The sequence below is a fragment of the Kitasatospora sp. NPDC088351 genome (genome assembly GCF_040685575.1).
Lineage (GTDB): Bacteria > Actinomycetota > Actinomycetes > Streptomycetales > Streptomycetaceae > Kitasatospora.
The window spans coordinates 55894-166697 of the sequence record NZ_JBFBIL010000008.1; the positions used below are offsets into that span (position 1 = coordinate 55894).

The 110804-nt window shown below is 74.9% G+C and carries 109 protein-coding genes and 3 pseudogenes (2 of these 112 only partly in view); 47 read left to right on the forward strand and 65 right to left on the reverse strand.

Annotated features, from left to right (window positions below; all coding sequences use genetic code 11):
- Positions 1–389, forward strand: the 3' end of a protein-coding gene (locus tag AB0P06_RS08690; RefSeq protein WP_363606135.1) for a DEAD/DEAH box helicase. The gene continues 1123 nt to the left of window position 1, outside the view; 389 of the gene's 1512 nt are visible here — the last part of the coding sequence; its start codon lies beyond the left edge, outside the window; its stop codon occupies positions 387–389.
- 156 nt (positions 390–545) lie between these two features.
- On the forward strand, positions 546–962 hold the full coding sequence (locus AB0P06_RS08695; protein WP_363606136.1) for a CBS domain-containing protein: 417 nt from the start codon (positions 546–548) through the stop codon (positions 960–962).
- Positions 963–1274: 312 nt separating this feature from the next.
- On the opposite strand, the gene AB0P06_RS08700 is transcribed toward AB0P06_RS08695, so the two are convergent.
- Positions 1275–2183, reverse strand: coding sequence for a helix-turn-helix domain-containing protein (locus AB0P06_RS08700; RefSeq protein ID WP_363606137.1), 909 nt, complete (start codon positions 2181–2183; stop codon positions 1275–1277).
- A 119-nt stretch (positions 2184–2302) separates the two neighbouring features.
- Between AB0P06_RS08700 and AB0P06_RS08705 the strand changes: the two genes are divergently transcribed.
- Positions 2303–2887: a pyridoxamine 5'-phosphate oxidase family protein gene (locus AB0P06_RS08705; protein WP_363606139.1), complete on the forward strand. Its 585-nt coding sequence runs from the start codon at positions 2303–2305 to the stop codon at positions 2885–2887.
- Between the two features lie 120 nt (positions 2888–3007).
- Here the strand turns inward: AB0P06_RS08705 and AB0P06_RS08710 are convergent, their stop codons facing one another.
- Positions 3008–3442, reverse strand: coding sequence for a CBS domain-containing protein (locus AB0P06_RS08710; RefSeq protein ID WP_363606140.1), 435 nt, complete (start codon positions 3440–3442; stop codon positions 3008–3010).
- A 102-nt stretch (positions 3443–3544) separates the two neighbouring features.
- Here AB0P06_RS08710 and AB0P06_RS08715 point away from each other — a divergent pair, with 102 nt between their 5' ends.
- The 3 genes from AB0P06_RS08715 to AB0P06_RS08725 all read left to right on the forward strand — a co-directional run bounded on the left by AB0P06_RS08715 (position 3545) and on the right by AB0P06_RS08725 (position 5354).
- The gene (locus tag AB0P06_RS08715) at positions 3545–4444 is read left to right on the forward strand and encodes a helix-turn-helix domain-containing protein (RefSeq protein ID WP_363606141.1); all 900 of its coding nucleotides are present in this window, start codon (positions 3545–3547) and stop codon (positions 4442–4444) included.
- 84 nt (positions 4445–4528) lie between these two features.
- Positions 4529–4960, forward strand: coding sequence for a VOC family protein (locus tag AB0P06_RS08720; protein WP_363606143.1), 432 nt, complete (start codon positions 4529–4531; stop codon positions 4958–4960).
- Positions 4961–5195: 235 nt separating this feature from the next.
- Positions 5196–5354, forward strand: coding sequence for a hypothetical protein (locus AB0P06_RS08725; protein ID WP_363606144.1), 159 nt, complete (start codon positions 5196–5198; stop codon positions 5352–5354).
- Positions 5355–5480: 126 nt separating this feature from the next.
- Here AB0P06_RS08725 and AB0P06_RS08730 read toward each other — a convergent pair whose 3' ends face one another.
- The gene (locus AB0P06_RS08730) at positions 5481–6395 is read right to left on the reverse strand and encodes a TIGR03619 family F420-dependent LLM class oxidoreductase (protein WP_363606145.1); all 915 of its coding nucleotides are present in this window, start codon (positions 6393–6395) and stop codon (positions 5481–5483) included.
- Between the two features lie 213 nt (positions 6396–6608).
- Between AB0P06_RS08730 and AB0P06_RS08735 the strand changes: the two genes are divergently transcribed.
- Both AB0P06_RS08735 and AB0P06_RS08740 read left to right on the forward strand, forming a co-directional pair.
- A complete protein-coding gene (locus AB0P06_RS08735; RefSeq protein WP_363606146.1) occupies positions 6609–6863 on the forward strand; it encodes a hypothetical protein in 255 nt (84 codons plus the stop codon).
- Positions 6864–6946: 83 nt separating this feature from the next.
- Positions 6947–7267, forward strand: a complete 321-nt coding sequence (locus tag AB0P06_RS08740) for a hypothetical protein (protein WP_363606148.1) — start codon at positions 6947–6949, stop codon at positions 7265–7267.
- Positions 7268–7295: 28 nt separating this feature from the next.
- On the opposite strand, the gene AB0P06_RS08745 is transcribed toward AB0P06_RS08740, so the two are convergent.
- On the reverse strand, positions 7296–7898 hold the full coding sequence (locus AB0P06_RS08745; protein ID WP_363606149.1) for a YetF domain-containing protein: 603 nt from the start codon (positions 7896–7898) through the stop codon (positions 7296–7298).
- Positions 7899–8093: 195 nt separating this feature from the next.
- Here AB0P06_RS08745 and AB0P06_RS08750 point away from each other — a divergent pair, with 195 nt between their 5' ends.
- The 4 genes and pseudogenes from AB0P06_RS08750 to AB0P06_RS08765 all read left to right on the forward strand — a co-directional run bounded on the left by AB0P06_RS08750 (position 8094) and on the right by AB0P06_RS08765 (position 11697).
- Positions 8094–9218 (forward strand): saccharopine dehydrogenase, encoded by a 1125-nt coding sequence (locus AB0P06_RS08750; protein WP_363606151.1) that lies wholly within the window; start codon positions 8094–8096, stop codon positions 9216–9218.
- On the forward strand, positions 9215–9778 hold the full coding sequence (locus tag AB0P06_RS08755; RefSeq protein ID WP_363606152.1) for a TetR family transcriptional regulator: 564 nt from the start codon (positions 9215–9217) through the stop codon (positions 9776–9778). Before AB0P06_RS08750 ends, AB0P06_RS08755 begins: the two co-directional genes overlap by 4 nt.
- A 53-nt stretch (positions 9779–9831) precedes the next feature.
- Positions 9832–10710 (forward strand): annotated as a pseudogene (gene ligD, locus AB0P06_RS08760) (non-homologous end-joining DNA ligase); the annotation flags it as partial.
- 132 nt (positions 10711–10842) lie between these two features.
- Complete coding sequence (locus AB0P06_RS08765; protein WP_363606321.1) at positions 10843–11697, forward strand: DNA ligase; 855 nt, start codon at positions 10843–10845, stop codon at positions 11695–11697.
- Positions 11698–11703: 6 nt separating this feature from the next.
- On the opposite strand, the gene AB0P06_RS08770 is transcribed toward AB0P06_RS08765, so the two are convergent.
- The 10 genes from AB0P06_RS08770 to AB0P06_RS08815 all read right to left on the reverse strand — a co-directional run bounded on the left by AB0P06_RS08770 (position 11704) and on the right by AB0P06_RS08815 (position 20419).
- Complete coding sequence (locus tag AB0P06_RS08770) at positions 11704–12282, reverse strand: type 1 glutamine amidotransferase domain-containing protein (RefSeq protein ID WP_363606153.1); 579 nt, start codon at positions 12280–12282, stop codon at positions 11704–11706.
- A gap of 6 nt (positions 12283–12288) precedes the next feature.
- Positions 12289–12612, reverse strand: coding sequence for a PRC-barrel domain containing protein (locus tag AB0P06_RS08775; protein ID WP_363606154.1), 324 nt, complete (start codon positions 12610–12612; stop codon positions 12289–12291).
- Positions 12612–13034: a hypothetical protein gene (locus AB0P06_RS08780; RefSeq protein WP_363606155.1), complete on the reverse strand. Its 423-nt coding sequence runs from the start codon at positions 13032–13034 to the stop codon at positions 12612–12614. The genes AB0P06_RS08775 and AB0P06_RS08780 overlap by 1 nt, the downstream gene beginning before the upstream one ends.
- Positions 13035–13100: 66 nt before the next feature.
- Entirely contained in the window at positions 13101–13547 is a 447-nt protein-coding gene (locus AB0P06_RS08785; RefSeq protein ID WP_363606157.1) for a hypothetical protein, read from the reverse strand.
- A gap of 137 nt (positions 13548–13684) precedes the next feature.
- Positions 13685–14299 (reverse strand): GNAT family N-acetyltransferase, encoded by a 615-nt coding sequence (locus AB0P06_RS08790; RefSeq protein WP_363606160.1) that lies wholly within the window; start codon positions 14297–14299, stop codon positions 13685–13687.
- Between the two features lie 140 nt (positions 14300–14439).
- The gene (locus AB0P06_RS08795; protein ID WP_363606162.1) at positions 14440–15096 is read right to left on the reverse strand and encodes a TNT domain-containing protein; all 657 of its coding nucleotides are present in this window, start codon (positions 15094–15096) and stop codon (positions 14440–14442) included.
- 251 nt (positions 15097–15347) lie between these two features.
- Positions 15348–16667, reverse strand: a complete 1320-nt coding sequence (locus tag AB0P06_RS08800; RefSeq protein ID WP_363606163.1) for a geranylgeranyl reductase family protein — start codon at positions 16665–16667, stop codon at positions 15348–15350.
- 189 nt (positions 16668–16856) lie between these two features.
- On the reverse strand, positions 16857–17957 hold the full coding sequence (locus AB0P06_RS08805) for an ionic transporter y4hA (RefSeq protein WP_363606164.1): 1101 nt from the start codon (positions 17955–17957) through the stop codon (positions 16857–16859).
- Positions 17958–18156: 199 nt separating this feature from the next.
- On the reverse strand, positions 18157–19650 hold the full coding sequence (locus AB0P06_RS08810; protein ID WP_363606165.1) for a serine/threonine-protein kinase: 1494 nt from the start codon (positions 19648–19650) through the stop codon (positions 18157–18159).
- Between the two features lie 4 nt (positions 19651–19654).
- Positions 19655–20419, reverse strand: a complete 765-nt coding sequence (locus AB0P06_RS08815) for a serine/threonine protein kinase (RefSeq protein WP_363606166.1) — start codon at positions 20417–20419, stop codon at positions 19655–19657.
- A 325-nt stretch (positions 20420–20744) separates the two neighbouring features.
- Here AB0P06_RS08815 and AB0P06_RS08820 point away from each other — a divergent pair, with 325 nt between their 5' ends.
- Complete coding sequence (locus AB0P06_RS08820; RefSeq protein ID WP_363606167.1) at positions 20745–21158, forward strand: hypothetical protein; 414 nt, start codon at positions 20745–20747, stop codon at positions 21156–21158.
- 239 nt (positions 21159–21397) lie between these two features.
- Here AB0P06_RS08820 and AB0P06_RS08825 read toward each other — a convergent pair whose 3' ends face one another.
- The 4 genes from AB0P06_RS08825 to AB0P06_RS08840 all read right to left on the reverse strand — a co-directional run bounded on the left by AB0P06_RS08825 (position 21398) and on the right by AB0P06_RS08840 (position 25528).
- Positions 21398–22549 carry a pyridoxal phosphate-dependent aminotransferase gene (locus AB0P06_RS08825; RefSeq protein WP_363606168.1) on the reverse strand — a complete coding sequence of 384 codons (1152 nt, stop codon included), beginning with the start codon at positions 22547–22549 and terminating at the stop codon, positions 21398–21400.
- A complete protein-coding gene (locus AB0P06_RS08830; RefSeq protein WP_363606170.1) occupies positions 22546–23205 on the reverse strand; it encodes a PAS domain-containing protein in 660 nt (219 codons plus the stop codon). The genes AB0P06_RS08825 and AB0P06_RS08830 overlap by 4 nt, the downstream gene beginning before the upstream one ends.
- Positions 23206–23303: 98 nt before the next feature.
- Complete coding sequence (locus AB0P06_RS08835) at positions 23304–23744, reverse strand: hypothetical protein (RefSeq protein ID WP_363606172.1); 441 nt, start codon at positions 23742–23744, stop codon at positions 23304–23306.
- Positions 23745–23758: 14 nt separating this feature from the next.
- Complete coding sequence (locus AB0P06_RS08840) at positions 23759–25528, reverse strand: hypothetical protein (RefSeq protein WP_363606173.1); 1770 nt, start codon at positions 25526–25528, stop codon at positions 23759–23761.
- Positions 25529–25704: 176 nt separating this feature from the next.
- Between AB0P06_RS08840 and AB0P06_RS08845 the strand changes: the two genes are divergently transcribed.
- The 5 genes from AB0P06_RS08845 to AB0P06_RS08865 all read left to right on the forward strand — a co-directional run bounded on the left by AB0P06_RS08845 (position 25705) and on the right by AB0P06_RS08865 (position 30440).
- Positions 25705–26151: an Rrf2 family transcriptional regulator gene (locus AB0P06_RS08845; protein WP_363606175.1), complete on the forward strand. Its 447-nt coding sequence runs from the start codon at positions 25705–25707 to the stop codon at positions 26149–26151.
- Positions 26152–26256: 105 nt separating this feature from the next.
- Positions 26257–27465, forward strand: a complete 1209-nt coding sequence (locus tag AB0P06_RS08850) for a globin domain-containing protein (RefSeq protein WP_363606176.1) — start codon at positions 26257–26259, stop codon at positions 27463–27465.
- A 94-nt stretch (positions 27466–27559) separates the two neighbouring features.
- Entirely contained in the window at positions 27560–28321 is a 762-nt protein-coding gene (locus tag AB0P06_RS08855; protein ID WP_363606177.1) for a (Fe-S)-binding protein, read from the forward strand.
- Positions 28318–29766 carry a lactate utilization protein B gene (locus tag AB0P06_RS08860; protein ID WP_363606178.1) on the forward strand — a complete coding sequence of 483 codons (1449 nt, stop codon included), beginning with the start codon at positions 28318–28320 and terminating at the stop codon, positions 29764–29766. The genes AB0P06_RS08855 and AB0P06_RS08860 overlap by 4 nt, the downstream gene beginning before the upstream one ends.
- A gap of 32 nt (positions 29767–29798) precedes the next feature.
- On the forward strand, positions 29799–30440 hold the full coding sequence (locus tag AB0P06_RS08865) for an LUD domain-containing protein (protein WP_363606322.1): 642 nt from the start codon (positions 29799–29801) through the stop codon (positions 30438–30440).
- On the opposite strand, the gene ddaH is transcribed toward AB0P06_RS08865, so the two are convergent.
- Entirely contained in the window at positions 30427–31254 is an 828-nt protein-coding gene (gene ddaH / locus AB0P06_RS08870) for a dimethylargininase (protein ID WP_363606179.1), read from the reverse strand. The two genes, AB0P06_RS08865 and ddaH, sit on opposite strands and share 14 nt — an antisense overlap.
- A 315-nt stretch (positions 31255–31569) precedes the next feature.
- Between ddaH and AB0P06_RS08875 the strand changes: the two genes are divergently transcribed.
- Positions 31570–32352, forward strand: coding sequence for an SGNH/GDSL hydrolase family protein (locus AB0P06_RS08875; protein WP_363606180.1), 783 nt, complete (start codon positions 31570–31572; stop codon positions 32350–32352).
- 61 nt (positions 32353–32413) lie between these two features.
- Here AB0P06_RS08875 and AB0P06_RS08880 read toward each other — a convergent pair whose 3' ends face one another.
- Entirely contained in the window at positions 32414–33652 is a 1239-nt protein-coding gene (locus tag AB0P06_RS08880; protein ID WP_363606181.1) for an MFS transporter, read from the reverse strand.
- A 65-nt stretch (positions 33653–33717) separates the two neighbouring features.
- Between AB0P06_RS08880 and AB0P06_RS08885 the strand changes: the two genes are divergently transcribed.
- Positions 33718–34176, forward strand: a complete 459-nt coding sequence (locus AB0P06_RS08885) for a helix-turn-helix domain-containing protein (RefSeq protein ID WP_363606183.1) — start codon at positions 33718–33720, stop codon at positions 34174–34176.
- Positions 34177–34246: 70 nt separating this feature from the next.
- On the opposite strand, the gene AB0P06_RS08890 is transcribed toward AB0P06_RS08885, so the two are convergent.
- The 3 genes from AB0P06_RS08890 to AB0P06_RS08900 all read right to left on the reverse strand — a co-directional run bounded on the left by AB0P06_RS08890 (position 34247) and on the right by AB0P06_RS08900 (position 36891).
- Positions 34247–34672 (reverse strand): DUF2809 domain-containing protein, encoded by a 426-nt coding sequence (locus AB0P06_RS08890; RefSeq protein ID WP_363606185.1) that lies wholly within the window; start codon positions 34670–34672, stop codon positions 34247–34249.
- Positions 34673–34827: 155 nt separating this feature from the next.
- Positions 34828–35412, reverse strand: a complete 585-nt coding sequence (locus tag AB0P06_RS08895) for a rhodanese-like domain-containing protein (RefSeq protein ID WP_363606187.1) — start codon at positions 35410–35412, stop codon at positions 34828–34830.
- Between the two features lie 93 nt (positions 35413–35505).
- On the reverse strand, positions 35506–36891 hold the full coding sequence (locus AB0P06_RS08900) for a rhodanese-like domain-containing protein (protein ID WP_363606188.1): 1386 nt from the start codon (positions 36889–36891) through the stop codon (positions 35506–35508).
- A gap of 541 nt (positions 36892–37432) precedes the next feature.
- Here AB0P06_RS08900 and AB0P06_RS08905 point away from each other — a divergent pair.
- The 4 genes from AB0P06_RS08905 (at position 37433) to AB0P06_RS08920 (ending at position 40835) form a co-directional block, all read left to right on the forward strand.
- Complete coding sequence (locus AB0P06_RS08905; RefSeq protein ID WP_363606189.1) at positions 37433–38224, forward strand: sulfite exporter TauE/SafE family protein; 792 nt, start codon at positions 37433–37435, stop codon at positions 38222–38224.
- Positions 38225–38394: 170 nt separating this feature from the next.
- Positions 38395–38658, forward strand: coding sequence for a hypothetical protein (locus AB0P06_RS08910; protein ID WP_363606191.1), 264 nt, complete (start codon positions 38395–38397; stop codon positions 38656–38658).
- Positions 38659–38675: 17 nt separating this feature from the next.
- A complete protein-coding gene (locus AB0P06_RS08915; protein ID WP_363606192.1) occupies positions 38676–39107 on the forward strand; it encodes a PPOX class F420-dependent oxidoreductase in 432 nt (143 codons plus the stop codon).
- Between the two features lie 273 nt (positions 39108–39380).
- Positions 39381–40835 carry a DUF2252 domain-containing protein gene (locus AB0P06_RS08920; protein WP_363606194.1) on the forward strand — a complete coding sequence of 485 codons (1455 nt, stop codon included), beginning with the start codon at positions 39381–39383 and terminating at the stop codon, positions 40833–40835.
- Between the two features lie 174 nt (positions 40836–41009).
- On the opposite strand, the gene AB0P06_RS08925 is transcribed toward AB0P06_RS08920, so the two are convergent.
- Together AB0P06_RS08925 and AB0P06_RS08930 are read right to left on the reverse strand one after the other, a co-directional pair.
- The gene (locus AB0P06_RS08925; RefSeq protein ID WP_363606195.1) at positions 41010–42497 is read right to left on the reverse strand and encodes an MFS transporter; all 1488 of its coding nucleotides are present in this window, start codon (positions 42495–42497) and stop codon (positions 41010–41012) included.
- Entirely contained in the window at positions 42494–43057 is a 564-nt protein-coding gene (locus AB0P06_RS08930; RefSeq protein ID WP_363606196.1) for an XRE family transcriptional regulator, read from the reverse strand. The genes AB0P06_RS08925 and AB0P06_RS08930 overlap by 4 nt, the downstream gene beginning before the upstream one ends.
- 215 nt (positions 43058–43272) lie before the next feature.
- On the opposite strand from AB0P06_RS08930, the gene AB0P06_RS08935 reads away from it, so the two are divergent.
- From AB0P06_RS08935 to AB0P06_RS08945, 3 genes are read left to right on the forward strand one after another with little or no spacing between them, the layout of a single operon-like run.
- The gene (locus tag AB0P06_RS08935; RefSeq protein WP_363606198.1) at positions 43273–43506 is read left to right on the forward strand and encodes a ferredoxin; all 234 of its coding nucleotides are present in this window, start codon (positions 43273–43275) and stop codon (positions 43504–43506) included.
- Positions 43496–44890, forward strand: a complete 1395-nt coding sequence (locus tag AB0P06_RS08940) for an FAD/NAD(P)-binding oxidoreductase (protein WP_363606199.1) — start codon at positions 43496–43498, stop codon at positions 44888–44890. Before AB0P06_RS08935 ends, AB0P06_RS08940 begins: the two co-directional genes overlap by 11 nt.
- A 30-nt stretch (positions 44891–44920) precedes the next feature.
- Positions 44921–46153: a cytochrome P450 gene (locus AB0P06_RS08945; protein WP_363606200.1), complete on the forward strand. Its 1233-nt coding sequence runs from the start codon at positions 44921–44923 to the stop codon at positions 46151–46153.
- Positions 46154–46214: 61 nt separating this feature from the next.
- On the opposite strand, the gene AB0P06_RS08950 is transcribed toward AB0P06_RS08945, so the two are convergent.
- Positions 46215–46697, reverse strand: coding sequence for a GNAT family N-acetyltransferase (locus AB0P06_RS08950; protein WP_363606201.1), 483 nt, complete (start codon positions 46695–46697; stop codon positions 46215–46217).
- Positions 46698–46845: 148 nt separating this feature from the next.
- Here AB0P06_RS08950 and AB0P06_RS08955 point away from each other — a divergent pair, with 148 nt between their 5' ends.
- The 4 genes from AB0P06_RS08955 to AB0P06_RS08970 all read left to right on the forward strand — a co-directional run bounded on the left by AB0P06_RS08955 (position 46846) and on the right by AB0P06_RS08970 (position 52158).
- Entirely contained in the window at positions 46846–47433 is a 588-nt protein-coding gene (locus tag AB0P06_RS08955) for a DinB family protein (protein ID WP_363606202.1), read from the forward strand.
- A 121-nt stretch (positions 47434–47554) separates the two neighbouring features.
- Positions 47555–48856, forward strand: a complete 1302-nt coding sequence (locus AB0P06_RS08960) for a DUF5685 family protein (protein WP_363606203.1) — start codon at positions 47555–47557, stop codon at positions 48854–48856.
- 162 nt (positions 48857–49018) lie between these two features.
- Positions 49019–50227, forward strand: coding sequence for an alpha/beta hydrolase (locus AB0P06_RS08965; protein ID WP_363606205.1), 1209 nt, complete (start codon positions 49019–49021; stop codon positions 50225–50227).
- 287 nt (positions 50228–50514) lie between these two features.
- A complete protein-coding gene (locus tag AB0P06_RS08970) occupies positions 50515–52158 on the forward strand; it encodes a M4 family metallopeptidase (protein ID WP_363606206.1) in 1644 nt (547 codons plus the stop codon).
- A 135-nt stretch (positions 52159–52293) separates the two neighbouring features.
- Here the strand turns inward: AB0P06_RS08970 and AB0P06_RS08975 are convergent, their stop codons facing one another.
- The 4 genes from AB0P06_RS08975 to AB0P06_RS08990 form a co-directional block, all read right to left on the reverse strand.
- Positions 52294–52458, reverse strand: coding sequence for a hypothetical protein (locus AB0P06_RS08975; protein ID WP_363606208.1), 165 nt, complete (start codon positions 52456–52458; stop codon positions 52294–52296).
- A gap of 63 nt (positions 52459–52521) precedes the next feature.
- On the reverse strand, positions 52522–52923 hold the full coding sequence (locus AB0P06_RS08980) for a TIGR03618 family F420-dependent PPOX class oxidoreductase (protein ID WP_363606210.1): 402 nt from the start codon (positions 52921–52923) through the stop codon (positions 52522–52524).
- Positions 52924–53034: 111 nt separating this feature from the next.
- Positions 53035–53667 carry an MBL fold metallo-hydrolase gene (locus AB0P06_RS08985; RefSeq protein ID WP_363606212.1) on the reverse strand — a complete coding sequence of 211 codons (633 nt, stop codon included), beginning with the start codon at positions 53665–53667 and terminating at the stop codon, positions 53035–53037.
- A complete protein-coding gene (locus AB0P06_RS08990; RefSeq protein WP_363606214.1) occupies positions 53664–54749 on the reverse strand; it encodes an S-(hydroxymethyl)mycothiol dehydrogenase in 1086 nt (361 codons plus the stop codon). Before AB0P06_RS08990 ends, AB0P06_RS08985 begins: the two co-directional genes overlap by 4 nt.
- A gap of 402 nt (positions 54750–55151) precedes the next feature.
- On the opposite strand from AB0P06_RS08990, the gene AB0P06_RS08995 reads away from it, so the two are divergent.
- Together AB0P06_RS08995 and AB0P06_RS09000 are read left to right on the forward strand one after the other, a co-directional pair.
- Complete coding sequence (locus AB0P06_RS08995; protein WP_363606216.1) at positions 55152–56360, forward strand: cytochrome P450; 1209 nt, start codon at positions 55152–55154, stop codon at positions 56358–56360.
- A complete protein-coding gene (locus AB0P06_RS09000; RefSeq protein WP_363606217.1) occupies positions 56357–56641 on the forward strand; it encodes a ferredoxin in 285 nt (94 codons plus the stop codon). The genes AB0P06_RS08995 and AB0P06_RS09000 overlap by 4 nt, the downstream gene beginning before the upstream one ends.
- Before the next feature lie 73 nt (positions 56642–56714).
- On the opposite strand, the gene AB0P06_RS09005 is transcribed toward AB0P06_RS09000, so the two are convergent.
- The gene (locus AB0P06_RS09005) at positions 56715–57986 is read right to left on the reverse strand and encodes a phosphotransferase (protein ID WP_363606219.1); all 1272 of its coding nucleotides are present in this window, start codon (positions 57984–57986) and stop codon (positions 56715–56717) included.
- Between the two features lie 134 nt (positions 57987–58120).
- Entirely contained in the window at positions 58121–58993 is an 873-nt protein-coding gene (locus AB0P06_RS09010; RefSeq protein WP_363606221.1) for a PhzF family phenazine biosynthesis isomerase, read from the reverse strand.
- 369 nt (positions 58994–59362) lie between these two features.
- Between AB0P06_RS09010 and AB0P06_RS09015 the strand changes: the two genes are divergently transcribed.
- The 3 genes from AB0P06_RS09015 to AB0P06_RS09025 all read left to right on the forward strand — a co-directional run bounded on the left by AB0P06_RS09015 (position 59363) and on the right by AB0P06_RS09025 (position 62021).
- A complete protein-coding gene (locus AB0P06_RS09015; RefSeq protein ID WP_363606222.1) occupies positions 59363–60166 on the forward strand; it encodes an MBL fold metallo-hydrolase in 804 nt (267 codons plus the stop codon).
- A gap of 6 nt (positions 60167–60172) precedes the next feature.
- Positions 60173–60604, forward strand: a complete 432-nt coding sequence (locus AB0P06_RS09020; protein ID WP_363606223.1) for a nuclear transport factor 2 family protein — start codon at positions 60173–60175, stop codon at positions 60602–60604.
- A gap of 157 nt (positions 60605–60761) precedes the next feature.
- Positions 60762–62021, forward strand: coding sequence for an FAD-dependent oxidoreductase (locus AB0P06_RS09025; protein ID WP_363606224.1), 1260 nt, complete (start codon positions 60762–60764; stop codon positions 62019–62021).
- A 69-nt stretch (positions 62022–62090) separates the two neighbouring features.
- On the opposite strand, the gene AB0P06_RS09030 is transcribed toward AB0P06_RS09025, so the two are convergent.
- From AB0P06_RS09030 to AB0P06_RS09070, 9 genes are all read right to left on the reverse strand, one after another.
- Complete coding sequence (locus tag AB0P06_RS09030) at positions 62091–63260, reverse strand: alpha-hydroxy-acid oxidizing protein (RefSeq protein WP_363606225.1); 1170 nt, start codon at positions 63258–63260, stop codon at positions 62091–62093.
- 195 nt (positions 63261–63455) lie between these two features.
- Positions 63456–64487, reverse strand: coding sequence for an SDR family oxidoreductase (locus AB0P06_RS09035; protein ID WP_363606227.1), 1032 nt, complete (start codon positions 64485–64487; stop codon positions 63456–63458).
- Positions 64488–64541: 54 nt separating this feature from the next.
- Positions 64542–65792, reverse strand: coding sequence for a beta-ketoacyl-[acyl-carrier-protein] synthase family protein (locus AB0P06_RS09040; RefSeq protein ID WP_363606228.1), 1251 nt, complete (start codon positions 65790–65792; stop codon positions 64542–64544).
- A complete protein-coding gene (locus AB0P06_RS09045; protein ID WP_363606230.1) occupies positions 65789–66043 on the reverse strand; it encodes an acyl carrier protein in 255 nt (84 codons plus the stop codon). Before AB0P06_RS09045 ends, AB0P06_RS09040 begins: the two co-directional genes overlap by 4 nt.
- Positions 66044–66145: 102 nt before the next feature.
- Complete coding sequence (locus AB0P06_RS09050; RefSeq protein ID WP_363606231.1) at positions 66146–67420, reverse strand: aminotransferase class III-fold pyridoxal phosphate-dependent enzyme; 1275 nt, start codon at positions 67418–67420, stop codon at positions 66146–66148.
- Positions 67417–67908, reverse strand: a complete 492-nt coding sequence (locus AB0P06_RS09055) for an SRPBCC family protein (RefSeq protein ID WP_363606233.1) — start codon at positions 67906–67908, stop codon at positions 67417–67419. The genes AB0P06_RS09050 and AB0P06_RS09055 overlap by 4 nt, the downstream gene beginning before the upstream one ends.
- Positions 67909–67912: 4 nt before the next feature.
- Positions 67913–69151 (reverse strand): GNAT family N-acetyltransferase, encoded by a 1239-nt coding sequence (locus AB0P06_RS09060; RefSeq protein WP_363606323.1) that lies wholly within the window; start codon positions 69149–69151, stop codon positions 67913–67915.
- 123 nt (positions 69152–69274) lie between these two features.
- Positions 69275–70405, reverse strand: a complete 1131-nt coding sequence (locus tag AB0P06_RS09065) for an acyl-CoA dehydrogenase family protein (RefSeq protein WP_363606235.1) — start codon at positions 70403–70405, stop codon at positions 69275–69277.
- A gap of 63 nt (positions 70406–70468) precedes the next feature.
- Positions 70469–71536: a cytochrome P450 gene (locus AB0P06_RS09070; RefSeq protein WP_363606236.1), complete on the reverse strand. Its 1068-nt coding sequence runs from the start codon at positions 71534–71536 to the stop codon at positions 70469–70471.
- A 1010-nt stretch (positions 71537–72546) separates the two neighbouring features.
- On the opposite strand from AB0P06_RS09070, the gene AB0P06_RS09075 reads away from it, so the two are divergent.
- From AB0P06_RS09075 to AB0P06_RS09085, 3 genes are all read left to right on the forward strand, one after another.
- Complete coding sequence (locus AB0P06_RS09075) at positions 72547–74841, forward strand: molybdopterin cofactor-binding domain-containing protein (RefSeq protein ID WP_363606238.1); 2295 nt, start codon at positions 72547–72549, stop codon at positions 74839–74841.
- Between the two features lie 74 nt (positions 74842–74915).
- On the forward strand, positions 74916–75398 hold the full coding sequence (locus AB0P06_RS09080; RefSeq protein WP_363606240.1) for a (2Fe-2S)-binding protein: 483 nt from the start codon (positions 74916–74918) through the stop codon (positions 75396–75398).
- A gap of 64 nt (positions 75399–75462) precedes the next feature.
- On the forward strand, positions 75463–76647 hold the full coding sequence (locus AB0P06_RS09085; RefSeq protein ID WP_363606241.1) for an alpha/beta hydrolase: 1185 nt from the start codon (positions 75463–75465) through the stop codon (positions 76645–76647).
- 90 nt (positions 76648–76737) lie between these two features.
- Here the strand turns inward: AB0P06_RS09085 and AB0P06_RS09090 are convergent, their stop codons facing one another.
- The 6 genes from AB0P06_RS09090 to AB0P06_RS09115 all read right to left on the reverse strand — a co-directional run bounded on the left by AB0P06_RS09090 (position 76738) and on the right by AB0P06_RS09115 (position 84989).
- A complete protein-coding gene (locus tag AB0P06_RS09090) occupies positions 76738–77331 on the reverse strand; it encodes a TIGR03086 family metal-binding protein (RefSeq protein ID WP_363606242.1) in 594 nt (197 codons plus the stop codon).
- A gap of 130 nt (positions 77332–77461) precedes the next feature.
- Positions 77462–78217 carry an SDR family oxidoreductase gene (locus AB0P06_RS09095; protein ID WP_363606243.1) on the reverse strand — a complete coding sequence of 252 codons (756 nt, stop codon included), beginning with the start codon at positions 78215–78217 and terminating at the stop codon, positions 77462–77464.
- 294 nt (positions 78218–78511) lie between these two features.
- Positions 78512–79333: a transglycosylase family protein gene (locus tag AB0P06_RS09100; RefSeq protein WP_363606244.1), complete on the reverse strand. Its 822-nt coding sequence runs from the start codon at positions 79331–79333 to the stop codon at positions 78512–78514.
- A 552-nt stretch (positions 79334–79885) separates the two neighbouring features.
- Entirely contained in the window at positions 79886–80554 is a 669-nt protein-coding gene (locus tag AB0P06_RS09105; protein WP_363606246.1) for a response regulator transcription factor, read from the reverse strand.
- Between the two features lie 76 nt (positions 80555–80630).
- Complete coding sequence (locus AB0P06_RS09110) at positions 80631–82304, reverse strand: histidine kinase (RefSeq protein ID WP_363606248.1); 1674 nt, start codon at positions 82302–82304, stop codon at positions 80631–80633.
- 147 nt (positions 82305–82451) lie between these two features.
- Complete coding sequence (locus AB0P06_RS09115; RefSeq protein ID WP_363606249.1) at positions 82452–84989, reverse strand: SpoIIE family protein phosphatase; 2538 nt, start codon at positions 84987–84989, stop codon at positions 82452–82454.
- Positions 84990–85098: 109 nt separating this feature from the next.
- Between AB0P06_RS09115 and AB0P06_RS09120 the strand changes: the two genes are divergently transcribed.
- The 3 genes and pseudogenes from AB0P06_RS09120 (at position 85099) to AB0P06_RS09130 (ending at position 87595) form a co-directional block, all read left to right on the forward strand.
- Positions 85099–85425 (forward strand): DUF4326 domain-containing protein, encoded by a 327-nt coding sequence (locus AB0P06_RS09120; RefSeq protein WP_363606250.1) that lies wholly within the window; start codon positions 85099–85101, stop codon positions 85423–85425.
- Positions 85426–85551: 126 nt separating this feature from the next.
- The gene (locus AB0P06_RS09125; RefSeq protein ID WP_363606251.1) at positions 85552–86901 is read left to right on the forward strand and encodes a PQQ-binding-like beta-propeller repeat protein; all 1350 of its coding nucleotides are present in this window, start codon (positions 85552–85554) and stop codon (positions 86899–86901) included.
- A 57-nt stretch (positions 86902–86958) separates the two neighbouring features.
- A pseudogene (locus AB0P06_RS09130) lies at positions 86959–87595 on the forward strand (uridine kinase).
- Here AB0P06_RS09130 and AB0P06_RS09135 read toward each other — a convergent pair.
- The 10 genes from AB0P06_RS09135 to AB0P06_RS09180 form a co-directional block, all read right to left on the reverse strand.
- On the reverse strand, positions 87543–88409 hold the full coding sequence (locus tag AB0P06_RS09135; RefSeq protein WP_363606252.1) for a DNA-formamidopyrimidine glycosylase family protein: 867 nt from the start codon (positions 88407–88409) through the stop codon (positions 87543–87545). The pseudogene AB0P06_RS09130 and the gene AB0P06_RS09135 overlap by 53 nt on opposite strands.
- A gap of 52 nt (positions 88410–88461) precedes the next feature.
- Entirely contained in the window at positions 88462–88923 is a 462-nt protein-coding gene (locus tag AB0P06_RS09140) for a universal stress protein (protein ID WP_363606253.1), read from the reverse strand.
- A gap of 178 nt (positions 88924–89101) precedes the next feature.
- Positions 89102–90142 (reverse strand): zinc metalloprotease, encoded by a 1041-nt coding sequence (locus AB0P06_RS09145; protein ID WP_363606254.1) that lies wholly within the window; start codon positions 90140–90142, stop codon positions 89102–89104.
- A 293-nt stretch (positions 90143–90435) separates the two neighbouring features.
- Complete coding sequence (locus AB0P06_RS09150) at positions 90436–91137, reverse strand: AAA family ATPase (protein WP_363606256.1); 702 nt, start codon at positions 91135–91137, stop codon at positions 90436–90438.
- Between the two features lie 180 nt (positions 91138–91317).
- Entirely contained in the window at positions 91318–92427 is a 1110-nt protein-coding gene (locus AB0P06_RS09155; RefSeq protein WP_363606258.1) for a glycosyltransferase family 4 protein, read from the reverse strand.
- A 6-nt stretch (positions 92428–92433) separates the two neighbouring features.
- A complete protein-coding gene (locus tag AB0P06_RS09160) occupies positions 92434–93405 on the reverse strand; it encodes a phytanoyl-CoA dioxygenase family protein (protein ID WP_363606260.1) in 972 nt (323 codons plus the stop codon).
- A 115-nt stretch (positions 93406–93520) separates the two neighbouring features.
- Positions 93521–94255 (reverse strand): class I SAM-dependent methyltransferase, encoded by a 735-nt coding sequence (locus AB0P06_RS09165; protein WP_363606262.1) that lies wholly within the window; start codon positions 94253–94255, stop codon positions 93521–93523.
- A 61-nt stretch (positions 94256–94316) separates the two neighbouring features.
- Positions 94317–95513: a YcaO-like family protein gene (locus AB0P06_RS09170; protein WP_363606263.1), complete on the reverse strand. Its 1197-nt coding sequence runs from the start codon at positions 95511–95513 to the stop codon at positions 94317–94319.
- The gene (locus AB0P06_RS09175; RefSeq protein WP_363606265.1) at positions 95510–96580 is read right to left on the reverse strand and encodes an HEXXH motif-containing putative peptide modification protein; all 1071 of its coding nucleotides are present in this window, start codon (positions 96578–96580) and stop codon (positions 95510–95512) included. The genes AB0P06_RS09170 and AB0P06_RS09175 overlap by 4 nt, the downstream gene beginning before the upstream one ends.
- Positions 96581–96698: 118 nt before the next feature.
- On the reverse strand, positions 96699–96854 hold the full coding sequence (locus AB0P06_RS09180; RefSeq protein ID WP_363606267.1) for a hypothetical protein: 156 nt from the start codon (positions 96852–96854) through the stop codon (positions 96699–96701).
- Between the two features lie 293 nt (positions 96855–97147).
- Between AB0P06_RS09180 and AB0P06_RS09185 the strand changes: the two genes are divergently transcribed.
- On the forward strand, positions 97148–98593 hold the full coding sequence (locus AB0P06_RS09185; protein ID WP_363606268.1) for a N,N-dimethylformamidase beta subunit family domain-containing protein: 1446 nt from the start codon (positions 97148–97150) through the stop codon (positions 98591–98593).
- An 82-nt stretch (positions 98594–98675) separates the two neighbouring features.
- Here AB0P06_RS09185 and AB0P06_RS09190 read toward each other — a convergent pair whose 3' ends face one another.
- The gene (locus AB0P06_RS09190) at positions 98676–99632 is read right to left on the reverse strand and encodes an LLM class F420-dependent oxidoreductase (RefSeq protein ID WP_363606270.1); all 957 of its coding nucleotides are present in this window, start codon (positions 99630–99632) and stop codon (positions 98676–98678) included.
- Positions 99633–99794: 162 nt separating this feature from the next.
- Between AB0P06_RS09190 and AB0P06_RS09195 the strand changes: the two genes are divergently transcribed.
- A complete protein-coding gene (locus AB0P06_RS09195; RefSeq protein ID WP_363606272.1) occupies positions 99795–100148 on the forward strand; it encodes a DUF6401 family natural product biosynthesis protein in 354 nt (117 codons plus the stop codon).
- Between the two features lie 21 nt (positions 100149–100169).
- On the opposite strand, the gene AB0P06_RS09200 is transcribed toward AB0P06_RS09195, so the two are convergent.
- A complete protein-coding gene (locus AB0P06_RS09200) occupies positions 100170–100979 on the reverse strand; it encodes a hypothetical protein (protein WP_363606273.1) in 810 nt (269 codons plus the stop codon).
- A 194-nt stretch (positions 100980–101173) separates the two neighbouring features.
- Here AB0P06_RS09200 and AB0P06_RS09205 point away from each other — a divergent pair, with 194 nt between their 5' ends.
- Positions 101174–101968, forward strand: coding sequence for an alpha/beta fold hydrolase (locus tag AB0P06_RS09205; protein ID WP_363606274.1), 795 nt, complete (start codon positions 101174–101176; stop codon positions 101966–101968).
- Between the two features lie 48 nt (positions 101969–102016).
- Here the strand turns inward: AB0P06_RS09205 and AB0P06_RS09210 are convergent, their stop codons facing one another.
- The 5 genes and pseudogenes from AB0P06_RS09210 to AB0P06_RS09230 all read right to left on the reverse strand — a co-directional run bounded on the left by AB0P06_RS09210 (position 102017) and on the right by AB0P06_RS09230 (position 107249).
- On the reverse strand, positions 102017–102271 hold the full coding sequence (locus AB0P06_RS09210) for a hypothetical protein (RefSeq protein ID WP_363606330.1): 255 nt from the start codon (positions 102269–102271) through the stop codon (positions 102017–102019).
- 82 nt (positions 102272–102353) lie between these two features.
- Positions 102354–102668 carry a hypothetical protein gene (locus AB0P06_RS09215; protein WP_363606332.1) on the reverse strand — a complete coding sequence of 105 codons (315 nt, stop codon included), beginning with the start codon at positions 102666–102668 and terminating at the stop codon, positions 102354–102356.
- A 40-nt stretch (positions 102669–102708) separates the two neighbouring features.
- A pseudogene (locus AB0P06_RS09220) lies at positions 102709–103668 on the reverse strand (serine hydrolase domain-containing protein); the annotation flags it as partial.
- A gap of 200 nt (positions 103669–103868) precedes the next feature.
- Positions 103869–106436: an FtsX-like permease family protein gene (locus tag AB0P06_RS09225; RefSeq protein WP_363606275.1), complete on the reverse strand. Its 2568-nt coding sequence runs from the start codon at positions 106434–106436 to the stop codon at positions 103869–103871.
- Positions 106437–106439: 3 nt separating this feature from the next.
- Entirely contained in the window at positions 106440–107249 is an 810-nt protein-coding gene (locus tag AB0P06_RS09230) for an ABC transporter ATP-binding protein (protein ID WP_363606276.1), read from the reverse strand.
- 259 nt (positions 107250–107508) lie between these two features.
- On the opposite strand from AB0P06_RS09230, the gene AB0P06_RS09235 reads away from it, so the two are divergent.
- Both AB0P06_RS09235 and AB0P06_RS09240 read left to right on the forward strand, forming a co-directional pair.
- Positions 107509–108738, forward strand: a complete 1230-nt coding sequence (locus tag AB0P06_RS09235) for a sensor domain-containing protein (RefSeq protein ID WP_363606278.1) — start codon at positions 107509–107511, stop codon at positions 108736–108738.
- Positions 108726–109370 (forward strand): response regulator transcription factor, encoded by a 645-nt coding sequence (locus AB0P06_RS09240; RefSeq protein WP_363606279.1) that lies wholly within the window; start codon positions 108726–108728, stop codon positions 109368–109370. Before AB0P06_RS09235 ends, AB0P06_RS09240 begins: the two co-directional genes overlap by 13 nt.
- Before the next feature lie 356 nt (positions 109371–109726).
- On the opposite strand, the gene AB0P06_RS09245 is transcribed toward AB0P06_RS09240, so the two are convergent.
- A protein-coding gene (locus AB0P06_RS09245) for a DEAD/DEAH box helicase (protein ID WP_363606281.1) crosses the window boundary here: on the reverse strand, positions 109727–110804 show its 3' portion. It continues 938 nt past the right edge of the window; the window shows 1078 of its 2016 coding nt (coding positions 939–2016); the start codon falls outside the window, past its right edge; the stop codon is at positions 109727–109729.

Below are 110804 nucleotides of genomic sequence, written 5' to 3' on the forward strand. Positions count from 1 at the left end.
CGCCGGCCGACCACAAGGACTACCTGCACCGCGGCGGCCGCACCGCACGGGCCGGCGAGTCCGGCACCGTGGTCACTCTCGTCCTGCCCAACCAGCGCCGCGAAACGGCCCGCATGATGGCCACCGCGGGCATCACCCCCACCGCCAGCCGGGTCCACTCCAGCGACGGGGAGCTCGCCCGCATCACCGGCGCCCGCGTCCCCACCGGCATCCCGGTCGTGATCGCCGACCCCGTCGTGGAACGCCCCCGCCGCAGCGCCTCCGCCAACCGCGGCCGCCGCAGCCGCCCCGCCGCCGGCACCGGCACCAGCGCCGGCACCGGCCGTAACCCGCAGGGCGCGGCCGGCTCCCGCCGCCGGGCGCCGAGGCGCGTCGCCCTCGCCGCGTAGGACGCCGCACCTGCCCGGCCCGCGCGGCGGGCCGGGCCCGCGACGACCGCAGGACGGACGCCGGACGCCGAAGCCCGCGGCCCCGTCGAACGCTCTCCCCGCCAGTGCCCTGATCGCCGCCGTCATCGGCGGGACCGACGCGAAGGAGCCACGCCCATGACCGTCACGCTCGAACACCCCACCGCCGCCACCGCCACGGTCGGCGACCTCATGACACGCCCGGAGCTGCAGATCAGCGACGATGTCATGGTCGACACGGCGATGGACATCCTCCGGAGCTCCGGCGCCGACCACGCCCTGGTCCGCGACGAGGAGGGCCGCTGCGCCGGGCTGCTGACCCGCCTGCACCTCGCGCCGTTCCAGGCCCGGTCCTGGTACACCGAACGCACCCCGGTCCGCGACATCGTGCACGACCGCGCCCCGTTCGCCACCGCCGACATGCCCGCCACGGTCGCGGCCGCCGCCATGCGCTCCCGGGGCCTGGACGCGTGGCCGGTGGTGGACCACGACGGCCACGTCATCGGCCTGCTCAGCCTCCAGGCGCCGTCCGGCCCGCCCCGGACCGGCTGCTGACACGAGCGGACGGGTCCACGGGGAACCGGACGATTCCGCCCCCTGGACCTCGCTCACCCCGCTCATGCCGCCCCTGGTGGACTTCGTCCACCAGGGGCGGAGTGCGCCCCGAAGCCGCGTAGCGCCGGGCAGGAGCCGCCGGCGCGGCTCTCAGCCGCCGACCGCCGGGCCCGTCTGCCGTATGCCCGGCCGGTCCCCCGTACCGGCCGGTCGCTCCGAGCATGGCGGACGGTCGCAATCGTCGTCTTGTACGAATGCGCAGTTTCGGAGCGGCGGGCCGCACGACGCCCCCGCGGAGAACGAGCCCGGGGGTCAGCCCGCGTGGTGGCGGGGCCGGCCCGCCGCCAGGACGGCGCTGGTCACCCGTCCCGCCAAGCGGTCCGTCGGTTCGGGCGGGACGGCCGCCCGGCGGGAGGCGAGGAACTCGCGTGGGGAGCAGCCCACCATCCCCCGGAAGGTGCGGTCGAGGTGCGACTGGTCGTAGAACCCGCACTGCGAGGCGATCCGGGCGCCGTCCCAGTCCGGTCGCCGCTCCAGCACCGTCAGCGTCCGCTGCAGGCGGATGATCTTCGCGACCTGTTTCGGCGGCACCCCGAGGTGCTCGCGGAAGCGCAGTTCGAGGCGTCGGCGGCTCCAGCCGGTGCCCTCCACCAGCGCCCTGACCGGCACCAGCCCGTGGGAGCGGCGCAGTTCGTGCCAGGCCCAGGCGACGGAGGGCTCCCACGGCCGTCCGTCCACCAGCCGGGACGCGAAGAAGGCGTCGAGGAGCGCGAACCGCGCGCCCCAGCCGGGGGCCTCCGCCAGTCGGCCGGCCAGGCCGCGCAGCGACTTGCCCAGCACCTCCCCGGCGTCGGCCCACTGGCCGCCCAACTCGCCTGCCGCCGGCCCGAGGAGGTGGAAGGCGCCCTGGGGCGTGAGCGAGACCGTGAGGCCGTAGAGCCGGCCGCCGTGCTCGGCGATCGTCGCCGTGCGGCGCAGCCCGGCGGCCACCGAGCCGAACGACTCCGGCGGTGTCGCGGCCACCGCGTCGGTCAGCCGCATGGCGCCCTCGAAGCCGATCGCCAAGGTGACGACGTCGGTCGGCACCTCCAGCCGGCGCCTGGGCTGACGGAGCGTCATGTCGTAACCCCGGTAGCCGAGGACGTACGGACGGAGCGGCTCCGCCGGTGCGCCGTACGCCATCTCGCACTCCGCATCCATCGCCCCGTGTTCCAGGTCCATCGCAACTCCCATGGTCGGCCCACCGATTGGCATGCGCACGACCTATCATAGGGCAGCGGCGTTGTCTCGACAGGTGAGAACAGTTTTCTTGGCAGGCGAGATGAGGCACAATCATCCGTATGGGAAAGACTTACGAACGCATCGACGGCCGACTGCGGAAGTTCATCGAAAGTCAGCCCGTCTACTTCGTCGCCACCGCGCCGCTCGCCGCCGACGGACACGTCAACGTCTCACCGAAGGGCCGGTCCGGCACCCTCGCCGTGATCGACGAACTCACCGTCGCCTACCTCGACTTCGGCGGCTCGACCGCCGAGACCATCGCCCATCTGCGGGAGAACGGCCGGATCACCCTGATGTGGTGCGCCTTCGACGGCCCGCCCACCGTGGTGCGGGTGCACGGCCGGGGCGAGCCGGTGTTCCGCGACGACCCGCGCTTCGCCGGCCTGCTGGGCCGGTTCGACGAGGGCGCCGACGGCTCCGGGCTGCGTGCGATCGTGCTGGTGAGGGCCGACCGGGTCGGCGACTCCTGCGGGTTCGCCGTCCCGCTGATGGACTACCGGTCCGACCGCGACCTGCACGAGCAGTACTTCGGCCGCAAGACGGAGGACGAGTTCAACACCTACTGCGAGGGCAAGGAGTACGTCGGCAGCAGCATCGACGGCCTCCCCGCGCTCCCCCTGCCCCTCCCGCCGCGCCCCGCATGACCAGAGGCCGTCGGCACACCGGCATCGGCGTGACGACGACGCCCGTGCCGCCGTCCACGGCCGGGAGCCCTCGCGCAGCACCGCGCGAGGGCTCCCGGCCGCCTTGGGCGGGCGGGTGAACTACCGCTTCATGTAGACGCTGTCCATGAAATCGATGATCTGCTGATCCGTCAGCCGGTGTCCCTCGCGGTGCCCCATGGCGAGGTCAGCCTCACTGATCATGCCGACCAGGCGCTCCCCGTCGATGACCGGGATACGGCGGATCTGGTGCTGCTCCATCTTCTTCAGCACCACGTCCATGCTGTCCTCGGCACGGACACAGTGCAGGTGCCCGGCCAGCTCCATGGCCGTCATGTCGGCCGGTTCCTTGCCCTCCGCGATACATCGGACGACGATGTCGCGGTCGGTGATGATGCCCTTCAGCTTCTGGTCGTTGCCGCAGATCGGGAGGGCGCCGACGTGCATGTCGCGCATCATCATGGCGGCTTCGGCGAGGGTCTGGTCGGCGCGGATGCACTGGGCGCCGGTGTGCATGATGTCTCGGGCAGTGGTCACTGGGACTCCTTCACAGGTCTCCCCCGAGCTCTCGGTGTACCTCTGCGATCACCATAAGCAACACTTTGGCGGCCCGCGAGCCCACCGCCCGATACTGGAGGCGTGACCCAGGATCTCGCCGAGGTGGTCGACGAAGCCGTGCGGGCCCGGCCCGCGACGGCGCTGCGCCCGTATGTGGCCTGGTACTCCGGGTACCGCCGGCGCGGCATCGCGCCCGCCGTGCACCGGGGCCTGCCGTCGCCGTACCTGACCTTCATCCTCACGCTGGACGAGCCGCTCACCATCGCCGGACACCCCGATCCCGCGCAGCCTCCCGCCGTCTACGCCACCCTCCTCGGCGGGCTGCACACCTCCCCCGCGCTGATCACCCACGACGGCCGCCAGTCGGGTGTCCAGCTCGCCGTCCACCCGCTGGCCGCCCGGGCGCTGTTCGGCCTGCCCGCCGGGGAGCTGGCCGGGATCAGCCTGCCGGCCGAGGACGTCCTCGGCCCGTTCGGCGAGCGCCTCCAGGAGGAACTGCGGACCGCCGCCGGCTGGCCCGAGCGGTTCGCCGTGCTGGACGGGGCGCTGCTGCGGGCCGCCCGCCCGTCCGGACGGGTGCCGGCCGAGGTCGGGTGGGCCTGGCGGGCGCTCCGCCGCAGCGGCGGGACGCTGCCGGTGGCGGAGCTGGCGCGGGAGACCGGGTGGAGCAGCCGCCATCTGCGCGACCGGTTCCGCCAGGAGACCGGGCTGACGCCGAAGGCCGCCGCCCGGGTGATCCGCTTCGACCGGGCCCGCCGGCTGCTCGCCGCGTCCGGGCCCCGGCCCCGGCTCGCGGAGCCGGCCGTCTCCTGCGGTTACTTCGACCAGGCCCATCTGGCCCGCGAGTTCCGGGCGCTGGCCGGGTGCGCGCCGAGCGCCTGGCTGGCCGCGGAGGGGCCGGACGCGGCGAAGTTCCGAAACGTCCAAGGCGGGGTGGGCACGGCGGCGGCAGAGTGGGAGCCGTCACCCCGGCCTGAGTAGGGCGGGTCCGACGATTCGCCCGCCTGGCGGGAGTCGTCGGACCCGCCCGCCCCAGGCGACCCCGCTCCGAGGAGGCACGCAGCCATGGACACTCCGACTCCCGCTCCGCAGGTCTGGCCCAGCCTGCACGCCCGCGACGCCCGGGCCCTGATCCGCTTCCTGGTCGACGCCTTCGGCTTCCAGGAGGTCGTCACGTACGGCGAGGGCGAGTTCGTCGCGCACGCCGAACTCGCCTGGCCCGAGGGCGGCGGTGTGATGCTGGGCTCCGACCGGGAGACCCCGGACGGCAGCCACCCCTGGCCCGGCCGGACGGGCGGCTTCACGGCGTACGTGGTCACGGCCGACCCGGACGGCGTGCACGCGCGTGCGGTCGCGGCCGGCGCCCGCATCACCACCGGGCCGCACGAGACCGACTACGGCTCGCGCGACTTCGCCGCCGCCGATCCGGAGGGCAACCACTGGTCCTTCGGCACCTACCCGGGCGCCCCGCGGCCTCCGGCGGCCGGCCGGGGCTGACCGGACGGGCGCGCGGGCGTACGCGCGCCCGGGGCCCCGCTTCCACCCCTCCGGTTGCAGGCGGCCCGGGGGACGACAAGGCTCGGAAGGAGCGGGAGCACCGGGTCGGCTTCCGGTCCGGCCACGGACCGTGAGAAGAGGCGATCGTACGCAGGCCGGACGACAGGGCCGAGGGCGCCGCCGGGCGCCGGGCCGGCTTCCCCCTCCCCCGTCCCCTCGTCGACAGGAGTCCCCGATGATTCTCTTCCTGATCATCGTGCTGCTCGCGGTGGTCTTCGGCTTCGTCGGCGCCCTGGTCAAGGGCCTGCTCTGGCTGATGATCATCGGCATCGTGCTGTTCGTCGTCGCGCTCGTCTTCGGCGGCGTGTCCCTCGGCCGCCACTCGCGCAGATGACCGGCGGCCGTCCGCGCTCCCGGCCGGGGGTGAAGACGGCCCCCGGAAACCGCCGCCCCGCGCCCAGGGCTTCCCGGGCACGGGGCGGTGGCAGGGCGGCGGTCGGCACCGCCCCGGGAATCGTCCCTAGCCCTTGCGCAGGACCGTGATGAACTCCTGGGCGAGATCCAGGAGTTCGTCCGCCGTGGAGGTGGTCAGCTGGGCGTCGACGAAGACCTCGTCCGCCCCCGCCTCGACGGCGGAACGCAGATAGTCGCAGACCTGACGGACCGTCCCCCGCTTGTGGGTGTGCGCCGGATCGGCCGGGGACGCGGTGATGGTCGGATTCGCCCGTACGACCATGCGCAGCCGGGCCGGATCCCGGTCCGCCTCTTCGGCCGCCCGCAGGGCCAGGCCCCAGAGACCGGTCAGATGGGGCAGCGGCATCGCCGCCGCCAGCCAGCCGTCACCCCGGCGTCCGACCCGTTCCAACGCCGCCGGGCCGAACCCGCCCAGCAGGATCGGCGGCCGTGGCCGCTGCGCGGGCTTGCGGGGGATCCGGGACGCCGGGACGTCGAACAGCGCCCCCCGGTGCGCCACCACGTCCGACGTCCAGATGGCCTCCAGGAGGTCGAGCGTCTCCTCCAGGCGGGCGCCCCGGCCCTGCCAGGGCACGCCGGCCGCGGTGTACTCGTCGCGCAGCCAGCCCAGGCCGATGCCGACATCCAGGCGCCCGTGGCTCAGCAGGTCCAGGGTGGTCAGGGTCCGGGCGAGCAGAACGGGCGGCTGCCAGAGGGCGTTGAGGGTGCTGCTGCCCAGCCGTACCCGCTCGGTGGCGGTGGCGGCCAGGGTCAGTGTGAGCAGCGGGTCCAGGTTGGTGGCGAACTCCTCGGGCATGGGATCACCGCCCGGGTACGGGTCGCTGGGCTCGACCGGCCCGAGGATCCGGTCACCGACCCACAGGCTGTCGTATCCCATGGCCTCCAGTGCCCGGCTGGACTCGACGACGAGATCCGGGTCGGCGAAGACGCCGAACTGGGGAACGGAGAATCCGATCCGCATCAGAAAACCTCCTCAGGTCTTACTCGAAGAATGCTGCCCTACCCGGGAATCCGGTTCGGTACCGCCGGTGGTTACAGCCGGGCCCGGCCGTAACCACCGGCGGCCACAGCGGTTGTGCAGGTGGTGCCGGCAGGCCACCGTCCTGACCCGGCGGGGCCCGCAGGCGCGCACGGCCCGCCGACGGCCGGCCGCACAACGACACGGAGGTACGCGATGAGCAACGGGAGCGACCGTTCCTCGACGACGAGGTCAGCCGTGATTCCCCCGCAGGGCCCGGAGAGTGCCGGGCAACGGGCGGCCGCGCAGATGCTCGCGCTCCGGGAGGTCGTCCTTCCGGCGGCGGTGATCGGCGCCGCCATCGAGCTCCTGGGGGAGCGCCTGCGCGATCCGGACCCGGTGACCCGGGAGGCGGCCGCCGCGGTGGTCGCCCGGTTGCGCGCCTCGGTCACGGACGGCGACCCGGACTGAAGGTTCACACCTTCGGGCGTGCCCGGCCGGGTCCATCGGCGGCGGAGCGTGACCAGCGGAGGCCGGCGCGGGTTGTTCCCACCGTGACAGACCCCGCGCATACCGGCCACCCTCCCGCAGCCCGGACGAACTGGGCCCTCGTCCATCCCGTCCTGGCCGCTCTCACCCAGGCCGGCGTGCCGCTCGGCAGGGGCGACCTCCAGCAGCTCCACCACGTGGCGGCGCTCGGCCCGGGGTTCGTCCACACCCTGGCGCGCTGGCTGCGGTCGGCGCATCACGCGCCGCCGCCTCCCGAGGTCGCCGCGTCCGCCGGCCCGCCCGCCTTCCCGGAGGCCGTCCACCCGCCGGCCGTGCCCCGTGACGAGGGCGGCGCCGCCGGGACGCGACGGCTGAAGGTGTCCTGAGGGGCGTCCGGTCGTCCCTCCCCCCGGGTCAGGATCCCGACGGCCGCGGGCCGTCGGGATCGGCCCTGTGCTCGGCGAGGGCCGACAGCAGCTCCTCGATCGCGGTGAGCCGCCGCTGCAACGCGGCGATGTCACCGCGGGTGGCGCCCTGCTCCGCGGGCTTGAGCGTGATGACCAGCTGTCCGTCCGGCTCCAGCCGCCCGGTGCGGACATCGCTGATGGTGTCGCCGTTCTGCATGCGGACGGCGTGTTTGATCTCCGAGGGGCGCAGCGCCAGGCGCCGTACCGCCCCGGGCACCAGGGCGCCGTCCCGGACGACGGTGGTCGCGGTCCCCTCCAGCAGCCGTGCCGCCCTCGGATCGCCGGCCAGCCAGCGGGTCACCGCGGAGTTGACGGCGACCAGGGTCACCGCCCCGACCACACCGCCGAGGAGGCTGTTGTCCGCGCCGATGACGGCGTTCTGCACGACGTTCGACAGCAGGAAGATGACCACGAAGTCGAAGGTGTTGAGGCCGGCGAGGCCGCGTTTTCCGGCCAGTCGGAACAGCAGCACGAGCAGGGCGTAGACCGCGACCGTGCGAATGATCTTCTCGATGACCGGCATCTGAATGATCACCAGGTCGCGCCACATACCCCGCTCCTCGCAAGCCCGCCGGTGGGGCGGCAACAGCCCGAGCACCGACGCTACGCGCGTCGGCCCCCACGCCCTGCCCGACACCCCGGCACCCCGCCCCGCCCCGGTCCGGCGAGGCGGCCGGGCAGAGCGGGGCGTCGGGTCCGGGCGGCACTGACGGCTCCTTTAGGTCGGATGACCTATTTTTGTCGCATGAACCTCCTCACGGACGTCCACGACGACCTGACCTTCGACGCCGACGGCCCCGTCCTCCTGGTCGGCGGCTACGGCACCGTCGGCACGGAACTGGCGCGGCTCGCCGCCTCCCACTGGCCGCTGCTGCTGACCGGCCGCTCGGAACAGCGCGGGGCCGCACTCGCGCAGGAGCTCGGCGGCACCGAGGTGCGGCGCTGGGACCTCACCGACCCGACGCCCTTCACCGCCGCCGTCCGCGCCGTGGCGAGCGTGGTCAACGACCCCGACGACCGGGTGCTGCGCGCAGCCGTCCGGTCCGGCGTCCCCTACGTCGACGTGACCCGCTGGACGGCTCGGCTGCAACGGGCCGCCACCGTGGCGGCACTGCTGCGCCCGACGGCGCCGGTGCTGCTCTCCTCCGCCTGGATGGGCGGGGTGACCAGCCTGGTCACGGCCGCCCTGGCGGAGCGGCTCGGCGGGGCCGACCGGGTCGAGACCGCCATCCGGTGGGACCTCGCGGACCGGGCCGGCGCCGACTCGGTGGAGTTCATGGACCGGCTCGGCCTCGACTACGAGGTGGTGCGGGACGGCCGCCGCCGTTCGGTGGCCCCGCTCAGCGGCCCGCGCACCGTCCGGATCGGCGACTCCCCCACCCGGGTCGCCGGGATCGACACCCCCGAGCAGTTCACCCTCCCGCTCACCCTCGGCACCACCACGGCCGCCACCAGGATCGGCTTCAGCTCCCGGGCCAGTACCACGGCGCTGCTCGCCGCCAAGCACGCCGGGCTCTTCCGCTGGGGCCGGGGCGAGCGCTGGGAGCCCGCCCGCCGCGCTCTGCTGTACTCACCGGGCGCGGGCGGCGTGGCCCGGCTGCGGATCGACGTCGGGCACGGCGGACACGGGCTGAGCGCGGTGGTGGAGGACCGCGCGGGGCAGGCCCATCTGACGGCGGTCGGCGCACTGCTGGGCCTGCGCCGGGCCCTGGGCACGGACGGCGCCGCGCCGCCGGTGGGTGTGGCGTTCCCCGAGCAGACGCCCCGGCCGGACCAGGTCCTGGCCGATCTCGCGGCGGTCGGCGTCACCGTCGCCGTCCGCGCCGACGCGCGGACGGGCGCCGACAGCCGGACCGGGGCCGCCGCGTGAGCGGCAAGGGCGAACAGCGTCGGGCGCAACTGCTGGACGCGGCCGAGGAGTTGCTGGCCACCGCGGGCGGCACCGAGCTGTCGATGCGGGCGGTCGCGGCGGCGGCGGGCGTCCGGCTCGGGCATCTGCAGTACTACTTCCCGACGTACGCGGCGCTGGTCGCCGCCGTGCTGGAGCGGGTGCTCGGACGGTCGGCGGAACGGCTGGCGCCGCTGCTCGGACAGCCGGCCGAGGAGGCCCAGCTGGTCCGGGCGCTGCTGGCCGAGCAGGACGACGCCCGGCTGGTCCGGCTGTTCGCCGAACTGTGGGCGCTGGCGGCCCGCGACGAGGCGGTGGCGGGCGCCGTCCGGGCCTTCTACGCCGAGTACCGGGACCAGGTCGCGGCGTTCCTCGCGGCGCGCCGGCCCGAGCTGCCGGAGCCGGTGCGGCGGGCCCGGGCGCAGGTGTTCGTGATGCTCGTCGAGGGCGCGGCGCTGTTCCGCTCCGGCATCGCGGGCGAGCGCGACCCGGCGGCCGACGAGGAACTGGTCCGGACCGCCCGGGCCCTGCTCGCGCCGTAGGGACCCGCCGGGCAGACTGGCAACGGAGGCCCGGCGGAGGCTCGGAGGCGGCCATGCCGCAGATGGTGGTGGACGGGCGCACCCTCGCGCTCTCGCACCTCGACAAGGTGTACTACCCGCGGACGGGCACGCTCAAGGGCGAGGTACTGCGCTACTACGCGGCCGTGCACACCGCTCTGCTGCCGCACCTGCGCGACCGTCCGGTCTCCTTCCTGCGCTGCCCGGACGGGGTGGAGGGCGAGGTGTTCATCGCCAGGAACCCGCCCGCCGGGACCCCGCGCTGGGTGCGCACGGTGGAGGTGCCGAGCGACGGCGGAGACCTTCGGCAGGTGGTCCTGGACGACGGCGCCGCCCTGCTCTGGGCGGCGAACCTCGGCTGTCTGGAGCTGCACGTGCCGCAGTGGCACGCCGCCGCGCCCGGGCTCGCCGACCGGCTGGTCCTGGACCTCGACCCGGGCGAGGGCGCCTCCGTGCTGACCTGCCGGACGGTGGCGGGGCTACTGCGTGAACGGCTGGCGGCGGACGGGCTCGACGCCTGGGTGAAGACCTCCGGGTCCAAGGGGCTGCACCTGATGGTGCCGCTGGAACCGACGCCGAGCGCACGGGTCTCCGGGTACGCCAGGCAGCTGGCCGCCGCGCTGGAGGCGGAGCGTCCGGACCTGGTGGTGCACACCATGGCGAAGGCCCGGCGCACCGGGCGGGTGCTGGTGGACTGGTCGCAGAACGCCGCCAGGAAGACCACCGCCGCGCCCTACACCGTCCGGGCCCGGGCCCGCCCGACGGTCTCCGCACCGCTCTCCTGGGCGGAGCTCGCGCGGGCACGGTCGGCGGAGGAGCTGGTGTTCACCATCGCGGAGGTGCCGGGGCGGCTGGCCGAGCACGGGGATCTCCTCGCGCCGCTGCTCGACCCGGCACGAGCCCGTCCGCTGCCGCCGGCCGCCCGGTCGGCGGCTCCCCCTGCCCTGGCTCCCCCTGCTGGCACGGCCCCCACTGCCCCGGCGGCCGCCGGGGCTCGCGCCGCCCGGCCCGCCGGTCCCGTCGTCCTGGAGCCGCCGGTGGAGGTGATGCGCCCGGCCGCCGTGCCGGCCGTCCCGCCGCAGGACGGGCTGGGCGGCGGGGGTGTGCTGTACGAGCTCAAGCTGGACGGCTTCCGCTGTGTGGCCTTCGCGCGCGGCCGGCGCCCGCCGTACCTCCAGTCCCGCTCCGGGCGGGATCTCGCGCCCGACTTCCCCTCGATCGCCGCCGCCGTCGCCCGGCTGCCCGCCGGGCTGGTGCTGGACGCGGAGCTGGTCGCCTGGCACGACGGCCGGTTCGCCTTCGAGGAACTGCTCCGCACCCGGCAGGACCGGACGGCCGGCGACGTGGCCCTCGGCCTGATCGCCTTCGACGTCCTCGCCCTGCCCGGGCGCGACGTGCGGCGGCTGCCGCTCACCGACCGGCGCCGGCTGCTGCTCGCGGCGCTCGCCGACGTACCGCCGCCGGTCCAGCCGGTGCTGGCGACCACCGACCGGGCGGAGGCGATGAGCTGGATGGAGCGGCTGGCCGACACCGGTGTGGAGGGCCTGGTCTGCAAGGCCGCCGGCTCCGGCTACCGTGCCCGCGGCGCCGGCCGGCTCTGGGTGAAGTACCGGCGCGGTGACACCGTCGACGCGACGGTGCGCGCCGTCGTGGGAACGCCCGCCCGGCCGCTCGCGCTGGTCCTGGAACTCGACGACGGCCGGGTCCTGCTCTCCGCCCCGCGGCTGACCCCGGTGCAGGCCCACCGGGTCACGGAGGCGGCGGCCGGCCGGCTGGGCCCACCGGTGCGCGACCCGGACCACGGGAGCATCCTGCCGCTGACCGCGGCACTGCGGGCCGAGGTCACCGTCACCCCCGGGCGTCCGCCGACGGCGGCCTTCGTCCGGCTCCGGGGCGACTGAGGACGCCTAATGTCTTCGGGCCCTGCCGGCGTGCGCGAACTCGGTGACCAGGGTGTCGTTGAACACCGGGAGGTCGGCCGGCTTGCGGCTGGAGACCAGGACACCCGGGCCCGCCCGGCAGACGTGGACCTCCTCGTCCACCCACCGGGCGCCCGCGTTGACCAGATCGGTCCGGATGCTCGGCCAGGAGGTCAGCGTCCGCCCGCGCACGGCGTCCGCCTCCACCAGCGTCCACGGGCCGTGGCAGATCACCGCGACCGGCCGGCCGGACGCGCAGAAGGCGCGGACGAAGGCGACGGCGGCCGGATCCATCCGCAGGATGTCGGGGTTGGCGACCCCGCCGGGCAGGACGAGACCGTCGTAGCGGACGAGGTCCGCCTCGGCGGCGACCTCGTCCACCGGGAAGGTGTCGCCGCGGTCCAGGTGCCGGAACGCCTGGACCCGCCCGGGCTTGGTGGAGACCAGCCTCGGCGTGCCTCCGGCCTCGGCCACGGCCTGCCAGGGGGAGGTCAGTTCGACCTGCTCGACGCCTTTCGGCGCGACCAGGAAGGCGACCGTCCGGCCGGTGAGGGTGACCAGGGGCATCGGGGTTCACCCCGTGTAGTGCTCGGCCAGCGCGGAGCGGCCGCGGGCGGTCAGCTCGACGGCCGAGGGCGGCGGGGCGGAGCGGACCCGGGCGCGCGGGCAGTCGAGGTGGACCACCAGTTCCAGGTGGTCGATCCGGGACACCAGCCCGACCGGGACGAGCACCCGGGCGCCGGGCACCCAGGGCCCGGTGTCCACCAGCAGGTGGTCGGCGGCATCGCTCTCCACCCGGCCGAGCAGGCCGTCGGTCGCCTCCACCTCGTAGCCCGCCAGGCTCAGATCGGCAGCGTGATGGGAGCCCGGACGGTACTCCCACAGGTCGGTGGTCATCACGCCTCCGGTTGGTCCCAGGGACGGCGTTCGGGGGGCTCCGGGCGCTCGCCGGGCCCGGCGCTCCGGCCGTACGCGTCGTCCTCGCGCCGGTCACGGCTCGCGGTGCGACGGCGCAGCAGCACCGCCGCGGCGGCCGCGACGGCCACCGACGCCGCCCACACCACCCCGAGGGCCGTCAGCACCGGCACGGTCGGCGTCCGCACACCGATGCTGAGGCAGATCGCCGACATCACCAGGGCGGTCAGCAGCACAGCCGGCGGCACCCGGTGCGGCGCGCCGTGCAGCACGCCCCGGAAGCGGCCGGACTGCTTGGCGCCCATCGTGCTCAACCGCCGGTCCAGACGGGTGTCCTGGCGGAGGTCGCACTCGATCTCCTCGAGGAGCCGGCGTTCCCGTCCGCTCAACGCGGGTCCGTCCATCTCGGTCACCTCCGACACTTCCGGTGACGTCCTCACACCCGGGCGGTTGCCCGGTGCGGTGGTGCGTTAACCGCTCCGGCCGGCCGGTGCGGCGGGAGCCGCCGTCGGACCGAAGGCCCTGGGGCGGGCCAGCAGGCTGTCGTCCAGCACCCGGAGCAGGGCGGCGGCGTCGCGGTGCACCTCGGCCGCGCCGGCCGCCCGCAGCTCGGGACCGCCGTCACCACCGGTCTCCACCGCGACGCACGTCACCCCGGCCTGCCGCGCCGCCCGCACTTCGCGCACGCTCCCGGCCAGGTAGACGGCGTGCGACGGCGAGCCGTCCACCAGGTCGAGGGCGGCGCGAACCGGGTCGCGGCCCGGGTCGGTCACGGTCAGGGCGGGCGCCCTGGCCGGGCCCGGCCCGGTCAGCACCACCGTCCAGCCACGGGCGGCGCACTCGTGCAGCAGCTCGGCGGAACCGGGCAGCGCGTCACCCCAGTCGGTTCCGAAGAGTGCTGCCGAGATGACCGTCATGGCCCACCGTTCCCGTTCCGTCCCGCGCGGGCCCCGCTCCCGCACCACGCACCGGCGCGCCCTTCCAGGTTAGGCCCCTACCCCCGGCCCGCGCCCGGCGCGGACGCTCCCGGCACCACACCGCCCGGGCCGGGCGGTCACCGGACCGGCAGGGCGGCCGGCTCGGGGTCGGTGGCGAGCCGGGCGTGCAGGTGCTCGGCGTGGTACTCGCCGTCGCCGAAGCGGTGGGAGGCGCGCAGAATGCCCTCGGCGGGGTAGCCGCAGCGCTCGGCGACCCGGCAGGACTCCTCGTTCCCCACCGCGTGGGCGATCTCTGTCCGGCGGGTGCCGGCCGTGGTGATGCCCCAGCTGGTGACGGCCCGGGTGGCCCGGGTGGCGACGCCGCGGCCCCGGGCGCCCGGCAGCAGCCAGTAGCCGATCATCGCCAGCCCGTCCGCGCGGTCGATCCACCGCAGGGCGACATTGCCCAGCAGTTCGCCGCCGGCGGTGTCGGTGACGGCGAACGCGGCCGTGGTGCCGTTCGCCCAGCCGGTCGCCCAGCGGTCGAGGTACGCCTCGGCCCCGGCCCGGTCGGCGGCGCGGATCGGGTTCCACAGGGCTATCGCGGGATCGGCCGCCGCGGCGATCACACCGGCCACCGCACCGCCCGGGATGTCCGTCTCCCGGCTCCACGGGCGCAGCAGGAGGTCGCCCAGGTCCAGCGTGGCCGGGGCGAAGGGACGGTGGTCGGCGGTGGTTTCCACGGGGTTCATCCGTCCTTCCTACCCCGCCCCGAGCCCCCGCACCACCGGTTTTTCACCGCCCGGCGCGACACCCGCGGGGCGGTGACGGCGGCGCCCGGTGGCGGCAGGCCGTGAGGCCGTGCCGCCACCGGGCGCGGGTGCGGAGCCCGTCAGATCCGGGCGAGGTAGCCGTTGTCGACCAGCCAGAGCACGTTCAGCCTGGCCGGGCCGCCCGGCACCAGGGCGGCGTCGAGCTGGTACTGCAGGCCGTAGCCGGGCTGGCCGAACCAGGGGGCGATCGGGCCGGCGTGCACCTTGAACGGCTTCAGCACCTTGTAGTCGTGGTAGTTGCAGGTGGCCGCCGGGTTGCTGTCGAGGCTCTGCGGCGGGATCGAGCGGGTGGCGTAGGGCAGGCCCTCCGGGGCGAGGAAGGAGCCGTACTCGCTGCCGTAGCGGTCGATGTTCTGGTTCGGGTAGAGGGTGAGCTCGAACTCGATCGGCGTGCCGTCGGGCAGCGTGACGTAGCCGTTGGCCGGCGGGTAGATCCAGCCCGGGCTGCCGTTGTTGGCGGTGGGGCTGTAGTAGGTGGCGAGGAACTTGTCCTCGGAGAGGTTGCCGGTGCGCTTGTAGCCGATCAGCTCGCGGCCGACCGGGCCGGTGGTCGGCAGGTCCTCGGGGCCGAGGCGCGGGTCGCCGTGGTGGTCGGCGGCCGAGCACTCGTTGGACGGGGTGGCGCCGGCCGCGGCAGCGGACGCCGGGACGCCCGGGGCGAGGAGGGCGACGACCGCGGCGAGCGGCGCGACGAGCAGGCGAAGGCGAAGGCGCACGATGTCTCCGTCGTAAAGGCGTCATAGTGACGTCGTATCAGCGTGGGAGCGGATCGAAGGACGGCTGGTCACCCTCCGTGTCCGAGCTGACACCTAGGCAATCGGATCAGATGATCCTTCGTCAATACGACTGATCCATATGGCTGTCGAATTCTCCGATTTCGGCCAACCGGCGTGCGGGACTGCATCAGGGCGTGGAAACTGAAAGGTCGCACGCGGGGCGCGCGCCCCGTTCGAACGCAAGTCCGCCGTCACCGACTGCTGGGCGCGATCCTGCCGAGCGCGTGCAGCAGCCGGTCGAGGGCGTCCCTGGAGTTGGGCTCGGTCAGGTTGACCATCAGCCGGAAGGCCACCTTCAGCAGGGCCGGGTGGCCGAGGCCGAGCGCACCGGCCGCGCCGAGCAGCCGGGGGCGGCCCAGCACGTCGGCGACGACCCGGCCGAGCGCGAAGTAGCCGTCGTAGGCGGAGCGCAGGGCCTGCGGGTAGGCGCGCAGGGCGAGTTCACGGCCGCGGTCGGTGCGCCGGGCCAGCGCCTGGACGATCGTCTCGGCGGCGTAGCGGCCGGACTCCATCGCGTACGCGATGCCCTCGCCGGTCGCCGGGCTGACCGTGCCGCCCGCGTCGCCGACCAGCAACAGGCCTTCGGCGTAGTGGGGTTGGCGGTTGAGGCCCATCGGGAGGGCGGAGCCGCGGACGGGCTCGGTGACGCCGTCGGGGGTGTAGCCGTACTCGGGGGGCAGCTCGGCGCACCAGCGCCGGAGCAGGTCCCGCCAGTCCAGCTCGCGGGCCACGGCGCCCGTGTCCAGCACGCCCAGGCCGACGTTGGCGGTACCGTCGCCCATCCCGAACACCCAGGCGTAGCCGGGCAGCAGGCGGCGGGCCGGGTCCCTGGGGTCGCGCAGGTCCAGCCAGGCCTCCAGGTAACGGTCCTCGTGCCGGGGGGTGGTGAAGTACGTCCGGTAGGCGACGCCCATCGCCCGGTCGGTGCGGCGGTAGCGCTTCATCGCGAGCGACAGCCGGGTCGAGTTGCCGTCGGCGGCGACCACCAGGGGCGCGTGGTAGGAGACGGGCCGCCGCTCCTCGCCGAGGCGGGCCGTCACCCCGATGATCCGGCCGGTCCGCTCGTCCAGCAACGGGCCCGCCACGGAGGCCCGTTCGATCAGCCGGGCGCCGGCCGAGGCGGCGCGGCGGGCGAGCAGTTCGTCGAAGTCGGCCCGCCGCCGGACCAGTCCGTGCCCCGGGAAGGCCGACAGCTCCGGCCAGTCCAGCTCCAGCCGGCGCCGCCCGGAGACCAGGCGCAGCCCGCGGTTGTGCAGCCAGCCGGCCTCCTCGGAGACGTCGATGCCGAGATCGGTCAACTGCTTGACGACGCGCGGCGTCAGACCGTCCCCGCAGACCTTCTCGCGGGGGAAGGCCGACTTCTCCAGCAGCAGCACGTCGAGCCCGGTCCGGGCCAGGTGGTACGCGGTGGTGGAGCCCGCCGGGCCCGCGCCGACCACGATCACGTCCGCGCCGTCCTCCGCGCGGCCGACGCCGCCGTTACCGGACAACTGCTGCTCTGGGCCGGGCATCGCGCACTCCCACGGGTCTGGTCGGCTGTGGACTCAGCGGTCTCAGACGATAGGGACAGCGACGGCCGTGCCGCGCCCCGACACGCTGACCCGCCCCGAGGACCGGTCATTACCGGCCACCGGGGCGCAGGGGGTGGTGCGGTAGGCGGCGCACGCGGCGGCGTGGGAGCCACAGGAGGCGCGCGCGGCTCAGGGGTTGACCGCGAGCACCACGTACGCCGCCAGCACCGCCAGGTGCACCCCGCCCTGGAGCGGGGTGGCGCGGTTCGGGATGATGGTCAGCGTGCCCACCGCGACGGTGAGCGTGAGCAGCACCAGGTGCGCCGGGCCGAGGCCCAGCACCAGTGGTCCGGGGAGCCAGGCGGAGGCCACCGCGACCGCGGGGATGGTCAGCCCGATGCTCGCCAGCGCCGAACCGAGCGCCAGGTTGAGGCTGGTCTGCACCCGGTTGCGCAGGGCCGCGCGCAGCGCCGCGATGGTCTCCGGCAGCAGCACCAGCAGGGCGATCACCACACCGACCACCGAGGACGGCAGCCCGGCCGAGTAGACGGCGGACTCGATGGTCGGCGAGACGCCCTTGGCCAGGCCGACCACCGCGACCAGCCCGAGCGCCAGCAGCAGCAGGCTGATCGCCGCCGCCCGGGCGGTCGGCGGGTCGGCGTGGTCCTCCTCGTCGAGGACCGCGCCCTCGGCGCTGACGGGCAGGAAGTAGTCCCGGTGCCGGACCGTCAGGGTGGCGACGAACAGCCCGTACAGCACCAGCGAGGCGGTCGCCGCGAACACCAGCTGGGTGGAGGAGAACTGCGGGCCCGGCGAGCTGGTGGTGAAGGTCGGCAGCACCAGGCTGAGCGTGGCGAGGGTGCCGATGCCGGCGAGCGCCGCGCCGGTGCCCTCGGCGTTGAACACCGCGACCCGGTACTTGACGGCGGCGACCAGGAGGGAGAGGCCGAGGATGCCGTTGCAGGTGATCATCACGGCGGCGAACACGGTGTCCCTGGCCAGGGTGGCGGCCTTGTCGCCGCCGTCGGCCATCAGCGTGACGATCAGCGCCACCTCGATGACCGTCACGGCGACCGCCAGCACCAGGGAGCCGAACGGCTCCCCCACCCGGTGGGCGATCACCTCGGCGTGGTGCACGGCGGCGAGCACGGCGCCGGCGAGGAAGCAGGCCACCACGCCGACCACCCATCCGGGCAGGTCGCGGTGCCAGGTCAGGACGAGGGCGACGAAGGAGAGCACCGGAACGACGACGGTCCATTGCGCGGTGACTGCACGGAGCTTCGTGATCATGCGGCCGAGCATCCCAGACCGGACCCCCCGTCGCCGGGCAACGGCGCCGTGGCGGCCCGGCCGGTGTCGGGCCGCCACGGGGTCACGGCAGGGGCGCGCGGAGACACGCGGGGCCGCGCAAAGAGCCGCACGGGGCCGCGCAGAGGGCCGTGCTGAGCCGCCGTCGGGGCCCGTGGCACGGCCCGGCCGCCCGGGCCGCTCAGCCGCCGTACTCGGCGAGGTACGCCAGCACCTTCGTCACATGCGCCTTCACCCGGTCGGGTACGCCGCCCGCGTCGGCCACGGTCTTGTCGCTGGTCCGGTAGGCCGCCGTGACCAGGGCGGGCAGGTCGGTGGTGAAGCCCCGGCGCTTTATCTGCTGGTCCAGCCAGCAGACGTAGTTGCCCATCGAGGCGATCGCGTCGGCCGGGTCCATGTAGTCCTTGACGCCGTCGTGGTCGCCGTCCTGCGCCCAGGCGTTGAACACCGCGGGCGTCCACATCGCGATGCCGTACTCGTTGGTCCCGGGGCGGGCGGCCTTCGGGTCGAAGCCGCTCTCCCCCTTGATCATCGCGGCCAGCAGGACCGGGGTGATCTCGGGCTCGGGGCAGCGCCGGGCGGCGTCCCCGATCGGGCCGCGGAGCGCCTCGGGGACGTCGGAGCCGGCCGGGATCGCGCCGCGCGGCGGGGGCGGCGGCGCGCGGAGGTCCGGTGCGGCCGGCTCGGGGGCGCCGGTGAGGGCCAGGACGGCGGCGGCGGAGAGCAGGCCCGCCCCGGTTCGCAGGCCGGGCCGGCGGCGCGCGGCCGGCGGGCGGGTCTGCGGACCGGCGAGCAGGGCGGCGAGGTCGACCCGCGCCCGTGCCGCCCGGTCGGGGGTGAGGCAGGCGGTGACGGCCGCCCGCCACGGCTCGCGCAACGTCTCGTCCAGCCGCAGCGGCGCCGCGCCGCGCGCGTACGCCTGGGCGGCGAGCGAGCGGGCCCGGGCGGTGGCGCCGAGGAAGGGGTGCAGGCCGCCGGTGAGCAGTTGGTGGGCGATGACCCCGAAGGCCCAGATGTCGGCGCTCGGGCGCAGCGCGACACCGCGGGCGCCGGTGCGCTGGGACCACCACTCGGGTGGCACGTGGTCGGGCGAGCCGAGTGGCGGGGCGTAGGCGTGGGTGCCCTCCAGTTCGGCGGTGAGGCCGAAGTCGGCGAGCTTGGCGGTGCCGTCGGGCATCAGCAGGATGTTGGCGGGTTTGAGGTCGCCGTGCACCCAGCCTGCGGTGTGCATATGGGTGAGGCCGGCGCAGACGTCGGCGAGGACGCGCTCGGCGCCGGGGACGGGCAGGCCCGGGCGGGCGGTGGCGAGGACGTCCTGGAGGCTGTGGGCGGCGCGTTCCATCACCAGGGCGACGGCCCCGTCGAGGCCGGGGTGCGCGGGGTCGTCGATGGTGACCACGGCGAGGGTGCGGATCAGGTTGGGGTGGTCGGCGCGGCGGCTGAAGCTCATCTCGCTGCGGGCTATCTGCGCCATGGTCCGGCGCTGGCCCGGGCTGAGCCGGGCGGGGCGGAGGAACTTGACGGCGGCGTCGGGGCGGCCGCCCGGCGCGCGGGCGGCGTGGACGCTGCCCCAGGCGCCCGCGCCGATGAGTTCGCCGGTGCGGTAGCCGGCCACGGGGTAGCCGGGCGGGATGCCGAACGGCGGTTCGTCGGACCGGGTGGTGGGCCTCACCACGGGGTCAGCAGCCGCGCCGGGGCGGGAGCAGCGCCAGATGCTCCTCCCGGACGAGGTCGAACTTCAGTGCCAGTGCCACGAGTTCCTCCCTTTTTCCACCGGCCCGGGCGGCCCCGGGGTCGTCCTCGGGCGCCTCGCGCAGCCGCAGTTTGGTGGCCACCAGGTAGTCGATGTGGTAGTTGACGGCGGATCGGGTCAGCCCCCGGCAGGACGGCAGGGCGCGCAGCCGGGCCACCACGTCGGTGGCGCCGGGGACGACGGCGGCGGACGGCGAGCGCAGTCGCGGCTCGCAGAGGGCGAGCAGGACGAGGAAGTACTTGGCGGTCGGGTCCAGGGCGAACGGACTGACCGTCCGCTCGCCGCCGCCGGTCCCGGACCCGGCCTCCAGGTAGGCGTGTTGCGGTGCGAACACCTTGAAGGCGGCCGGTTCGCCGAGGGCCGGCAGCAGGACCCGGGAGAACTCGAACGGCACCGGCGCGCCGATCCGCCCGGGCGCCACCTTGACGTGCTCGCCGGCGCCCTCCAGGTTCTCCACCACGTACGTCGCGGAGGTGCTGAAGTTGGAGAGCCGCCAGTAGTCCTCGGCGGCGACGACCTCCCCCGCACGGCGGGAGACGCCCTGGTCGGCGAGGGGAATGACGGCGGGCCGGCCGGGCTCGCCGCGGCCGAAGACCGCGGCCTCCCCCGGGCCCATCCGCAGCAGTTCGGGCCGGCCGCGGAGCGCGGCTCCCGGGCGGGGTTCGGGCAGTTGCACGATGACCGTGTCCACGCAGCCACCTCCATGGGTCGGGTCGACCCTAGCGGCCCGAACGGCCTCGCGCCGCTGCGCCACTCGTACGAGTGAACGCGGTGGCGGCGGGCAGGAGTTGCCGGTCGGGCAGGCGCTGCCGGGTGGACGGCGGGCTGGCGAACGGTGCTGTCACCGGCTCCCTGAACGGCGTTCGCCGGGCCGCTGAACATCACACCAATTGGTCGCTGCATGTGGTTGAACGGTCACCTTGAGTGTGATGCAACGCACATATGTCATGCCCATGATTTATGCAAGACTCATCCCACAGAGTGAGATTCCCTTACTTTCCAAGGAGGTTCATATCATGCGCGCTCAAATCGCAGCCCTGATGGTCACGGTGGCAGGGATCACGGCAGGGCTGGCCGCCCCGGCCTCGGCGGCGACGGTGACGGACGAAACCGGGGCGGTGGCCTGCACCGCCGTGGCCAACCACCCGTGCGTCTGGCAGGAGAAGGACGGCGGAGGGGGCGTCGTCGGGGTCGCGCAGGTCTCGGCGGCCGACCCCGCGCACCTGACGCTGGTTCAGGTCGAGGTGCGGACGCAGCGCACCTGGGGCGGACCCTGGGTGACCGCCGCCTCCGCGACCACCGTGCAGGCCGGGTTCGCCAAGGCCGTCACGCCGCGGGTGGTCACCAGCGACCTCACCATCGTCTGCGCGACCGGCGGCCCGCTGCTGGACGTGACCCAGCGCGTCACCACCTGTACCAACCCCTTCTGATCCCCCCTCGGTCCAACGGGGATCCACCACGAGCCGGGGCCACGCGCCCCCTCTCCAGGGCCGGTCGCCGGGTCCGCAACCGGCGGCCGGCCCGCCCCTCGTGACACCGCCGACCGGGCCGACCACCCCTCCCCCGGCACCCTCAGCCGCCACTCGGGAAGTTCACGGCACGCGCTCAGGCCGAGGCCGCGCCAACCATGCGCCGAGCTCCTCCCCGAACCCGCCCGGCGTGTGCGACTCTATTTTTCCTGAACGGCCTTCTGGCGGTCCCGCAGCCAGCGGGCGAAGGCGTCCAGGGCCGGCACCGGGTCCCGGCGGCCGATGCCGATCCGGAACCGGTCGGCGGGCGTGGGGGTGAGCTCGGAGCGGTAGATGCTCGCCGGCAGCAGCAGGACGCCGGCCTGCTCGACCAGCGTGGTGCAGAACGCCTCGACACCGTCCGCACCCAGGTAGCGGGGGTAGGCGACACAGCCGCCGTCCGGCGCCCGCCAGTCGAAGAGCTCGGCGAACTCGGTGAAGAACTGGTCGAAGACCGGCAGGTTGGCGTCGATGATCGCGCGGTTGCGGGCCAGGATCTGCTCGCGGGCGTTGATGGCGATCCGGGCCAGGATCTCGCTGGGGGCGGAGTTGCAGATCGTGGTGTAGTGCTTGGCGCGCTCCAGCCGGGAGCGCAACTCCCGGTCGCGGCAGGCGATCCAGCCGATCCGCAGACCGGGCAGGCCGAGCGACTTGGAGGTGACGTTGAGCGAGAGGGCGCGCTCGGAGAGGTCGGCGGCCTGGGCCGGCGCGCGGGCGGGGTCGCGCTCCAGGCCGCGGTAGACCTCGTCGCTGAAGAGGCGGATGCCGCGTTCGTCGCAGAGTTCGGCGAGCCGGGCGAAGTCGGCCGCGTCGATGATCTTCCCGGTGGGGTTGTTGGGGAAGTTGACCGAGACGACCCGGGTGTTGGGGCGCAGCGCGGCGGTGAGCCGGTCGAGGTCGAGCGCCCAGTCCCGGTCGGCGTCCAGGGGGACGCCGGTGACCTCGCAGAGCGAGAGCGGAATGGTCTCGGCGGACTGGTAGTTGGGGGTCACCACCACGGCGTGGTCGCCGGGGCCGAGCAGCACCTGCATGGCGAGGTTGAGCGCCTCCTGCGCGCCGCCGAAGCAGATCACGTCGTCGGCGTCCACCAGGCTGTACATGCCCGCGATCGCCTCCCGCAGGGCCGGGTCGCCGAAGGTCTCGGTGTAGCCGAGGGCGAGGGTGTCCCAGGCGTGCCGGTCCTCGGGGCCCGCCAGAGCGAGCAGTTCGGACATCGCCATGGTCTGGGCGTCCGAGGCGGTGAGGTGGTGGCGGGCGGTGAACTCCCAGCGGGAGAAGTAGGTCTCCAGGCGGAAGTCGGGGAGCTTGGTCATCTCTCGGTCCTCTGGTGTGCCGGTGGTGCGGGCTCGGCCCTGAGCTCGGCGAGCAGGGTGTAGACGGTGGAGCGCGAGACCTTGAGCGCGGTGGCGACGGCCGGGACGGCGCGGCGGACCGCGAACACCCCGGCCCGGTCGAGTTCGCGCAGCACGGCGAGCCGGTCGTCGCGGCCGAGCCGCTCCGGTGGGCGGCCGTGGGCGCGGACGTAGCCGCCGATGACGTCGTTCATCCGCTCGGTCCAGTCGCGCTCGAAGAGCGGTTCGGGCCGGGGGGCGGTGGGTGCGGCGAAGCCGGCCAGCAGGGCGGCGGCGTGGTCGAGCGGGCCTCGGTCGAGGTTGACGCAGAGCACCGCCGAGGGCCGTCCGTCGGCGTCGCGCAGCACGGCGCTGACCGAGGAGAGCCGCCGCCCGTCGGGCAGCAGTTTCTCGTACGGCCCGTAGACGTCGGGCGCGGCCGGGTCCAGTGCGTCCAGTTCGCCGAGCAGCGACGGGTCGCCGGGGGCGCGGTCGGTCATCGGGTTCCAGATGGCGAGCACCCGGTCGCGGACGGCGTCGTGCAGCACCACCTCGGTGTACGGCCCGAGGAGCAGCGCCACCGCCTGGCAGACGGGCGACCAGGTCCGGACGCGGGGGTCGGTGGTCTCTTCGGTCACCTCTGGACTGTACGTCCGGGCTGGACATTCCGTCCAGAGGCGCCCGCCCCGGCCTCGCGATGGCGGGGCCGGGGCGGGCGCGGGGCGTCCGGGGGTGCTCAGCCCTGGGCGACGAGCGCCGCGAAGGCGCTCTCCAGCCCGGCCACCGCCGCCGCCAGCAGGGCGACCGTCCTGAGCGCGTCCACGACGGCGCCCACCCGGCGCCGGAGCCTGCTCTCCCGGGGCTGTTCCAGGGCCGCCTCCTCCAGGATCTCGGCCAGGGCCGCATCCGCGTCGGCCGCGCCCTCCTCCGGCACCGCGCCCGGCCGCTCGTCCCGCAGCCGGGCGAGCGCGGCCCGCAACGACCGCGCCGCGGTGAGCAGCCCCTCCGGACCGGCCGGGCCGCCCGCGGGAGCGCCGGCCCCGGCGCCGATCCAGACGGTGGCGCCCCGGCCGCCGGCGACGGGCCCGTACACCGTGCTGCCGCCGGTCACCACGACGCCGCTGTTCGCGCCGGCGCCGGGCGCCGACCCGCCCGGCTCTTCCCGACTGTCCGTCACTTCACTTCCCCGTCTCAGCTCTTCGGGACTTCGAGGTGCACCGACGACCCGGCACCGCCGGCCACCGGGCCGTTCACGGTGCTGCCGCTGACCACGACGCCGTTGTTGATGTTGGTGATGCTCTGCGACTGCTTCTCGAAGGCGGCACTGTCGTAGCCGCGCGCCCGCAGCTCCTCCCCCACCGCGCTGAAGACCCGCTGGGTGACGGTGCCCAGGAACCGCTGCACGTCGTGCGACTGGAAGATGTTCTGGTACTCGGCCGCCGAGCCCAGTTCGCGCACGCTCAGCCTCGGCGCGTAGTCGACGGCGTAGCCCGTGGAGGTGACCTGCCTGTAACGTCGCGCCAGGCTCGCGGCACGCCCGCGCGAGGACCACACCTCGCCCAACTGGCCGACCGCGACGGCGATGTCGCCACCCAGCCGGCGCGCGGCCCAGCCGAGCGCGTTGGCGGCGTCGGCGGGCCCGGAGTGCCGTCCGAGCGCGTCGATCACGTGGTACGCCGGGTCCACCGGGGGCAGGACGTACGGCAGCCATTCCAGGTGGAGCAGCCCGCCCCGGGTGGTGGCGCGCACCAGCACGGTGACCACCACCTCCTCCTGCCAGGAGCCGACCCTGATCGCCAGGTAGTGCCGCAGCCGCTCGTGGCCGGAGCGGCTCAGCAGGTCCGCCCAGGCCGGTTCGAGCAGGATCCGGTCGCCGGCGTGGGCGGACATCCGGCCGCGCCAGTGCCGGGGATCGTCGACGCGCAGGCTGGGCCGGAACACCCGGTCGGTGACCGAGAGCCCGCGCAGCGGGTCCTCCGGGTAGCGGGTGTCCTCGGCCAGCGCCCGGACCCGCGCGGCGACCGCCCGGTAGAGGGCCGAGGCGTCGATCGGCTCGGCCGGCCGCCCTTCGGCCACCCGCGCGGCCGAGGGCTGCAGTTCGAACGTCATCCGCCAGATCGGGCCCGGCAGGCCCAGGCCGACCAGCGGCGCCCGGCGGCGGTAGAGCAGTTCCGGCCCGCTCTGCTGTTCGCGCAGCCGCTGGTACAGCCAGGCGGCCCGCTTCCCGTTCGGCTGCGGGGGCGGGCCCGCCGGGCGCATCGCCGGTCCGGCGAGCCGGCGCCGGATCGCGAGGCGCAGCCCGGCCGCGATCAGCCAGAGCAGGACCAGTTCGGCGACCGCGTACCCGGCCCTGGCCACCGTGTCCGGGTCCAGCCGTCCGGCCTGGTCCCGGAGGTAGGTGAAGGCCACGGCGAGCGCGGACAGCGCCACGAGGAAGGTGAGCGTGCCGGAGAGGCCGCCCTTGGCGCGCCCGCGACCGGGGCGGCGCGGGGCGCGGGCGACGGTCAGGCGCTCCAGCGAGAGCCCGAGCCGGTGGTCCATCCGGTCCGCGCCGAACCCGCCGGCCGCGCCGAGGACCAGCGCCGCCACCGCGGCCGTGATCCCCGCCTCGGGGCCGAAGAGCGGGAACCCGGCGGCGAGGACGGCGAGGCAGGCCGCGCCGGTCCAGGCCTCCCAGCGCCGGGCGGTGAGCGCCTCGTGCAGCACCCGGACCAGGTCGGTGCCCGGGGAGGGGGCCGGAATCCGGAAGGACTGCTCGACCAGTTCCTCGATCACCTCGGCACGGAAGCCGCGGTCCAGCCAGGCCGCCGCGCAGAGGTAGCGGGTCGCGTCGCCCGGGACGGGGCCGGCCTGGTTGTGCAGGTTCTCCGGCGTCGCCGCGAGCGTCGCCCGGAGGTCGCGGGGCGGGCTGCCGGGTGGTCGCGGCGGGTAGAGCGGCGGTGGCGGCACCCTGTCGTCCATTGCGTCCCCCGAGGAGAAGACATGCCAACAAGACGGAACAGTAAAGCAGTTGGGGCGCGGCATGGACAGCTTCCGGTACCGCTTCGGCGGTAACGGTTCGGCACCGCCGGGCGGGGCGCGCCGAGCGGTGTGCAGAAAATTGGAGTCTGAGAGTCGCATTCGCTAGCCTTTCGAACGTGAGGCTGACCAAGAGCACCGACATCGCCCTCCGCATCGCCATGCGGCTGGCCGTCCTCGACGAGGGCGCCAACCCGACCACCCGCGAGGTGGCCGAGGCGGTGGGCGTGCCGTACACCCACGCCGCCAAGGTGGTCAGCCGGCTGCAGCACCTCGGTGTGGTGGAGGCGCGGCGCGGGCGCGGCGGGGGCCTGGTGCTCACCTCCGCCGGGCGGACCGGTTCGCTCGGACCGCTCCTGCGCGAGCTGGAGGGGGTCGGCGACGTGGTCGGCTGCGAGGACGAGCCACCCTGCCCGCTGCGGGCGGCCTGCCGGTTGCGCGGCGCGCTGCGCGGGGCGCAGGAGGCGTTCTTCGCGGCGCTCGACCCGCTCTGCATCGACGACCTGGTCACCGCGCCGACCGGACCGTTGCTGCTCAGCCTCTCCCGCAGACCCGATCACACCTGAACCCGGACCCGATCCCGCCCGAAGCCCCCTGAACCCGCAGACCCCGGGCCGTGCATCCGCACGCCCTAAAATACGACTCTTAGATACCAATTTGGAGCGAGCCCCATGCTGTCCGCCAAGTCCGCCGAGGTCGTCGAAGCCACCCTGCCCGTCGTGGGCGGTGCGATCGGCGACATCACGCCGCTCTTCTACGACCGGATGTTCGCGGCCCACCCGGAGCTGCTGCGCGACCTGTTCAACCGGGGCAACCAGGCCAACGGCAGCCAGCGGCAGGCGCTGGCCGGCTCGATAGCCGCGTTCGCCTCGGCCCTGATCGCCCACCCCGACCAGCGGCCGGACGCGATGCTCGCCCGGATCGCGCACAAGCACGTCTCGGTGGGCATCACCAACGACCAGTACCGGATCGTCCACGAGCACCTGTTCGCCGCCATCGTCGACGTGCTCGGCGAGGCCGTCACCCCCGAGGTCGCCGCCGCCTGGGACGAGGTCTACTGGCTGATGGCCAACGCGCTGATCGCCGTCGAGGACCGGCTGCGCGCCGAGACCGCCCTCGGCCAGGACGGCCAGGACGGCCTCTGGCGCCCGTACACGGTGGTCGCCCGCTACCAGGAGACCGACGAGGTGACGACGTACCTGGTCCGCCCGGCGGACGGCGGACCGGTGCCGCCCTCGCGCCCCGGCCAGTACGTGTCGGTGCGGACGGTGCTGGCGGACGGCGCCCGGCAGATCCGCCAGTACAGCCTCTCCGGCAGCCCGGACGGCGCCCTCCAGTTCTCGGTCAAGCGGGCCGCCGGGACCGCGGGCGCGCCGGACGGCGAGGTCTCCCACCACCTGTACGAGCACCTGCACGCCGGCACGACGATCGAGCTCACCCCGCCGCTCGGCGACGTCGCGCCGGCCGACGGCGACGGGCCGGTGCTGCTCGCCTCCGCGGGCATCGGCAACACCCCGATGACCGCGATGCTCGCCCACCTCGCCGCGACCGGCTCGACCCGGCGCGTGGTCTCCGTCCACGGCGACCGCGACCAGCTCTCGCACGCCTTCCGCGCCGACCTCGCCCAGCTCACCGCCAAGCTGCCGGACGCCACCGCCCACGTCTTCTACGAGCGGCCGCTCGGCGACTGGCCCGCCGAGCGCACCGGCCTGGTCGACCTCTCGACGGTCGCGGTCCCGGCCGGTACCACCGCCTACCTCTGCGGGCCGCTGCCCTTCCTCCGCTCGGTCCGGGCGCAGCTGCTCACGGCGGGCGTGCCGGCCGCGGACATCCACTACGAGGTGTTCGGCCCGGACCTCTGGCTCGGCCAGGACGCCTGATCCCCCGGCGTGGAAGCCGCCGCCAGGCCGGTCCGCTCGGTACGATCACGGGCGGGCCGGCCAGGCGGCCCCCGCGGACCAGTCGGGAGGACCGATGCGTGTCGCGCTCTTCGCCACCTGCGTCAACGACGCGCTGTACCCGTCCACGGCGATCGCCACCGTCCGGCTGCTGGAACGGCTCGGCGTCGACGTCGACTTCCCGCCGGAGCAGAGCTGTTGCGGGCAGCCGCAGTTCAACACCGGCTACCGGCGGGCCTGCGAGCCGCTGGTGCGGCGGACGGCCCGGGCGTTCGCCGGCTACGACCACGTGGTGACGCCGTCCGGCTCCTGCGTGGCGATGGTCCGCGACAGCTACCCCCGGATCGGCGCCAAGGCGGCCGCCGAGGGGCGCGGTACCGAACTCGCCGACATCGCGACCTCGTTGGCCCCGCGGGTGGTGGAGCTGACCGAGTTCCTGACGGACGTCCTGGGCGTCGAGGACGTCGGCGCGCACTTCCCGCACACGGTGACCTACCACCCGTCCTGCCACGGGCTGCGGATGCTGGGGCTGGGCGAGCGGCCCACCCGGCTGCTACGGGCCGTCAAGGGACTGGAGCTGGTGGAGCTGCCGGGCGCGGACGAGTGCTGCGGCTTCGGCGGCACCTTCGCGGTGAAGAACGCGGCGGTCTCGGCGGCGATGGCCGAGGACAAGCTGCGGCACGCCCTCGGCACCGGCGCCGACGTCCTCTGCGGAGCCGACAACTCCTGTCTGCTCCATCTCGGCGGGACGCTGCGCCGGCGCGGCGACGCGCTGCGCCCGCTGCACCTGGCCGAGATCCTGGCGAGCACCGAGGAGCACCCGTGGAGGCCCGCATGAACAGCGCCCGCAGCACCGCCGGAGGCACCGGTGACAGGACCTTCCTCGGCATGCCCGCCTTCCCGCAGGCCGCCGCCCGCGCCGTCCGGGACGAGCGGTTGCGCGCCAACCTGCGGCACGCCACCCACACCATCCGCGACAAACGGGCCCGCGCCGTCGCCGAACTCGCCGACTGGGCCCAGCTGCGCGCCGCGGGCAAGGCCGTCAAGGACCACACACTGCGCCATCTCGACCGCTACCTGGTCCAGTTGGAGGAGGCGGTGACGGCGGCGGGCGGCACCGTGCACTGGGCCGCCGACGCCGACGAGGCCAACCGGATCGTGACCGGGCTGGTCCGCGCGACCGGCGAGCGCGAGGTGGTCAAGGTCAAGTCGATGGCCACCCAGGAGATCGGGCTGAACGAGGCGCTGGCCGCCGCGGGCATCACCGCGTACGAGACCGATCTCGCCGAGCTGATCGTGCAGTTGGGCGACGACCGGCCCTCGCACATCCTCGTCCCGGCGATCCACCGCAACCGCTCCGAGATCCGGGAGATCTTCGCCGACCGGATGGCCGCCTGGGGCCGGCCCGCGCCCGAGGGCCTCACCGACTCCCCCGCCGAGCTGGCCGAGGCCGCCCGGCTGCACCTGCGGGAGAAGTTCCTCCGCGCCCGGGTGGCGGTCTCCGGGGCCAACTTCATGGTCGCCGAGACGGGCACGCTGGTGGTCGTGGAGTCCGAGGGCAACGGCCGGATGTGCCTCACCCTGCCGGACACGCTGATCTCGGTGGTCGGGATCGAGAAGGTGGTGCCCACCTGGCGGGACCTGGAGGTCTTCCTCCAGCTGCTGCCCCGGTCGTCCACCGCCGAGCGGATGAACCCGTACACCTCGCTGTGGACCGGCACCACGGACGGCGACGGGCCGTCCGACGTCCACCTCGTGCTGCTCGACAACGGCCGGACGGCGGCGCTCGCCGACCAGGTCGGCCGCCAGGCACTGCGCTGCATCCGCTGCTCGGCCTGCCTCAACGTCTGCCCGGTGTACGAGCGGGCCGGCGGCCACGCGTACGGCTCGGTGTACCCGGGGCCGATCGGCGCCATCCTGACGCCCCAACTGCGCGGCACCGCGAGCGAACTGGACGCCTCGCTGCCGTACGCCTCCTCGCTCTGCGGGGCCTGCTACGAGGTCTGCCCGGTGGCGATCGACATCCCCGAGGTGCTGGTGCATCTGCGCGAACGGGTCGCCGAACAGGGCGGGCACCAGCTGGAACGGGCGGCGATGACCGCCGCCGGGTACGTGCTGGACCACCCGGCGGCGCTCGCGGCGGCCGAGCGGCTGGCCTCCCGCACCCGCCGACTGCACCCGCGCCGGATGCCGGGGCCCGGCCGGGCCTGGACCGACACCCGGGATCTGCCGGAGCTGCCCGCCGAACCCTTCCGCGACTGGTGGCGGAGGAACCGCCCGTGACCGTCGGAGAACCCCTGCCCACCGGAGGACCTTTGAACTCCCGCGAGCTGATCCTCGGCCGGATCCGTGCCGCACTGGGCGAGCCCGCCCCGCCGCCCGAACAGCCGCTGCCCCGCGACTATCTGAGCAGCCACACCCCGGAGGACGACCCGGCGGCGCTGCTCGACCTGCTGCACCACAACCTGGCCGACTACCGTGCCCTGGTCCACCGCTGCACCACCGACCGGCTCCCGGCGCTGATCGCGGAGCTGCTCACCGCGCGCGGCTCCCGGACCGTCGCCGCCCCGCCCGGCCTGCCGCCGTCCTGGCTCTCCGCCGCCACCGCACGGCCGCTGCCGGACGACGGCACCCTCACCGCCGCCCGCCTCGACACCGTGGACAGCGTGGTCACCGGCTGCGCCCTGGCGATCGCCGAGACCGGCACGCTGGTCCTGGACGCCGGCCCCGCCCAGGGCCGACGGCTGCTCACCCTCGTCCCCGACCACCACATCTGCGTCGTCCTGGCGCCCGGGCAGGTCGTCCCGTCCGTCCCCCGGGCGCTCCCGCGCCTCGACCCGGCCCGGCCGCAGACCTGGATCTCCGGCCCGTCCGCCACCAGCGACATCGAACTCGACCGGGTGGAGGGCGTGCACGGCCCGCGCACCCTGGAGGTCGTGCTGGTCACTCCGGCCTGAGCTCCAGGGTGCAGCACTTGGCACCGCCACCGCCCTTGAGCAGTTCGGAGAGGTCCACCGGGACGGGCTCGTAGCCGTGCCCGGCCAGCCGGGCGGCCAGACTCCCGGCGGCCTCCGGCAGCAGCACCCGGCGGCCGTCCGAGACGGCGTTGAGACCGAACACCTCGGCGTCCGCACGGTCGGCGAGGATCGCGTCCGGGAAGAGCGCGCGCAGCGCGGCCCGGCTGTCGGGGGCGAAGGCCCCGGGGTAGTACATGATGTGGTCGTCGTCGAGCACGGCGAGCGCGGTGTCCAGGTGGTAGAAGCGCGGATCCACCAGGGTCAGGCTGAGCACCGGGACGCCGAACATCGCGCCGGCCTCGGCGTGCGCGGCACGGTCGGTGCGAAAACCCGTCCCGGCCAGCACCAGGCGGCCGGCCACCAGGTGGTCGCCCTCGCCCTCGTTGACGTACCCGGCACGGCGCACCTCCCGGTAGCCGCGGGCCCGGAACCAGGCGTGGTAGGCGTCCGACTCGCCGGCCCGCTCGGGGTGCCGGAAGGTGGCGACCAGCGCCCGGCCGCCCAGCACGGTGGCGCCGTTGGCGGCGTAGACCATGTCGGGCAGGCCGGGCAGCGGGTCGATCAGCTCGACGGTGTGGCCGAGTTCGCGGTACAGCGCGTACAGCCGCTCCCACTGGCGCACGGCCAGCGCGGTGTCGGTCGGCCGCGCCGGGTCCATCCACGGGTTGATCGCGTAGCCGACGGTGAAGTACGTCGGGCGGCACATCAGATAGCGCCGCGGCCGGGCGGTGCGGTCGGGGGTTCGGTTCGGCATACGGCAGCCTCCGCCGTCCGGAGTGCGGGAGGACGTTCGTACGGAAGTACGGTCCAGAGGGCGGGCTGCCCAGGCCGGGCCGTTCGCACGCACACGCGGACACCCCCGGTGGGCGCAAGCCCCCAGCGCACCGGCGCGGCCCCCGGCGCACGGGGTGCGGGGGCGCGCTGGGTGGACCGCCGCGGGAGACCCGCTACCAGCGCACCGCCGCGAAGCCGACCGGACCGCCCTCCGCGCCCACGTGGCCGATCTCACGTACCGCGACGGGCCACCTACGGTGGCGTAGGTCACTTGAGACAGTGAACTATCTCCTTCATGCCGAACCTCCAGGAGACCCTTGACCTCAGTTCGTACGCCGCCCTCGGCGACAGCTTCACCGAGGGGCTGAACGACCCCGGCGCCGACGGCGCCTTCGCCGGCTGGGCCGACCGGCTCGCCGGCCTGCTCGCCGAAGGGCGGCCGCCGGGCGGGTTCCGCTACGCCAACCTCGCGGTGCGCGGCCGGCTGCTGGACCAGATCACGGCCGAGCAGGTGCCGCAGGTCCGCCGGATCCAGCCCGACCTGGTCACCTTCTGCGCGGGCGGCAACGACATCCTGCGCCCGGGCAGCGACCCCGACGAGGTGGCCGAGCGCTTCGAGGCGGCCGTGGTCCAACTCGCCGCCTCCGCCGGTACGGTGCTGATCTGCACCGGCTTCGACACCCGGGGCGTGCCGCTGCTGAAGCACCTGCGCGGCAAGATCGCCACCTACAACGGCCACATGCGGGCCGTCGCCGACCGCAACGGCTGCGAGGTCGCCGACCTCTGGTCGCTGCGCGCCGTGCAGGACCGCCGGGCCTGGAGCGAGGACCGGCTGCACCTGTCCGGCGAGGGGCACCAGCGGGTCGCCCTGCTGGCCGCCCGCTCACTGGGGCTGCGTACCGAGCAGGACCCGGAGGCGCCCTGGCCGACGGTGCCCGCGCAGTCCCCCGCCGAACAGCGCCGGGAGAACATCCAGTGGGCCCGTGAGTACCTGCTGCCGTGGGTCGGCCGACGGCTGCGCGGCGAGTCCTCCGGCGACCACGTCGAGGCGAAGCGACCGGAACTGCTCCCCCTCTGACGGACCGTCCGGCCGTGGACCGCCCTTGCGGCACCCGGCCGGCCGCCCGTTCGGGCGCCCTTCAGCACCCCGGCGCGGCGGCCCCTCCGCTCGAATCGGCAGATCGGGCACGGGGCCGCAGCGTCCAGGACCAGGCGGCGAGCGCGAGCAGGCTGAACGCCGCGCCGAGCAGGCAGACACCCGGCCAGCCGGCCGCCGCGTACACCGCCGTGGAGGCGATGGCACCGACCGCGCTGCCGACCGAGTAGAACACCATGTAGCCGCCGATCAGCCGGCCTCCGGCGGCCGGGTCCAGGGCGAGCACCATGGTCTGGTTGGTGACGTGGACGGCCTGCACCGCGAGGTCCAGCAGGATCGCGCCGAGCGCCAGCGCCCAGAGCGACTGCCGGGTGAGCGCCAGCGGCAGCCAGGAGAGCGCCAGCAGGCCGAGACCGAGACCGACCGTCCACTGGCCGCGCCCCCGGTCGTACAGCCGTCCGGCCGGGGCCGCGGCCAGCGCGCCCGCCGCGCCGACCAGGCCGAACGCGCCGATCGCGGCGGGCGACAGCGACAGCGGCTCCTCGCTCAGCGGCAGCGCGACGCAGCTCCACAGCGTGCTGAAGGACGCGAACACCAGCATGGTGATCAACCCCCGCCGCCGGAAGACGGGTTCGCGCAGCGGCAGCCGGACGAGCGCGCGGAGCGCCGGCCGGTAACCGGCCGCGTCCGGCCGCGGGAGGGTGCGCGGCAGGGCACGGCGCAGCGCCCCGGCGACGAGCAGCGAGAGCACGGCCGAGAACGCGTATACCGACCGCCACCCCGCGAGGCCGGCCAGCAGACCGGCGACCGTCCGGGCCAGCAGGATGCCGACGACCACACCGCTGGTCACCAGGCCCACCACCCGCCCGCGTTCGCCGTCCGGGGCGAGCACCGAGGCGAACGCCACCAGGGACTGCGTCAGCACCGCGAGCAGCCCGACGCCCGCGAGGCCGGCCAGCAGGACGGGCGCGCTGCCGGCCGTGGCCACCACGGTCAGCGCGAGCGCCAGCAGCACGGCCTGCGCGGTGACCAGGCGGCGGCGTTCCAGCAGGTCGCCGAGCGGTACCAGCAGGATCAGGCCCAGGCCGTAGCCGACCTGGGTCAGGGTCACCACGGCGCCCACCGCGGCCCGGCCGATGGCGAGTTCGTCGGCGATGGCGACCAGCAGGGGCTGGGCGAAGTACACGTTGGCCACCGCGACCCCGCAGGCGAGGGCGAACAGCAGGGTGAGGTGCCGGGGCAGCGCCCGCGGCGGACTCTGGTTGCAAGTTGCTACCTTCATGGCCGCACGGTAGCCCGCTGCGGTAGCATGTTGCAACCAGGAAGGGCGAGCGCCGGGAGGCAGCCATGGTGAAACGGACCCGCTTCGACGACAGTTCGTGCCCGGTCGCCCGCTCGGTCGACGCGATCGGCGACTGGTGGTCCCTTCTGATCGTGCGCGACGCCTTCGACGGCAGCCGGCGGTTCGGCGAGTTCCAGCGCAGCCTCGGCGTGGCCAAGAACATCCTCAGCGCCCGGCTGCGGGCCCTGGTCGACGGCGGTGTGCTCGCCGTCGTCCCCGCCTCCGACGGCAGCGCCTACCGCGAGTACGTCCTCACCCCCAAGGGCGAGGACCTCTTCCCCGTCGTCGTCGCCCTCCGGCAGTGGGGCGAGCGCCACTTCTTCGACCCCGACGAGCCCCACTCCGAACTCCTCGACCGCCGGGACGACCGCCCGCTGGGCCCGCTCGCGGTGCACGCCGCCGACGGCCGCCCGCTCGCCCCGGCGGACACCCTGGTGCGGAAGGTGCCGCCGGGGGACGGATGAGCGGCCGCCCACGCGGGCGACCGGCCGGGCGGGTCGAGGGGGTCGAGTGGCAGGCCGGTGTGCGCGGGCTTCAGCGCGTTCGCGCCGGCCGGCGGTTCGCCGACGGCGCGCGCACCGCGCCGAGGCCGGTGTGCGCCGCGCCGGCGAGCACGGCGCCGACCAGGTACCAGGCCAGGTCCGGCGGGTTGAACGTGGAGCCGAGCACCAGCCGGGCGAGCGCACTGCGGTGGCCCAGATCGTCCGGCACACCGGTGAGTTGGAAGAACTCGACCGCCCAGCTCAGACCGGCCGCCCACGCGCCCGCGCGCACCGGCCGCAGCCGCGGCGCGGCGAGCACCACCAGGGCGTACACCAGCACCGTGTACAGCGCGTCCCCGGCGTACTTGGCGACCTCGCCGCCCGCCACCGCCCGCACCCCGAGCCCGGCCGCCACCGTCAGCACCGCGGCCGCGCCGGCGGCCGCCCGCACGCCCCGGCTCCCCCGAAGACCGTCCATCCGGCCCACCTTACAGCGCGGCCCTGTCCCGCTCGGGGCGCTGCGCCGACCGCGGGAACAGCGGGCAGGGGGCTCCTCGGCGCCGTACATCCCGGGGGCGGGGGACGCCACCACCGGCAGCGGCCGAACAGGGCGCTGCCGGTGGTGACACAAGGTCACGGGCGCTCGCGCAGACCGGCGATGACGGTACGGGCGTCCACCCGCGGCCCGCGGTTGTACGGGAGCCTGGAGAGCATCGTGCCCATGGCGCAGCTGTTGGTGAGCGCGGCGAAGACCAGGCCCGCGCCGACGGCGGTACCGACCAGGTGCAGGCCGGGCACCGCCAGACCCACCAGGCCGGAGGCCGCGACGATGGTTCCGGCGACGAGCCGGACCTGGCGCTCCAGTTCCCAGCGGGCCGGGCCGCGGTTGACCGGGCCGCCGGTCGCCTCCCAGGCGGTCATCCCGCCGTCGAGCACGCGCAGGTTCGCGAGGCCGGCTTCGGCGAGGGCCCGCCCGGCCTGCGTGGCGCGGGCGCCCGAGCGGCAGATCAGGACGACGTCCTCGTCGAGGTGGTGCAGGAGTTCGGCGCGGCGCTCGCGCAGCGTGTCGAGGGGGACGTTGCAGGCGCCGGGGATGTGGACGGTGCGGAACTCGCCGGGGGTGCGGACGTCCAGCAGCCGTGGGCCGCCGCCGTCCTTGGTGAGTTCGCGCAGTGCGGCCGCGGTGAGTGCGGCGGGGGTGCGGGTGGTGGTGGTCATGGGAGAGGTCCTCCGTGGTGTCGGGCTGGGGTGTCGGTCCGGCCGCGTCGGATGCGGGCCGGGGGGATGCGGGCCTGGGATGCCGGGTCGCGGTCAGGCCGCCGCCGGGGCGGTCAGCACCTCCCAGGCGCCGTAGCCGCCCAGGATGTCGGAGACGTCGGTGAAGCCGTGGTGGCGCAGCAGGCTGGCGGCGATGGAGGAGCGGTGCCCGCCCGCGCAGTGCAGGACCAGCGGGCGGTCGGTGGGGAGCTCGTCCAGACGGGCGGGCAGCTCGTTGAGCGCGATGTGCAGGGAGCCGTCGATGAAGCCGGCCGCGCGCTCGCCGCAGGTGCGCACGTCCAGGACGACCGGGGGCCGCTCACCGGCGAGCGCGGTGCGCAACTGGTCGGCGGTCAGGCGGCCGGCCGGGGCGACGTCGTCGGCCAGGGCGGCCAGGGCGGTCTCGGGGTCGCGCAGGTAGCCGGCGACCCGGTCGAAGCCGATCCGGGCGAGACGGGTGACGACCTCCGCCTCGCGGTCCTGCGGCGCGACGACCACGATCCGGTCCTCGGGCGACAGGACGGCGCCGGCCTGCTCGGCGAAGCGCCCGTCGGCGGGGACGTTGATCGCCTCGCGCAGGTGGCCGGCGCCGAACTCCTGCGGGTCGCGGGCGTCGACGACGACGGCGCCGTCCTCGCGCAGGGCGAGGAACTCCTCGACGGGCAGCGGCCGGACGGCCGCCGACGGGTCGAACAGCGGGTGGTCCTGGCGGTTGAGGGCGGCGTCGTAGCCGAAGTAGCCCGGCGCGGCGGACTGGCCGGCGGTGACGATGGCGACGAACTCGTCCTCGCCCATCGGCGCGCAGGCGTAGTTGGTGGCGCGCTGGGCGCCGATGCTGGACTGGCGCTCGGTGGAGAGGTTCTTGCCGCAGGACGAGCCGGCGCCGTGCGCGGGGAAGACCCGCACCTCGTCCGGCAGCGCCATGAGCTTGCGCTGGACACTGTCGTACAGCATCCGGCCGAGCTCCTCGGCGGTCACGCCCACGGAGGCGAGCAGGTCGGGGCGGCCGACGTCGCCGATGAACAAGGCGTCACCGGTGAGCACGCCGTAGGGGATCTCGTCGCCGGCGTGCTCGCGGACCAGGATGCTGATCGACTCGGGGGTGTGGCCCGGGGTCTCCATGACCTCCAGCGTCACCTCGCCCAGGCTGATCCGCTCGCCGTCGGCGAGCCTGCGGATCGGGTACTCGGTCGCGGCCCGCCGCCCGTAGCCGATCCAGGCACCGGTGCGGGCGGCCAGCTCCAGGTGGCCGGCCAGGAAGTCCGCGTGGAAGTGGGTGTTGACGACCGCCTCGATGGTGAAGCCGTGCGCCTCGGCGTCGGCGACGTACTCCGAGACGTCGCGGCGCGGGTCGACGACGACGGCCTTGCCGGTGGACTCGTCGGCGATCAGGTAGGACGCCTGGGAGAGGCAGTCGAGGTAGTACTGGGCGAAGAACACGGGAACCTCCAGAACAAGGGCTTCATACCCGGTCGGGTATGTGGACGGTCGGCCGTGGCCGGCGGACGGGCCGGCGAACAGGCCGGTGGCCGGGCGCGGGCCCGGGCGGAGTGCGCCGGGCCGGGTGCGGCGTCGGGTCAGGTGCGGCGCGGACGGGGGCCGGCGGCGAAGGCCTCCAGGCCTGGTTCACGGGCCATGTCGCACCTCCGAATACCCCAGCAGGTATCTTCCCCTCGAACGTAAGGCAGCGGCCACCCGCTCGTCAAATACCCCCTAGGGCATATCCGAGGCCCTGCGCGGATGCGGCCGGGACTGCGGACGGGCCCGGAGCGGAGGCCGGGGAGGATCATACGGGTGGGGGTATACCCTGTGAAGAGCGAATACCCCCGCCGGTATCAACGCCGAGATGCCGCTCACGGCATCCACCCCCCCATCACACGATCCGGAGGACACCCATGCCGCGTTCCCCCGCACTCCCCTCCCTCCCGTCGGCAGCCACCGCGGACACCCACGGCAGGACCGTCTCAAGGGGGCCGGTCATATGACCACGCTCGTGCTCGCCCTCGTCGCCGGCGCCGTCGTCGGCCTGGCCCTCGGCGGACTGGGCGGCGGCGGCAGCATGCTCGCCGTCCCCGCGCTGATCTACCTGCTCGGCTTCACCCCCGCCCACGCCACCACCGCCAGCCTGGTGATCGTCGCGGTCACCTCGCTGACCGGCCTGCTCGCCCACGCCCGCGCCGGCCGGGTGCGCTGGCGCACCGGCGCCCTGTTCGCCGCCGCCGGGCTTCCCGCCGCTGCGGCGGGTGGCGCGCTCTCCGCGAACCTGCCCGCCGCCCTGCTCACCGCCGCCTTCGCCGCCCTGGCCGCGCTCGCGGCCTGGCGCATGCTCGCGGACGCCCGCAAACCCGCCGAACCGGAACCGGCCGACGCCGGGCCGACACCGACCGTCGGCGCCGCGCGTCCCACCGGCGCCGTACGTCCCGCCGCGACCGGCGCGGGCCTGGGCGCGGTCACCGGGCTGCTGGGCGTCGGCGGAGGCTTCCTCGCCGTACCCGCCCTGGTCTCCGCGCTGGCGTTCACCATGGCGGAGGCCATCGGCACCAGCCTGCTGGTGATCAGTGCCAACGCCACCGCGGCACTGCTGCCCCGGCTCGGCTCGGCCGGCAGCGTCGACTGGGCGGTCATCGGGCCGTTCACCGCCACCGCCGTGCTCGGCGCCTGGGACGGCAAGCGGCTGGCCGACCGTCTCAGCGGCCGCACCCTCCAGAAGGCGTTCGCCGTCGCGCTTCTGGCCGTCGCCGCCCTGATGGTCGCCGACGCCCTGTGGCGCTGACGCCGGCCGTACCCGCGGCGCACCACTGTCGCCCCCCGAAACCTCCCGCAGGAGAGCCATGACCGCCACCGCGGCCCCCCGCCCCCCACACCGGCACCGTCCGGCTCGGGCTCCGCGCCAACCTCCCGCAGTTCACCCTGCTCGTCGCGGTCAACGCACTCGTCGGCGGCATGCCCGGCCAGGAGCGCACCGTCCTGCCGCTGCTCGCGAGGGACGTCTTCCACCTGTCCGCCTGCACCGCGGCCCTCACCTGCATCGCCGCGTTCGGCGCGACGAAGGCCGTCACCAACCTGGCGGCCGGCGCCTGGGCCGACCGGTTCGGCCGCAGACCCGTGCTCATCACGGGCTGGCCCGGGGCGAGCCGGCGGCGTGCGGTCGTCCGACGGGCCCTGGGCCGACACACCGGCTTCCCCTTGACCTTCACACCGGTGTGAGCCCCGATGATGCTGCCATGACCGCCACACCGTTCAACCCGCACACGCTGCTCGAAGAGAGCCGGCTCGGCGTCCTGGCCACGATCAGGGCGGACGGACGGCCGCAGCTCTCCCCCGTCCTGCCCTTCTACGACCGGGCGGCGAACGTCATCCACGTCTCCACGACCGAGGGGAGGGCCAAGACGGCCAACCTGCGCCGGGACCCACGGGCCGCGCTGGAGGTGACCAGCCCCGACGGCAGGTCCTGGGCCACCGCCGAGGGCGTCGCGAGGCTCACCGGGCCGGGGACCGAGCCCGACGGACCGGAGGTCGAGGCGCTGGTGGACTACTACCGGGCCGCCGCCGGGGAGCACCCCGACTGGGACGAGTACCGGTCGGTGATGGTGTCCGACCGCCGGGTGCTGATCACCATCCCGGTCGACCACGTGTACGGCGCCAGAATCGGCTGACCCGACGGACGCCGCCCCCGCGCGGACACCACCGCGGGGGCAGCGGCCCGCCCCTCCCCGAACCGGCGGAACCCGGACCGGCGGAACCCGGACCGGCAGGGCCCGTAGCGCCGAGTCCCGCACCGCCCGTCGGGCCGGAACCGTCACCGGGCACCCGGACGTCCCTCTCCGCGCGGGCCGTTCAAGATGGCCCGGTAGCCTGCTGCGCGGCCCGCGAGGGGCCGGGTCCGTGCAGGTCGCGGGCGGGAGAACGGAAAGGCGGGGCGGGGCGCAGTGACGCAGCTGACCGAAGTGGTGAACGGGTCCGGAACACGGGCCGACGTGGTGGGGACGGGGCGGGCGGCGGGGCGGCGGTTCACCGTGGACGGGTTCGCGCCGCAGCAGGACGGTCTGGCGCGTGAGCGCGGCAAGGCCCTGCGCAAGCGCACCCCGCGCGAGTGGCACGCCGGGTTCACGCCCTCCCCCGACCGCCCGACCGCGGTCGAGGCGATCGAGGCGTCCAACGCCGGCCGGCTCGACGACCTGGTGCCGATCCGGCTCGGCCGGATGGCCGCCACGCCGTTCGCGTTCCTGCGCGGCGCGGCCGGCCTGATGGCCGCCGACCTGGTCGGCACGCCGACCACCGGGACGGCCGCCCAGCTCTGCGGTGACGCGCACGCCGCCAACTTCGGCCTCTACGGCGATGCCCGCGGCCAACTGGTCATGGACATCAACGACTTCGACGAGACCGTGCCCGGCCCCTGGGAGTGGGACCTCAAGCGGCTCGCCGCCAGCCTGGTGCTGGCCGGCCGGGAGATCGGCGCCGATGCGGCGACCGCGCGCCAGGCCGCGTTCGACACGGCCGGCTCGTACCGACGCACCATGCGCGCGCTCGCCAAGCTGCCCGCCCTGGACGCCTGGAACGCCGTCGCCGACGACGAGCTGGTCTCCTTCGCCCAGGCGCACGGCCTGGCCGAGGTGCTGCAGAGGGTCGGCGCGAAGGCGCTCGGCAACACCAGCGCGAGGTTCGCCGCCAAGTCCACCGTCCGCGACACGGAGGGTGGCCGGCGTTTCACCGCCGCTCCCCCGGTGCTCAGCGAGGTCACCGACGCGACGGCCGCCGCGGTGGCCGTCGCCCTCGGCCCGTACGTGCGGACGGTGCCCGCCGAACTGCACCCGCTGCTCTCCCGCTACCGCGTGCAGGACGTGGCGTTCCGGGTGGTGGGCACCGGCAGCGTCGGCACCCGCTCGTACGTCGTGCTGCTGACCGACCACCGCGATCAGCCGCTGGTGCTCCAGGTGAAGGAGGCCCGCCCGTCGGCGCTGCTGCCGCACCTGGCCCGCGCGGGCTACCCGGTGACGGCGCCGGACAGCCACGAGGGCCGGCGGGTGGTGCTCGGCCAGAAGCGCATGCAGGTGGTCAGTGACACCCTGCTCGGCTGGACCACCGCCGACGGACTGCCCTACCAGGTACGGCAGTTCCGCAACCGCAAGGGCAGCGTGGACCCGGCGGCGCTGCTGCCCGACCAGCTGGACGACTACGCCCGGATCACCGGTGCGCTGCTGGCCCGGGCCCACGCGCACACCGCGAACCCCGGCCTGATCGGCGGCTACTGCGGCAAGAACGAGGCGCTGGACGACGCGGTGGCCACGTTCGCGGTGGCCTACGCGGACCGCACGGAGGCGGACCACGCCGACCTGGTGGCGGCGATCCGGGCCGGCCGCCTCCCGGCCGAGCACGGCGTCTGACGGTCCGTCACATCCGTCCACCGCGGGCCCGGCCGGCGGGGTCGAGGAACGGCGCGACCGCCGCGACGAACTCCGCCGGCCGGGTGCGGTGCACCAGGTGCCCGGCCTCGACGGTGACCGGAATCCGCCGGTGGCGGCGCGGCCGGCTGTTCGCCGGCCGCGCGAACCCCCGTGTCAGCGCTCCGCCCGGACCGGCGAGGGGCCGGGCGCGGCCGCCGGCGCCGCGGCCTCGCCCGTGCGCCCCGCGCGGCTCGCGCACACCGAGGCCAGCACGGCCAGCCCCGCCACGGCCGCGCAGACCGCGCTCGCGTACAGATAGGCCGACCGGTGGCCGCCCCCGCCCGCGGTGGCGCGCAGATAGACCCCGGAGAGCGCGGAGACGCAGACCGCCGCCGCGATCCGCTGCGTCATCTGCAGGATCGCCCCGCTCACCCCGGCCGCCTCGGCGGGCGCGTGGCGCAGCACATACGCCTGGTTGGTCGCGCCCATCAGGCCGACGGCCGTGCCGCCGAACAGTTGCAGCACCGCGAGCAGCCAGGGCAGCAGCGCGGCGGGCGCCCAGTGCGCGACCAGCCCGCTGCCGAGCATCACCAGGGCGGAGCCGGTCATCCCCACGGTGACGGTCCGTCGGCCGAAGCGCCGGACGACCCGCCAGGCGAGCGCGGAGGCGAAGCCCATCGCCACCGCCGAGGGCAGCGAGACCAGGGCCGCGCCCATCGGCGAGAGGCCGAGGCCGTCCTGCAGGAACATGGTCAGCACCAGCCCGGCGGCGATGGAGGAGCCGAACTGGGCCATCGCCACCGCCGTGCCGAGCGCGTACGGCGCCGAGCGGAGCAGCGCCGGGTGGATCAGCGGGTGGCCGCCGGCCCGGGCGTAGCGGCGCTGCCACCAGGCCAGCGCGCCGAGCAGCAGGCAGGCGCCGGCGGCGAAGGCGAGCCAGCCGGCCCAGCCGGGCGGCTGGACGAAGGGCAGCATCAGCGTCAGGGTCAGCGCGGCGACCAGCAGCAGGCCGACCAGGTCGAGGTCGGCGTTCCGGCTGCTGGGGCGCGGGCGGGGCAGGTAGCGGGCCGCCAGGGCGACGGTGGCCAGCCCGAACGGTACGTTGAGCAGGAAGGTCAGCCGCCAGCCGAACCCGGGGCCGACCGCCGCCAGCACCGCGCCGCCGATGGGCGGGCCGAGCGCGAAGGCCAGGCCGCCGGTGACGGCGTACATGCCGAGCGCGCGGGCCCGCAACTGGCCGCTGAACACGTCCTGGAGGGTGCCGATCATCTGGGAGTTGACCAGCCCGGCCCCGGCGCCCTGGAGCAGCCGGGCGGCCACCAGGACCGTGGGGTCGGTGGCGGTCGCGGAGAGCAGGCTGACGGCGCTGAACAGGGCGAGGCCGGTGACGAAGAACCACTTGCGGCCCTTGACGTCGCCGAGCCGGCCGCCGGGCACCAGGGCGAGGCCGAAGGCCAGGGAGTACCCGGCGACGATCCACTGCAGGTGCGCGGGCTGGGCGTGCAGGCTCTCGCGCAGGGCGGGAATCGAGGTGTTGAGGACGGACTGGTCGAGCAGGGTGGTGAAGCCGCCCGCGACGCAGACCAGCAGGACGCGGCGGCCGGCGGCGTCGAAGCGCTCGGCGGATATCGGTCCGGTGGCGGCCGGCCCGGCGGGGCTCACGGTTCGACCACCACCAGCGCGTACCGGACGCCCTCGGGCCCGGGGTTGTGGAAGCGGGTGGCGCCACCGACGAAGCGCAGGCAGTCCCCGGCCGCGAGCAGCTGCGGCTCGCCGTCCACCGTGAGCTCCAGCCGGCCCTCCAGCACCCAGAGATGGTGCTCCAGGCAGGGGACGGACGGCCGGTCGTAGCCGAGGTCGGCGCCCGCGGGCAGCCTGCCCTCGATCATCTCGGCGCGCAGCGAGCCGTGCGGCGGGGAGACCGAGCGGCGGACGAAGCCGGTCTCCTCGTCCCGCCAGATCCGCTGGTCCCCGGCCCGGACCAGCCGGGCCGGGGCCGACTCGACCTCGGCCAGCAGCCGGGACATGGTGCGCCCGTAGACGGCGCAGAGCCGCCCCAGCAGAGCGGCCGTCGGGCTCACCTCGGCCCGCTCGACCCGGGAGAGCGTGGACCGGCTGACATCCGCCCGCCGGGCCAACTCCTCCAGGGTCCAGCCACGTTGGACCCGAAGCTCGGCGAGACGGGCGGCCAGCCGTTCATCGGCGGCGGTGTCGATTCCCATATTCGCGATGCTATCCCGAATCCGGGATCACCAGGGGCACGCCGACCAGGCAGCCGGGTCACCGGACCGCCGGAACTCCCGCGCGTGCCGCCGCGGGCGGGTCCGGTCATGCTGGAAGAGGGAGCCGCCGTCATCCGGCCGTGCGGGCAACCCGCCCACGCGGCCGTCGGGACGGAAGAGCCGGAACGGAAGAACGGAAGAGGGGCAGGGTCGGCATGAGAGTCGTCGTCGATCTCAACCGCTGCCAGGCGTTCGCCCAGTGCGTCTTCCTGGCACCCGAGGTTTTCGAACTGCACGGCGAGGAGTCCCTGATGTACCGGCCCCGCTTCGACGAGGCGCACCGCGACGACGTGCTGCGCGCGGCCGCCGCCTGCCCGGTCCAGGCCATTCTCGTCGACCGCCTGGACGATTCCCGGGACACCCGGACGAGGCACGGCGATGGTTGCTGACAGCGCCGTGCGGGCGTTCCGCAGAGACGGCCGCATCGTCATCGTCGGCGCCTCGCTCGCCGGGCTGCGCGCCGCCGAGCACCTGCGCGAGGAGGGGTTCGGCGGATCGCTCACCCTGGTCGGGGACGAGCCGTACGAACCCTACGACCGGCCACCGCTGTCCAAGCAGGTCCTCCTGGGCCAGGTGCTGCCGCAGGACACCGACCTGCCCCGGCGGCGGGCCGTGGACGCGCGGTGGAGACTCGGCACCGCCGCCACCGGACTCGACCGCGAGAACAGACGCGTCCTGCTGGCGGACGGCGACGCGGTGGAGTACGACCGCCTGCTCATCACCACCGGCGTGCGGTCGCGGCCCTGGCCGCAGGAGAGCGAGGCGTCGCTGGACGGCGTCTGCGTCCTGCGCACCAGGGACGACACCACCCGGCTGACCAGACGGCTCGCCGGGCGGCCCCGCAGGATCCTGGTCATCGGTGCCGGCTTCACCGGTTCGGAGATCGCCTCCGCCTGCCGGGAGCGGGGCCTGGAGGTCACCGTCGCCGAGCGCGGTCCTGCCCCGCTGGTCGGGGCGCTCGGCGGGGTCGTCGGCACCGCGGCGGCGGACCTCCAGCGCGACCACGGTGTCGACCTGCGCTGCGGGATCACGGTGACCGCCCTGGAGGGCGACCCGGCCGGACGGCTGCGCCGCGCCCACCTGTCCGACGGCAGCCAGCTGGACGCGGACGTGGCGGTGGTGGCGCTCGGCGCGGTCCGCAACACCGGGTGGCTGGAGGGGACCGGGCTGGCGGCGGGCCCACGCGGGATCGCCTGCGACGCCGGCTGCCGGGCCTTCGACATCCACGGCATCGTCACCGACGACATCTTCGCCGCGGGCGACGTGGCCCGCACCCCCCACCCGCTGTTCGGCTACCAGTTCCTGTCACTGGAGCACTGGGGCAACGCCGTGGCACAGGCCGAGATCGCGGCGCACAACATGATCAGCCCCGGGACGGAGCGCCGCCCGCACCTGTGGACGCCCGCGTTCTGGTCCGCGCAGTTCGGCGTCACCGTCAAGTCGGTCGGAGTGCCCTCGATGGCCGACGAACTGGTCGTCACCCAGGGCTCGCTCGCCGAGCGCCGCTTCGTGGCCGCCTACGGCCACCAGGGCCGCATCATCGCCGCCGTCGGCTTCGACCAGGCGAAATGGATGGGTTTCTACCAGCGGCTGATCGAGCACGCGGCCCCCTTCCCGCCCTCCTTCCACGCCGTCGACCGACCGGGCGGGGGACAGCAGCCGGTACCGGCCCGGTTCCCCGACCCGGCACTGCCCAGCCACGGCCCCACCGTCACCCTCACCGGTCACTCGCCCAGCGAGCGGCGGGTCGTCTTCACACCCGCCCCGGCCTGACCGGCGGGCCGAGCCCCAAGGAACCCGCCCATGCCCTCCACCAGCCCGGTCCGGCAGATCCTCGACCAGAGCAACCGCGCCGACCCCTACCCCCTCTACGCCGAGCTCCGCCGCACCCCGGTGCTGCGCGACGAGAGCGGCGTCCACCTGGTGACCACCTACTGGGAGATCCGCGGGCTGCTCGAGGATCCGCGCATCAGCTCCGACGTGCGCAGCCGCGCCCCCGGAACGTCCAGCCCCCTGCGCGGCGCGGCCGAGGACGAGACCCTTCCGCCGGCCTTCATCGGGCTCGACCCTCCCGAGCACGACCGGCTGCGCCGGCTGGCCATGCGGCCCTTCGGCCCCCCGCACAGCCCCCGCCGCATCCACGACATGCGCGGCGAGCTGACCCGGACCGTCTCCGGCCTCATCGACGCCCTGGACGGCCGGCAGGAGTTCGACGTGGTCGACGACTTCGCCTACCCCTTCCCCGTCACGGTGATCTGCCGGCTGCTGGGCGTGCCCAAGGCGGACGAACCGCACTTCCGCGTCCTGGTCGACGCGGCACTCGCCGGCCTCAGACCGACCGAGGACCCGGCCGAGCAGCTCCGCACGGCCCAACGGGGCCGCCACGAACTCGGCCAGTACCTCTGGGGGCTGACCGAGGAGCACCGCCACCACCCCGGCGACGACATGCTCTCCGCCTGGGCCACCGACTCCGGACCGCACGGCAGCCTCTCGCCGATCGAACTGGTCAGCACCGCCGTCCTGTTGCTGATCGCCGGCCACGAGACCACCGTCAACCTGGTCACCAACGGCATGCTCACCCTGCTGCGCCACCCCGAGGAGCTGCGGCGGCTGCGGGACGCCCCCGAGACGGCGCCCGCCCTCGTGGAGGAACTGCTGCGCTACGAACCGCCCGTGCACATCCTGCCCCAGCGCAGCCCCCTGGAGGACATCGAGATCGCCGGCACCGTCCTCCCCAAGGGCGAGCCGGTCTGGCTGCTGCTCGCCTCGGGCAACCGGGACCCCAAGCGCTTCCCCGACCCCGACCGCTTCGACCCGACCCGCGAGGACACCCAGCACCTCGGCTTCGGGTACGGGATCCACCACTGCTTCGGAGCGCCGCTCGCCCGCCTGGAGGCGCACATCGCCCTGACCGGACTCGCCCGGCGGCTGCGCGATCCCCGGCTGGTGGCCGACCCGCCGCCGTACCGGCCCAGCCCGGTCCTGCGCGGTCCCCGCCATCTGGCCGTGGCCTTCGACGGCCTTGAGGCGCCGTAGCGCTTCCTGTCAGGTGGTCCGTCCGGGCCGCGCGCCGTCCGGTCGGCACGGTGACTCGCGGTCAGTGCAGCGGCTTGGCCATCACGCACTCCCTGGTCGCGCCGTCGGGCAGCAGGTCGCCGGGCTCTTCCGTGACGGCGAACCCGTGGCGCAGGTAGAGGGCGAGGGCGGGGTCGTTGCCCGGGATCACGGCGAGCCTCAGCACCGTGCCGCCCGACCGCAGGGCCCAGGCCTCGATCGCCGTGAGCAGCCGGTCTCCGACGCCGCGGCCGCGCGCCCCGGGAGCGACCCAGACCGACCTCAGCTCCTTCCCGGTGCCGTCCCCGGGGACGCCGCGGGCCATTCCGACGGCCCGGCCGTCCAGCAGGGCGACGACGTGGTGGGCGCCGGGCGCCCGGAAGCCGGACCGCCAGCGCTCTTCGCCGCCGTCCTGCCAGTCCGCGAGCCGGGACTTGAACGCGTGCGGCGCCTCGGCGAGCGCGGCGAGGCGGACCTCCCGCCACAACGGCCAGTCGTCTGTCGTGAGAACGCGCAGAGTCAGCATGCGGGCGAGTCTGTCGCACCGCCCACGGGGCGGTCCACGGCATTTGCCCTGGCCGCGGCAGGGGCGGCAGCGGCTGCGCGTGGCCACGGGCGGAGGGGGGTGGACAAAGAGGGTGAACAAAGACCGCGTGGACGGCAGACTGGCCCCCATGGCTGCATCGGATCCCAAGGAAGACCTGCGCGTCTATCTTCAGGACGCCCGCGACGTCCTGCTGTGGAAGCTTGACGGTCTGTCCGAGTACGACGTTCGCCGCCCCATGACACCGACCGGCACCAATCTGCTGGGGCTGGTCAAGCACATGACCGGCGCGGAGGCGATGTACCTCGGCGAGGGCTTCGGGCGGCCGTTCGACGGGCCGCCGCTCTGGATCACCGGTGACGCCGAGCCGAACTCGGACCTGTGGGCGAGGCCCGACGAGACCCGTGAGCAGATCGTCGGACTGTACCGCCGGGTATGGGCCCACGCGGACGCGACGATCGAGTCGCTGCCCCTGGACGCGGTCGGCCGGGTGCCCTGGGGGCGGCGGAGTGAGGTGACGCTCCACCGCGCGCTGGTCCACCTGATCGCCGAGACCGACCGGCACGCCGGGCACGCCGACATCGTGCGGGAACTCGTCGACGGGGCCGTGGGGCAGCGGAGCGACAGCGGCAACATGGCACCCGGGGACGCCGTGTGGTGGGAGGACCACCGGAACCGCGTGGAGCGGGCGGCCAAGGAGGCCGACCACGGCGCGTAGTCGGGAGAGCGGGAGGCCGGGGGCGGTTCGCGGGCGGGTACGGCCCATCAGAGCTACCAGCCGCTGATCATATGATGTCCGCAGCCAGAGGCCGGTTCGGCCCGGCCCGGCGAGGGGGATCATGTTCGGCATCATCAGACCGTGCAGACACCGGCTTTCGGAGCGGCTGCAGACGTCCTGGATGGCGCATCTGTGCGGGCTCTGCCTCGCGCTGCGCGACGACCACGGCCAGTTGGCCCGGACCGCCACCAACTACGACGGCCTGATCATCTCGGTGCTGGTCGAGGCGCAGAGCGCGAAGGACGACGCCTCCTGGCGCCGCACCGCGGGGCCCTGCCCGCTGCGCGGAATGCGGACCGCGTCGGTCGCCAGGGGCGAGGGCGCCCGGCTGGCCGCCGCCGTCTCGCTGGCGCTCGCCTCGGTGAAGATCCGCGACCACGTCGAGGACCGGGACGGCGTGTTCGCCCGCCGTCCGGTCGCCGCCGGGGCCCGGGCGGTGACCAGGCGCTGGGACCGCAAGAGCGCGGGCAGTGCCTCGGCGGTCGGCTTCGACACCGCCGTGCTGCTCGACGCCGCCTCCCGCCAGGGCGGGCTGGAGCGGGAGCTGGCACCGGGCGGCTCCGTCCTGCTGGTCACCGAGCCCACCGAGAGCGCCACCTCGGCGGCGTTCGCGCACACCGCCGTACTGGCCGGCCGGCCCGGCAACGCCGCCCCGCTGGCCGAGGCCGGCCGGCTGTTCGGCCGGCTCGCCCATCTGCTGGACGCCGCCGAGGACCAGGCCGCCGACGCCGCGAGCGGCGCCTGGAACCCGCTCACCGCCACCGGCACCGACCGCGCCGAGGCCGAACGCCTCTGCCGCGACGCCGTCCACGGCATCCGGCTCGCCCTGCGCGAGGTGGAGCTGACCGACCGGGCGCTGGTGCACGTCCTGCTCGCGCACGAGACCGAGCGCGCGGTCGAGCGGGTCTTCGGCCCGGCCGCGCACGCCGTCTCCTGCCGCACCCGGACGGCCGCCGGCACCGACGGCACCACCGACACCGGCACCGCCGGCAACCCGTACCAGGCGCCGCCCCGGCAGGACCCGGACCAGGCACCGCCCGGCGAGCCGGGCGCACCGGTCCCCCCGTGGGTGCCGCAGGGACCGGGCTTCAGCCCGCCGGGCGCCCCGCACCCGCACCCGCGCAACCTGCTGGCCGGCTGCGCGGTCTGGGCGCTGATGGCCTGCACCTGCCGGCTGATGTGCTGCGACCACGACGACCCGTTCTCGCGCGAGCGCAGGGAGGGCTGGTGCTCCCGGCACGACTGCGGCGACGGCTGCGACTGCTGCGGCAACGGGTGCGACTGCTGCGACGGGTGCTGCGGGGACGGCGGCTGCTGTGACGGGTGCGGCTGCGACGGCGGTTGCGACTGCGGCAGCTGCTGAACCGGCGCAGGCCGGGCCCGGACGCCCGGCAATGGCCCCCTGGGTGGAGGCGGGCTCATCCGGGCGGCGGGCCCGCCCGGCGTGGCGGCTCCGACCTGCGGCCGAGCGGGTTACGCCGCCCGCAGGACGCGCCGACGGCGGTCGCGGACCTAACGTGGCGTCATGTCGACAACCCCCCGGTGGCGGACGGCCGCGCTGCTCGCCGTGCCCATCGCCGTCCTGCTCTCGCTGGCCGGCCCGCAGGCCGCGCCGGCCGCCTCCCCGACCGCCTCCCCGGCCGCCGAACCGCCGTCCACCGCATCCTCGTTCGGCTCACCCGCCGACGCGACGGCCGGCGCACCGCAGGTGCCCGCGCCCACCACCCGCCGGCCGGTCGGCGCCACCTCGGTCCACCTGGTGGACACCGGCCGGCACGACCCCTGGCGGCCGGACGCGGCCACCCGCGAACTGATGGCCACCCTCTGGTACCCGGCACAGTCCGCGCGCGGCGAGCAACTGCCCTACATCTCCCCCGAGGTGTCCACGGCCCTGTACGGCACCCCGGACCTCAGCACCGTGAGCACGGGGGTGAAGGCCCGTACGGTGCCGGCGCCCGGACGGCACCCGCTGGTCGTGCTCTCCCCCGGCTACGGCTACAGCCGGACCTCCCTCACCGCCCTCGCCGAGGACCTCGCGGCCCGGGGCTACGCGGTGGCCGCGCTGGACCACACCTACGAGACCGTCGTGCAGTTCCCCGACGGACGGGTGGAGTCCTGCCTGATCTGCGACCGGGTGGACGAGCAGCGGGCGGCCGAGGTCACCCTCAGCCGGGCGAAGGACATCGGCTTCCTGATCGACCGGCTGACCGCGCCCGGGCCCGGGCTCGTCCGCGGGCTGCAGATCGACCGCTCCCGGATCGGCGCGGCCGGTCACTCCATCGGTGGCGCGAGCGCGATCGAGGCGATGCGCGAGGACGGGCGGATCCGCGCCGCCGCCAACCTGGACGGCGACGTCTTCGTCCCGCTCCCGGCCGACGGCCTCTCCCGCCCGGTGCTGCTGCTCGGCGCCCAGCGGCACGCCGGCGCGTCCCCGACGGCGAACTGGGACGAGACCTGGCAGCACCTGACCGGCTGGAAGCGCTGGCTGGACCTGCCGGAGGGCGGCCACCTGTCGTTCTGCGACGTGCACTGGCTGGTGGACTCCCTCGGCGTCCGCGACCAGGTACCGCCCGAGACCGCACAGGGGCAGTACGGCACCATCAAGGGCGACCGTGCGCTCGCCGCCACCCGGGCGTACCTCGGCGCGTTCTTCGACCGGCATCTGCTCAACCGTCCGGCCCGGCTGCTGGACGCGCCCTCGGCGGCGTATCCGGAGGTCCTGTTCGCCAAGTAGGCCGTGTCCTCGACGAGTTCGGGCCGAACCTCTGGACGCGCCGTGACCTGAGCATGTAAAACAGCTCTCCCGGCAGCTCTCCGCACAGCGCCCCCGCCCCCGCGCGCCGCGCGCACCCCTCGGCACGTCCTGCCGCGCGCGGCGCGCAGCCCCCTCGCAACGCGCCACCACGCCTCAGCACGCTTCACCGCTGCCGGAGTTCACCGCGTCCAGCCGCCGCGCCCGCTCGGCGGCGCACCTTGCCGTGCGCCGCCGCCGCGGCCTTCGCCGAGAACCCGAGGAGCACGATGCCGTTCAGTATCCGAACGACCGCCGGTGCCATAGCCGTTGCCGTCGCGGCGGTCACCTTCACCGCCACCGCCCTGCCCGGCACCGCCTTCGCCGCCCCCGAACCGGGCCCGGCCGCCTCCGCCGCCGCCCCCTCCTCGGCCGCCGTCTCGGCCGCCGACGCGGCACTCGCCGCCAACGCCGCCCGGCTCGGCATCACCCCGGCGCAGAGCCGCACCGTCCGGGACGTCGTCGCCGACGCCGACGGCGGCCGGCACGTCCGCTACGACCGCACCTTCGCCGGACTGCCGGTGCTCGGCGGCGACCTGGTCGTCCACCTCGCCCCGGGCGGCGCCTTCACGGGAGCCGACCGGGCCGCCGCCGGCGATCTCGCGGTGCCCACCACCACGCCCGCCGTCCCGGCCGCCACCGCGCGGGCCCAGGCCGTCCGGGCCCTCGGCCCCGCCATCCGAAACGCCGACGCCACGGCCGAGCTGGTGGTCGACGCCCTGCACGGCACGCCCCGGCTCGCCTGGCAGACCACCGCCGCCGGCCAGGACTACCTCGGCAACCCGGTCGCCCGCACGGTGCTGTCGGACGCGGCCACCGGCGGCACCATCGCCACCTGGGACGCGATCGAGACCGTCACCGGCGACGGCGCCTCGCTCTACAGCGGCACCGTCCCGCTGGAGGCCACCGCCGCCGGCGGCTCCTACCAGCTCAAGGACCCGACCCGGGGCGGCACCTACACCGGCGACGCGCAGAACAAGACCGACCTCTGCATCGGCAGCATCTGCATCAGCCGGGCGCCCGCCGTGCTCTTCACCGACGCCGACAACCACTGGGGCACCGGCACCACCGCCGACCGGGCCACCGCCGCCGTCGACGCCCAGTACGGCACCGACGTCACCTGGGACTACTACAAGAACGTGCACGGCCGCAACGGCATCGCCGGCGACGGCAAGGGCGCGTACAACCGCGTCCACTACGGCAGCGGCTACAACAACGCCTTCTGGCAGGACAGCTGCTTCTGCATGACGTACGGCGACGGCGACGGGACGACCTTCGGGCCGCTGGTCTCGCTGGACGTCGCCGGGCACGAGATGTCGCACGGCGTCACCTCGCGGACCGCCAAGCTCACCTACTCCGGCGAGTCCGGCGGGCTCAACGAGGCGACCTCCGACATCCTCGGCACCCTGGTCGAGTTCTACGCCGCCAACCCCGCCGACCCGGGTGACTACCTGATCGGTGAGCAGATCGTGCAGCCCGGCTTCGGCAAGGCCGCGCTGCGGTTCATGGACCAGCCGTCCAAGGACACCAAGTCGGCGGACTGCTGGAGCTCCGGCGTCGGCAACCTCGACGTGCACTACTCCTCGGGCGTCGCCAACCACTTCGCCTACCTGCTCGCCGAGGGCAGCGGCACCAAGGTGGTGGGCGGCGTCACCTACTCCAGCCCCACCTGCGACGGTTCGACCGTGACCGGCATCGGCCGGGACAAGCTCGGCGCGGTCTGGTACCGGGCACTCACCGTCTACATGACGTCCGGCACCACGTACGCCGGCGCCCGGACGGCCACCCTCAAGGCGGCCACCGACCTCTACGGCGCGGGCAGCGCCGAGTACGCCGCGGTCGCCGCCGCCTGGTCGGCCGTCGCGGTCGGCTGACCCTCGCCGCCGCCACCCGCCACCGGCCCGGGGCGCCCCCGCGTCTCGGGCCGGTGTGCGCCCCCGCCTGGTCCCGGCCCGCGCTGCCAGAGCGGCACCACCGCCACCGGACCACCGGCCGCCGACCGCCCGCGCTCACACATCCCGGCTCGCGACCGCCGCCGGCCCCGTCCGCCGGTCCGCCGCCAGCGAGTGCTCCAACCGCGCCAGCAGCGCCCGGAACCGCTCGGTGTCCTGCTCTGTCATCCGCCCGTCGGGCCGCACCCGCGCACCCGGCACCTCGGCCGTTCTCTCGTTCATGCCCCCGACGTTATGCCCCGGCGATCAACAGCCGATAAACACCCCCGCCGTCGGGCGGCCGGATCACGCCCGGCCGAGCACCCGGTCGACCGCTATCTCGATGACCACCCGGTCCGGGTTCACCCGCGGCTCCCGGTACCGCTCCGTGTAACGGCGCACGGCCTCGGCCACCTCCCCCGGTTCGTCCCGGACGACGGCCACGCCCTCCAGCGTCGACCAGCGCGCCCGGTCCACCTGGCAGACCGCCACCCGCATCCCCGCAGGGCCGGCCGCCAGCACGTTGCGCACCTTGCGGCTGGTCCGGCTGCTGATCACCCGCGCGACCGCCGTCTCCGGCTGGTACGTCACCCCCACCGGCACCACATGCGGCGAACCGTCCGGCCGCCGGGTGGTCAGCGTGGAGATGTGCCGCTCCCGCCAGAACGAGAGAAAGGCGTCGTCGAGCTCGCGCGGATCATGGGCCATGCCCGCGATCGTACGACGTCCGGCCCGGTGCGCGGGCACCGGGCCGAACGGCGACGCACCGCCTCGGCGCAGGTCCTGGCGACGCCGCACCGCCTCGGCGGCGAGCACGGCTCAGCGGCCGCGGGCGATCCAGTCGGCGAGGGCCGGGGCCTCGGCACCGATGGTGGTCGGGTCACCGTGCCCGGTGCGGACCACCGTCTCCGGGGGGAGGGAGAGCAGGCGGTCGCGGATCGAGTCGATGATGGTCGGGAAGTGCGAGAACGACCGGCCGGTGGCACCCGGGCCGCCCTGGAAGAGGGTGTCGCCGGTGAAGACCGTCCCGAGGTCCGGCGCGTACAGGCAGACCGCGCCCGGCGCGTGCCCGGGCGTGTGCAGCACGGTCAGCACGGTGCCGGCCACCTCGATCCGCCCGCCGTCGGCGAGTTCGGCGTCCGGCAGCCGCTCGGGGTGGGTGAGCTTCCAGAGCGGAAGGTCGTCGGGGTGCAGCAGGATCGGCGCGCCGGTCCGGGCGGCGAGCGCGGGGGCCGCGTCGATGTGGTCGTTGTGCGCGTGGGTGGAGACGATGGCCAGCAGCCGGCGCCCGCCCAGGGCGGCCTCGATCGCGTCGGCGTCATGGGCCGCGTCGATCACCACGGCCTCGGCGTCGTCACCGACGATCCAGACGTTGTTCTCCACCTCCCAGCTGCCGCCGTCGAGTTCGAAGGTGCCGGCGGTGACCAGCCGGTCGATGCGCGCGGTGGTCACAGGACCACCACCGAACGGAGCACGTCGCCCTGGTGCATGCGCTCGAACGCCTGCTCCACCTGGTCGAGGTCGATGGTCTCGGTGACGAACGCGCCGAGGTCCAGACGGCCCTGGAGGTAGAGGTCGATCAGCATCGGGAAGTCCCGCGAGGGCAGGCAGTCGCCGTACCAGGAGGACTTCAGCGCGCCGCCCCGGCCGAACACGTCCAGCAGCGGCAGCTCCAGCGCCATCTCCGGCGTCGGCACGCCGACCAGGACGACCGTGCCGGCCAGGTCGCGGGCGTAGAACGCCTGCTTGTACGTCTCCGGACGGCCGACCGCCTCGACCACCACGTCCGCGCCGTGGCCGCCGGTCAGCTCGCGGATCGCCTCGACCGGGTCACTGGTACGGGAGTTGACGGTATGGGTGGCACCGAGCCGCTGCGCGGTGGCCAGCTTGCGGTCGTCGATGTCCACCGCGATGATCTTCGACGCGCCGGCCAGGCGCGAGCCGAGCACGGCGGCGCCGCCGACCCCGCCGCAGCCGATCACCGCGACCGTGTCGCCGCGGCCGACGTTGCCGGTGTTGATCGCGGCGCCGATGCCCGCCATCACACCGCAGCCCAGCAGCCCGGCGACGGCCGGGTCGGCGGCCGGGTCGACCTTGGTGCACTGCCCGGCCGCGACCAGGGTCTTCTCGGCGAAGGCCCCGATCCCCAGGGCCGGGGAGAGCTCGGTGCCGTCCAGCAGGGTCATCTTCTGCTTGGCGTTGTGGGTGTTGAAGCAGTACTGCGCCCGGCCGCGCTTGCAGGCCCGGCACTGACCGCAGACCGCGCGCCAGTTGAGGACGACGAAGTCACCCGGCTCGACCTCGGTCACGCCCGCGCCGACCGACTCGACGATGCCCGCCGCCTCGTGGCCCAGCAGGAACGGGAACTCGTCGTTGATACCGCCCTCGCGGTAGTGCAGGTCGGTGTGGCAGACACCGCAGGCCTGAATCCGCACCACCGCCTCGCCCGGTCCCGGGTCGGGCACGACGATCGTCGTGACCTCCACGGGCGCGCCCTTGGCGCGCGCGATGACTGCCTTGACCTGCTGGGCCATCCGATTCCACCTCCGTCGGCCGGCGCGCCTCCGCACCGGCGTGACCTGCATCAATGACTTGCCCACGAAGCGTAGCGCCCGGCCGGCCGCGCCCCCGGCGTACGGGCCTGGTGATCCGGCTCACCGTGACCCGGTCGGCCCGGCCGGCCGCGTCGGCCGGGGCGCGCGCACGGCACCGAGCACCCGTCATCGTGCCCTGAACCGGCCGCCGATGGCTGGAAGTGCCGCTGACTGCGGACCGTCACCCACGTACGGTCGAAGCTGACCTGCCACACCCCGACCGAACCACCCCGGCCGAACCACCCCGGCCCGCGCCGAACCGTCCCCGCCCGCGCACCTCCCCGGATCCACCCCCCGTCGGGCCGCCCCGTGCGGCCCACCGCCCTGGAGTCTGGAGTACGGATGTCCGCCGAGAACAGTGCGACCGGCACCGCCCAAGCGCCCCTGATCCCGCTGCACTGCCTGCGCCACCTGGAGCCGGGCCCGCCCCGCCTGGCCGCGCTGCCCACCGGCACCCCGGTCTGGCTGGTCAGCCGGCACACCGACGTCCGGCAGGTGCTCACCGACCCGCGTCTGGGCCGCGCCCCGCTGTACGCCGCCGACGCGCCGCCGCTGTCGCTCACCCCCAACATCCTGGACGACCCGCAGAGCATGCTGAACATCGACGGCACCGGGCACCAGCGGCTGCGCCGCACCGTGCAGCGGGCGTTCACCCCGCGCGCGATCGCGCGCTGGCGCCCCTGGGTGGCCTCGGTGGTCGAGTCCCTGCTGGACGAGCTGATCGACCAGGGCTCCCCCGCCGACATCGTCGCCGCCTACTCCCGCCCGCTGCCGATCGCCGTGATCAGCCGCCTGATGGGTCTGGACGGCCTCGACAGCAAGCGCCTCGCCCACTGGAGCGACCACGCGCTCTCCGCCACCGCCTTCTCCGCCGAGGCGATCCGGGCGGCCATGGACGACTTCGCCGCGTTCGGCACCGAGCTGATCGCCGAACGCCGCGCCGCCCCCGGCGACGACCTGGTCAGCAGTCTGCTCACGGCGGCCGACGAGAGCGGCGACATCGGCGAGGCGCAGCTGGTCTCGCTCGTCATCGGCCTGGTGGTGGCCGGGCACGAGACCACCATGACCACGCTCGGCAACGCCCTGGTCTACCTGCTCGGCGACGGCCGGGACGCCTGGCAGCGGCTCGCCGCGGACGAGCAGAGCGCGGCCGCGGCCACCGAGCAGTTGCTGCGCGCCGTCCCGCTCGGGGACGCCAAGATCCTCCCCGGGCTGCTGCGGCGCACCGTGGAGGACGTCGAGATCGGCGGGGTGGTCATCCCGGCGGGCAGCGTGGTGGCCGCCGACACCGGGGCCGCCAACAAGGACCCCGGGGTGTTCACCGGGGACCTGCTGACCGAGCTCTTCTCCCCGCTCGCCGCGCCGATGTACACCTTCGGGGCCGGCCCCCACCACTGTCTGGGCGCCTGGCTGGCCCGGATGGAACTGGAGCTCGCCCTGCACCGGCTGGCCCGCCGGCTGCCCGCGCTGCGGCTCGCCGGGGCGACGGACATCGACTGGCGGCGCGGCCTGCTGACGCGCAGCCCGAACTCCCTCCAGGTCGCCTGGTGACCGCCGACGCGGCGGACGCCGACGCCGTGGTGGTCCGGGTGGACCGGGACCGCTGTATCGGCTCCGGGATGTGCGCGCTCACCGCACCCGGCTCGCTGGCGCTCGGCGCCGACGGGCTGGCCCGCCCGGTGCGCGGCTCCGTCGACGGCGCGGGCGGCGGCGGTGACGGCAACGGCGAGCGGCTGACGGAGGCGCTGGCCGAGGCCGTGGACTTCTGCCCGGTCGAGGCGATCGCCCTCTACTCCGCCCGCCACGGCCACCGGCTCGCCCCGGCCGAGTGACGCCCGCGCCGGTGCCCCGCCCTCCCGGGGAGGGCGGGGCACCGGCGACGGTCCGCCCGTCCCGGACGGGCGGTCAGGCCGGGACCTGCCCCGGCTCGCCCGCCCAGGCCAGCGCCTTGCGGATCTCGCTCGCCGGATCGCCCTCGTGGTACGGGCGCTCGCTGGTCTCGACGTGGTCCAGGAACTCCTGGTACCGCACCGCGTACGAGAGGTGGTAGAGCGGCTCGACCAGTTCCAGGGCGCGCTCCGGGTCCGAGCCGGGGGCGTGCTCCCGCCAGGCGCGCGCCCAGACACCGGCGATCTGCGCCCAGCGCTCGGCGGAGACGTACTGACGCGGGCGCAGCCCGTCCAGCGCCGGGTGGCCGAGGCAGGAGTCCGCGTAGTCGACGATCACCGTGTGCGTGCCGTCGGAGCGCCAGTTGCCGGGGTGGAAGTCGCCGTGCACCAGCGTCTCGGGGAGTCCGCAGGCGGTCAGTTCACCGACCAGTGCGGGCAGTCGCGCGGCGAGGGCGCGGGCGGCGGCGAGTTCACCGGCCGTCAGATCGGAGCGGGCCGGGCCGGTGCCGGCCTCCAGCCGGTCGAGCAGGGAGTCGACCTGGCCGAGGAGGGTGCGCGGGGTGCGGTCGCGCAGACCGGCGGCGGCCGCCCGGCCGTCCGCCGCGAGCGCCGCCTGGGCGGCGACCAGCCGGGGCAGCACGTCCGCGACGGTCTCGGCGGACGGGCCCCAGCAGTCCTCCCCGGGCACATGGTCGAGCAGCAGCAGCCCGCGCTCCGGGTCGGCGCCGAGCACCGGTGGCACCAGGGTCGCGTCGACGCCGCCGAGCAGGGCGATGACCTCGCCCTCGCGCGCGTTGAACACCGGGTTGATCGCCTTCAGCCAGGCGTCGCCGCCGGTCGTGGTCGAGTAGCGGAACAGGCCGGACAGGTTCCACGTCCTGAGCTGCCGGGCCCGGCCGGCCACGGGACGACCCGCCTGCCCCAGCGTCCGCTCCGCCCAGTCCAGGACGTCGCGCAGCCCGGCGGGCGTGGCCCAGCCGGCCCGCCGCTCGGCCGGGCCGAGCAAGGCGGCCAGGTCGGCGCCCGGCTCACGCGGGGCCGGCGCGGCGGGCCGCTCCAACGCCTCGGCGTGGTAGACCACATGCCCGCCGCTACCGCCCTCGCCGCTCGCCACTTCGGCCAGCCGGACCACCGCCACCGGCACTCCGGCCACGGCCGAGACCCGTTCGACCACCGGCCCGACGGCCGACCACCACCCTCCGTCCACCTCGAACGGGCCCACCGGCCCGAAGTAGTCGTCCCCGTGGGTGAGGTGGACGCTGACCGTCCGACCGTTCGCTCGTTCCATCCGGGCAGGTTCCCTCATCCGGCCCGCCCTCGCGACCGAATTTCGGCCCGCCGGTACGGCGTAGGCGCTGGGCCCGTCCGGGGCCGGCCGCCCGGCCCGCCGGTGCCTCCGTCCCGTCGGCCCCGGTGGCACGGCTACGGGATCGCCACGGCGGCCCCCGAGACCCGCACCCGGGCGTCGCCCTCGCGGAGTTCGACGTGCAGCAGGCCCGGGCGGCCGAGATCGTCGCCCTGGTGCAGCGTCAGTGTGGCCGGCACCGTCACCGCGCCCAGTTCGCGCAGGTAGGCGCCGAAGGCGGCGGCGGCCGCACCGGTGGCGGGATCCTCCACGACGCCGCCGACCGGGAACGGGTCGCGGACGTGGAAGACGTCCTCGCTCTCGCGCCAGACCAGTTGGAGGGTGACCAGATCGCGGGCCGTCATATAGGCGGCGAGGCCGTCGAAGTCGTACGCCAGCCGGGCGAGCCGGTCACGGGTGGCCGCGGCGAGCACCAGGTGGCGGGCGCCGCCGTAGGCGATCCGGGGCGGCAGCGCGGCGTCCAGGTCCTCGGGCGACCAGCCGAGCAGGGCGAGCGCCTCGGCGACGTCCGCCTCGCCGGCCTCCTCGACGTGCGGCTCGACGCTGGTGAGGGTGGCGCGCAGCACGCCGTCCGCGTCCTTGTCCACCTCGATCGGCACCTCGCCGGCCGGGGTGGCGAAGACGTAGTGGCCGGGACCGGCCCGCTCGGCGAGCGCGACGGCGGAGGCGACGGTGGCGTGACCGCAGAACGGCACCTCCAGCAGCGGGCTGAAGTACCGCACGGTGTAGGTGCCTTCGGCCCGGCCGGGTATCAGGAACGCCGTCTCCGAGTAGCCCACCTCGGCGGCGATGGCGAGCATCCGCTCGGTGGAGAGGCCGGAGGCGTCCAGCACGACGCCGGCCGGGTTCCCGCCGTCCGGGCGGGTGGTGAAGGCGGCGTAGCGAAGGATCTCGCCGCCGGGGGGCACGGGCACGGTGTCACTGGTCATGACCGCTCGAACGCCGTCCGTCCGACGGCTGTTCCCGTTCGTCGGCCGCAACCGGTGTCACTCGGATCGCCACGCGCCCCCTCAGCCCCGCCCACGCCCCCTCAGCCCAGGCCCTCTCAGCGCAGCACGGCCCGGGTGGCCGCGCGCCGGCCCCCGCGGTGCTGACGGCGCTGCTGACCCCCGGCGGCGGCCCCGGTCCGGTGGGTCCCTCCCGGCGCCGACGAGCCCGGCCCCGTACCCGGCCGGCCGCACCACGCCCGTCCCCCGCCCGGCCCAGTCCGGCGTGCGGGCGGGCACGTCGGAGCCGATGCTGGGCGGCGACGCGCGCCCGGCGTACGGCGGCCGGGCCGGCCCGAGGAAGGACACCCCATGAGCTCCCTCGACTTCGAGGTCATCGACAGCCCCGACAGCTCACTGAACAAGACCTCCGTGCTGGTGACCGGTCCGAACGACGCCCTGCTGGTGGACGCCGGGTTCACCCGCTCCGACGGGCGGCGGCTGGCCGAGCGGATCCGCGCCACCGGCAAGCGGCTGACCACGGTGTTCGTCAGCCACGGCGACCCGGACTTCTACTTCGGCGCCGAGGAGGTCCAGGCCGCCTTCCCGCAGGCCCGGTTCCTGGCCACCGCGGCCACCGTCGAGCACATCCAGGAGTCCTACGAGGACAAGCTGAAGGCCTGGGCCCGTCTCGGGCCGGAGCTGCCGACCCGGCTGGTGCGGCCCGAGGTGCTGCACAACGACGAGCTCGTCTTCGAGGGCCACCGGTTCGAGCTGCGCGGCGCCGACTTCCACCTGCCGGAACGGCACTACCTCTGGCTCCACCACCACCACGCGATCCTCGGCGGGGTGCTGCTCTTCGAGGGCCTGCACGTCTGGACGGCCGACACCCCGACCCCGGAACAGCGGGCCGCCTGGATCGACCTGCTGGACGGGATGGAGGCGCTGGAGCCGACGTTCGTGGCGGCCGGCCACCGGACCGCCGGCGCACCCACCGACACCACCGCGATCCGACACACCCGGGACTACCTGCGGGCGTTCGAGACGGAGATCGGCCGCACCACCGACGCGGCCGCCGCCAAGGAGGCGCTGGAGCGCCGCTTCCCGGATCTGGGCCTGAAGCTGGCGGTCGACCTCGGGACGAAGGTCGCCAAGGGCGAAATGGCCTGGGGCTGAGCCGCGATGATCGAGATTCCGAAGGCCGCGGCCTCGTTCGCCGAGTCCGACGCCCCCGCCGACGTGGTGCGCCGCCAGTACCTGGCCTCGGCCCGCGGGGACCTGGCCGCACTGCGGGCCACCCTGGCCGACGACGTGGAGTGGACCGAGATGGCGGGCTTCCCGCTGGCCGGCACCTACCGCACGCCGAAGGGCGTCACCAGCAATGTGATGGAGCGCCTGGCCGCCGAGTGGGACAGCTGGACGGCGCACGACGACCGCTATGTGGTGGACGGCGAGAACGTGGTCGTGCTGGCCCGCTACACCGCCGTCAACAAGGCCACCGGCCGCCCCCTGGCGGTGCGGGTGGCGCACCACTTCACGGTGCGCGGCGGCCGGATCGTCCGGTTCGAGCAGTTCGTCGACACCGCCCTGGTCAGGGCCGCGATGACGGCCTGACCCGCGCAGAACCGCCTAGCGCCCGCTCCAAACCCGCTCGAACCATGCTTCACCCGTTCGGGGGGAGCCTGTCGCGGCGCGCCCGGCGCGGTCTCGACAGGCCCGCAGGACGGCGGCAGGCTGTCGGTGATTCCGGCCGGAGAGCGAGGAGTTCAGCATGAGCACGAACACGGCGGGGACGGCCGACGGCGGCGGGCGCGAGCGCCCGTACGTGATCGTCGGGGCCTCCCTCGGCGGCGCGAAGGCCGCGCAGGCACTGCGCGAGGCCGGGTACGGGGGCGGCATCGTCCTGATCGGCGACGAGCACGAGCGGCCGTACGAGCGGCCGCCGCTCTCCAAGGGATACCTGCTCGGCAAGACCCCGCGGGAGAAGATCTACGTCCACCCGCCGCAGTGGTACGCCGAGCACGACATCACCCTGCGGCTGGGCACCGCGGTCGCCTCGATCGACCCGGCCGCGCACACCGTCACGCTCACCGACAACGGCGAGATCGGCTACGACAAGCTGCTGCTGACCACCGGCTCGGTGCCGCGCCGGCTGCCGGTGCCCGGCGCGGACCTGGACGGGGTGCTGTACCTGCGCCGGGTCGAGGACAGCGACCGGATCAGGGCGGTGCTGAGGCCCGGCGCCCGGGTGGCCGTGATCGGGGCCGGCTGGATCGGCCTGGAGACGGCGGCGACGGCGCGGGCCGCGGGCGCCGAGGTCACCGTGCTGGAGGCGGCCGAGCTGCCGCTGCTGCGGGTGCTGGGCCGCGAGGTCGCCCAGGTCTTCGCCGACCTGCACCGCGACCACGGCGTGGAGCTGCGGTTCGGCGCCGGCGTCCAGGAGCTGACCGGCGCGGGCGGCGCGGTCACCGGCGTACGGCTCGCGGACGGCGCGACGGTGGCCGCGGACGCGGTGATCGTCGGCATCGGCATCACCCCGGACACCGCGCTCGCCGAGGCCGCCGGGCTGGAGATCGACAACGGCGTCCGGACCGACGAACGGCTGCGCACCTCCGACCCGGACATCTACGCGGCGGGCGACGTCGCCAACGCCTTCCACCCGCTGTTCGGCCGGCACATCCGGGTCGAGCACTGGGCCAACGCGCTGAACCAGCCGCAGACCGCGGCCCGTGCGATGCTCGGGCAGGACGAGGTGTACGACCGGGTGCCGTATTTCTTCTCGGACCAGTACGACGCGGGCCTGGAGTACGTCGGCTACGTCGAGCCCGGCGGGTACGACCGGGTGGTCTTCCGCGGCGACCCGGCCACCCGTGAGTTCATCGCCTTCTGGGTCGCCGAGGGCAGGGTCCTGGCGGGCATGAACGTCAACGTCTGGGACGTCACCGACCCGATCCGCGAACTGGTCCGGTCCGGCCGGGCGGTGGACCTCAAGGCCCTGGCCGACCCGGCCGTCCCGCTGACGGACCTCTGACGGACCTCTGACGGGCCGCTGACGGACCGCCGAGGCGCGCGGCGGGCCGACGGGCGCCCTGCCGCGCGCTCAGAGCCGCCGCAGGGCGCCGTCGGCACGCAGGTCGGCGAGCGCCGGGTAGCCGTCCACCGCCATCAGCAGGTCCGCCTCGGCGAGCAGCGAGCGCAGGACGTGCACCACACCGTCCTCGCCGCCCAGGGCCAGCCCGTACGCGTACGGGCGGCCGACGCCGACCGCGGTGGCGCCGAGGGCGAGCGCCTTGACCACGTCCGCGCCGGTCCGCACCCCGGAGTCGAACAGCACGGGCAGGCCGTCGGCGGCCTCGACCACGCCGGGCAGCGCGTCCAGCGCCGGCAGGCCGCCGTCGGCCTGCCGGCCGCCGTGGTTGGAGCAGTAGACCGCGTCCACGCCGCCGTCCCTGGCGCGGCGGACGTCCTCGGGGTGGCAGATGCCCTTGAGGACCAGCGGCAGATCGGTGAGCGAGCGCAGCCAGGGGAGGTCGTCCCAGGTGAGCGGGTTGCCGAAGACACCGGCCCACTCCAGCACGGCGGCCCTCGGGTCCTCCTCCGGGGTCTTGGCGAGGCGGGCCCGGAACACCGGGTCGCTGGTGTAGTTGGCCAGCGCGTGACCGCGCAGCTGGGGGAAGTTGCCGGTGGCGAGGTCGCGCGGCCGCCAGCCGGTGAGCCAGGTGTCCAGGGTGATCACGATGCCCCGGAAGCCGGCCGCCTCGGCGCGGCGCACCAGGCTCTCGGCCAGTGCCCGGTCGGTGGGCGTGTAGAGCTGGAACAGACCGGGGGTGTCGCCCAGCCGGTCGGCGACCTGTTCCATCGGGTCGACCGACAGGGTGGAGGCGACCATCGGCACCCCGGTCCGGGCGGCGGCCCGGGCGGCGGCGAGGTCGCCGTGGCCGTCCTGGGCGCAGAGGCCGATCACCCCGATCGGGGCCAGGAACAGCGGCGAGGGCAGCCGCAGGCCGAACAGGTCCACGGTGAGGTCGCGCTGCCGGGCGCCGACCATCATCCGGGGCACCAGGCCCCAGCCCTCGAAGGCGCTCACGTTGGCCCGCTGGGTCCGCTCGTCACCGGCGCCGCCCGCGACGTACGACCAGACCGAGGGCGACAGTGCGGCCCGGGCCCGCGTTTCGAGGTCCGCGAAGGTCATCGGCAGGGTCGGCTGGACGCCGAACAGCCCGTCGAAGTAGATCTCGTTCTGGTAGTCGCCGAACTGCTGCCCTGCCATCGCCGGTCGCCGTCCTTCCGTGGGCCGCCGGGCCCGGGCCCGTCCCGGGCGGCGGCAGCCCCCACCCTGCCAAACCCGCGGCCCGGCGGGGAGGAGGAGGACCGGTGCGGGACCGCCCGGTGCGGCGCGTTCAGTGCGTGACCAGCGCGCCGTGCCGCATCCCCGGCCCGGCTGGACGGCGGATCGGACGGCGGGTCAGACGGCGAGCAGCGTCCAGGGTTCGGGGCGGGCCAGGGCGAGGCGGGGTTTGCGGGCGGCCCAGTGGCGGACGGAGGCCGCCATGACGGCGGCCGGGTCGTGCACCGTCCGGGTGGGTTCGAAGGGCTCGCTCATGCTGGTGTAGCTCTGGAACATGGCGAGCAGCTTGACCGCCTGGCTCTGGAACGGCGAGAGGTACTGGTCCGCGAGCGGCAGGAAGAAGCGGTTCCAGCTGTCGCCGGACACCAGGGGCGGCCGTTCGATGGGGGCCACGCCGTGGGCGGCGCGCCATTCGTTGAGGGTGCCGCAGATGACGTCGAGCAGGGAGTCGAGGGTCAGGCTGCCGCGGCCGGCCGCCAGCACCTCGGTGCGCGGGACGTCCGGGGGCGCGCCGAGCGCGGCCTCGGCGACGAGGGCGGCGACCTCGTCCACCGGGCTGATCTCGGCATAGCCGGCCGGGTCGCCCACGACCACGGCGGCCAGGCCCGAGACGAGCGCCTGCAGCACGGTGTAGGGGCCGGAGAAGCGGGCGATCTCGCCGCTGTCGCGGCGGCCGACGATCAGCGGCGGGCGGACCAGCGTCAGCGGGCCGTCGTGCTCCGCGCGGACGACCTCCTCGCAGACCGCCTTGGACCACTCGTAGCCGTTGCGGTACCCCTCGAACTCGGCGCCCCGCAGGTCCTCGGGGTTGCGGACGCCGCCGACGTAGGCGGTGGAGAGGTGGACGAGGTGGGTGTCCCGGTCGGCGAGGGCCAGGACGGCCCGCAGCGGGTCGATGTTGGCGGCGGTCGCCTCCGCCCGGCTGAGGGTCCAGCGGGTGGAGGCCGCCGAGTGCACGATCACGTCCCAGTGCCCGGCGAGGACGGCGGGCGCGGGCTCGGCGCCGATCCGCCAGCAGAGCACGGAGTCGTCGGCGGCCCGCCGGGCGACCCGGGTGACGGTGTGTCGGGCGGGGCCGTCGGCGGCGCGCAGCCGTTCGACGACCTCGGCGCCGACCACACCGGTCGCTCCGGTGACCAGGATTCGCATGGCTTCCTTTCTGTCGGGGTGCGGCTGTTCTGTCGCGCTGCGGGCGGAGCCTGGTCAGCCGGCCGGGACGAGAACCAGGCAGGCGTTCTGGCCGCCGAATCCGAAGGAGTTGGAGAGGACGGGGGCGGGCCGGACGGAGCGCGGCGCGCCGCGGACCAGGTCCACCAGGTCGGCCTCCGCGCTGGAGCGGAGGTTGGCGATCGGCGGGACCACCCCCCGGGCGGCGCAGAGCAGGCCCAGCACGGCCTCCAGGGCTCCCGAGCCGCCGATCAGATGGCCGGTGACGCCCTTGGAGGCGGTGAGCGGCGGCGGCTGCCCGGCGAAGCAGCGGTCGACCGCCCGGGCCTCGGCACGGTCGTTGAGGAGCGTCGAGGTGCCGTGGGCGTTGATGTGGCCGATGTCGGCGGTGGACAGCCCCGCGTCGGCGATGGCCTGCCGCATGCACCGGGCGGCGGTCCCCCCGTCCTCCTGCGGGGCCACGATGTGGGAGGCGTCGCAGGTGTCGGCGTAACCGGCGACCTCGCCGTAGATCCGCGCGCCCCGGGCGAGGGCGGCGTCCCAGCGTTCGAGGACGAGCACGGCCGCGCCCTCGCCCATGACGAAGCCGTCCCGGTCGGTGTCGAACGGACGGCTGGCCAGCTCGGGTTCGGTGTTCCTGGTGGACATCGCCCGCATCCGCGCGAACGCCCCCACGACGACGGTGGTGACGGCCGAGTCGACGCCCCCGGCCAGCGCCACGTCGAGCTCCCCGTACCTGACCTTCCGGGCGGCCTCGCCGACGGCGGTGGTACCGCTGGCGCAGGCGCTGGAGTACGTGGTGCAGGGGCCCTGGAAGCCGTACCGCATGGCCAGTCGGCAGGCCGGCGAGTTGGCCATGGTGCGGGGCACGGTGTGCACCGGCATGTCCCTGGGCCGGTCGCCGTGGCTCAGGGTGACGGCCTCCATGCTCGGCAGGCCGCCGATGCCGGTGCCGATCTGCACCCCCACCCGGTCCGGCGGCAGTCCGGCCGGCAGGGTGGCGTCGGCCACGGCGTCGGCGGCCGCGCAGAGCAGCAGTTGGGTGGTGCGGTCGATCTGGCGCGACTCACGGCGGGTGAGGTAGGCGTCGAGGTCGAACGGCGGTACCAGGCAGGCGAACTGGACCGGGTGGTCCTGCTCGGCCAGCCACCCGGCGACGGTGGCGGCGGTGCGGTCGGCCTTCAGTACGGTGGTGAACGCCTCCTCCGGGTCGTTGCCCGCCGGTGACTTCACGCCGATGCCGGTGACGGCGACGCGGTGTCCGCCCGAACGGTGACGGCCGGTCATGCGGGCTCCGCCGTGCGGATCCGGAGCAGGTCGATGGCCTGGCCCACGTTCTGCGCGGCGGTCAGGTCCGCCACCTCGATCCGCAGTTTCAGGGCCCGTTCCAGCCGGGCTCCGATCTCCATCAGTTCCAGGCTGTCGATGCCGTAGTCGGCCAGCAGGCTGGTCCGCTCGTGCACCTCCTCCACCTCGGTGCCGAGCACATCCGAGATGGTGGTCCTGACCAGCAGGGCCAGGTCCTCGCGTGTGGGCATGTCCGTCGTTCCTTTCCGATACGGGGCGGTGCGGGTCGGTGCGGGCGGGCGGGTCCCGTCCGGTCGGGTCCGGTCGGGTCGGGTCGGGTCGGGTCCGTGGTGTCAACCCGCCGCGGTCGCGGCGATCGCGGCGTCGAGGATCCCGGTCGCCTCCGCGATCTCCGCTCCGGTGCCGACCAGTGGGGGCAGCAGGCGCACGGTGGTCGGCCGGCCCAGGCAGGGCGAGACCAGCAGCCCGGCACCGGCCAGCTCGACCACGACCGCGCCGGCCGCCCGGGGCGTGGCGAAGTCGATCCCCCGGAGCAGGCCCCGGCCGCGCACCTCGGTCACCACACCCGGGTAGCGCTGCCCGAGACCGTCCAGCGCGAGGTCCAGAAGACGGGACAACTCGGCCCCGTGGCCAGCCAGTTCCTCGATCGCGGCGAGGGCCGCCGGCAGCGCCGCGCAGCTCAGCGGATGGCCGCCGAACGTGGCGGAGTGCAGGAACGGGTCGGCGGCCAGCGGGGCGTACATCCGCTCGGAGCAGAGCAGCGCGGACAGCGGCACCACCCCGCCGCCCAGCGGCTTTCCGAGCAGCACCGCGTCGACGGGGAGGCCGTCGGCGAGGGCGACCGACCGCTCGCCGCACCGGCGCAGCCCGCACTGGATCTCGTCCGCGATGGCGAACGCGCCGTGCCGGTGGGCGTCCTCGCACCACTGGCGCAGCACCTCGGCCGACAGCGGGACGGCACCGTTCTCGCCCTGGACGGGCTCGAAGACGACGGCGGCCACATCGCCGGCGGAGGCCTCGCGGAGCACCGCGTCCGGGTCCTCCGGGTCCAGATGGACGACGTCCACCGCACAGCCGCGCAGGCCCACCCGGTAGAGCGGGCTGTGGGTCAGCGCGAGCGCGCCGAGCGACTTGCCGTGGAAGCCGCCGCGCACCGCCAGGACCCGGGCCCGGCCGGTGGCGAGCCGGGCCAGCTTGACCGCGACCTCCACCACGTCGGCGCCGTTGAGGCCGAAGTAGACCTTCGGCAGCGCGTCGCCCAGGTAGCCGGCGAGGCAGGCCGCCGCCCCGGCCGAGACCGGGTTGGCCAGGCTGCGGGTGGAGGTCGGCATGGTGTCGAGCTGCCGCCGGACGGCGGCCACCACCGCCGGGTGGCGGTGGCCGAGCAGGGTGACGGCGTACGAGCCGAAGTCCAGCGCCGAGCGGCCGTCGGAGAGCGTCACCCGGCACCCGCCGGCGGACTCCTCGACGGCTCCGCGCCCGGCGAAGCTGCCGGTCAGGGCGAGCTTCGGGGAGAGGTGGCGGCGCAACTGGTCGAACACCCCGGTGGCGGTGGCCGGGGCGGTGGAGGCGGCGGTGGCCGGCCCGGCCGCAGGCGCGGCGGTCACGGCGCGACCGCCGGGTCGAGCGGACGGTGGGTGCCGGCGGCGGGCGCGACCCCCAGCAGCCGCTGTTCGAGGGCGGCCAGCATCTGGGCGGCGTTCTCCCTGAGGGCGTCCGCGGCCACCGGGTTGAGCATCGCGGCGAGCAGCGGGATGCCGATGTCGAAGTCGACGTGCAGGGAGACGGTGCTGCCGCCGCCCGGTGCCGGGCGGACGGCCCAGTGGCCGGCGAAGTGTCCGAGGTCACCGCTCACCTGGTGGAAGGAGAAGCGGCGGGCCTCGGGGTCGATCACCTCGGCCTCGGTCCAGTGCAGGACCGATCCCTTGAGGCGGACCGACCACGCGGTCGTCCGGTGCCGGTCGTCGGTCCGGTCGGTGACCACCACCGAGTCGACGCTCTCCATGCAGTCCGGGTAGCTCTCCACGTCGACCACCGCCGCCCAGGCGGTGTCGGGCGGAACCTCGATGGGCAGATCCACTTCCACGCGTGGCATGGCTTCACCTTTCTCCGTCGGGGGCGGCCGGCACGCCGACCGGTGGGCCGGCCGCCGGACCGGCCGCCGGAGCGAGCGGGCCCGGACCGGCCGGGGCGTTCGGGCCCAGGGCCTCGGCCACCGAGGCGGCCAGGGCGGGCGGGAGCAGCCGCCGCAGCACGGCGCGGGGCAGCGGCCGGACGTGGGTCATCGCGTGCCGCTGTTCGACCAGGTCGCAGCCGAGTTCGAGTTTCGGCTCGTACGCCGTCTGGGCGAAGCGGATGTGGCGGCAGCCCGCCTCGATCGCGAGCCGGATCGCCGCGTAGTGCACGTTGTGGTAGAGCCGGGCCTCGTGGGCGAGGCGGTAGTCGAGACCGATCCTGGCGCCGACGGCTCCCGACCCGGCGAAGAGGCAGAGCAGGAACGCGACCAGCCGGTCCCCCTCGAAGCAGGCGACCAGCCGGCGGTCCGGGTCGGTGCCGGCGTGCACGGCGGCCAGGAAGGAGCCGTCGAGGACGTCGAGGGTCTGGTCGGCGCGCGCCATCACCTGCCGGTAGAGGGCGAGCACCTGGGGCAGCAGGTGCCCGAAGTCGTCGAGGACCTCGATCCGCAGGTCCGGCCGGGCCTGGAACTTGCGGATCTTGCTGCGGGCGTTGCGCCGCGGCTTGGCCGGCAGCGCGGCGACGTAGTCGTCGAACGAGCCGTACCCGAGGCGGAGTTCGGTGTCGGGCAGGCCCGGGGCGAAGAAGAAACCGGACTCCTCCAGGGCCGGGCGCAGCCGGTCCAGCTCGGCCGGGGCGAAGTCCTTGAAGAGGACGGTGCCCAGCCGCTCCCGCCGGGCGAAGTCGAGCACCGCGCGCACCAGCAGCCGGCCGGCCTCCTCGTCCAGCGGGCCCGGGGCCAGGACGTGTCCCTGGCCCAGCAGGTTGCCGCAGAACAGCATCGGCACCCGCAGCAGCCACGGCGCCACCCGGCGGACGGGCGCCAGCAGCCGGCGCTCGCGCGGGCCGACCACGTGGTCCAGCCGGAGCTCCCGGAACAGGGAGAGCGGCAGCACCGCGACCACCTGGCCGGCGCGGCGCACCACCAGGCAGGCATAGCCGTCGGGCCCGACGGAGGAGTGCGCCAGCGCGGTGAAGACGCCGCGGGCCCACATCGGGTCGTCGCCGGGGGCGAGTTCCGCCCACAGTTCGCGGGGCAGCGAGTCGACGCCGGGAAGGATCTCGACGCGGTAGCCGGGGTGGCGGGCGGCGGCCGGGTCCATCGAGGTCACCTGCTCACGGGTCGGAGGGACGGGTCGGGGTGGCGGGTCGGGGCACGGGGTGGGACGCGGGGCGCGGATCACGGATCCGGGCCGGGAGGCGCGGGCCGGCGCCGGGGACGGACGTCAGCCGATCCGCAGCGGGCGGCCGTCCAGGAAGTCGCGCAGCGGGCGGGCCATCCGGTTCCGGGACGGCGGGTGGAAGGTCAGGCCGACGGCCGCCGACGCCAGGTAGGAGCCGTCGGGCGAGCCGATGAACGCCATGCCGCCCAGCGCCGCCAGGCAGGTCCTGGTGGTGCGGGCGATGGCGTCCTGGGCCGCGTACCTGGCGGTCAGCGCCCGGACGAGCAGGGCGTCGCCCCACTCCTCGTCCTCCATCGCGCGGGCGACCGCCTCGACCGCGAGCATCGCGGCCTCGACCCCCACCAGGTACGGGGTCGGGTCCTCCTCGGCGCCGCCCGGCCGGTTCAGGACCCGTTCCACCAGGGCGCTGGCCACCCCGAGATAACCCGCCGTCAGCAGCAGTTCGAACCAGAGGAACCCGGCCACGTTCAGCGAGTCCGGGACGGCGTCGGCGGTGACGTCGGTGAGCACCACCATCTGCGGGTCGAGTTCCACCTCGGTGAGCACCACCTGGTCGCTTTCGGCGCCGGCCAGGACCGGGGTCCGCCAGAAGGGCCGTACCTCGATCCCCGGGGTGTCGGCCGGGACGAGCGCGACGGCGAGCCGGTCGACGCCGTCCTCGTCGGCCATGGTGACGGAGGCCGTCAGCAGGTCCATCGAGCGCGAGAGGCTGCAGGGCATCTTGCTGCCGTTCAGCACGATGCGGTCGCCGCGCCGTTCGGCGGTGATGTGCGGCCGGAGGATGTTCTGGCCGGTGTTGCCCTCGGCGAAGCCCGAGGCCAGCAGCAGCCGGTCGGTCGCGACCGCCTCCAGCAGCTGGCCCTCCAGCCCGCTGCCGTACTTGGCGGCCTCGACCAGGCCGGCGACCGAGAAGTGGTGCATGGTGGTGGCCACCGCCAGCGAGGGGCAGCGGGCGCCGACGGCCCGCTGCACCCGGACGGCCTGCAACGCGGTCGCGCCCGAGCCGGCGTTCTGGGCCGGTACCAGCAGCCCGGGGCCACCGGCCTCCCGGAACGCCCGGATCGCCGGGCTGGGCGCGCTCTCCAGCTCCGCCAGCGGGTGTCGGGCGAGCGCCGCGTCGAGTCCGGGCAGGAAGGTCTCGAGCGTCGCGCGTTCGAGGTGCAGGAAGTTCACGGGAGGCCCTTCGGGGGACGGCTGTGCGGGAGTGCGGGCGGGCGGCGGCCGGCCGCCGGGCCGCTAACCGGTGGCGGCCAGGGGGAGGTCGTCGAACGAGCGGAGGCTGACGGCGGCCCGCCGCACCGGTGGGCCGGCGATCGCGAGATCCGGGAATCTGTCCAGGAGTTGACCGAGCAGGGCGGCGCCCTCCAGGCGGGCGAGCGCCGCGCCCAGGCAGTAGTGCGCCCCGGCGCCGAAGCTGAGCACCCTGGTGTCCGGCCGCCGGACGAGGAAGGCGTCCGGATCGCGGTGCCGGGCGGGATCGCGGTTGGCCGCGGCGAGCACCACGGTCACGCTTCCTCCCGCGGGCACCGCCGTGCCGGCGAGCACCAGGGGGCGGGCGGCGATGCGTTCGGTCATCATCACCGGCGAGTCCCACCGGAGCGACTCCTCGACGGCACCGGGCCTGAGCGCGGGGTCGGCGCGGACCAGGGCCAGCTGGACCGGGTGGGTCAGCAGGGCGAACACCATCAGGCCGAGCAGACCGGTGGTGGTCTCGAAACCGGCGACGAACACCAGCAGCAGGAGGTCGACCAGCTCCCGCTCCGTCAGCCGCGCCTCGGGGGCGCCCCGCTGGTCGAGCAGGGCCGAGGCGAGGTCCTCGGCCGGGCGGGAACGGCGCTCGCGCAGCAGGGCGGCGAAGTACTCCCGCAGCGCCACGACCGCGCGGTCGGCGCGGTCCCAGTCCTCCGGGGTGCGCACCGGCTCCAGCAGCCGGCTGGCTCCCCGGCCCAGTTCGTCGAACTGCCCCTGCTCCTCCCGGGGGACGCCGATGAGCTGCCCGACCACCGCGACCGGGAGCGGATACCCCACCAGTTCCTGGAAGTTCGCCGCACCGCCGCCGGAGGTCGCGTCGGCGAACCGGTCCAGCAGCCCGGCGGTGATCCGCTCGACCGCCGCCCGCAGCGCCGCCACCCTCCGGGCGGTGAACGCGCCGGCCACCGGCCGCCGCAGGCGCTCGTGGTCCGAGCCGTTGCGGGCGAGCATCGAGGAGTAGAAGAAGTCCGCGGCCGGATGCCCCGGCCACTCCGGTAGTGCGTGGGCACACCACTCCCGGTCGGGCACCAGGAAACCGGGATCGGCCAGCACGCTCTGGCAGTCGTCGAACCGCGTCAGAAAGCGCGTCCCGAAAGTCTCATGATAGTGAATCGGGTCGATTCTCCGGATTTCGGCCAGCAGCGGATAAGGATTGCTCCTGCCGTCCGCCGTGAAAATCGAAAAAAGAGTCGACTCCGTATCCACCAGCCCCGCCCTCGACTCCCGCCGACCACACCGAGGCCGCCAGGCGGCGGCACGAACAGTTCGCCAATACTCCAGGGGAGGCTAGTCGAGATATACGGCGGGCGCCACGACATACGCGCCCGAATTCACCGGCATATTGATCCTATAATCACCTCTGCCATTCTCCGGGAATTCCCGGCCGGGCGGCCGGTGGCCCCGACCGGGAACGGCATCGCGGGCCGGTCGAACACCGACCGTCCGACGTCAACCCCACTCCCCCGGAGTGTCTCCACGGGCGCGCGGACTCGGTAGCCTTCGCGGGCGACCCAGGGCCGTCCACCGTCGGCCTGGGCCGGAAGGAGGCCGAATCCCATGAGTCCACCCGCCGCACGACGCCCGGCGTTCACGCTCCCGGGGGCGCGCAGGCCGGCGCGGACCGCGGATCCCGCGCCGCCCGGGGCGCCGGCGCTCCAGGCCGCAGGCCGAACAGCGCGAGGGACGCACCCGCACCGGCGGACCGGCGCGCCCGCCCCCACCCCCGCCGCGGGCGGTCCGGCCCGCCCGATACCGCCCTCATCCGTACCGGCACACGGGCACTGAACCCCCGTACGACACCCCGCGTCCGCACCCGGACGGCGGTACCGGACGCCCGACCCAATGTGTCCGGTGCCGTCCGTACCCACCCGACCCGACGTCCGATCAGATGTCCGATCGGGACCGAAACGCCCGTGTTGACCGGCCAATAGCACGCTCCTATGCTCGTCCGCGTTCGCGTTCGCGTTCGCGATCCGGCACCGGGGCCGGGGCCGCCGAGGCCCGCCCGGCCGGAGCCGCCATCGGCTCGAAGGGCTCCTCCCATCAGCACCTCCATCGACCCCGTGGACAACGCGCGGGACGCCACGGCCCCCGAGGCCGGGGGCGGCACGGCCCAGGACGGCGTCACCCCCCGCGCCCCCGGGCCGCCCCACCGGAGGCCGCCGGCCGCCCGCCGCCGCTTCCTCACCTACCTGCTCGCCGCCCCGACCCTCACCGTCGCCGCCGGGCTCGGCCGGGACACCGCCCCGTCGGCCGCCGGCGCCGTCGGCCGCCCCGAAGGGCCTTCCGGCGGGGTCAGGTTGCCCGGCGTGTCCGGCGTCCCCGACGTGCTCAGCCTCGGCGACGCGCTCATCGTGGCCGGGCTGCCGACCTCCCACCTCCTCGTGCTGGAGATCACCACCGCCGGGCACGCCGTGCTCCACCTCCCCCGGCTCGAAGTCGGCCAGGGCCTCACCACCACCGTCGCGATGCTGGTCGCCGACGAGCTCGACGCCCGGCTGACCGACGTGGACGTCCCGCTCTCCGACGGCCGCCCGGACCTCCTGTTCAACCAGCTCACCGCCGCGTCCAACTCGGTCCGCTCGCTGTACGACCCGGTGCGCGCCGCGGCGGCCGGGGCCCGTGCCCGACTGGTGACCGCCGCCGCGCAGCGCTGGGGACTGCCCGCCGCCGGCCTGCGCACCGCCGATTCCGCCGTCCTCGCCCCCGACGGCCGCCGGGCCGGCTACGGCGAACTCGCCACGGCGGCGGCCGTGATCGCCACCCCGGCCGTGCCCGCCACCCCCAAACCGCCCGACCGGCTGCGCCTGGTGGGCCGGCCGACCGGCCGGATCGACGCCCGTTCCATCGTCACCGGCCGCGCCAAGTACGCCGGGGACCTGACCGTCCCCGGCGCCGTGCCCACCGTGGTCGCCCGCCCCCCGACCATCAACGGCACCCTCGGATCCCTGGACGCCGCCACCGCCCGCACCATGCCCGGCGTCCTCGGCGTGGTCACCATCCCCACCGGTGTGGCCGTCCTCGCCGAGACCTTCGACCAGGCCCTCAGGGCCCGCGACGCGCTCCGCACCACCTGGAACCCCGGCCCGCTCGCCGCGCTCTCCGACGCCGGGATCCGGGACCGGCTGCGCGCCGCCCACTCGCCGTTCCTCGTCCCGCCGCTGCTCACCCACCACGTGGACGGCGAGTTCGACTTCGCGTTCGTCAACCACGCGCCGCTGGAGGTGCTGACGGCCGTCGCCGACGTCCGCGCCAACCGCGCCGAGGTGTGGTTCGCCTCCCAGACCCCGATCATCGCCCAGCAGACCATCGCCGCCGAACTCGGCCTGCCGCAGAGCGCCGTGACCATCCACGTGGTGCGCGGCGGCGGCTCGTTCGGCCGGCGGCTGTTCTTCGACGCCGCGCTGGAGGCCGCGCTGGTCTCCAAGGCCGCCGGCCGGCCGGTCAAGCTGATGTGGACCCGCAACGACGACATGCGCCACGGCCGCATGCGCCCGGCCAGCCACCACCGGGTCCGCGCCACGTTCGGCCTCGGCGAGGTGCTCAGCTACGAACACCGGGTCGCCACCGTGCGGACCGACTTCGGGCACGGCCTCGGCGAGCTGCTGACCGCCGCCGGCTTCGGCCCCTCGGCGGCCGGGCTCAGCGCCGCCCAGGCCTTCTTCCTGCTCAGCGAGCGGAACCCGTACGACGTCGGCGTCCCCACCCAACTGCTGTCCGAGGTACCGCTGAAGATGCACACCGGGAGCTGGCGGTCGGTGTACTCGGGCACCGTCCGGGTCGCCGACGAGATCATGATGGACGAACTCGCCCACCGGCTCGGCCAGGACCCGATCGCCTTCCGGCAGGCCAGGCTGCGCCGCCCGGAGGGGCGGGCCGTCCTCGACAGGGCGGCCCAGGCCGGCCGCTGGGGCCGCCCGATGCCCGCCGGGCAGGGCCAGGGCATCGGCTACCACGAGGAGAACGGCGGGCGCGTCGCCTACCTGGTCGAACTCGACGCCGCCGACCCGCGGCAGCCGCGCGTCACCCGGGCGGTGATCGCCGCCGACCTCGGCCAGGTGATCAACCCCCGTGGTCTGGAAGCCCAGTTGACCGGCGCGCTGGTCGACGGCATCTCGGTGATCCTCCAGGCCGGCAATCACATCGACCACGGCGCGGTCCGTGAGGGCAGCTACGCCGACTTCCGCTACGCCCGGCAGCGGCACACCCCGCCCACGGTCGAGATCCACCTCCTGCCACCGAACGGACCGCCCGGCGGCGCCGGCGAGCTGGGCGTCCCGGCGGCCTCGGCCGCGGTCGCCAACGCGTACGCCCGCGCGACCGGCACCAGCCCGCGCTCCTTCCCGATCGACTTCTGACCCCGCCCGCCCCGCGCGCCCGCCGGCACCCTCGACAGCGCCGGCCGCGCCTCCCCGAAGGGCCCGAACTCCCCATGCCCAGCCACACCTTCGTCCTCAACGGGCGGCCGGTCACCGTCGAGGCCCCCGACGACATGCCGCTGCTCTGGGTCCTGCGCGACAAGCTCGGCGTCACCGGCCCCAAGTACGGCTGCGGGGTGGGCGTCTGCCGTGCCTGCACCAGCCACCTGGACGGCGAGGAGTTCCAGCCCTGCACCCTGGCCGTCCGGGACTGCGCCGGACACAGCGTCACCACCATCGAGGGCCTGGCGGACGGCGAGACACTGCACCCCGTCCAGCAGGCCTGGCTGGAGTGCGACGTCGCCCAGTGCGGCTTCTGCCAGCCCGGGCAGATCATGACGGCGGTCGCGCTGCTGCGCCGCACCCCGGCCCCGACGGACGCGGACATCGACCAGATCCACAACATCTGCCGCTGCGGCACCTACCCCCGCATCCGCGAGGCGATCAAGAAGGCCGCGGCCCGGCGGACCGCCACCAAGCCCTGGCCGAAGCCCTAGCCGTTCCGGTCCGGACCACCTAGGGTGATCAGTCATCAGGCCGACCGATCCGAGGGGCGGATGGATGATCAGGCGCCGTTCACTGCTGGCACTCGCGGGGCTGGGCGGCGCGACGCTCGCCCTGCCCGCCACCGTCGCCCAGGCCGTTCCGGCGCTTACCCCAGCACCCGCTCCGGCACCCGCGGCCGGGCGGCCCCGGGCGATCCCGCTGCCGGCCCCGACCGGCGACCGCCCGGTCGGCACCGTCGAGCTGCATCTGGTCGACCGCTCCCGCCGGGACCCGTTCGCCCCCGTACCCGGCCCGCGCGAACTCATGGTCCAGCTCTGGTATCCGGCGCTCGGCACCGGCGGCCGCCCCCGCGCGCCGTACACCACGGCCCGGGTGGCGGCGGTCATCGACGAGATCCTGCCGGTGGACCCGGGCACGATCAGCGCCGTCCGCCCGACCGCGCACACCGGCGCGCCCGCCGTCCCCGGCCCGCTGCCACTGCTGCTGCTCGGCCACGGTCGCGGCGGCGGGCGCAGCAACTGCACCGCCCTGGCCGAGGAGTTGGCCTCCCACGGCTATCTGGTGGCGGCGATCGACCATACCTACGACGCGGCCGCCGTGGAGTTCCCGGACGGCCGGGTGGTGCGTACCGTCCTGTCGAACGACTCGCCGGACTGGGACGCCACTGAGCGCAAGGAGATCGCCGCCCGCGTGGGCGATCTCCGCTTCGTGGCCAACGAGTTGACCGCCCGCCGGCCCGGCAGGCCGTCGGTGGACCCCCGGCGGATCGGGGTGCTCGGCCACTCCATGGGCGGAGCGGCCGCCGCCGAGGCGGTCCGCCAGGATCCCCGGTTCGTGGCCGGGCTGAACCTGGACGGCGGCCTGTTCGGCTCGCCGGTGCCCGAACTCGGCCTGGACCGCCCGTTCCTGATGCTCACCTCGATCGCCGACCACGACACCTGGCAGCGCTGGCGCGAGCACCAGCGCGGTTGGGGAAGGCAGCTGAGGGTCGGCGGGGCCGGCCATCTCAGCTACACCGACCTGGTGCACGTCGCCGTCCCCGGCGGACTGCCGGGGCACGTCCCGGCCGACCTCTACGCCGCGATCATCGGCACCCTGGCCCCGGCCCGGGCGACCGAACTGACCCGCGCGTACACCCGGGCCTACTTCGACCGGTTCCTCGGGAACCGCCGGTCACCACTGCTCGACGGGCCCTCGACGCGCTTCCCGGAGATCGAGTTCCGCTGGAGCCACGGGTAGGGCTTGTCTGACAATTCCCGCCGCGCGCTGATGCGACGCGAATTGTCAGACAAGCCCTCGGGCTCGCCCGGAGGACGCCCACCCAGGGCGTCACCCCCGCCCCGGGTCGCGGCCGAAGAAGCCGGCCAGCCGGTCGTAGGGCGGCGCGTCCGCCGGAACGGCCACCTCTGGGCCGAACGAGTGCTTCTCCTCCTCACCCCGGTACTCGGGCCGCAGCGCGCCCCGGGCCCAGGCCAGCGAGGCGCTCGCCACCTCGTGGTCCAGGCCGTCCGTGGACTGCCCGGTGGCACGCGCCAAGTCCCACCCGTGGACGGCGAATTCGGCGATCTGCTGGTCCACGGGGAAGCGGGCGGGCAGCTCCCCGACACCGGGCACCACCACGACGCCGCCGAGGTCACCGGCCCGGCGCCAGGCCTCGACCAGCTCCTCCGCGCCGGCCTCGAAGGCGTGCAGCCAGTCGTTCTCCACCCGTTCAAAGGGCTGCGACCAGTCGGGGTCGCCGCCGTTCGCCCGGACGGTGAACTGCCGCAGGTCGAAGAGGAGGTGGCTGATCAAATGGCCGACGTCCCAGGACCGGCAGGCCGTCGGATGGGTGGCCAGCTCGACACCGGCGCCGTCGATCAGCCCGGCGGTCTGGGCGAGCGCCCGGGCGAGCAGCTCGATCGGGTCTTCCGCTGCGGTCATGGCGCACCTCTCGGGTTCGGGGAGACAGGTCGAACCGGGCGATCGTAAACGCGGCCGCCGACCACCGGCCCGGCGCGACACCGCCGGGCCGGTCCTCGCCCCCACTCCCCGCCCCGCCCCTCTCAGCGCGTCAGGCCGCGAACCCGCCGTCCACCGCGATCTCCGCACCGGTGATGTAGCGGCCGTCCTCGCCCGCCAGGTGGGCGACGGTGGCGGCGACATCGGCGCCCCGGCCGAACGTGCCGAGGGCCGTCAGTTCCCGCTGTGCCTCGGCCGCCGGGCCGTCCGCCGGGTTCATGTCGGTGTCGATCGGCCCGGGGTGGATCAGGTTGGCGGTGATCCCGCGCGGGCCCAGCTCCCGGGCCAGCGCCTTGGTGAGCCCGATCATCGCGGCCTTGCTGGCCCCGTACAGCGTGGCACCGGGGAAGGCGACCCGCTGGGCGATACAGCTGCCGATGGTGATGATCCGGCCGCCCTCGCCCAGGTGGACGGAGGCCGCCTGGGCGAACAGGAACGGTGCCCGGACGTTGATGTCCAGCACCCGGTCCACGTCGTCCGCCGCGAGCTCCGCGATCGGGCCGAGCACGCCGATCCCGGCGTTGTTGACCAGGATGTCGAGCCGCCCGAAGCGCTCGGCCACCGCCGCCACCACCGCCCGGACGTCCTGCGGGTCGGCGCTGTCCGCGCGCACCGCCCAGCCGCGCCGCCCCATCCCCGTGATCTTGGCCGCGACGGCCTCGGCCCGCTCCGCGCCGCCCCGGTAGGTCAGCGCGACATCGGCGCCCTCCTCGGCCAGTCGCAGCGCCACCGCCTCCCCGATCCCCCGGCTGCCGCCGGTCACCAGGGCCACCTTGCCGTCGAGCCTCGCCTGAACAGAAATCGTCATATCAGCAGAACTCCTCATCATGTTCTCGGACATGAATCGATCTTCTGCCGACTCCGGCCGAAGGTCCGGCGGTATTCGGACGTCGAGTTCAAGCTTCAACAATCACCTGGCGCGCCGCGCCCTGGCAGTGCGAGACCACTGCGGGCTGCCCGGGTTCACCGCGCTACCGGAGACCACGATCGAGCCGGTCGGCTCGCCCGTCGCCCGTCGGTCGAGGCACCCGGCCGACCCTGACCACAGACCGAACAGCCGCCCCTCGTCGGGGGCGGCCGCTCGCACCGTTCGGATCGGGTGTCAGATGCTCAGGGTCTGGCCAGGGTAGATGAGGTCCGGGTTGCCGCCGATCGCCCTGACGTTCTTGGCGTACAGGCTCGCGGTGTCGGTGCCGAACCTGGCCGCGATGCCGCTCAGGGTGTCGCCGCTCCGGACGGTGTAGCCGCCGCCGGAGGTGTTCGTCTGCCCCTGGGCCGGCTTGGCCGGCTTCGCGGCGCCCTGTGCCTTCCCGGCCTGCGCCTTTCCGGACTGCGCCGAACCGGACCCACCGGAGGTGTTGGTCTGCCCCTGCGCGGGCTTGGCCTGCTGCGGCGCCTTGGACTTCGGGACCTTGGCACCGGCCGGGCCCTGCGCGGCCGACCGGTTCGAGGAACCCGTCGAGCCGTTCCTGGCGGAGGAACCCGCCGAGGTGTCGACGGCCGCCGGGGCGCCGCCCTTGCCGAGGCCCGCCTTCCGGGAGCAGACCGGCCAGGCGCCCGGCCCCTGCGAGGCGAGGACCTTCTCCGCGACCGAGATCTGCTGGGCCCTGCTGGCCTGGTGGGCCTGCGGCGCGTACGCGGTGCCGCCGTACGCCTTCCAGGTGGAGGAGGTGAACTGCAGTCCGCCGGAGTAGCCGTTACCGGAGCTGATGTTCCAGTTGCCGCCGCTCTCGCACTGGGCGACGGTGTCCCAGGCGGAGGCGGGAGCGGCGGAGGCCGAGGTGGCCGTGACGAGGCCGGCCACCGGAAGGGCCGCGACGGCCCCGCCGACCAGGGCCAGACGGGCACGACGGCGGCGCGTTCCGGCGGGGGTGGCGTTGGTGGGGGTGGTGGTGGCAGCGGCGTTCTCGTGACGGAAAGTCATGAAAATCCTCTCGACAAGCCCCGGGCGGGCAGACGGAACCAGGCCCTCGCCGGGGCCGTCGTCGCGCTCACCTCACTCGTCGGGCGGTCACGCACGTGTCCGACGTGCCCTGCCGCCGCCGCCACCCCCGCTCGCCGACGGCCTGTTCGAGCCGATCGCGTCGACGGGCACGGCCCTGACGCCGGGGGTCGGCCGGCGGGCTGTGCGTCGGGGGTGAACCCGGGTGGTGCTCGTTGCACCGCCAATGAAGCTACGGGCCGTTCGGGGCCACTTCAAGCAATTCTTGGACGCTGCAGGTCAGTTGACCGTTACCGGCGGTATTGATCGAGAAAGTGTGCCCGAATTGACAGCTTTTGACCATACTTTCACGATCAAACGATCAATTTCCGTGCCCTCACTCACACCTGCCGGCCCGTGAGAGCGCCCACACCATCGACCCTCCGCGACGCGGATCCCACACACCGTCACCGGGGCCACCGGAGTTCCCGGTTCCGCGCCGGATCGCTGTGGCATCCGCCACGTCCGCTACGCACCGTGTCCGAACGATGCCCCTCAGCCGACCCCGTCCAGCCCCGCGTCCCGTGCGAGCAACGCCGCCTGCACCCGGTTCTCACAGCCCAGCTTGGCCAGGATCCGGCTGACGTACGTCTTCACCGTCGCCTCGCTCATATGGATCCGGGCCCCGGCGTCGGCGTTCGACAGACCCTCACCCAGCAGTGCCAGCACCTCCAGTTCACGCTCGGTGAGCACCTCCAGCCGACGGCGTGCCGCGGCGGCCCGGGCCGCGACCGGACCGGTCCGGCCCCCGGCCAGCGAGTCCACGATGTGCCGGGTGGCCGCGGGCGAGAGGAAGGCGTGCCCCGTGGCGGCGGCCCGCACGGCCTGGATCAGCTCGGCCGGCGCGGTGTCCTTGAGCAGGAACCCGGCGCCGCCCTCGGTCACGGCTCGCAGCACATTATCGCGCTCCCCGAAGGTGGTGAGAATCAGCGCGCGTGCGCCGGGCGCGACCCGGGACAGTTCCCCGAGCGCCGTGAGCCCGTCCATCACCGGCATCTGGATGTCGAGCAGGACGACGTCCACCCGGTGAGCCCGGGCCAGTTCCAGGGCCTCCCGGCCGTCGGCGGCCTCCACGACCACGTCGATGTCGTCGGCGGAGGACAGGATCATCCGGATCCCGGCCCGGATGAGCGGCTCGTCGTCGGCGACGAGGACTCGGATCACTGCTGGTCATCCCCTTGAACGGTGCTGGCGGCAGCGCTGGTGCCGGTGCCGTGCACCATCCTCACACCCCCGGCGCTCACACCTTCACCGGGTAGTTCTCCTTCTCGACCAGGACGCCGTCCTTGAAGCAGAACCTGATGACGTTGTCCTCACCCATGTGCCCGGAGGGCTCGTCCGACATGAAGTACCGACAGGTGGTGCCCGGCGGCGGGGTCGGGCCGCTGCCCTCCCAGTCCTTGCTGAAGAAACGGTTGCCCTTCGGCAGCCGCTCCTCGACCCCGGCCTGGTCCGTGCCCACCTGGATCGAGTCGAACACGCTCTTCTGCACGGTCACGCCGTCGATGCCCTGGACGAAGGCCACCATGCCCCAGACCAGCAGGCCCAGCACGATGAGCACCACGGCCGTCCCGCCGGCCGCGCAGCCGATCGCGGGGCTGCGCCGGCGCCGCGCACCGGCCTCCCCGTCGGCCGCGGGCAGGGTGTCCAGTTCCCACGGCTCCGCGCCGCCGATGTCGGCGGCCTGGTCCGCCGCCCCCTCGTACGGCAGTACGGCGGCGAGCCGGAAACCCGCCTCGGGCGTCGGCCCGGCGTGCACCATCCCGCCGACCAGCCGGGCCCGCTCCCGCAGACCGGTCAGCCCCTGCCCACCGCTGACGGCCGCCCCCGCACCGGCGCGCACACCGACGAACTCCGGCGCGCACGGATTGGCGACCTCCACCACCAGCGCGTCCGGCTCATAGCGCAGCGCGACGCTGATCGGCGCGCCGGGCGCGTGCTTGTGCGCGTTGGTGAGCGCCTCCTGCACTATCCGGTACGCGGCGTTGTCGACCGCGGCCGCCAGCGGGCGCCGCTCGCCGTCCCGGCCGAGCGAGACGGTCGTCCCGGCCGCCCGCGAGAACTCCACCAGCCGCTCGATCCCCGCCACCCCGCCGGTCCGGCCGCCCCCGGACGCCGCCGGCCCGGCGGCCACCACGGGCGCGGGCGCCGTGGACTCGTCGTGCAGCACCCCGACCACCTCGCGCAGCTCGCGCATCGCGGCGACGGCGGCCAGCCGCAGCACGCCGACCGCCTCCCGCTGCCGGTCGGTCAGGGTACGGTCCACCTCCAGGGCGCCGGAGTGGACGGAGATCAGGGCCAGCTGGTGGCCCAGGCTGTCGTGCATGTCCTGGGCGATCCGGTGCCGCTCACGCAGCCGCGCCTGGTGCGCCACCATGGTGCGCTCGCGCAGCAGTTGGTCGTTGCGCTCGCGCAGCGCGTCCAGCAGCGCCTGGCGCTGGGCCCGGTACCGGCCCCAGAGCGCGGGCAGCACGGCGAGCACCAGATAGCCGCCCAGCCCGAGCCCGATGATGAGCTTCAGCGGCGCCGCGCCGGCGTCCTTCACCACGCCCGCGTACGTCATCAGCAGGAACCCGCCGGTGAAGGAGCCGATCAGCGCCCAGAGCCGGTGCATCCGGGTACCGGCCGACCACCCCGCGCAGACCAGCAGCGGAAACGTCCCGCCGAACCAGCCGCAGGCGGCGGCGGTGATCACCAGCACGGTGCCGGGCAGGCCCCTCCGCAGCAGGAACAGCGCGGCGATGCCGGGCCCCACGAGGAGCCAGAGACCGGTCCTGCCGATCAGCTCGATCGCCGCCGCGAACACGCCCAGCAGCAGGGCGAACCCCAGCTCGCGCACCACCAGCCAGCGCCGCCAGGGCCCGGGAAACGCCGTCCGTACCGCCCTCGACCAGGCCTTCGCTATCGCGTCCACCCGGTGAGGCTAGCGGTGCGGCCCGGGGCCCGCCGCCACCCTTCGTCGCGACCCGCCCCGACGAAAGTCGCACCTCACCGCGGCCGCGGGCGCCGGACGGCCCCACGCGAACCGGGGCCCGACCGGGCCCGGAGCCAACCGGCCCGCTCACCCGTACGCGGTGAGCAGCAGCGCCACGTCGTCCACCCGCCGCGTCGAGCCGACCTCGCGCAGCAGCCGCTCGGCCAGCCGCTCCAGCCCGTCCGCCGTCCCGTCCGCCGCCCGGCCCGCCACCCCGGCGGAGCGCGCCAGCGCGGCGCACAGCCGGTCCACGCCGTGGTCGATCGCCACCGCCGGGTCCTCGACCAGCCCGTCCGTGTAGAGAGCGAGCACCGAGCCCCGTAGCAGCCGCAGCTCGCTGACGGGGTACTCGGCCCGCTGGTCGACGCCGAGCAGCGGACCGCCCGCCACGTACAGCGCCTCGGCGCGCCCGCCGGGGTGGCGTACCACCGGCGGGAGGTGGCCGGCCCGGGCGATCAGGGCGGTGCCGTCGGCTGGGGTGAGCCGTACCAGGCAGCAGCTGGCGAGCAGCCCGGGGTCGAGGTCGAGCAGCAGCTGGTTGGTCCGGGCGAGCACCTCGTCCGGCGGGTGCCCGCCGGTGGCGAAGGCCCGGACGGCGCTGCGCAGCTGGCCCATGGTGGCGGCGGCGCCGACGCTGTGACCCTCGACGTCGCCGATGACCAGGCTGAGATCGCGGCCGGTGACGATGGCGTCGTACCAGTCGCCGCCGATCTCCATGCCCTGGGTGCCGGGCAGATAGCGGGCGGCGGTCCGGACGCCCTCCAGGGACGGCAGCCGGTGCGGCAGCAGGGCCTGCTGGAGGCCGCGGGCGAGGGCGAACTCGGCGTCGTAGAGCCGGGCGCGCTCCAGCGCCTGGGCGATGAACCCGCCGAGGGCGGTGAGCATGCCGCGCTCCTCCGGGGAGAACGCGCGGGCCTCGTCGAAGCCGAGTATGCAGCTGCCGACCGGGTGGCCGGAGGCGATCAGCGGCAGGAAGGCCCAGGCGCCCATCTCGTCGAGGGGGATGCCGGGGTAGGCGGCGGCGAGCGCGTGGACGGACTCGAAGAAGATCGGCGTGCCGGTGCTCAGGGTTTCGGCGCCGGGCACCCGGGCGCCGGTCGGGGTGCCCTCGAAGCGGTCGAGGAAGCCGTCCGGGTAGCCGCTCTGGAAGACCAGGTCGAGGCGTTTGTCGCAGACATTGTAGATGGCGAGCTCCTGGCCTCCGAAGGCCGGCAGGATCTCGTCGGCGACGGCCCGGCAGACCTCGCGGACGGTGACGGCCTCGGTCAGCGCGCTGGCCAGCTGGAGCAGGTGGTGCATCGCGCTGAGGCCGGTCCGGGCGGCGGCCGGGGGGTCGGGCTCGGGCCCGGCCGTGCCGGGGGGCGGTTCGGCGGCGACGACCCGGCCGGTGACGCCGTGCGCGTCGGGGTAGAGGGAGAAGGCGAGCCAGCCGTCCGGCGGGTGGGCGGCGAGGAAGGCGGTCGGCCGCTGGGAGAGCATCGCGGCCCGGTGGCGGTTCTCGTAGACCGGGTCGGAGAGCCAGGGCAGCACGTCCCAGGGGTGGTGGCCGAGCAGGTCCTCGCGGCGGGCGTGCAGCAGCAGTTCGACGCTGTGGTTGGCGTAGACGATCCGGCCGTCCGGGTCGAGCGAGAGGACACCGTCGCGCAGGCGTTCCACGGCGGCCGCGGCGGCGGTGCCGGTCCGGGTGTCGAGGACGGCGCCGACCAGGTGGGTACGGTCATCCGGCCCGTCGCCCTCGGGGACACGGCCCCACAGGTCGACCGGGCAGGGGTGGCCGTCGCGGTCGAGCACCCGGATCCGGGCGGCCAGCACCCGGCCGCGGTTCAGCGCGCCGCGGAGGGCGGCCCGGAACTCGGCCCGGTCGCCGGGGGCGATCCGGGCGTCCACGGTGGCGGCCCGGCCGTCGAACCCGGCGGGGTCCAGGCCGAAGATCTCGCAGAACTGGTCGTCCGCCGAGAGCGCCCCGGTGGCCGCGTTCCAGTCGAACAGGCCGAGCCGGGTGGTCGGCGCGGACGGCGGCGCCAGCTCGGCCACGGCCGTCCCGCCGTCCGGCTCCACCGGGTGCCCGGCCGCCGCCAGCCCGGCCAGCCCGGCCCCGAGCCGGTCGGCCACCGCCCGCAGCTGCCGCCGTGCGCCGTCCGGCACCCCGTCGGCCGAGGCCGCCCAGAGCACGTTGAGCACCCCGTACGTCTCCGGGCCCGCCCTGACCGGTACGAAGGCCGAGGCGAAGTCGTACGGCATCCCGACGGCCAGCTGCGGGAAGCGTCGCATGGTGTCCTCGGTGTCGGCCAGGACGACCGTGTGCCCGGTGCGGAAGCTCACCGCCACCGGCAGCGGCCCGGCGGCGGCCACCCGCCGGAACGGGCTGATGACCGACAGCGGCACACCGGCGAGCGTGCAGAGCGTCAGCGAGCGCCGGTCGCGCGAGCGGAGGTAGACCATGGCGCCGTACGCGTCGGTGCTGCCGAGCACCGTGCGGACGGCGGTCGCGAGCAGCTCGTCCCGTTCGTCCGCCGTCCCGTCGGCGGCACCGCTCTCCCCTGGGCGGCGCAGGTCGGGTCGCGCGGCCCGGGTACCGCCGGTCACATGCGGACCGTCCCGGTCCGCCGGCACACCCTGGCGCATCCTCTCTTGCTACGCCCGGGTCAAGGGACTGTCAAGGCGGGGCCGGGCCTCCCCCGGCGGGCCGCCCCGCCATCGGGCCGCCCCACCGTCGGCGGGCCATCATGACAGCATGCCGACCTCCCCCGGTCCCACCACCGTGGTCAACCTCAAGGGCCACCGGGACGACCCGGACTTCGCCGATGTCCTGTACGTCGGCCGCCCGATGCACCGCGGCGGCTGGCACCTGCCCGGTTCCCCGCTCTACTGCCCCTACCGCCCCGGCCCGGACTGCACCCGGGAGGAGATGACCGCCCGGTACCGCGCCTATCTGCTGGCCCGCCCCGACCTGCTGGCGCTCGTCCCCGCCCTGCGTGGCCACCGCCTCGGCTGCTGGTGCGTCCCCTTGCCCTGCCACGCCCAGGTCCTCGCCGACCTCGCCGACCACGGCCCCGGCTGACGCCCGGCCCGGGGCTTGTCCGAGCACGCCGCGACCGGTCTCCCCGGGGGCGGCCCCGCCCGCTTCGGTATTGTCCGTCGGACAGGGCGGCGCGACGGCCGCTCCCGGGGGAAGCGGGTATCAGGCATGCAGTCGGCAGCGTCCGAGCGTTCCGCCACGCAGGCGTCCGACCCGGCCGAGGACGCGTCCGGCGCGTCCTGGCAGTGGGACGAGGAGGCGGACGACCGGGCCGCCGCGCCCGCGGACGTGGTCGGCGGCGGCGCCGGGCCCGACGGCGACGGGCCCCGGCCGAGCCGGCGGCGGCTGCTGACGGGGGCCGGCGTGCTGGCGGCGGGCGCCGCGCTCTGGGCGGTCTCCCGCCCGTCCGGCGGCGGACCGGCACCCGGGCCGCCCAGGCCGCTGCCCACCCGGATCGCCGGGCCGGAGCCGCTCTGGACGTACCGCGGCCCGGCGGCGATGACGCCCGAGCGGCTGGCCGACCACCCGGACCGGCCGCTCTTCCTCTCCCGGACCGGGCTCCAGGTGCTCGACCCCGCCGACGGCTCCCCGCTGCGCGGCCTCGTCTTCGAGACGCCCGGCAAGGACCGGCCGGGCGACCTCGGCACACCGGCCGACCGGGTGGTGCTCGGCGCCGACCGGATGTTCACCGTCTCGTACGGCCACATCGACGGCCGTCACCTCACCGACGCGGCCGCCGACTGGAGCCTGCCGCTGCCCGACCACCTCGACGGCAGCATCACGCTCTACGGCTGCGACGGCGCCACGCTGTACGGCAAGGTCTCCGCCCGGCCGGCCGGGGGCGCCCTGGGGGGCGACACCCTGTTCGCCGTGCGGATCGCGGACCGCACGGTGCTCTGGTCCCGTCCGGTGGCGCCCGCCGAACAGCTGTTCACGCCCGTCACCGCGGCCGGCGGCCGGCTCCCGGCCTGCGACACCACGGCGGGCCGCACCGCACTGGTGGTCCGCGGCGCCGCCGACGGCGAGCGCGCCTGGTCGGCGGCGGCCGACGAGAACCTGCGCTGGTGCGCCGCCGACCAGGAGAACCTCTACCTCCCCGACGGCCCGGCCGGCCTGCGGGCGCTGCGGCTCGCCGACGGCTCCGCCCGCTGGGAGACCGCCGCCGACCCGTCCGGGGAGCTGCGCTCGCTGTCCCCGGTGACCGACGGCACCCGCGTCTACCTCCCCCGCGACAACGGCCTGGTCACCGCGTACGACGCCGCCGCCGGTGCCGAGCTCTGGTCCCGCCGCCTCCCGTTCCGGCTGGACCGCCGCAGCCACCCGCTGCCGGCCGGTGGCGTCCTCTTCGTCCCCGGCCCGGCCGCCGCCGGTGTCTGCACCCTCGACGCCGCCACCGGCACCGAACTGTGGACGTTCCGCGACTCCGGTCCCGGCGTCGACGTCTGGTCCCTCGCCGCGGACCGGACCCGGCTCTACGCGGGCCACGACGACATCCTGTACGCCCTCCCGCTCACCTGAGCCCGCCCGGCCCCACCCGAACCCCCACCTCCCGGCACACCGAGGCAGGATGGCCCGATGCAGGTACGACCGATCTCGCCCGAACGGCTGGCCGACCTCCTCGCCGACCGTGTGACCGCCCTGCCCGGCGCCGGGCAGCGGTGGCTGCGGGTGGCCGTGGACGGCGCCGCGGCGGCCCGCCCCGGTGCGCTCGCGGACGCCCTGGTGGAGCCGCTGCGCCTGCGCGGCCGGCCGGCCCTGCGGGTGTCGGCGGCGGACTTCCTGCGGCCGGCCTCGGTCCGGCTGGAGTACGGGCGGCACGACCCGGACGCCTTCCACGACCTCTGGCTGGACGACGGCGCCCTGACCCGCGAGGTACTGGACCCGCTGGAGCCCGGCGGCACCGGCCGGGTGCTGCCCTCGCTGCGCGATCCGGCGACCGACCGTGCGACCCGCGCGCCGTACACCACCATGCCGCCCGGCGGGGTGCTGCTGCTGGACGGCCCGCTGCTGCTCGGCCGGTGGCTGCCCCTGGAGCTCACCGTCCATCTCGCGCTCACACCCGCCGCGCTCGCCCGCCGCACCCCGCCCGACGAGCAAGTGGACACTGCCCGCCTTCGCCCGCTACGAGGCCGAGACCACTCCCGCCGAGACGGCCGACCTCACCGTCCGGGTGGACGACCCTCGGCACCCGGCCCTGGTCGAACGCCCCTGAGCGGCCGCCCGGCGGGCACCTCGGGCGCCGGGCCGCGCTGGCAGTACGGGCACCAGTAGGCCACCCGGTCGCGCGGCGGCTCGCCCTGACCCGCCGTCAGCACCGTCGTCCCGCAGCGCGGGCAGGGGCGGCCGGCCCGGCCGTACACCCAGTGCTGGTGGCCGCGCCGGGTGTCACCGGTGGTGATGTGGCCGGGGCGCAGCCTGTTGGCGTCGAGGAGCTGCCGGGCCCGCGCCACCAGCCGGTCGGGGCCGGGCAGTTCGCCGACCGCCGTCCACGGTGTCACGCCGGCGAGGAAGCAGAGCTCGTTGGCGTAGACGTTGCCGATCCCGGCCAGGTTGTGCTGGTCGAGGAGGGCCTCGGCGAGCGGGCGGCCGGGGTGGGCGAGGAGCCGGCGGACGGCCTCGGCCGGATCCCAGTCGGGGCCCAGCAGGTCGGGCCCGAGGTGGCCGACGGCACGTGGTTCGTCGGCGGTGCGGAGCAGCTCGACGACCGGCAGGCGGTAGCCGACGGCCGTGCCGTGCTCGGTGCCGAGGACGGCCCGGATCTGCCAGGCGGGCCCGCCGGCCCAGCGCTCGCCGGGCCGGTAGACCTCCCACCGGCCGTCCATCCGCAGATGGGTGTGGAGGGTGAGGCCGCCTTCGAGCCGGGTGAGCAGGTGCTTGCCGCGCGGGGCGACCTCCAGCACCCGCCGGCCGGCGAGCGCGGCGGTGGCGTGCGCGGGCACCCGCAGGTCGGCGGTGGTCAGCAGCTGCCCGGCGAGGAGCTCGTGCAGCCGGGCCGCCGCGCGGTAGACGGAGTCACCTTCTGGCATGTCTCCATCCTGCCCTGAGCGCGGCGGCCCGGCGTGGTTCCGCGGACCGTGGTCACCCGGCGGCGGCCACCTGCCCCTCGCGGACCACGACGACCGGGCAGGGGGCGTGCTCGGTGAGGTGCCGGCTGACGGAGCCGAGCAGCGCGCCGGAGAAGCCGCCGAGGCCCCGGCTGCCCACGACGACCAGCGCGGCACCGTCGGCCGCCTCCAGCAGGGCCTGTGCGGCGTTGCCGGGCACCACGGCCTCGGAGACGTGGACGGCGGGGTCGTCCCCGACGACCTTGGCGACCGTCTCGGAGAGCGTCTGCCCGGCCAGGTCCTGGGGGTTGAAGCCCTCCGCCGGGGGCACGCTGAGGCCGGCCCAGCCGTAGAACGCCGGGTACTCCCAGGCGGCCACCGCGTTGACGGTGCCGCCGGTCAGCCGTGCGTAGTCGATCGCCCACCGCAACGCCTGCTCCGAGGCGGGCGAGCCGTCCACGCCGACGACGATCCGGGGGTGCGCGCTGTTGGTCATGCCGCTGCTCCTTGCTCGACTACCTCGGCTTCAGCTGCCGTTTGCACCACAAACATAGATCGATACGGGCAAACGATCGCCAATTGCCACGCCGGAAGCCCCGAATACATTCGAACCCTGTGCCGCCCTGGGCCAACGCCGAAGAAGCACCGCCGCCGGCGCGCGCACCGACCGGCCGTCAGGCCCGGTAGACCGCCCAGGAACCGGCCATCCGGGCGGACTGGCCCGGGGTGAACTGCGTCATGCAGGAGTCGTAGGTGTAGTCCATGAAGTTGTGGACCGGGTCGAGGCCGACGGCGGGGCAGGTGTCCCGGCCCTCGGGGCACTGGTAGGCGGCGTTCGCCTCGGCCGGCGTGTCGTCGACGTAGTCGCCCGGGTCGCTGCAACCGCCCTGGAAGGTGTGGTAGAGCCCCAGCCAGTGGCCGATCTCGTGGGTCGCGGTGTAGCCCTGGTTGTAGTTGGCGGCCGCGCCACCGGGGAGGGACGCGTCGAGGATGACCACGCCGTCGTCGGTCGGGTTCAGCAGGTACTGGCTCGGGAACGTCGCCCAGCCGAGCAGCGGCTGGCCGAGGCTGGCGGTGTAGAGGTTGAGGGCGCCGGCGCCGCCCCTGCGCAGCGCGCTCTTCATCGCCTTCTCCGCAGGGGAGCCCGGGGTCATGCCGCTGTACCAGGCGGCGTTGTCGGTGTAGTCGGTGTCGGCCAGCCGGAACTGGAACGGGCTGGCCGTGTTGCCCGCGCCCTGGCCGCCGTAGGTGGCGTTGAGGACGGCGAGCTGGTTGGCGATGTCCGCCGGGCCGAGCCGGCCGGTCGCCCCGGAGTGGATGACGTGCAGGTACACCGGGATGGTGGTGACGCCGCCCGGCCCGCCGGGGACGGGCGGCATGCCGCCCTGGCCCACAGCGGCCAGGGCGGCCCGGATGGTCAGGTCCGTCTCCATCGCCCTGGCCTGGACCTCGGTGACGGCGTTCGGCTCCTGGCTGTCCGGGCCGCCGGCGGGCTTGCGGGCCCCGGTGCCCTGGCCACTCCGGCCGTCCTGGCTGCCCTGGCTGCCCTGGCTGGGCCGGCCGTCGGCGTCGGCACATCGGGACGAGGCCGCGTGCCGGGCTGCGGGGAACGCCGCGGGGGCGGCGAACTGGGTCAGCCCGAGGGCGGCGACAAGGGCGGCGGCGCTGAGGAATCTGCGGGGAACACACGAGGGGACGCGGGCAGAACGACGCATCTGCGCTCCTGAGGGGGAGTTGTCACGGTGGCGGCCACCGGCGGCCGCCCGGCCAGGGCTGCGCAGGGCCGCCCGGAAGCGCCGGACCCGCTCGGGCCGGGCACTCTGACGCCCCGTCGGACGCCGTCCGGAAGCCCGATCGGCCCACCCGGCCCGCCCGGAACGGCGGATGCCTTGGCGCTCGATCCCCTACCGCCCCCGTGCCGTCCGGCAGTTGACGCACCGTCCCGTCCGACCGGCCGGGGAGCCGGGGAGGACGATCCGGGTCGGCGGCCCGCACCGCCTCGCCGAGACTACGACGCCACGAAGACGATCTCCCGCAGGGCGCGCGCACCGGCCCGGTCGAGTAGCACGGCCGACGCACAGCCGGCCGGCGGCCGTCCGGTGCCCGCCAGCCGCCGGCGCAGCCGTCGCGCGGCCTCCCGGTGCCGGGCGAAGGCGTACGCGGAGACCGCCTGCCCCCGGGTGTGCTGGCCGTCCCGGGCCTCACCGGCACTGGCGTCCAGCAGCACCAGGTGCACCCGCCGGCCCTGGCGGGCGGCGGCCCGGGTGAGCCAGAGCCGCACCCAGGGCAGCGCCCCGCAGTCGTGCACCGCGAGCGGGCCGCCGGCCAGCACCGCGCGCCGCAGCCGCCGGTAGTGCTCGATCCGCACCAGCGGGCGGTAGACGAAGTAGGGCAGCCAGCCGGGCGCCCGGGCGGCGTACTCCTCCCGGACCTGCTGGGAGTCGACCAGCCGGGCTCGTACGCAACGGCGCATCAGTGTGCTCTTCCCGCTGCCGGGCAGCCCCGAGACGACCAGCAGGCCGTCGGCGGGGTAGCGCAGCGCCGTCGGCCGGCGGCCCTCGCACCCCTGCCGCAGGTCGTGCAGGCCGCGCGGGCGCAGCGCCGGTTCCGCCGGCCCGGCCACGGCACGGTGCGCGGCTCTCGGCGCGGGCACGCGCTGCGCCGGTGCCCCCACCGCCGACGGCTCCGCCCCGGACACCTTCGTCTCCACCACCGGCTCTCCCCCTGTCCCCCGGCCTGTCTCCCCGGCCTGTCCTCCCCGGTCGGGCCTCTCGGTGAAGCCTTCCCTTCCCAAGAGAGAGTAAAGACTAGGCCATGGCGACGGGGGCGCCGTCGAGCGGCGTGACACCGTTTCACCCGCCCGTCCGGGCCGGGGCGCGGAGCGGACGGTTCAGTGCAGACCGGCGAGGACGTCGTCGGCGCGGTGGCGCCAGGTGTACCGGTCGAGGACCTGCCGGCGGCCCTCGTCCCCGAGGGCCCGGCGCAGCGCCGGGTCGGCGAGGAGCTCGGTGATCGCGGCCACCCAGGCGGCCGGGTCGTCGGGCGGGCGGAGCAGGCAGTTGACCCGGTCCTGGAGGATCTCGTGCAGGACGGGGAGGTCGGAGGCGACGATGGCGCGGCCGTGGGCCAGGTACTCGAACAGCTTCAGCGGGGAGGCCCACCGGCTGGTCTCCCCGAGCCCTCCGGCGGCGTAGACCTTCTTCTGGTACGGCGCCAGGACGACGTCGAAGAGCGGGACGTAGGCACGGACCGCACCGGGCGGGCGGTGGCCGTGGAAGTACACGTTGGGGAGCCGGCCGGGCTCCTCCCAGCGGGCCCGGTCCTCGGGGGTGCCGCCGACCAGGTGGAAGTCGAGCCCGGGGAGCCGTCCGGCGAGATCGAGGATCAGGTCGATGCCGCGCCCGGCGTAGAGGTGCCCGACGTAGCCGATCCTGGGCACACCCGGGCGCCCGGGCAGCCGCGGCGGTGCCGGGTACGAGCCGGGCGGGTCGGCGCAGTCGGGGGCGACGAGGACCGGAGGGGTTCCCGGGCCGCCGTGGGCCTGCCGGAAGTCGCGGGCGAGGGCATGGGTGATCACCACGACCCGCGCGAGGGAGGGCCGGGCGAGCAGTTCGCGCTCCGCCCGGCGGATGTCGGGGTCGTCCCAGAGCAGGTGCGTCTCGTACACGAGCGGCGCGAGGTCCGGCGCGAGGGCGAGGCTGTAGGCGTCGCGGCCGTAGATCAGGTCGGGGGCGGCGCCGTCGGTCAGCAACTCGCTCACCCGCGCGGCGCGTTCCCGGTAGCCGGCGGCGCCGGTGTCGGGGGCGGGCACGGAACGGACGGGGAAGCGGTGCCTGGTCCCGTAGTAGGCGTGCGGGTCGTCGGCCGGGTACGAGCCGGGCAGCGCGTACAGGGTGACGTCGTGTCCGGCCTCGGTGAACGCGTCGCACATCCGCATGACGTGGATGCCGTTGGCGTAGACGGAGGGGATGCTGCCGCTGTGCAGGTAGGCGATGCGCATGCCGGCCTACGCCTGGGCCGGGGACGGGGGCGGCGTCCGCGTGTTCTCGTAGGCGGGTGGTCTCCGCAGGGCCGCCCGCAGGAGGTGCCGGCCGTAGGCGGCGGTGGCCCGCGAGCGCAGGGAGGCGAGCGCCGGCAGCGGCCCGTCGAGCAGCCGCGGGTCGTGGTACGGGATCCAGCCGCCGCCCTGCCGGCTGAAGCGCGGGGCGCCGACGCTGATCCGCTTGGTGAGCACGTACCGGGTCTCGTCGGTGGTGTTGGTCTCGGAGCTGTGGACGTGGTCGCCGGCGAACACCAGGATGTCGCCGGGATCGAGGGTGACCCGCACGGGGGTGCCGAGGTCCTGGCCGGGGGCGACGCGGAAGCCCTCCCGGCGGACCGGTTCCCGGTAGAGGTGCGGGTAGATGAGCAGACCGTTGCCGGGGCGGACCCGGCCCAGCGCGATCCACAGGTTGACGGAGTTGACGGGCGTGTTGAACCACGAGTCGATGTGCGGGGAGTGCGGCACCATGAAGCCCGCGAGCGGGTCGAGTTCGGCGCGGCCGGCCACGGCGGCGTGCGGCAGCATGATCCGGACGCCGAGGTGGTGGCTCAGGTAGACCCGGGGGCCGCCCGGGGCCGCCCGCTCGGCGAAGGAGCGCACCGCCTCGGCCGCGACGGGCCGCAGCAGCGTCTCCAGCCGGGTACGGAAGGCGGTCGCCTGCTCGACGGTCGCGGCGGTGTGCAGCGCTTCGACACCGAGGCGCCCGACGGTGGCGGCGGCGTCGGGCGGAAGGGTCCCGGCGGCGGCGTGACCGGTGGCGCGGAGCAGCGGTTCCAGCGCGTCCAGGTGGTGCAGGCCGCGCCTGACCACCACGAGCCGGCCGTCGTCGACCACCTGGCGCAGCGGTACGCCGAGGCCGCCCGGGCCGGGGCGCGGCTCCAGGATCTCGTGCCGGCCGGTGGCCGCGGCACCGGGTTCTCGGGCGGGTGCGGACATGGGAACCTCCCGTTCGTCGACGGCGGTTGGTCGCGGGGGCCGCCCCGGGCATCTCCGCTGCCGGTGGTCTCCCGCGGGTGCTTCGGTGCTCTCCTGCCGGGGGGCGGACCGTGGGTCAGGCGGTCCGTTCGTAGACGGACACGTGGTAGGAGCTGTCGGAGGTGTAGGCGCCGCCCTTCCAGTCGCCGAAGCGGTCCCGCAGGCGCAGCCCCGCCATCCCGGCCATCAGGTCGAGTTCGCCGGCATGGGCGTAGCGGAAGGAGACCGGGACGTGGTGCACGCCGTCGCCGTCGACGATCAGGTAGTCCGAGGTGTACTGCTGCGCGGCGCGGTTGACGCGGCGGGTGCGGACCGTCACCCCACCCGGGATCGGGAGGGTGGCCACCGCGGCGCCCGGGTCGGCGAGCGCCTCGGGGACGTGGGCGTCGAGGACGAACAGCCCGCCGGGACGCAGCCGGTCGGCGGCGTTGGCGAAGCAGCGGACCTGGGCGTGCTGGGTGGGCAGTTCGAAGAACGTCCCGTTGACCACGTACACGAGGGCGAAGGTGCCGTCGACCGGGACGTGGCTGAAGTCCCCGGCGGTGACGGGGACGGACCGGCCACCCGGTTTGGCGCGGAGCCGGTCGGTCATCTCGGGTGCGCCCTCGATGCCGTGGACCTCCAGGCCCCGCGCGGCCAGTGGCAGGGCGATCCGGCCGGTGCCGGAGCCCAGTTCGAGGAGCGGCCCGCCGCCGGCGGCCCCGGCGAGACCGGCGAGCAGGTCGACGGTGCTGTCGGTGACGTACGAGGGGAACCAGTCGTCGTAGCGGGCGGCGAACGCGGTGGCGTAGTACGGGTCCTGGTCGGTCATGGCGGACGGTCCTTTTCGTGGCGGCGGGCACGGTGCGGGCGGGGTGCGGGCGGCGGGCCCGTCAGCCGAAGGGATGCGGCCGGCCGGACCGTCCCGGTCCGGCGGCTCCGGCCGGGCCGCCCGGCAGCGGGAGGGCGCCCGGGGCCACGGCCCGCACCACCCGCAGCCCGGCCTCGGTGCCCTGCGGCGACGGGGTCGGTACGGCGATCACGTCCGCGCCGGTGTGCGCGGCCAGCAGTGGGCCCGGACCGGCGTGGTACCCCACCGGGGCCTGCGGACCGGCGTGGTCGTGGCGGGCTTCGGCGAGCCAGAGGGCCAGGCTGTCCTGCCGGTGGTAGGCCCAGAGCGCGTGTTCCAGCGCGGTGGCCGGCTCCGTGGCACCGGCCCACCGGGCCCAGGTCTCCCGCGCGACCGGGGTGTCCATGCTCCAGCGGACCATCAGGGCCTCGTAGGCCGCCTTCCCGGCCAGGGCCGGATACCGACCGGCCGGGCCGCAACGCGCCCCGAACGCCTGGCCGGTGCCGTCCGGGGCGTGGACGCAGACCACCACGCAGACGGCCCCGGCCGGAGCGGGCAGGAGGAAGGCCGTCGCCTCCAGACCGAGGAGGCCGAGCGACTCGCACAGCCCGGGGTCGGCCCGCCAGGGCACCACGACGGGGGGTTCGGTGTCGTCGCCGTACCAGCTGCGCCGGATCAGGTCGCGTTCCAGGATCTCCCAGAGGGCGTGGTCACGGGCCGTCGCCTCGTCCGGGTGCGCCGCCACCCCGGTGGATCCGGCGCTGATCCCCGCCCGGCAGCCGGGCGGGGGCCGGTGGCGCAGGTACACCGCTCCGGCGGGCACCAGGACGTCTCCCCCGTCCGTCAGCGACCGGCCGACCGCCCAGAGCAGGGCCGCGTCCCGCACGTCGCCGTCGGCTCCCCGGGCGCCGTGGACCAGCAGCGCGGGATCGACGGCCGGCCGGCCGGCGCGGTGCAGCCGCCGGTACGTGGCCCGCACCCCGGGCCCGGCCTCCGCCTCCCGCCCGGCCACGATGTTGCCCATCCGCTCGATCAGTTCGCCCCTGGCCCGGACGGCGGTGTCCTGCGCGTCCTGCCCGGCCGCACTGCCGACGACGACCTCGTCACCGCCCGCACGGACGCCGGTGAACAGCGCCGACCGGGCCGCCGCGCGGGCGAACACGACGGCCGGCGCACCGGCGAACGGCCGGAACGCCTGGGCCTCCCACGGCCGGGCCGGCGCCCCTGCGGAGCCGCTCACGCCGACGCCTCCGCGCCGGCCCGGGCCAGCACCCGGCGGCCCGCGTCGGTGAGCGCGGCCCGGTGCGCCTCCAGCGTCGTGGCGGCCTGTCCGACGTCCTCGCGGTGCCGCGCGTACCTGGTGCGCAGCAACTCCTGGTCGAGGGCCGGTCCTGAGCGTCCGGTGAGGAGCCTGCGGTAGAACGACGCGCTGCGGGACAGGACCACCATCTGGTGGAACAGCCCGCCGAGGGGGCGCCGGTCGGCGCGCAGCGGTGTCGCCACCAGGGCGCCCTGTTCGGCCGTGCGGTGCCAGAGCGGTGTCGAGATCAGCGCCGCGTTGCAGCGCTGATGGGTACCCTCGTGCAGCAGGGCCTCCGCCAGGCGCAGCGGGGCGGGCAGGCCGTCGGGTTCGTCCGTCAGGCGCTCCCGGCCGAGGAACACCGCGCCGTGCACGGTGAAGTCGGTGAACCCTTCGATGGCTTCGCCGGACAGCAGGGCGATCTGGCGCACGGTGTACGTCAGTTCGTCGAGCATGGCCGGCCAGACGGCGGCCAGGAGCCGGATCGCCTCGTCGGCGGTCGCGCGTTCGGTGTCCGTCCACGCGCGGACCTCGCTCGTCGCCGGTGCTGCTCCGTTGCGCGCTCCGGCGGCCGGGGCGGGCGGGGTGTCGGCGAGCGCGCGGGCGACCGAGCGGCTCAGGTGCGGCTGGGGCCCGGCGAGTTCGAGCCGCCACGGGCGGCCGCCGCAGTCCCGGCCGGGCACCGCGCGGGCGAGGGCCAGGGCCGTGTCGAGCCGGGCGGCGAGTTCGTCGTGGCGCTCCGGGGTGAGCGGACCGGAGCGCAGCGCGCGCTGCGCGGTGTGGGCGAGCTCGATCACGGCCGGGTGGCCGAGGTCGTCGGCCGTCAGGCCGGGGTGGCGCGCGGCGAGCGCGGGCGGATGGTGCGGCGGCGCCGCCGGACCGTCCGCTCCGGGAACGGGGGCGGGGGCGGGGGCGGCCAGTGTGGCCCGGCGCAGCGCGCCGAGCGTCAGCCGGCAGACTCCCCGCTGGTCGCGCGCCGCCTCCGCCGCGTTCGGTTCGATGTCCACGTGCGCGCTCCTCTGTGCCGCCGCCGGTGGGCGATCCGCCGGGCGAGGCCGGTCAACGATGGATCAGAAGTGGCACGCGGCGGACCGAATGGCCGCCGCGTGCGTCACGCGCGGGTGGTCACTCGCCCGGAAGGTCGATCAGCAGCGGAAGCTCCGGCAGTTCCTCCGACGTGACGGGCTCGATGTCCTCGTACATGATCCGACTCCCTTCGAACCACCGGATCCCGCCCGGATGACGGGCCCTCGGCGCGCATTCATCATCCTCAGTGATCATGCGGCTTCCAAGAGTGACGATCCGCTTCCGGTGGGAACCGGCCGACCCGTGGGCAACGGGTTTGAACCGGGCCGGTGCCGGTGGAACCACGCGCACGGGCTGGCCGGTAGGGCACCGCACGGACCGGAACGACGGCGTCCGGTGGCGGCGCTTCCACCCCGGGAGAGCCGGACAACGTCCGAATCCGCGCGTGCCTCCGCACACCGGGACCGTCCAGAATCTGATCCGTGACGACCACGCGCCCCGCCCCACCGACGCCGGAGCGGCCACAACCCGGCCGTCTGGAGAGCCCCTTGCCCGATGCGCGGAGCGACGGCGCCCACCCCACCGACGACGCCCACCCCCTCGTCGACGGCTACCCCGCGAGCCCCAGCGTGCGGGCCGGAGGCGTCCTGCGGCTGCACCTCTCGACCCGGGCGGACCGCTTCCGCGCCGACTTCTTCCGCTGCGGCGCCGAGGTCCGCCACATGGGCGGCACCGGCGGGCCCGGCCGGTACGCGCCCGCCGGCCGCTACGACCAGGACTGGCACTGGCCCGGCCATGACTTCACCGTCCCCGCGCACTGGCCCTCGGGCGTGTACATCGCCGTCCTGCGGCCCCACGCGTCCGGCCCGCCGGACCTCCCGGAGCCCGGCGCCGGCGCGGAGCACCTGGACGCCCGGCACTCGCGCCTGCTGTTCGTGGTGACACCGGCCGGGCCCACGAAGGCGCGGGTGCTGTACAAGGTGCCGGTCCTCACCTACCACGCGTACAACCAGAGCGGCGGCGGAAGCCTCTACGGATCGCTGCGCACCGACGATCCGCCGCCCGGCGCGGACACCCCGGTCACCCAGGCCGTCACCCTGCGCCGCCCCGGCGGCGGCATCGGCGGCCCGGTCAAGGGCTACCCCGACGCCCACGACCCGCGCACCCCCCGGCAGACCTTCGCCCACTGGGACGCCCCGTTCGTCGCCTGGCTGGAGCGCGGCGGTTTCACCGCCGACTACTGCACGGACCTCGACCTCCACCAGGACCCGCACCGCGCCGACGGATACCGCCTGCTGCTCTCGGCGGGACACGACGAGTACTGGAGCGCACCCGCCCGCCGCCACGTCACCGCCTTCCGCGACCGCGGCGGCAACCTCGCCGTCTTCGGCGCGAACACCTGCTGGTGGCGCGTCACGGTCTCGGCCGACGGCACGACCGTGCGCTGCGCGAAGCACCCGCCCGGCGCGGCCCCGGGCGTCGACGTCGACCGGCTGCGCGGTGCCCCCGGCCACTGGTGGGAGTCCGAACCCGAGAACACCCTGACGGGCGTCAGCTACCGCAACGGCGGCGGTCACTGGGAGGGCCCCCGGGCCCCGCTGGGCTTCACCGTCCAGCACACCGGCCACGAGCTCTTCGCGGGCACCGGACTGCGCGACGGCGACGTCCTCGGCGCCGAACACGCCCTCGTGGGGTACGAGTGCGACGGCGCCGCCCACCGCCGCGACGGCGCCGGGCGGGCGGTGGCGACCGGCGCGGACGGTACGCCGCCCGGCTTCACCATCCTGGGGGTGGCCGACCTCCCGGCCGATCCGGCCGCCGGCTGGCACACCGCCGTCCGGGAGGACGACGGCCCCGGCCGGGCCGCGACCTTCGGCCTGTACACCAGCGGCGGTACGGTCTTCACCGCCGCCACCGTCGACTGGCCGCGGCTGCTCGCCCTCGACCCCCGGGTGCGCACCATCACCCACAACGTGGTCACCGCGCTGTCCTGAGCCCTGCCGCCCCCGCGCATCCCCGCACGTGCCGGTGCCGCCGGCACCCCGGGAACGGGCGTCGGCGGCACCGGCCGGGCGGTCAGCCCAGCTGCGGGGCGACCCGCGAGGCGATCAGCTCCAGGTGGTCGAGGTCGTCCAGGTCGAGGATCTGCAGGTAGATGCGCTGGGTGCCGTGGGCGGCGTAGCGGCCGATGGTCTCCGCCACCTCGTCGGGGGTGCCGGCCAGACCGTTGGCCTTCAGCTCGGCCACGTTCCGGCCGATCGCGTCGGCGCGGCGGGCGACCTCGGCGTCGTCGCGGCCGACGCAGGCCACCAGGGCGCTGGAGTACACCAGGTCGTCGGCCTCGCGCCCGGCCGCCTCGACGGCGGCCCGCACCCGGCCGAACTGGGCCGCGCTGGCCTCCGGCGAGACGAACGGCATGTTGAACTCGTCGGCGTAGCGGGCGGCCAGCGCCGGGGTGCGGGTCGGGCCCGTGCCGCCGATCAGGACCGGGATCTTCTCCTGGGCGGGCTTGGGCAGCGCGGGCGAGTCGGTCAGCGTGTAGTACTGGCCGGCGAAGTCGAAGGTGTCCCCGACCTTGGTGTTCCACAGCCCGGTGATGATGGCCAGCTGCTCGTCCAGCCGCCCGAACCTCTCCTTCGGGAACGGGATGCCGTAGGCGGCGTGCTCCTCGGCGAACCACCCGGCGCCGAGGCCGAACTCGACCCGGCCGCCGCTCATGGCGTCGACCTGGGCGACCTGGATGGCGAGCACACCGGGCAGCCGGAAGGTGGCGGCGGTCATCAGGGTGCCGAGGCGGATGGTGCTGGTCTCCCGGGCGAGGCCGGCCAGGGTGATCCAGGCGTCGGTCGGCCCGGGCAGGCCGGCCCGGATGGCGGCGGCCGGGTCGCCCTCCGGGGCGGAGCCCATCCGCAGGTAGTGGTCGGAGCGGAAGAAGGCGCTGAAGGCCCCGAGTTCCTCGGCGGTCCGCGCCACCCGCAGGAGGGTGCCGTAGTCGGCGCCCTGCTGGGGTTCGGTGAAGATTCGAAGATCCATGCGGCCCATTCTGGTATGGACCGCCCCATGATCCCCGGCGATTCGCCAATCGTCCCGGACGTCGGCCGGGCGAACGGCGGGCGTCCTGAGGGTGGCCAAGGTCTCAGCCCGGAAGCGCCCCCGGCCGCCTTTTCCACGCCGGGGCTCGCCTACGGTGGACGGATGTTCGCCACTCCCGACGAGTCCCGCAGGGGCTCCCCCGACCAGCCGGCCGGCTGTCCGCTACCCGGGATCGTCGCCGCCTTCACACCGCGGCTGGCCGAGTTCGCGTTCGAGCCCGGCTTCGTCGCCGTGGTCGACCAGCACGCCGCCGAGCTGCGCGAACTGCTGTACGCGCAGGGGCCGGAGCTGCTGCCCCGGCCCCTGGACCGTGAGGAACTGTCGGACTACGCGCTGGGCTTCCTGGACGCGCTCGCCGAGATCGGCTGGCGCGAGCCGGTGGGGTACGACTACGCGGTGCACCGGCTGACGGCGATCTGCTGGCTGGTCCGCGAACAGGGGCTGCTCACGCCCTGACTCCGGGAGCCGCCGGGTGTCCTACCGCGGCTGCCCACCCGGCCGGCCGGGGTCGATGCCCGGGGCCGGCGGGGTGGTCGGGGTGGTCGGGCGGACCGGCTGGTTGGTCAGCGCGTCCGAACGGCCGGCCTGGTAGGCGCTGCCGCGCAGGTTGGCGCTCTCCCGCTCGGCGTGGTCCAGCCAGCGCTCCCAGCGCTGGCGCATCGGGATGATCAGACCGCCGCCGACGCCGACCACCAGGATCCCGGCGATCGAGGCGAGCACCGCGATCAGCACCGGGCCGGTGATGGCGGTGGCGATGCCGGCCTGGCCCAGCGCGGCGATCACGCCGAGCACCACGATGAACGCCCAGGCGATGGTGGCCACCGTGCGCCCGTACGAGGCGCCGGCGAGCGCGTTGCCGACGATGTCGCGGACGGCGTTGGCGATGGCCATCGCGATCACCACGATCACCACGGCGACGATGCCCCTGGGCAGCCAGGAGACAATGCCGTGGATCATCACGCTGATCGGGTTGGGGCCGAAGACGCCGAAGGCCAGTTGCAGGGCCATCAGCAGGATCGCGTAGTAGACGATCTTGCAGATGATGCCGGTCATGTCGTACTTGGATCCGCTCAGGTACCGGGTCATCCCGGCCCGCGCGGCCACCCTCTCGGAACCGACCCGGCGCAGCACCCGGTCGAGGACCTTGGCGATCACCTTGGCGACGAACCAGCCGATGACCAGGATCGCCAGGAACGCGAGGAACTGCGGAATGAACTTGGCGACCTTGGACCAGGCTTCGGTGAAGCCGGACCCGAAGTCGACGGAGAGTGCGAGCTGCTGAGCCACGGGAGTCCTCCACTAGGCGACCCGACGCCCGGAACGGCGCGGGGTACACCCCCCACCCTTCGTGGATAGCAGGGTGCCCGGACCACCGCGCGCGGCGGCGGCCGGCACTGATCCCCCCGGGTGAACCCGTCATCCGGCAGGCGGCGCGTACAGTGGCGGTCCACGGGACGGACGGCGGGGCGGGACGGTACACGGTGAGCGGGCACGCGGTGGAACGTACGGGCGGCGCGGACGGCGCAGGTGGTGCGGCCGCCGCGGCCGGACACCGGGCGCTGGTCTGGCGGGTGCGGCCGGAGCGGCCGGCGGCGGCGGTGCTGGTGCTGCACGGCGGCGAGGAGCACAGCCTGGCCAGGCCCGGCCCGCTCAACCTGCCCGGTCTGCGGATGCACGGCTTCGTCCGGGCGGTGCGCCGGGAGACCGCCGGGGCGGGCGTGGCGATCGGTACGGTCCGCTACCGCCACCGGGGGTGGAACGGCGAGCGCGCCGACGCCGCCCGGGACACCCTCGCCGCGCTCGACGACCTCGCCGGGCAGCTGGGCCCGGTGCCCACGGTGCTGGTCGGCCACTCGATGGGCGGCCGCGCGGCGCTGCGCGCGGCGGGCCACCCGAACGTCACCGGGGTGGTCGCGCTGGCACCGTGGTGCCCGGCGGAGGACCCGTGCGAGCAACTGGCCGGCCGGGACGTCCTGATGCTGCACGGCGACCGCGACAAGGTGACCTCCCCGGCCGACACCCGCCGGTTCGCGGCCCGCGGCCGGACGGCCGGCGCCCGGGTCTGCGGCTACACCGTGGTCGGCAGCGGCCACGCCCTGCTCCAGCGGCTCGGCGACTGGCACCGCGCCACCGCCCGGCTGGCGGCCGGCCTCCTCGGCGTACACGACCTCCCCGCCGCCGCCACCGCCGCGTTCACCCTGCCCCCGGGCACCACCGACGCCCTCGGTGTCCCCCTCCCCTCCTATCCGCGCACCGCCCTCCCGACCGGCGCCTGAGGCCGTGGCCGTTCCCCGGCGGCCTGACCCGGCGGTGCGACCCGGCGGTCAGCCCCGTGGCGTGACCGTCCCGAGGTGGGCCGCGGCCCGGTCCGGGTCGTAGAACCACTGGTCGAGGTCGGCGGGGTCGTCGAAGCCGTTGGCGAAGCGGTGGGCCACCGCCGGGATCCGACCGGCGGCACCGAGCAGATCGAGGACGCGGGCCGGCGGCGGGGCGAGCATCGCGTTGGTCCACCTGGTGGCGTGCCGCGCGCCCGCCCAGAAGCGGTCGAACGCGGCCTGCATGAAGTCCCGGTCGAACAACTTGTCCCCCTGTGCCAGGATCGCGTCCAGGTAGACCGCGGCGCACCCGGGACGCGCTCGGGACGCACCCGGACTGCGCGAATCAGCCCGTCCGGGCCGTGACCGGGCCGGTCGGAGCCGGTTTGCCGAACATGGTGCAGACCACCGCGTCCTTGAGCGCCTTGTCGGCCTCGACGAGCTTCGGGGCGGCCCCGAACTCGAACAGGACCTCCGTCGGGACGAGAACGGTGGCGGTGCGACTGCCGGTGCCGTCGGTGAAGTTGGTGCTGGAGTACCCGGTTATTCCCCCTTCGTGGGCCCAGATGGTGCCGCACGGGGTGGTACCCGTCCCGATGCCCAGCCCGGAGCCGGGCCCGTTCACCGGATTCTCCGGGTCCGTCGGGACGGTGGTCCGCATCTGTTCCAGCTGAGCGGGCGGGCAGCAGCTTGCCGGACATCAGCGCGGTGTAGAACCGGGACCAGTCCCGCGCGGTGGACACCACCGCCCCGGCGGCCCCGCCCCAGCTCGGGTCATTGCCGGAGACGTCCACATGGCCGTCGTGGCGCACCCCGGCGATCTCCCGGAACTCGGTGGGCACATCCGGCGGCATGTGGGCGGAGTCCGGTTCGTAGCCACGGACGTACCGCCCGTGCCAGCTGGAGTCGGTGGCGAGATAGGTGTGCCGCAGGCCCAGCGGCCGGGCGATCCGGTCACGGATCAGGTCGGCCGGGCTCGCCCCGGTGACCTGTTCCAGGACCGCGCCGACCGCGACGTAGTTGGTGTTGCTGTACGACCACTTCGCGCCCGGGGCGAACAGCGGCTCGTGCCGCACGCCCACGGCGAGCAGGTCCAGGGAGGTCCACCGCCGCGGGTCCTTGCCGAGGATCGAGTTCAGGACGGCACCGTCCTCGGTGTAGTCGAACAGGCCGCTGGTGTGGTTCAGCAGCATCCGCAAGGTGATCGCCCCGCCGTTCGGAACCTTGCCCGGCAGCCACTTCTCCACCGGGTCGTCCAGGGTGACCTTGCCCTCGGCGACCAGCTGCAGAACGAGCGTGGCCATCATGGTCTTGGTGTTGGACCCCATCCGGAACTCGTCCCCCACCTCCAGCCGGTGATCCCGCCCGGCCCAGGGAGCCTGCTCGACGATCTCGACGGGCCGGCCGCGGCCGTCGTCCACCCGCACGATCACGCCCGGCGCCCCGGCGGCCACCAACTCCCGCGCCAGCTGCTTCAAGTGGGCCCGCTGCGCGTCGGCCCGGGCCGACGCGGGCGCGGACGGCGTGGCCGGTGCCGCCGAGGCGGGCACCGCGATCGCGGACACCGCCAACCCCACGGCCGACGCCGTCACCACGGCGGACAGCATGCGCGAACGGCGTGACCACACCGCACGATCCGACGAAAAAACATAGCGGGACATTGATCCGTTCCTCTGCGCTTCGGGTGAACTGGACGACCTCAGCCTCAGGCCCGCCACTGACAACCCGCGCACAGCGCGCTGTCAGGCGCCCCGGTGCCGGTAGGGCCAGTGCGGTGTCGGCGGCGCCGAGGACGGGTGCGGAAGGTGCGGGTGATGACCGGCCCCGCGAGGCGCCGGGTGACGGGCGGAGCCGTTCGCGGCTATTCGCGCAGTCCGATGGCCTCCACCGGGCGGGCGCGCAGGGCCAGTCTGGTCGGCACCAGAACGGCCGCCGCCGCCAGCGCCGAGGTCGCCGCCACGATCGCCAGATAGAGCAGCGGCGGGATGTGCGGGACCAGGGAGCCGGTCAGGCCCAGGCTCACCGTCATCAGCGGCAGCACCGGCACCGCGCTGCCGACCACGACCGCGATGAGGATCACCATGAGAGTCTCCGTCCGCATCATCCGCATCACCTGGTCCGGGGTCGCGCCCACCAGGCGCAGCAGCGCGAACTCCCGTGTCCTGGACAGGGTGGTCATCACCAGGGTGTTGGCGACGGCCACCGCGATGTAGCCGAAGACCAGCACCAGCGGCAGGGCGTTGCCGACCAGGCCGACCGTGGCCGTCCGCTGCTGGGCCGCGGAGAGGCCGCCCTTGTCCCGGACCAGCACACCGGGGTAGCGGTCGTTGAGCCCGGTGAGCTCGTCGATCACCCGCTGCCGGTCGGCGCCCTCCTCGGCCCGGACCAGGACGGAGTCGTACATCCGGCGCGAACTGTGCTGCAGGACGGTCTGGTAGGACAGCGTGACGTCGCCGAAGCCCAGTCCACGGCGGTAGACGGCGACCACCCGCGGTTCCATCGTCTGCCCGTCGGGAAGGTGGAGCCGCACCGTGTCCCCGACGCCCGCGCCGAGGGTCCCGGCTGCCGCGCTGCTGAGCGCCACCGTGTCCGCGGACAGCCCGTCCAGGCCGCCCTCGGTCACGTCCAGGTCGACGAGCCGGTCCAGTCGGCCCGGGGTCAGCCCCTGGGCCTGGTATTTGAAGATCTCCGGGGAGTCGAGCATCCGGATGGAGGCGAACAGGTCGATCCGCACGGTGCCGGTGGCGGACTCCACTCCGTCCAGGCCCTCGATGAACCGCGGGGCGTCCACCGGCAGGCCGTCGGCCTCGCTGGTCACGGTGTAGTCGGCCACCACGCCCGCCCGGGCCTGCTCCTCGGCCGCGCCCGCCGTGGTGGTGGGAATGAACAGCTGCACCGAGGCGAAGCCGATCGCCAGGATCAGCGGGCCGATGCCGGCGGCCAGCCGGCGGGCGTTCGCCCGGGTGTTGGCGACGGCCAGGCGCCCCAGCCGGCCGAACCACCACTGGAACGGCGCGGCCAGCAGCCGGGTCGCCCGGGCGACCACCGGCGGGGCCAGCATGAGGATCGCGATCACCATGACCAGCCCGCCGCTGGCCGCGCCGGCCGCCGCGAAGACACTGCCGAAGAACAGCGGCAGCAGCGCCGCACCGAGGCCGAGGACGAACAGCAGCACCCCGAAGAGGACCCGGGCCCGGCCGAGGCCGGGCTGCTCGGTCCGGGCCGCGCTCAACGCCTCCACCGGCCGGACCGACACCACCCGGCGGGCCACCGCGAACGCCGCCACCTGCGCGGCGATCACCCCGATGACGACCGCCGCGACCATCGGCAACGGGCCGTAGGAGAACTCGAAGTCCTCGGGCACCACACCGATGACGGAGAGCGCGCCGCGCAGCACCTCCGCGGCCGCCGCACCGGGGATGCAGCCCAGCACCGACGCCACCAGTGAGACGACCAGTGTCTCGCCCGAGATCATCTTGTGGATCTGCTTGGGTGTGGCGCCGACCACGCGCAACAGCGCCAGCTCGCGCCGCCGTTGGTGGACACCCAGCGCCAGGGTGCTGCCCACCACCACCATGGTGATGAGGATGACGATGCCGCCGAGCGCGCCCGCCAGCTCCCTCAGACTGCCCCGGGCCGTGGCCACGTCCGGGTTCTCCACGCTGCTGCGCCCGTCGCCGGTGCGGACGTCGGTCCGCGTGCCCTTGAGCGCCGCCCCGACCCGGTCGGCGAGCCTGCCGGTGTCCGTGCCCTTCGCCGCCAGCACCCCGATCGCGCTGACCTGGTCGGTGCGGCCGAACAACAGGCGGGCCTCGTCGTCGGTGAAGAAGACCGGCGGGGTGCGCAGCGCCCCGCCACCGCCCGTGTAGGTCACGATGCCGACGACCTTGTACGGGCTCGCGGCGCGGGTGGAGGCGATCCGGACGCTGTCGCCCGCCTTCACCCCCGCCCGGTCGGCGACGGACTTCTCCAGCACCACCTCGCCGGCCCGCCGGGGCTCCTGACCGCTGCGCTCGAACGGGCCGAGCCCGACCCCGCCCCAGTTCGTCCCGATCGAGCGCCGGTCACCGGCCCCTCTGACCAGCTCCCCTTTCCCGTCGACGAGTTGCGCGGGGAAGTCGAGAACGCCGACGGCCCGGCCGACGCCCTCGGTGCGCGCCACCGTGCCGACCAGGTCGGCGGGGACGCCCACCGCGTCGGTGAGCGCCTTGGTCTTGCTCTTCTTCCCCTCGTGCACCGTGAAGGACCTCTCACCGCCGACCACGACCGGTGCGCCCGCGTACCGCTGGACCGGCACCCCCGACCCGATGCCAGACTGCAGAATGACGCCGAAGGCCGTGATGAGCACCGACGCGCCGAACAGCGCGACGAAGGCCCCGACGAATCCGGCCCTACGCTCCTTGACGGTCTGTACGACGAGCCTGAACACGCCTCACCACTCCCCCAGTCCGGTCATCCGCTCGGCGACCCGCTCAGGAGTGGGCCGCGTCATCTCCTCCGCGTGACTCCCGTCTCTGAGGAACACCACCCGGTGCGCGTAGGAGGCGGCGACCGGGTCGTGGGTCACCATGACCACCGTCTGCCCGAGGTCGTCGACGACCTCGCGCAGGAGCCGCAGCACCTGCTGCGCGGTGCGTGTGTCCAGCGCCCCGGTCGGCTCGTCCGCGAACACCACCTCCGGCCGCGCCGCCAGCGCACGGGCGATGGCCACCCGCTGCTGCTGGCCGCCGGAGAGCTCGGCGGGCCGGTGGTTCATCCGGTCCGCGAGCCCCACCCGCGTCACCAGCTGGTGCATCCACTGGTGGTCCGGCCGGCGCCCGGCGAGCATCAGCGGCAGGGTGATGTTGTCGGCCACGGTCAGCGCCGACATCAGGTTGTACGCCTGGAAGACGAAACCGACCCGCTCCCGGCGCATCATGGTCAGCTCCACCTCTCCCAGGGTCGACAGGTCGGTTCCGCCCAGCACCACCGAGCCGGCGTCCGGGCGGTCCAGCCCGGCGGCACAGTGCAGGAAGGTGCTCTTGCCCGACCCGGACGGGCCCATCACCGCGGTGAACGAGCCCCGGGCGAAGGCGAGGGACAGGTCACGCAGCGCGTGCACGGCCCCGGCGCCCCTGCCGTACGTCTTGCGGACCCCGTCGAGGCGCACCACCCAGCGCGGGTCCGGAGCGGCGACGCCGTCCGGCCGGGGCTGCGCCGCGTCCTCCCGTGCGGGCGCGTCCGGGAGCCCCTCCGTCCGCATTCCGCGTTCCCTTCCGCCCACTTCCGGCCCTCCATCGCTCGTACGCACAACCCGACGTTCACGACGGTAGGTTCACGATGGAACGGGGACCAGGGCGTGCACTGGAGACCCGATGGTGCAGAAAACTGCCACCCGCGGTTGGACCACGCACGGTGGTAGGGTGATCGAAATGTCGACTCGGAGGGTCTGAAAAGCCGTGCGAGCGCCCTGGGTTGCCGCGTTACGACGGTTACGGCCCGAGCAGTGGATCCGCCGGACGGTGATCCGTTTCCCGCCCACCGCGGGCTATCTCCTGATCTGCCTCGGCACCGGGCTGGCCGGGGTGGCGGTGGCCTATCTGATGATCGCGGTCCTCGCACTCTGCCTGGTGGGGACGGGCTTCCCGCTGCTGCCCGGAGCGCTGCGGGTGGTGCGCCGGTTCGCGGAGTTCCACCGCGGCCGGGTCGGGCGTCTGCTGGGAGCCGGGGTGCGCACCCCCTACCGCGACCTGGAGCCCGGTCCGGCCGCGCCCCGGAGGCCGTCCCTGCGCGATCCGGCGGTCCGCAAGGACCTGCTCTGGCTGATCACCCACAGCGTCGCCGGGACGGCCCTGTGCGCCGTCGCCCTGACCGTGTGCGGCCATGCGGTCAACTGGCTCACCGCGCCGGTCTGGTGGAAGCTCGCGCCGAGCGAGCGCGACGCGATCATCCTGCTGAACGTCGACTCGTGGCCGAAGGCCGTCGCCGCGGCGTTCGTCGGCGTCGGCTACGCCGTGGTGGCGATGGCCGCGGTGCGGCTGCTGGCCGGCGCGCACGCCCGGGCGTCCCGGTGGCTGCTGACCGCCCGCCCGCGGGTCGCGCTCGCGCAGCGCGTCCGCGAACTGGCGGTGACCCGGACGGAGGCGCTGGACGCGCACGACGCCGAACTGCGCCGGATCGAGCGGGACCTGCACGACGGGGCCCAGGCCGCCATCGTGGCCGTCTCACTGCGCCTGGGCATGATCAAGCGGGCGCTCGGCCAACGCCCCGAGCAGGTCCCGGAGATGGTGGACGCGACCCAGCTGATCGCCGAGCAGGCCCTGGAGTCCCTGCGCCACCTGGTCCGCGGGATCTATCCGCCCGTGCTCGCCGACCGCGGGCTGAACGACGCGGTGCGGGCGCTCACCGCCCACTGCGCGGTCCCCGCCAGGATCGACATCGACGAGACGGCCGGCCCGCCGCCGCGCGCTCCGGCCGCCGCCGAGGCCGCCGCCTACTTCGTGATCTCCGAGGCGCTCACCAACGTCGCCAAGCACAGCGGCGCGCGGAGCGCGCTGGTGCGGCTCCGGGTCACCGCCGACGCGATCGCGATCAGGGTGGAGGACGACGGCAGGGGCGGCGCCACGGAGGGCGCGGGGAGCGGGCTTCCCGGACTCAGGCGGCGGGTCGCCGCCTTCGACGGGACCACCGAGCTGTTCAGCCCGCCCGGGGGCCCGACCGTAGTGAAGGTGGAAATTCCATGCGGATCCTGATCGCCGAAGACAACGCCCTGCTCCGTGAGGGGCTGGTCCTGCTGCTGGGCAGCGAGGGACACGAGGTGTGCGCCACCGTCGAGAACGGTGACGACCTGCTGCCCGCGCTGCTCGAACACCGCCCGGACGTCGCCGTGGTGGACGTCCGGCTGCCGCCCACCTTCCGGGACGAGGGGCTGCGGGCCGTGGTCGAGGCCCGCCGGCAACTGCCCACGCTCCCCGTCCTGGTGCTCTCGCAGTACGTCGAGCGGGCGTACGCGACGGAGCTGCTCGCCCAGAACGCCGCCGGCGTCGGCTACCTGCTGAAGGACCGGGTGGGGCGCGCCGAGGAGTTCCTCCAGGCGCTGCAACGGGTCGCCGACGGCGGCACGGCGATGGACCCCGAGGTCATCTCGCAGCTGATGGTCCGGCGGGTCGGGGCCGATCCGCTGTCCGCGCTGACCCAACGCGAGCGTGAGGTCCTGGCGCTGATGGCGGAGGGCCGCAACAACGGCACCATCGCGGAGCTGCTGTTCATCACGGAGAGTTCGGTGAACAAGCACATCGGGAACATCTTCGCCAAGCTGAACATGCCGACGCCGGAGAGCGGACACCGCCGGGTGCTCGCCGTGCTGACCTACCTCCGGGCCTGAGCCGCCGCCGGGCCTGAGCCGCCGCCGGGCGGACCGGGGCGCGGCGCCGGGTGCCTGCCGGTCGGAGGTGCAGAGAACTGCACCTCCGACCGGAAGCAGGCCCCCGTGAAATCCCCCGCGCCCGGCTCCAGAATGGAGTCGTCGAAGGCGGAACCAGCGCCAGGACAACGGACACACGCAGCCGCCGGATCCCACGGGAGCCGGGAAGGACGTCGGCCGCGGTCCCTCCCCGTACCAGTTCGAGTCAGGAGCAGTCATGTCAGATTCAGCCGGCTGGAAGCCCCCGAAGGAACGTCCGATGTGGCCCTGGGTCGTCCTCGCGGTGGTCGCCGTCGGCGTTCTGGTCAACGTGCTTCTCACGATCTGACGGGCGGGCCGTCGCCAGGGCAGGAAACCTCCGCGCTCCCGGCCGGCCCGGCGAGGCGCAGCTGTTCCTCCTCCACGATCAGCGCCGCCAGCGACTGCTCCGAGATGTCGACCGCTTCAGGAGTCGATTCGGCCACGTCACTCCGGCGCGCGTATTCGTCGAACAACCGGCTCTTCGCGCGAAGAATCTCCACCATCCGCTGGTCGACGCTGTCCGTGGCCAACAGCCGGTGCACCCGCACTCGCCGCACCTGGCCCATGCGGTGAGCCCTGGCTATCGCCTGGCTCTCCATGGTGGGCTTCACCTGTGGTTCGCAGAGAATGACAACCGAGGCCGCTTGGATGTTCAGTCCCACACCTCCGGCCTGGATCTGGCTCAGCAGCACCGCATGACCCTGCACAGCGGCGAACTCGTCCACCACGTCCTGCCGTCGAACCGCGTCCAGGCCGCCGTCGACCGGGCCGAACGCACGCTGTCCCAGGGCCTCCTGGACAACCGTCAGAACATCTCGGAAGAACGAGAAGACAACGACCTTCCATCCGTTGTCCGCGGCCTCCTCGACAACTTCCATCAGCCGCTGCAGCTTCGCGGACCTCTCCGGGTCCGCGTACGCGGCACGGCGCATGGCCATGAAGTTCCCCTCGGCGACGGCCAGCCGGTAGGCGGCGAGATCGGATGCCGTCAACTCCTCCCATTCGTCGACATGAACGACGTCGGGAAGCTCGGTGAGAACGTCCTGCTGATTACGGCGGAGGTAGGCCGGGGCGACTGCCTTGCGAAACGACGTCGGCCCTGCGGCGGCCGAACCGCTGTGGATCCGGGGCAGCAGATCAGGCTGCAGATAGTGGACGAGGTTCCGGAACTCCTCCACCCGGTTCTCCATCGGGGTGCCGGTGAGGAACAGGACGCGGTCGACGCGGCCGGTCCACTCGGCCACCGCCTGAGAACGCTTGGCGCCGTGGTTCTTGACGTAGTGGGCCTCGTCCACCACGACCATGCCGACCGGGACCTCCTCCGGAACCTCCAGCCGGCGGAGTCCATCGAACGTCAGGACGGCGACGCCGCCG

Coding starts and splice junctions, on each gene's coding strand:
- AB0P06_RS08955 (WP_363606202.1), top strand. CDS start 46,846: ATGGCTGCATCGGATCCCAAGGAAGACCTGCGCGTCTATCTTCAGGAC.
- AB0P06_RS08705 (WP_363606139.1), top strand. CDS start 2,303: ATGGGAAAGACTTACGAACGCATCGACGGCCGACTGCGGAAGTTCATC.
- AB0P06_RS09165 (WP_363606262.1), bottom strand. CDS start 94,255: ATGACCGACCAGGACCCGTACTACGCCACCGCGTTCGCCGCCCGCTAC.
- AB0P06_RS08745 (WP_363606149.1), bottom strand. CDS start 7,898: ATGTGGCGCGACCTGGTGATCATTCAGATGCCGGTCATCGAGAAGATC.
- AB0P06_RS08885 (WP_363606183.1), top strand. CDS start 33,718: ATGGTGAAACGGACCCGCTTCGACGACAGTTCGTGCCCGGTCGCCCGC.
- AB0P06_RS08750 (WP_363606151.1), top strand. CDS start 8,094: ATGAACCTCCTCACGGACGTCCACGACGACCTGACCTTCGACGCCGAC.
- AB0P06_RS09240 (WP_363606279.1), top strand. CDS start 108,726: ATGCGGATCCTGATCGCCGAAGACAACGCCCTGCTCCGTGAGGGGCTG.
- AB0P06_RS09195 (WP_363606272.1), top strand. CDS start 99,795: ATGTTCGCCACTCCCGACGAGTCCCGCAGGGGCTCCCCCGACCAGCCG.
- AB0P06_RS08840 (WP_363606173.1), bottom strand. CDS start 25,528: ATGGACGACAGGGTGCCGCCACCGCCGCTCTACCCGCCGCGACCACCC.
- AB0P06_RS08735 (WP_363606146.1), top strand. CDS start 6,609: ATGAGCAACGGGAGCGACCGTTCCTCGACGACGAGGTCAGCCGTGATT.
- AB0P06_RS09190 (WP_363606270.1), bottom strand. CDS start 99,632: ATGGATCTTCGAATCTTCACCGAACCCCAGCAGGGCGCCGACTACGGC.
- AB0P06_RS09090 (WP_363606242.1), bottom strand. CDS start 77,331: ATGACCGCAGCGGAAGACCCGATCGAGCTGCTCGCCCGGGCGCTCGCC.
- AB0P06_RS09135 (WP_363606252.1), bottom strand. CDS start 88,409: ATGCCAGAAGGTGACTCCGTCTACCGCGCGGCGGCCCGGCTGCACGAG.
- AB0P06_RS08790 (WP_363606160.1), bottom strand. CDS start 14,299: ATGAACCCCGTGGAAACCACCGCCGACCACCGTCCCTTCGCCCCGGCC.
- AB0P06_RS08800 (WP_363606163.1), bottom strand. CDS start 16,667: ATGCCCGGCCCAGAGCAGCAGTTGTCCGGTAACGGCGGCGTCGGCCGC.
- AB0P06_RS08940 (WP_363606199.1), top strand. CDS start 43,496: ATGGTTGCTGACAGCGCCGTGCGGGCGTTCCGCAGAGACGGCCGCATC.
- AB0P06_RS09020 (WP_363606223.1), top strand. CDS start 60,173: ATGATCGAGATTCCGAAGGCCGCGGCCTCGTTCGCCGAGTCCGACGCC.
- AB0P06_RS08975 (WP_363606208.1), bottom strand. CDS start 52,458: ATGAACGAGAGAACGGCCGAGGTGCCGGGTGCGCGGGTGCGGCCCGAC.
- AB0P06_RS09095 (WP_363606243.1), bottom strand. CDS start 78,217: ATGACGATTTCTGTTCAGGCGAGGCTCGACGGCAAGGTGGCCCTGGTG.
- AB0P06_RS08850 (WP_363606176.1), top strand. CDS start 26,257: ATGCTGTCCGCCAAGTCCGCCGAGGTCGTCGAAGCCACCCTGCCCGTC.
- AB0P06_RS09045 (WP_363606230.1), bottom strand. CDS start 66,043: ATGCCCACACGCGAGGACCTGGCCCTGCTGGTCAGGACCACCATCTCG.
- AB0P06_RS08990 (WP_363606214.1), bottom strand. CDS start 54,749: ATGGCCCAGCAGGTCAAGGCAGTCATCGCGCGCGCCAAGGGCGCGCCC.
- AB0P06_RS08805 (WP_363606164.1), bottom strand. CDS start 17,957: ATGATCACGAAGCTCCGTGCAGTCACCGCGCAATGGACCGTCGTCGTT.
- AB0P06_RS09155 (WP_363606258.1), bottom strand. CDS start 92,427: ATGCGCATCGCCTACCTGCACAGCGGCAGCATCCCCTCCGTCTACGCC.
- AB0P06_RS09140 (WP_363606253.1), bottom strand. CDS start 88,923: ATGACCAACAGCGCGCACCCCCGGATCGTCGTCGGCGTGGACGGCTCG.
- AB0P06_RS08935 (WP_363606198.1), top strand. CDS start 43,273: ATGAGAGTCGTCGTCGATCTCAACCGCTGCCAGGCGTTCGCCCAGTGC.
- AB0P06_RS08945 (WP_363606200.1), top strand. CDS start 44,921: ATGCCCTCCACCAGCCCGGTCCGGCAGATCCTCGACCAGAGCAACCGC.
- AB0P06_RS08695 (WP_363606136.1), top strand. CDS start 546: ATGACCGTCACGCTCGAACACCCCACCGCCGCCACCGCCACGGTCGGC.
- AB0P06_RS09005 (WP_363606219.1), bottom strand. CDS start 57,986: ATGGAACGAGCGAACGGTCGGACGGTCAGCGTCCACCTCACCCACGGG.
- AB0P06_RS09040 (WP_363606228.1), bottom strand. CDS start 65,792: ATGACCGGCCGTCACCGTTCGGGCGGACACCGCGTCGCCGTCACCGGC.
- AB0P06_RS08890 (WP_363606185.1), bottom strand. CDS start 34,672: ATGGACGGTCTTCGGGGGAGCCGGGGCGTGCGGGCGGCCGCCGGCGCG.
- AB0P06_RS09010 (WP_363606221.1), bottom strand. CDS start 58,993: ATGACCAGTGACACCGTGCCCGTGCCCCCCGGCGGCGAGATCCTTCGC.
- AB0P06_RS09120 (WP_363606250.1), top strand. CDS start 85,099: ATGCCGACCTCCCCCGGTCCCACCACCGTGGTCAACCTCAAGGGCCAC.
- AB0P06_RS08725 (WP_363606144.1), top strand. CDS start 5,196: ATGATTCTCTTCCTGATCATCGTGCTGCTCGCGGTGGTCTTCGGCTTC.
- AB0P06_RS08995 (WP_363606216.1), top strand. CDS start 55,152: ATGTCCGCCGAGAACAGTGCGACCGGCACCGCCCAAGCGCCCCTGATC.
- AB0P06_RS08910 (WP_363606191.1), top strand. CDS start 38,395: ATGCCCGGCCAGGAGCGCACCGTCCTGCCGCTGCTCGCGAGGGACGTC.
- AB0P06_RS08965 (WP_363606205.1), top strand. CDS start 49,019: ATGTCGACAACCCCCCGGTGGCGGACGGCCGCGCTGCTCGCCGTGCCC.
- AB0P06_RS09125 (WP_363606251.1), top strand. CDS start 85,552: ATGCAGTCGGCAGCGTCCGAGCGTTCCGCCACGCAGGCGTCCGACCCG.
- AB0P06_RS09035 (WP_363606227.1), bottom strand. CDS start 64,487: ATGCGAATCCTGGTCACCGGAGCGACCGGTGTGGTCGGCGCCGAGGTC.
- AB0P06_RS09055 (WP_363606233.1), bottom strand. CDS start 67,908: ATGCCACGCGTGGAAGTGGATCTGCCCATCGAGGTTCCGCCCGACACC.
- ddaH (WP_363606179.1), bottom strand. CDS start 31,254: ATGCCGAACCGAACCCCCGACCGCACCGCCCGGCCGCGGCGCTATCTG.
- AB0P06_RS08730 (WP_363606145.1), bottom strand. CDS start 6,395: ATGCGGATCGGATTCTCCGTTCCCCAGTTCGGCGTCTTCGCCGACCCG.
- AB0P06_RS09115 (WP_363606249.1), bottom strand. CDS start 84,989: ATGCGCCAGGGTGTGCCGGCGGACCGGGACGGTCCGCATGTGACCGGC.
- AB0P06_RS08775 (WP_363606154.1), bottom strand. CDS start 12,612: ATGACCACCGACCTGTGGGAGTACCGTCCGGGCTCCCATCACGCTGCC.
- AB0P06_RS09180 (WP_363606267.1), bottom strand. CDS start 96,854: ATGATCACTGAGGATGATGAATGCGCGCCGAGGGCCCGTCATCCGGGC.
- AB0P06_RS08980 (WP_363606210.1), bottom strand. CDS start 52,923: ATGGCCCATGATCCGCGCGAGCTCGACGACGCCTTTCTCTCGTTCTGG.
- AB0P06_RS09060 (WP_363606323.1), bottom strand. CDS start 69,151: ATGGACCCGGCCGCCGCCCGCCACCCCGGCTACCGCGTCGAGATCCTT.
- AB0P06_RS08930 (WP_363606196.1), bottom strand. CDS start 43,057: ATGGGAATCGACACCGCCGCCGATGAACGGCTGGCCGCCCGTCTCGCC.
- AB0P06_RS08960 (WP_363606203.1), top strand. CDS start 47,555: ATGTTCGGCATCATCAGACCGTGCAGACACCGGCTTTCGGAGCGGCTG.
- AB0P06_RS08855 (WP_363606177.1), top strand. CDS start 27,560: ATGCGTGTCGCGCTCTTCGCCACCTGCGTCAACGACGCGCTGTACCCG.
- AB0P06_RS08905 (WP_363606189.1), top strand. CDS start 37,433: ATGACCACGCTCGTGCTCGCCCTCGTCGCCGGCGCCGTCGTCGGCCTG.
- AB0P06_RS08860 (WP_363606178.1), top strand. CDS start 28,318: ATGAACAGCGCCCGCAGCACCGCCGGAGGCACCGGTGACAGGACCTTC.
- AB0P06_RS08895 (WP_363606187.1), bottom strand. CDS start 35,412: ATGACCACCACCACCCGCACCCCCGCCGCACTCACCGCGGCCGCACTG.
- AB0P06_RS09025 (WP_363606224.1), top strand. CDS start 60,762: ATGAGCACGAACACGGCGGGGACGGCCGACGGCGGCGGGCGCGAGCGC.
- AB0P06_RS08785 (WP_363606157.1), bottom strand. CDS start 13,547: ATGACGGTCATCTCGGCAGCACTCTTCGGAACCGACTGGGGTGACGCG.
- AB0P06_RS08770 (WP_363606153.1), bottom strand. CDS start 12,282: ATGCCCCTGGTCACCCTCACCGGCCGGACGGTCGCCTTCCTGGTCGCG.
- AB0P06_RS09085 (WP_363606241.1), top strand. CDS start 75,463: ATGATCAGGCGCCGTTCACTGCTGGCACTCGCGGGGCTGGGCGGCGCG.
- AB0P06_RS08950 (WP_363606201.1), bottom strand. CDS start 46,697: ATGCTGACTCTGCGCGTTCTCACGACAGACGACTGGCCGTTGTGGCGG.
- AB0P06_RS08970 (WP_363606206.1), top strand. CDS start 50,515: ATGCCGTTCAGTATCCGAACGACCGCCGGTGCCATAGCCGTTGCCGTC.
- AB0P06_RS09080 (WP_363606240.1), top strand. CDS start 74,916: ATGCCCAGCCACACCTTCGTCCTCAACGGGCGGCCGGTCACCGTCGAG.
- AB0P06_RS08780 (WP_363606155.1), bottom strand. CDS start 13,034: ATGGACGGACCCGCGTTGAGCGGACGGGAACGCCGGCTCCTCGAGGAG.
- AB0P06_RS08880 (WP_363606181.1), bottom strand. CDS start 33,652: ATGAAGGTAGCAACTTGCAACCAGAGTCCGCCGCGGGCGCTGCCCCGG.
- AB0P06_RS08720 (WP_363606143.1), top strand. CDS start 4,529: ATGGACACTCCGACTCCCGCTCCGCAGGTCTGGCCCAGCCTGCACGCC.
- AB0P06_RS09030 (WP_363606225.1), bottom strand. CDS start 63,260: ATGGCAGGGCAGCAGTTCGGCGACTACCAGAACGAGATCTACTTCGAC.
- AB0P06_RS08765 (WP_363606321.1), top strand. CDS start 10,843: ATGCGCCCGGCCGCCGTGCCGGCCGTCCCGCCGCAGGACGGGCTGGGC.
- AB0P06_RS08915 (WP_363606192.1), top strand. CDS start 38,676: ATGACCGCCACACCGTTCAACCCGCACACGCTGCTCGAAGAGAGCCGG.
- AB0P06_RS09230 (WP_363606276.1), bottom strand. CDS start 107,249: ATGCGGACGGAGGGGCTCCCGGACGCGCCCGCACGGGAGGACGCGGCG.
- AB0P06_RS08875 (WP_363606180.1), top strand. CDS start 31,570: ATGCCGAACCTCCAGGAGACCCTTGACCTCAGTTCGTACGCCGCCCTC.
- AB0P06_RS09160 (WP_363606260.1), bottom strand. CDS start 93,405: ATGTCCGCACCCGCCCGAGAACCCGGTGCCGCGGCCACCGGCCGGCAC.
- AB0P06_RS09215 (WP_363606332.1), bottom strand. CDS start 102,668: ATGCGGACCACCGTCCCGACGGACCCGGAGAATCCGGTGAACGGGCCC.
- AB0P06_RS09145 (WP_363606254.1), bottom strand. CDS start 90,142: ATGCGTCGTTCTGCCCGCGTCCCCTCGTGTGTTCCCCGCAGATTCCTC.
- AB0P06_RS09015 (WP_363606222.1), top strand. CDS start 59,363: ATGAGCTCCCTCGACTTCGAGGTCATCGACAGCCCCGACAGCTCACTG.
- AB0P06_RS08820 (WP_363606167.1), top strand. CDS start 20,745: ATGCGCGCTCAAATCGCAGCCCTGATGGTCACGGTGGCAGGGATCACG.
- AB0P06_RS09100 (WP_363606244.1), bottom strand. CDS start 79,333: ATGACTTTCCGTCACGAGAACGCCGCTGCCACCACCACCCCCACCAAC.
- AB0P06_RS08700 (WP_363606137.1), bottom strand. CDS start 2,183: ATGGACCTGGAACACGGGGCGATGGATGCGGAGTGCGAGATGGCGTAC.
- AB0P06_RS08825 (WP_363606168.1), bottom strand. CDS start 22,549: ATGACCAAGCTCCCCGACTTCCGCCTGGAGACCTACTTCTCCCGCTGG.